Here is a 102,522-nt window from a genome sequence, read left to right as displayed (position 1 = left end):
CTCGAAAGCAGAACTACCTCATTCGGCAGCAGGCTAGCTTTTGTTACGAGCATGCCGAGGCCGCCGGAGGATAGTCGGAGTGCACTGCGCGAGTGCCTGCACACATAATCCGGCATGCCCAAGCAAACCGCCCTCGCCCTTGCCTTGTGCCCAACTGGTGCGCTCGCCAGTTGGCAGGCCGATCTGGAGTTTGGCCAGAACGATCCTTTGGGCCTGGTGCTTTTCTTTTATGCCTTCCTTGTCTATGTCATCGTTCGTGATGGCTTCAAAGAAAGCAGAGGCAAGGGCTGGCAGTGCCTGCTAACTTGCCTCTTTGTGGGATACCTGATCTTTTCCTACTCGTGGGCGCTGGCCATTGCATGCATGGTCTTTGTGGCCGGGTTCCTCAACTTCATGTGGCGCTCGCTGAAATAGCCTGCTTACCCAGCACGCGCTGGGCAATCGCGTGTCGACGTTGTTCGAGCTGCGTCAGCCTCTGGCGCTTTTCCTCTCCGCTCAGCTTTGCGTCGGCCTCGATGCGCTTAGCCTGCTGGTTGAGCTGGGCCAACATCTTGGTGGCTGTGGCCACAGATGCGCGACTGCGAATCTTGTCCCCGTCACTCTCCAGCAGCTCGGCCGCCTTGACCTGGTCACCAGAGGTGATCGCATCCCGGTAGGAAGCAAAAGCCTGCTCCACCTGGCGTGACTGCTCGTACAGTGCCGAGACGTAGCGGCTGCTGCCTGTCGGTAAAGACTCCACGAAGCTGCCCACCAAGAACGCATCCTTGAGCCGCATGTCGGGGCGCTCGCCGCGGTCAGTCGCCCAGCGCAGCGGGTAATCGCTGGCCGTGGTCACCGCCGTGGCGGCCCAAGAGAAGTAGGCCCGCAACAGATGGTCGATCTGCTTGGGGCTCAGCTGGGTGTGCTCCCCCTTCACCAGTTGTGCAGGGTCGGGCAAACCGATTTGCCCCAGCCAGCGGGCCACCTCCGAGGTGCGGTCGCTGTAGCGGTCCTGCGGGCGCAGCCGCTGGTCGGCCTGGCTTTCAATAGCGCGGCCGGTGAAGCTGTCCTTGTTGGCGTAAATGTCCAGCAGCGGCTTGACGACCTGGGGTACCGGGTCGATCGCAAAGGTCTGGCTGACCATATGACCGATGCGCTCCATAAAACGCTTGCTGTCCATCTCCTCGCTGAACATCGCTTCTGCTGTGCGCTCGGCCAGCGTGCCTATGGCACCCACCTCAAACGGCTTGGGAATCCGGTAGGCGGTTTCGCCGATCTTGAACCACCAGTAGCTGTCGCGATCCCAGTCTTCACGACGCTTCCAGTCCTCGTCGTCTGCATAGGCCGCAAGCAGCCCCAGCGAGGCCACCGTCACGGCCATGGCCACCGTGGCAAAGCGGCGCGGATCGTGCTTGGCCGCCCTGCCCAGCTTGTACAGGCCCTGCATCCGAGCGTTCAAGAATGGCACAGACTGGGTGAGAAAGCGGACGACTGCCGCGCTGCCACCCATGGAGAAGTCCATCAGATCACGCGCCATGAAACTGGCTTCCGCATGGCTGTGCCCCTTGGCCACCAGTCGCTCATACAGGGCAACGCGGTTCACGTTCTCGGTGCGATCCCCAAACTCTGCGTACACGTCGTACAGTGACTTAACTTGGCCCCAGAGCTTTTGCGCGCCGTTTTGGTCCAGCACCACGCCCGAGAGCTTTTCCACCTGCTTGCGCGCCCGGTCGGCGTTCTCCTGGGTGCCAAACTTGATCACCCCACCCGACGCCAGCATGGAGGCGTATATTTGGCTATCGCTGGCCGAGAGCTTCCAGCCCTTCGTGAAATTGCTACCGATGTTGTAGCTCAAGTTGGCCATAGCAACAGAGGAGACAAGGTCGCGCACCAGGTTGCGTATCTTGAACGTGGGATTCACCGTCACGCCCCAGGTCAGCCACTGCTTGGCCTTGGCCAGCGGCTTCATCAGGGGGCTGGCCTGGTAGTTCAGCGCGCTGATGGCCTCCAGCAGGTAGGGATCTTCCACCATCCAGTGCTCGGTCATGCCGTCGCGCATCACCTTGGCAGCGCCCTTGGTGTCGCTGGGCACCTTGTAGGCCACTGCCATTTTGTCGGCCGCATCCATGGTGGCCAGCGCGGCGCGGTTGCGGGCCGATGCGGCGTACAGGTTGCCCCAGTTGAGCAGCATGTTATGCAGCAAGTCGGCATTGAGCTGCTCGGTACCGCCCTTGAGCTTCTTCCACGCCTTCTGGTTGGTCAGTCCTTTGGAGAAGCTGGGGCCCTGCAGGCCGCCCTCTTCCTCCATCAGACGATAAAACGGCACATAGGGCTGGTCGCACATCAGGTCGTAGGCGTCCTGGTCAATCAACCCAGATTCCTTGGCCATGCGCAGGACGCTCTCGTTGAAGCTGTTGAGCTGGACCATAGCCTTGGCATAGGCCTGCTTGCGGCTGCTGCCGTCCTGCATCTGCCCATCGTTGAGTGTCTTCAAGCTAGCAATGTCCTGATCGCTGAACAGGTTTTCCTTGCCTTGAGCCTTGAGGCTTTGGGCACGCTGGGCTGCCACCCACATCAGAAAGCGGTCATGCTCCCCCTGCAGACCGGCCAACACCTTGGCAAAGCCGCCCTCTTTCACGTCCACATCCGGCACGCCATCGCGCAGGAACGGGCGGCCATACAGCAGCGCGGCCTCCAGCGTGCCGTCGCTGCCCTTGGACATGCGCGCCAGCATGTAGGCGTTCTGGTCCAGCTGCGCAATCGGAGCAAACTGGTCGACCAGCGCCTGCTTCATGCGCAGGCCCAGGTTGGCCCGCAGCTGATCCAAGCGCTCACGCAGGGTGGGCACCTTGTCGTATCCAGCCACTGACAGATACGCCCGCTCCTGATCGGCCGTCAGACTGCCCATGCTGGAGCGAATAGCGTCTTCAGGCTGCGAGCGGCTGAACATGGCCCGCCCCGGGGGGCCGTCATTGACAGCATCCGCCTGTGTGGCTACATTTCGTACTTGCAAGCCCTGAGTGGTACGGTATTCGCTTGGCAATTGGAGCCCTGTTGACCCGAACCACGCAGGGCTTTGCTTTTGGTCCAGATACACCAGCAACTGCTTGCCGTCTCGCCCTCCATTCAGCCATCGCTGGATAGCCTTCAAGTCCTCCTTGGGATACAGGCTCGGCACAAAATTCAGCGCTACATTCCCGCGCGTCACCTCCGGGCTGATGGCAACCACCAGCGGCGAACCACGCACCAGTTCAGAAGTCACCACCACAAAGCGCCCATCCACGGAGTCCGAGCGCAGCACCATGACCGGTGTTTCCAGCAGTTCGGGCAAGCGCTTGAGCACACTTGGCGTCACGCCATGATCGAACACCACCTTCTGCAGCACTTTGGCAGAAGTTCTCAGATTGCCTTCAGGAATCCCTGCCGCGGACAAGGCAGTCGGTAAGGTCGCAATTTCAATGTGCTGACCGTTACCAACCTCGCCCAGCTGGCCAGCTTTGATCGCCGCATCCACGGCGACACTAAACCCAGGATGACGTGCAAACGCGGGCTCTACAGCCCCTGAAGCCTCCGCAGGAGATCCACGCTCCACCCAGCCACGCGCTGGCAGCAGATAGCCCTGCACGATGTCGGAATCCGTCAGCTCCAGCGCCTTGAAGCTTGGCACATGGCTGCGCAGGAAGTTGCGGATTGCAGCAATGGCGCGCTGCACAAAGCCCAAGTCAGGGCGACTTTGCGCCAGCTCTGCCAAGACCTCTTCCGAGGCATAGCGCACATGCTCGGGGTTGCCCAGGTCCAGGCCGTATTCAGTCGCCTTGGCAGCCACATCCTTGGGACGCAATTTGGCGACTTGGTCCAGCACACGGTCCAAATCCTTGCCAAAGTGGCCGCGCAAGCCGTGGTGACCCAGCACCTCGTGATACAGCACCCGGGTGGCATCCGCAGAAGTAGGCAGCGCACTGGCCACCAGGTACACCTGCCCCTGATACCAGAAGCCTTCGGGCTCGCCGGTGGCACCCTGGGAGCGCTGTGCCTGGTCGGCCTCGCGCACAGCCTCTGGCACTCGCGCGTCATTCATGCTTTCGACCACCATGATGTTGGGACTCTGGCCCCAGCTCTTGGTCAAGCTGCCCACCGTGCGCTGCACCATAGCGCGGCGCAGCTGGACAGCCGTAGTGCTGGAAACGGCCGGCCGCTCTGTCCGGCTGAACATAGCCACGCCCTTGTCCGTTTCCTTGGTTTCCACGGTGCTGAAGAAGTGGTCAAAGGCTGCGCGGATCACCGGCACCTCACCCGCCTTGGCATAGGGGTAGCTGTTTTCCAGCTGCATGCCCAGCGCGGCCTGCGCCTCCCAGAATTTTTCATCCACCACGTTGGCCAGGTAGTCGTTGCTGGCGTTCTGGTCTTCCAGTTTGGCGATTAAGTAGCTCTCGAATGCGCGGGCGCTCAACTCAGGATCGGTGCCCCAGTATTCCTTGACCCTGCGGCTGTCCAGATTGGCAGCGCGGGCACGCAAGCTGGTGTTGTTGATCGCCTTGATCACTTCGGCAAAGGCCTGGACCATCTCTTGGCGCACGTTGGCATTGGGTGCAAACGTCTTGGCTGGGCCACGTGAGAGCACGCTCACATCGCTGGCCTGCGTCAACATGCCACCTGCTTGACCACGCATGCGAGCAAAGTAGTTGTCCACGGCATGCCACCACTCATGGCCCAGGCTGCCCGCCCCCGACTTCTTGGTCAGGTTGATCACCACCTTGCCCCGCTCGTAATGCGCAGCTGCAGGGTTCTTGCCACCGGAGCCCCGGGCGCCGAAGGCCAAGCCCAGCTCGCCATTCAAGGAAATGGCCTTGGGCGGCAGCTGCAGGATGGCAGCCATGTCCATGAGCGCGTCAAACGCATCGTTGAGGTCTTGCTGGCGGCGACCTTGCTCCACCCAGTTGCCGAACTCCACGCCACGAAAGCCAAAGGCCTCGCGGAACTGCTCGGGCGTCACGTTCTGCGCCTGGCGCATGTCCTGGCCCACGCGCGGGCGGTTGGTATCGGAGCGCTCCAATGGAGTTTCTTTGTACTTCTCCAGCTTGGTGGCCAGCTCATCCAAGTGCTGGTCGCGGTACTCTCGGGCTTCACGCACGGTCTTGAATGGACCTGCCAGCTTGGCGTAGTTGCGGCCGATCTTCTTGCCCACATAGATCTCACCCGTGCGGCGAATAGACCAAAGATCAAAGCTGGGCACATTGGCTTTAGCTTCTTGCTTGGCCTGGTTGGCATGCAACTTCTTGAACGCCTCCAGCGCCTGCTCTTTGGTGTCGCCAGTGGCCAGCTCGCGGGGCCAGCTGCCAAAGGTGTTGCTCCTGGCATCCTGCTCCACAGCCCACAGCGTGACGTTGGGCTTGCCTTTGTAGAGCGTGTAGAAGTGCTCGGCAAAGCTGATGCCCTCAAGGCTCTGGCTGTGGCCTACTGCCTCATACAGCTCAGCCCGGCCTACGATGCCGCGCAGATCTCTGCTTCCCGCCTTCAGTAGTTCCGTGCGCAGCTTCTGGTGCGGCAGCTGGCCGTCCATCATCTCCAGCGCAAAGGCGCGCAGCTCTTTGACCTGCTCAGCCCAGCGTTTGACCTTGTAGCTCTGGCGGGGCTTGGTAGGGATGGCATCGCGCAGTGAGCGCACCATGGCTACCGTGCTTGCATCGTGGCCAGCATCAATCAGTTTCTGATAATCCGGCTGTGGCCAGACCTTGGACAGCGGCTGCGCTGCGATGGCCTCGTCCGGCACGGCGCCCATGTCATCGCGGAAGCCAGACCAAACATCCTTGCGGGCCCCACCAATCTTTTCGCCAACGTCATCGATGCGCTGCATTGGAGCGGGCGCGGCCTCTTGCTTGGCTGCAGGCGTGTTCTTAGGCGCTTGTATTGCCTCAGTCGCATCGGCCGCATCATCAGATTCGATAGCATCTGGCTCTTGCTCTGACTGTGCTTGTTTAGTTTTTAACGGTTTTTCGGCAAGTTCTTGGTAGCGTTCCAGCGCAGGCTGCACGCTTTCCATCGTGCGCTTACCCGCATCCACATCCCGTGCAAACCCATCCAGCACTGCCGCAAAGGTGCGGTCTGTATCCGCACCGGACTTGGCATGACGATCACGGAAACGCTGGGCTAAGTCACGGATTCCTTGGGTTGCTACAGGGGGTGCTGCGCCCTTCTGGGTTGCTGTCGCTGGAGCAGCTTGTCCCTCGCTTTCAGTTGTCGCATCAGCTTGCGCTTGAGGCTGCGCGCCTGCCTGCTGGGTTTGAGTGGCTTCAGTGACATTGGCTACCCCTGTTGGCTGGGGTAAGGCAGGCGCAGGCGCTTGGCTTTGCGTTGGGCTCGGCGCAGCTGCTTGCGGCGCATTGTCGATAAGCGTGGGAGAAGCATTCGGCTGTCCTCGGGTTGTGGGATCTGTTTGAGCGCCTTCGGCTGTGCGTGCGCTGGGGAAGCTGCGCACCATCGGCAGCAGCTGAGCATTCGGAGCTTGGAGTTGCAGCACCTTCACGGGCTGATCGGCCTGGCGCTTAGCCAGCCACTGGTGATGGCCATCCACCACATAACCATCGGCAGACACAAGGATCGAGCGATCACCGCCTTTGCGATCCATGGCTTTACGCACTTTTTCCACGGAGAACTCGGCCTGCGTGGGCTTGAGGTCTGTGGCATTCACTTCGGCGGACTGGCTTTCCACGCCTTGTCCCTTGAGGTAGCCAATCAGGGCACCGCGGTGCTCAGCGAAAACTTGGGGCATTTCCGCGCGTGGGACGCCCAAAGTGCCAGACTCGGGGGCAAAGGCATGCCATTCACCATCGATCTGCTTACCGGTAATGCTGGGCACCACTTGTGTCGACTGGCCGCGTCGGGTGACCTGAGCGGTATTACTCAGTCCTAGTTCTTCACGGCGCTGAAATTCAGCTGCGGCTTGTGCACGCTCTTGGTTCCAGCGCACATCGCGCTCCACTGCCTCGGGGCGCAACTCAGGGCGGGCATTGCCTTGTGTGTCGGCCACCATGCGGCCAGTGACGCGGTTGTCATAGGGCAGCGCAGCCGCAACTGGATCCTGGGCGACTTGACTGCGGGCCGACTCGGGCAAAGCGGCTGTTGCCTGCACATCAAAGCCAGAGCCAGATGGGTGCGGCACGATGGTGGCGGCAATACCCTGCTGCTGGGCAGCATCACGCAAGCGGCTGGCCTGCTCCATGGCCATAGGCTGGCCGGGTGTTTGGTAGCTGTCTAGGGCGATTCGGTTGATCGCCTCTTGGTAGGCACTATCAGACTGAACTGGATCACCAGCTTCAAATTCGACACCACCCTCGTATTGGTACTGTGCGTCTGCCATTTCCAACGGCTGCGCTGGCGCCTGCCCTGTGGCCGGATCAAACCCGCGCACTATGGGGCGCATGGCGATGCGATCTTCTTCTGGAATGTCCATGCTGGGCGCCTGCGGCATGGGGTTGGCATCCAGCAACTGCTGCAGCTCATTGGCACGAAAGCGCTTCACACCCTCTGGCGTGCGCTCATCCGCAATCTCACGTAGCAATTGATCGGCTTGGTCGCGGGCCTGCTGTGGCAAAGACTCCAGGCGCTCAGCCATGCTGGGGACCATGGGTGCCTGGGGTTGCTCTACAGGCTGCAGGCTCAGGCCATTGTCTGGTGCAACTTCTTGCTGCGGCTGCCCACTGGCAGCGGCATCTACCGCAGCGGCCGCCACCTTGGACAACGGGCCATTGCTCGGGTCCAACCCTAAATCTTCGCTGGGCTTGCGTGCTTGCGCATGTGGATTGCCAGTCAGCAGCGAAGTGCCTGCACCCGTGGCGGTGCCCAGCACGCCGCCCATGGTGGCGGCACCGGCCACGCCCTTCATGGGGTCCAAGTCTGGATTGAACGGTACCGCTGCGCGTTGGCCCTCGTACTGGGTCACGCCTTCTTCCAGGGCTTCCTGTGCGCCCTCTACGGCGCCAGTCTTCAAGGCACGGGCCACCAAACCGCCGCCAAAGCCCTTGGCGCCTGCCACCAGTCGCTCAGCGCCCACCAAGCCGCCAGCAGCACCAATGGCGGCGGGTAGCACGCTGGCACCACGGGCAGCCGCTACGGCTTGCTCGTCCGTGGCTCCACCTTCACGGGACATGTCATAGGCTGTGCCCGCAGCATCGCCCCCAGCGCCTGCGGCACCCACACCAGCACCAGCGGCCAATCCAGCGCGGGTGGTGCCCTTGGCTCCCAAGCCCAAGGCACGCGCCCCCACCGCTGCACCCTTGATGGCAAGGCCTGGGGCAGCAAACGAACCAGCAGCCTGCGCTGCAGCCAGCAAAGGATTGCGCGCCACATACCCAAGAGTTGCTCCCACCTCGTCGCCCATGCCCTGGGCATCTTGCATCTCATGGCTGTACCGCGCCTTCTCCGCCTTGACCACATCGGACTGCTTGGCATCGCCAGCTTCAATGATGTTTTTATCGATCCACTGTGAGGCAGCATTGCCAGGGCGCACAAAGTTAGCGACCGCTGATGCAGTGCCTGCTGCGGCGTTAGCGGTCTCAATCACCGCATCGTTGATGGCCCCGACGATCGAGCGCCGGGGGGCCGGAAGCGTCAGCGCCCCGCCATCCCAATCTGTTTCTGCTGCAGTAGCGGCGCTCGCTGGTGGGGATAGAACGCCTTTATCCCAGTCGGTGTTTTGTGCCATGAAGGCACTTTGCCCACCCAGTCACAAACGGTCGAACCTTGGCCGGGGTACAAAAAAACCGCCAAAGCGGTCTCTGAGCAAAGCCCTCTGCCAAAGGCAGTGTCAAGTGAGGCATCACGCCTGCGTATATCGATGGAGTGATGGGCGCAAACCTACTCTCCAGCACTCCACAAACACGCTATCGCAACAGCTCTTTAGCCTTTGGGCTGAGACTTACATGCGCTGATGCAGACTGATTACGAATAGCGTAATAACCAGCTCGAGAAAAATCTTGCTCCAACTGCTTGATGGCAGCATCGACTTCTTCCTCGTTTGTCAGGCGCATCCTTGGATGCTCTGCGGCAATAGCTTGCAACTCGGCGAATTTTGATTTCGCACATTTCAGGTACGAAACTTTCACTTCAGGTCTAGCGGAGCTGCAAGCCAAGCTAAGAGATTCGTTCAGCTGCTCCTTTGCTGCATGCGCTTGCTGCTCTAATTTTTCTAGCAGAGCCCCCCGCGCCTTGGCATTAAGAACTAGCTTGCGAATCCAGTCGAACATAAAGACGCCTCCATCTTGCGGGATGGTAGCAAAGTGCCACCATGCATCATGGACAAGATACCGGGGTTACCAACGATGTAGCGACTCGGGTTGTGCATCAAACCTAGCTCACAGCTTACTATCTAGGCACCCACTTGCTGCCATCCCACACCGCCTCTTTGTTCCCCACACGCGAGACAGTGCCAACCTCACGCTGCACTGAGGATGATGCTCCCGTTGGCTGTGAAGCCGACACCGGCACTTGCTGCACCGAGCCATCCTCCATGAGTCGCACCAAAGCCTGCCCACCGCGTACTACCTGCCCCATATCGTTGGTCGTATCGGGCAGCGTCACCGTCTGCATGCGGTCAGCAGCCGTCTTGCCAGCTAATGCCGCAAGCGACCGCTGGGCCATCGCGCGCTGCTCAGGCGTAGCCTTCGGATCAAGCAAGGTGTTGCGCAGCTGCTCTTGCTGGCCTGCGGCACGGTTGGCAAAGCCCTGTGTTTCTTGCTCCATGCCCAGGCGTGCGGCATCAATCAAGCTGCGTCGACCTTCGCGGCGATCCGCACCAGCCTGCTGAATCCCCTCGCGTTGCAAGCCCGCGTTTTGTCTCATGACCTCAACATCAGCGCCTGTCTGCCCACCGGTCATGGCGGCAAAGTCGGCTTGCAGCGCTTCCCCATAAGCCTTCTGCGCAGCTTGACCCGAGCCTTTTTTGGCCCAATGGCTTTGATGAATCAAGCTGTTGGCATCCATCTTCTGGCGCCGCAGCATCTCGCGCGCTGTCCAGTCGTTGCCACTGTGCGTGGCTGTGACGCGGCCAATCAGCCCTTGGGGCGGTGACTGGGGCACGTTGTCGCTGGTGGCCACCCGACTGATGCTGTCCATCTGCTGGTTCGCTGACAGTTGTTCAGCTGCCGCCATGTTCTGCGCAGACAGCATGCCTTTAGGCTCACTGTTCAAGCTCACAGCTGCTTCACCGGTGCCTGCATAGCTATTGCCTGTGCGGTAAATGCCTGGGGCAACCTGTCGGGACGCGTCCACCAGAGGATTGGATGCCCCTGCCGTGGGCGGATTGACCGTGCCACGGGCAGCACCGGCTGCACTGGTGCGCGGGATGGCAGGAGTCGATTCAGGCGACTCAGCACCTGCAGGCAGTACAGCCAGCGCCGCAGTGCCCGTGGCAACCTTGTTGACCACACCGGCGGTAGAGTTCAGCGCACGGCTGACCAAGCCACCCGTCTGGGCCACTTTGCCAACGCCGCCGATGCCTGGCAGGGCCATGGCAGTGTTATAGGCTTGGCGGCCAAACTCAGAGGCATGAATGCCAGATTGAGGACGTGCCGCCGGCGCTTGGCGGTCTTCTTCTGTGGGGATCTGGTCAACCAGACTGCGGCGCATTGGGGCGGACGTGGCCATGGGAATACCTCATTGGTTACTTGAGCCAAGTCTCGCGCGAGAGTAACCACTGTCCCAAGCCTTAGCCGGGTGTTGTCGCAACCCCGCCAACCCAATGACATCCCAAGGTTAGTCACTCATCGACTACCTGTAAGTCGGGGCGCCCCAACGTTTCTCGCAATCCACAGTAAAGCGGAGATGTACCAAACGTCAAGAATTAGGAACGCTTAGAGCTTCTTTTTGAAATTGCTGGAAGTATCCATCGGGGATTGTTAGCAATCAACTGCTTGCTCACTAAAGCAGCCACCTCCATCGCAGCGTCTGCTAGCACCGTAGGCTTACCAGTGCGTCTATTGATGATTCCGATAGAGCGCAGTGGTCCATCTATGATTTCAGAGATCTGTACACCATGCATGCCTACGGCATGAAACACACCAAGATACGGTAGCACTGCAAGTCCTACACCGGCCTGAACAAGACCGATGACAGAGCTAATCTGCTCAAGCTGCATCTTAGGCTGATACTCGATGCCACGACTGAGGTAGGCAGCACTCATGTAACGCCAGGCTGTACTCGAATCGGTCAGAGTGATGATTGGCATTCCTATGAGGTCATTGAGCTTAACGTGCGGTGGAATTTTGCTGCGCCAACTTTCACCGGAAAGTACTACAAACCGATCTCGCATCAACTCGCGATAGTGCAGATCAGGGTGAGAAGGGGCTATGGACGCGAAAGCCAGGTCGGCTTGGTAGTGAATAACGTGATCAATGCATCGGCTGTTTGGGGCGTCCAATATGGTGATGTGAGGAGCAGTGAAACGTTGCTCCAATATCGCGCACATTTCTGGGACAAGCACGTTAGCAAGAGATGGCCATGCAGATACTGTTAGCTGCAGAGACTCATGCTCCGCGGAGGACATCAGTCTCGTCATACCACTGTCGTACTCACCGATGATGGTTTGTGCTATTGATACCAGCCGTTTTCCGCCCTCAGTAATTCGAACGTGGCGTGTGGATCGTTCGAATAGGGGTAATCCCAAGTTTTCTTCCAGTTCGCGTATTGCCTTGCTCAACGACGGCTGTGTCATGAACATTTTTTCAGCAGTTTTACTGAAATTAAGCGAATCGGCTAACACCAAAAAGATGCGAAGTTGCTTAGGGGAAATATTCATTTATTCCTTGAAGCTATAAATCGATACCAATAAAGAATTTTTTAAATATATTTGATCTGCATAGCATCTGTCTCAAATTACATGTCACGCATGAGGCAATTTGAAGAACGGAGACAAGATGCTCGATTTGAACAACAAGGTAGCGTTGGTAATGGGCTGCGGTGCAGTAGCCAAGGGATGGGGGAATGGACGAGCTACTGCAGTTCTACTGGCGCGCCAAGGTGCAAAGGTTTATGGCACTGACATTTCGTTGGATCAGGCGAATGAAACACAAGATGTGATCACCCAAGAGGGCGGCGAGTGCTATGTGGCCTCATGTGATGTAACCAAATCTGATCAAGTCGCAGCTAAGGTCGAGGATTGCATCAAGCGCTATGGCCGAATCGACATATTGATCAACAACGTTGGCCTATCCCAACCCGGTGGCCCTGTTGATATGACTGAAGAAGTTTGGGACGCGCAGCTTCAGGTCAATCTCAAGGGTGCGTTCTTGGCGATGAAGTACGTCATTCCCTACATGAGCAAGCAAGGTGGTGGCTCTATCGTGAATGTCGCATCGGTTGCAGGCTTGCGGTACGTGGGAAAACCTCAAGTTGGATATGCAGCGGCCAAGGCAGGGCTTATGCATCTTGGTCATACAACAGCAGTAATTCATGCAGCTGAGGGCATTCGCGTCAACACAGTCGTTCCGGGTTTGATGCATACGCCACTTATCGAAGGTCTCGCAGCGAAATACGCCAAAGGAGACACGCAAGGATTTATAGAGCACAGAAACAACCAAGTGCCTATGAAGCACATGGGCTCAGGATGGGACACCGCGTATGCAGTGCTCTTCCTGGCTGCCGATGAGAGCCGGTACATCACAGGAACTGAGATCGTGGTGGACGGTGGGCTCATAGCGGCAACTCGTTAACGATCGAGTTGACTCGCGAATCAAGAGGCATTTTCAAGTGCCTACAACTCACAAAAACCAAGGAGACAAAAATGATGAATCGCCGTCACTGGCTTGCAGCCACTTGCGTGAGTTTGGGAATGACCGTGAGCAGCGTTAGCTGGGCACAAGGATACCCAAATCAGCCTATCCGTCTGGTCGTTCCTTTTGCTCCTGGTGGAGCTGTGGATCAAACCGCCCGGATTATCAGTGGAGCTCTTGGTGATCGACTTGGCCAACAGATCATTGTTGAGAACAAACCGGGTGCAAGTGGTTCTTTAGCAGCAAGTGAAGTAGCTCGTGCAAAGCCAGATGGCTACACGATCATGCTGGCTTTGGACTCGCAGGCAGTAAACCATCACATAGTTAAGAGCTTACCTTTTGACACCTTTAACAGCTTTGACTACCTCGGCATCTTAGTGACAACTCCTCAAATTCTGGTTGTGCGCAATGAGATTCCGGTCAAGAACCTAGATGAACTTGTTGCATACCTGAAGGCAAACCCGAAAGCAACATATGGATCAGCAGGCACAGCGTCTGCTGGCCACGTAAACAGCGCTCAGTTGGGAATCAACAAGGGGCTCAAGACAGAACATGCGCCATACAAGGGTGCAGCTCCAATGATGGCTGACCTCATGGGTGGGCACATTGACTATGCGTTTGGTGGTCTATCGGTGTTGCTGCCGCATGTGAAGGCTGAGAAGGTTCGCGCCATTGCGGTTAGTTCACCAAAACGCTCCTCCAAGTTGCCTGATGTGCCTGCTATGAACGAATTCATACCTGGGTTTGAATACCCCACATGGATTGGCTATCTCGCACCGAAAGGACTTCCTTTGGATGTGCATAAAAAGATTACCACCGCTTTCTCTGATGTGATGCAGGACCCCCAGATCGTAAAACGCTTCAACGAAAACGCCTTTGACATAGTGAATGGCACACCAGAAATGATGGCTCAACGAGTTCGCAAAGATTCCGATGTTATGGCAGAACTGGTTAAACAAAAGATCGTTGATGCCAACTGATTAGCTTTATAAATTAAGAAAGTATTTCATTCATGGCACGAATCCCATATGCAGATTACAACCACCCGTCAGTCAAAGAGCTCTCAGATCGAATAATTGCAGAGCGCGGTAGCATATTGCATCTTTACCAAATGCTGATGCATAGCGGTCCTATCGCAGAAGGTTGGCTTAAATATCTCACCGCTATTCGTCAAAAAACGAGTATTAGTGGTGCAATGCGTGAGTTAATCATCATGCGAGTAGCATTGCTAAATAACGCCCCCTATGAAGCAGAACAGCACGCCCCCATAGCTTTGCAGGAAGGCGTAACACAAGACAAGCTAGATGCACTAAAAAATTGGCCAACAAGCAATGTCTTCGACAAAAATGAACGTGCCATCTTGTCCTATACGGACTCGATGACTCGTGAAATACAGGTACCGGAGAGTATTTTTAACGAGGTTGCCAATATTTACAGCAATGAAGAAATTGTGGAGATCACAGCAACGATTGCAGCCTACAACATGGTTTCGCGATTTTTAGAGGCTCTGCAAATCCATTCGCACGACGAACGATAAATCGCAAAATTTTAGAAGATCGAAAAAATATAGTGGCATAGTTAAAAGAAAAGAGACAACCATGAAAAAGAAAATAATCTTAGCTGCAATATTGCTTCCTTTTACAGTATTAGCTCAAGAAGCATGGCCTAACAAACCGATAAATTTCATTGTTCCATACCCTCCGGGTGGCCCTACCGATTTGATGGCCCGCTTAATTGCAACACCGCTATCTCAAAAACTCAACGTACCAGTAATCGTTGAGAATCGTGCCGGTGCAAGTGGCAATATTGGCTCAGCCCATGTTGTTAAAGCAAAACCCGATGGTCATACAATTTTGCTTGCTGCCAGTGGAAATTTGTCAGCCAACCAGTTTTTGTACTCAAAACTTGGTTTCGATCCGCTTAAGGACTTGGCTCCGGTGATTCAGATTTCTAAGTTCCCGCTAGTGGTAGAAGTCTCCTCTAACAGCCCCATCAAGACCTTCAAAGAATATGTAGAGTTCTCTAAAAACTCTGAGAATCGCGTGACTTTTGGTTCAGCCAGCAATGGTTCACCACAGCACCTTGGAGCTGAATTGTTTAAGTCTTATGCTAAGGTCGACATTTCCCATGTTCCATACAAAGGTGCCGGTCCTGCTCTAGTGGATCTTATGGGAGGACAAATTACGAGCATGTTTGACATCATGGGAAGCTCTATGCCGCACATCAAGGCAGGAAAGCTACGTCCCTTGGCAGTCTCCACGAAGAGTCGATCTCCATTACTTCCAGATGTACCATCCATCAGTGAGCTAGGCTACCCAGATTTCGAATATTACGCATGGCATGGCATCTCTACAACGGCTGGTACTCCCAAGCCCATAATAACCAAGCTAAATAGCACAATACAGGAAGTTTTTACTGATCCTCAGTTCCGTGAAAAATGGCTAGAAATAGGATCAGAAGTAGTGTCTGGTTCTGCGGAACAGTTTGACGATTTTATTCGCAGTGAGACAAAAAAGATGGAAAAATTGATTAACAGTTTACAGATCAAGCTTGATTAAGTTGTAAAGAGTCCTGAAGGCTTTTTCATCAAAAATTTCTTCCGCTTTATCAAGTAAAAAAAGGATCGTGCCCTCTTTAGAGAGCATGATCCTTTTCCCTTCATTAGGGATTTTTTGAATAAAAAACTTCCTTTATCGATTAATAGAATTTAAGGAAGATTTTTATTCATTTGACTGAGGATATTTCTATATCTAAGACTATCACCCTAGACAATAATTTCTTATAAACAACGAGACTTCAAACTAATTATTAACGTCTCTCATGGCAGCTTCTTTAGCCTTCAGCCTTTTCTGCAGTGTTGCATTCCAGCATTCACCATCCTTTCCGGAATGTATTCGACGATGACAGGTCGGACAGATAGCTGCAACCCATTCGGGATGATCGGGACCATCATCTGAAAGGCGGGTGGTATGGTGGGGTTCAAGGTAAGGTGTGCCGTCTTTTTTCATGAATGGAGCGGGACTATCACATGCCTCGCAGATTCCTTTTGAGCGTGCTAGGACATATTCTTTGACTTGTTCACTACGCTCATACCATGAGCGCTTCACCTCACTGCTACTTTTATTAGTTTTTTCTGGTTTTGCAGCCTCATAGGCTGCCTTACGCAGGTCGGCTAAGGATCTGATGGTCTTTTGCTTTATTGAGATTGAATGGCTAAAGGTTTCAGAAGCTTGGACTCCAGGAGTCAGTGGCAGTAAGTGAAAAACAATGGTTTTTCGGAGATCGCCATTTTTGTCTTTGTCAATTGCATCTTCCCATGAAGCACACTCGAAGCACCCTTGATAGCGAACTCCCCTACCTTTACCAAGATCCTTGAAAAGAAGCAATTCTTTGCCATCTTTCTTATGGTTGCAGATTGCTCGATTTCCACCTGTAAATGTCATGTCACCTACTTGACCCTCGCCGGTGTATCTAAAAATTCCATCATCGGTCCAACCGTCTGTATAGCCGTAGGTTTTTCCACTATCACCGGAGAATATGAAGACGGCGGGAAACTCTTTTGGGGTCCAAATCCCAGCTTGGAGTTGACCTCCGTAGCACTCTACCAAATCCTTACGCATGTAAGTAGTACCTTGGGCCAAGGCGATTGCAGGATGCTCGGGCTCAGTAATATTAAATCCGAGTTTTCGGAGCGCTGGTACTACGGTAGTAAGGCCCCCCGAAAATTCTTTGGACTTGAGCGGTATACCATGCTGCTTTCCAACACTAACCCCGGCAATTGCCTTAGAGTCGTAGTATTTACCGTTGTAATGCAATAAATACAGCCTGGAGTATTTGTATCCATACTTCTTAAGAAACTGCTCCCGTCCAAGAACATCGCATTCTTGAATAGCTTTGATAACAGCATCTGCAGAAGTTAAGTCTTTTAGTGTCAGCTGCACCTTCATCTCCTCAATATAATATATGGAACAGCATACGACATATAGAGCATTAGGCAGGCATTGACGGTGGAGGTTGTGCTTTATTGAATAACAATGAGCTCCAATCCTAGATTTGTGATGTGATTGTCCGGCCTACGTTTCCCGTTGAGGTCAGCCAGAGCATCACCTTCAGAAAGCGTCAAACGCTTGCGGCCATCAGGCCAATAGCCATCCTTCTCGGCCTCCGCGCGCTTGGCACTCACCAGTTGCCCACGCAGCGTGTCCTGCTCCTCCAGGCTCAGCGTGCCAAAGTCCGGGTTGTGCTGGATGAAATGCGCCAGCGCGTCAGAGCTTTCGAACTCGCGGCCGGCTGGCACTTCAACAGCTTGCTTCTGGGCCTGAACGCTTTCTAGGGCGTTTGCTGCAGGTGCTGTGCTGGTTGGCTGACCTGCTTTGGCAGTCGTGCTGGCCTTGGCTTTGCTGGTTGCTTTGGTGGTGCGGGTCATAGGTACTCCTGTAAATGAAAAAGGCTCCGTATTGGGAGCCTTGATTTCATGGGAATGTCGCCTTATCCGCGAACCTTAGCCGGGGTCAAGCAATTGGCCCCGGCATCATTGCCGCCCCGCTGCGCACCAATTCCTCATTCCGTGCAGACGCCTTTGTGCCGAACTCAGCCTCAAAGCGACGCAGTGCCAAGATAGCTTTTGCATCGTTGTACAGATCGTTGTCCTCGCGGCTGTAAGCCCGGTACAGCATCCAGTCCACCAAAGCAGCATGCGCCTCGGGCCGAATCTCTGGCGTATCTCGCTCTTGGCACAGCTGCTTGCTCGGCAACGACTGCACAGTCATCAACAGTTCGGCCTGTGCGCTCGGGCATGGCCACAGGTGTAGGGTCCCAGTTGTCACGCCAGATACAAGGTGCGTGGTTTGAGACTGCGGGCTATCGAACTGCCAGCCCGGATGCAGTGCGTCCATTTCCTGCACGCTCAACACCGAAACTGGTTGTCGGTTTACAAAGGCCCGCGTGATTTTGATGGCTCTGGAATCGAGCTTCAGCAGTTCTTTGCTGGCCTCAAGCACCACGATTGAGGTGGTTACCAAGAGCTGACCGCGCCGGCAGGCTTCCACTTGCGCCTCATTGGCGTAAATGGTCAGCTCCTCATCGCTGCAGAAGTAGTCTTCAACCTTGTCGAAGGCCTGTGCCCTATACAAAGCAATCAGCTCTTTGAGGTTCATCGCAGTCAGCTTTCTGTTTAGCGCGCTTCAGCCAAGACGCCGCGCAGCCACGGGCCACCATTGGGGTTGCGATCCTCAATCACCGAAAACGGGAATCGCAGCAGGTGCATGGCCTTGAGGTGGTTCATTCCCTCGCCCAGACGCTCATCCAGAGTCTGCGTGAAGTTGGTACGTTTGGCACGGGCCAGAACCTCCACATACTTGCGCTTGACCGTAATGGGCTCACCACGCGCCAGAAACTGGTTGACGCCGTTCACACCCACTTGCACCAGGCGCGGCTCATCCGGGTCCGTCGCAGGGTTGACGATGATGGTCACAGGTTCATTCATGAATGCTTCCAGATCCAAGGCATCCTTGGGCATAGGCTTGTCCACCACGTCGATGCCTGCTGTCGTGCGGATTTCGCCGATGGCGCCCTGTTGCTCGTGGCCAAGGTATTCAGCACCAGCATCGACCTGGCTGGATGTACGGGGGTTGCGAGTTGCCATGTCTTTCGTCCTGTGAAGTTGTCGCAGGGCCTGGCCCTGCTTGAGAGGAATAGCTGCCCAGCACACCCGTGTGGGGTGCGCTGGGACTTGGGTTACAGGGAGGAGACGCCTGCTTCAGCGATGGCCATCCAGCCCTCATTGAGCAGCGTCATGTTCATGTAGAACTTGGCGCCCACGTAGCCACGCTGGCCCAATGGGTCGGACTTGTCTTTCTGGCCCACAGGGATGTAGGTCGGATCGATGGAGTCCACACCGCGTAGTGCCAGTTGGCCCCAAGCGTCTTCACCAGCCACGATGAACGGATACACGTCCACCTTGCCGGTGCCCATCAGAGCGGTGGCGGCTACATCCGCACCGGCGGCCAGGTAAGGTGCCAACTCGGGCGAGGTCACAAAGCGGAAGTTCTCGCAAGAGCCCAGCTCCTGGGCATGCACGGGCTTGCGGCTGCCGTACTCGCTCACGTGTACGAAGTTGGCCAGATCGCGCACGTCGGCTTCCGCGTCGGTGTGCACAAACACCAGATACGACGCTTCCACGGGTTGCGTGGCAATCTCTGCGGAAGGTGCCAGGATGCCGGTGATGCGCTTGGCGTGGTTGGCCTGCAGATTGCGGCTGATCTTGCGCAGCAGGTTCAGCGTGATCTTACTGGCCACCGTGGCACGGCTGGAGCCACCTGCAAAGAACACATTCGTGCAGGCCTTGATGCCACCGTAGCGGATCATCTCGCGCAGCAGACCCACGCGCTCGCCGCACTGCTTTTTCATCTCCGCAGGTACGTCGTCTTCGTAGGTGTCCGCCACCTGGTCGGTCAGCTGGTACAGGCAGCCGTACTGCTTGATCACCGCCGTAATGTCCTGCGGTGTCAAGCTATCGGCCGTAGGCGTAACGCCCTCCACCAGCTCATGCGCTGCGGCATCAACCGCAGGACGGTTGCGCGTGTCCCAGTTGGTATTTGCAGCACCGTAGGGCAGGTAGCGGCGGAACACCACGGTTTTGCCCTGGTTCTTGGGCAGTGGGCGCTGCTGGCCGCAAATGCCCAGCACTTCGGTGGCAATCGCATGGGCGAGGATTTCACCCTTGATCTTGCCGATACGGGGCGCCGGAGCGCCAGAGGTAAATTGAGCCATGGTTTTCTCCTCGGGCCTAGCGTCGGCCCATCACTGACTGAAAGCCAGCATGAAAATCGTCGGTTTCGGTGGGGGCGGCTTGGGGCTTGGGCGCGTTACCTTGGGGGGTCACCGCGGCTGCCAGGCGCTGCTGGCCTTTTTGAGCCTTCTGCGCCTGAGCCTGCTTGGCGCTCGACCACTGATCGAACTGACCAATGACGGCCGCCAGCGAGTCCGCGGTGTCTGCCGTGCCAAACGCGGCCTGCACCTCCTCGCTTTGGGCTGACAACCAAGTGTTGAACTCTTGCCCTTGCACCTTCTCGCGCCACCCTGCGTGCATGCGATCCATGACAGCCAGCTCAATGTCCACAGGGTCAAGCGCGGCGGTCGCCGGTGCTGCATCCGTGGCCACGGTCTGCTGCACTAGGGCGGGCGGGGCTGCCTGCTGGGCCTGTTGCTGCTGGGGGATCAACGCTTTGGCGTAGGCGGCAATTTCTGGAAAGTCCTGCTCGAACTGCTTGAGTTCTGGCGGCAACTCGGGCGCAGCGTGAGGCTGCGGCGGAGCTGTTTGGTGCGCTGGCACCTGGGACTGCAGCGTGCGTTTGAGCTCGCCAATCGTTCCCTGGGCCTTGCGCAGCTGTTGCGCCAAATCGGGGACTTTCCCGGCCTGTTCCACCAAGCGTTCAATTTCGCTGCGTTTGAAGCCACCAAACACCTCTGGATCGTCACCATCCGGCAGCTGCGCTTCACCGGTGCCAGGTGCGGATGCACCCTCATCACCTGTGGTGGCAGCTGCCTGCGATGCATCACCAGGCTGCTCGTTAGGCTGCATTGCAGGGTCTTGCTCAGTCTGGCTGGATGCAGTCGCCGCGGCCGTTGGTACGGCGGGGGCTGGTGCAGGCTGCCCGGAAGCTTGTGCAAATCCCTGTTCGAACGCTGCGCGCTCTGCTTGCTGGTCTTCTACGTTCATGCGTCATGCACTCCTGTGTTTTGAATAACCGCAGCCTCAATAGGCGGGGGTCTCCTGCACTGGGGCTGGCTTGTCATCCGCCATCGCCAGTAACTCTTTCCACGCTGCAATACGCCCACGGACTTCCGCAGTCCGGGTTGCATCCAGCGTTGGGCTGTCGTTCTTCTCCCGCAACGTAGCCAGCTGTGCTTGCGCTTTGTCTGCGATGGCACGCCAGGTTGGCGAGTGGAAGTCGATGGCCGAATTCGTCATGGGGGACAGTTTCTGGCTTAGCGCCACAAAGACGAATCCCTAGCCGGGTGGGCATGCCGCGATCACAAAAAAACAAGCCCTCCAGGTTGTGCACCGGGAGGGCTGTAAAGGGCTGTGCTTATCGATCAGGACCGCACGCCGTCGTCCGCCTGGGTCTCGATGCCAGCCTGCATCCCAACAGCTGGGCTTGCCGGATTGGCTGGCGTCAGTGGGTTGGTGTTAGTAGGCACTTCAACCGGTGGCACCTCCCCTGCACCGCTGGCCTGCGGCACGATGGGAGCGGCATCCATGTCTATGGACCCTGCAGAGCGCAGCAGCGCATCGGCTGTGGTGGCGGTGCCGGGAATCTGCTCGATCACCTGAGCCGTTTGCACAGCGCTGTACTGAGCCTCCACCCGGGCGCCCACGGTCAGCGCCTGGGCGCGCTCGGCGTCGGCCTGCGCTTTGATGGCCTGTGCACCCAGCAACTGTGCCTTGGCCTGCAGCGTCGGGTCTTGACTTTGCTGTGCCCGCTGGGCCTTTTGCTCCTCTGTCAGCTGGAAGTTCTTCGGATCCAGACGCTGGCCACGGCACAACTCGGCCGCCAGCTTGGCCGGATCCAAGTCGTACACGGGGTTGGCCGAAGCCTCCAGCAGCGACATCAGGAACTGCTGCTGGGCGTCCCGCTCTACCAAGGCCGACGATGCCCGCACTTCAATTTCGAAGTCCCCTTTGATGTTGTCGTCGTCGCTGTAGCTCATCATCCAGTCGAAATAGCGCTGGATGTGCGGCCTCGTCATGTAGTCGTCAAAGCGCTTGGCCAGGCGGCGCAGCACGCTGGTGGCATTGTTGTTTTGCATCTGCATGCCCCCCAGGGTCTGGGGCGCATCACCACGGATACCCTGCAGCATGGCAGGCATGCCGGTGGTGTCCTCGGCCATCTTCAAAGCAAAGTTGATGATGTTCATCAGCTCGTTTTGCACGCTGGTCACCGAAAAGCTGGCAAAGGCTTTGGTCACATCCGGCACATCGCTGCCCGCTTCAGCGCGCCACAGCTTGCCGGGGCGAAGCGTGTAAACCCCATCCACGGGCGTGATTCCATTGCTGATCACGACCTGCGGTGCTGCAGACAGACCGCTGTTGTCCATCATGGCGCGTGTGCTGGCAACGAGCATGCGCTGCACGGTGCGGATCTGGCGGCTGACGCCAATCCCCCAGGGCATACCAGGGCGGCGCTGCCAGGCCAACACGTCATAGGGAAACTCGCCGCTTTCCAAGGGGCTGAGCACGGCCTTAACCAAGCGGTCATTGATCATCACCGCCATGGCGGGCAACTGCTCCTCGGCCCCCTCATCCAGCTCTACGCCCATGGCTGCCAGCTGTTGGCGCATGCAGTGACCGTGGAAGATCCACATTTCAAACTCATCATCACCGTGGCGGTACACCGACTCTGTGCCCTCGCGCGTCTTGGCCGGGCCTTCGCGCAGCACGGCCAGCAGCTCGGCACGGTCGTAGCTCTCATCCTTGAGCAAGTCCATGATCTGGCGCTTGCCGATGTACTCGCGCTCGAAAGTAAAGCTCCCAGCGTGGATGTTCTCGCCACAGGCAGGATCGGGGAAGAAGTTCCAGAAGTCGATGCGCTTGCTGCCAGGCTTGATTTCGTCCACCTTGAACTGCGTCTTGAGCTGGGTTACCGGATCCTGGCGGGTCATGCGCACCGTCCGCATCACGGGAAACGGCCCTTTGAGCACACCTGAGCCACAGCGGGCCGCATCCTCAATCACTTGGCGCACTTCTCCGTGCCAGTTGGACTCCACCAGCGGATCCTCGATGGCCTTTTGCATCTTGGTGGCCGCCTCCTGGGCCAGCTGTGCCTGCTGCTCCATCGCCTCCTGCACGGCCTCCGTGCTGGGCATGCGCATCGCCTCAGCCAGCTTGGTCAGCTGCAGCTGGCTGAGTGTCGGCAGCGGTGTGGCCTTGATCTCCCAGGCACGGTCATCGGTGGGCAGCAGCATATCTGCCACCCGGGCGCTGGCTGCATCTACATATGGGCGAGTGATGTTCAGGAACACCACGGAGCGCGTGGGCTGCTGGCCCTGCTGCTGGCCCGACAGCAGCGCCTTGCTGCGGCTGCGATAGAGCATGTTGGCCGACTGGAACGCACGGTTGGCGTCGTCAATGCCCTGGTAATGCTCCTCATCTTCCGTCCATTCTTCCTCGATACCCGATCCCGCACGGCCTGCAATCGCCTCGCGACGCTTGGCCAGCAGATTCTGCAGCAGCGTCTGGCGGTCATCGATCGGTGGCGCATCGGCACCTTGGGGCTGCACGCCCCCGTTATTAGCGGTTGCTTGCATTTCAGTACCCCATTTCTTGATCCAGTGGTGCCCAGTTCCCCGTAATTGGGCGCTGTGGCTTGGGTTTGGTGATGGCCTTGCGCTTCATCATCAAGGCGTAGCGACTGGCTGAGAGCAAGTCATCGACCTTCTTGACCACCTTGCCTTCCTTGCGGTGGTACAGGCGGAACTCTTGGAACCAGTCTTCCAGGTGGCTAAACACCTTCCAGCGTCCGGTCTGCATGCGCTCGAGCATGTCCATCAGCCCTGCTTCCACGCCGTTGCTGCCATCTTCAAAGGTGGAGCGATCTTTGAGCATCAACACGCCCGCCTTGGCGTACTGCATGGCCAGCTGCTCACCAGAGCCTTTATCGTGCTGCAAACCGTCATGCGGCCAGGCAGTTGGCACCCAGTCGCCCCAAGCCTTGATGGTGGCGGCATGCACCACGGGTAGCGTTTCGCTTTGTCGGTGGCCTTGGATGACATAGATGCAGTCGTTGTCTCGATCCCAGGCCAACTGCACCGCAGCGCTGGGGTGATCCCAGCCGAAGTCCACACCATTGATGCGTGGCCAGTGTGCAGGCACAGCAAACGGTGTGCACTTGATCAGCTCTTCCTGTACCGGGAAGATGCGGCCGCTGCCCAGCGTGGGGATGCCCTTGGAGCGTGCTTCGCGTTCGTGCGCCGGATAGCTGGCCACGATGGTTTCTTTTTGCTCGGGGGTGTAGTGATCCACATCCCAGATCGTCATGCTGATGACCTTGCGGGTCTTGGCGCCCAAGTCATTGGCCTCGGGCATCAAGAAGCGCTTGACCACATCCGACATGCCCAGCAGCGGGGTGAACGTAGTCAGGGCGAACTGCCCGCGCTGGCCGTTGTTGGTACGGGTCAAGCCTTCGCCATAGATAGGCAGCGGCGGCTCTTCGTCAAACCAGACGCCATCGACTGTGGGCCCCTGCCACTTCTCGCGGCCTTTTTCGTAGGACTTGAAGGCAATCAGGCTCTCGCCGGCCTGCACATCACCCCCACCGCCGTGGCGAATCACCGCGCTGTCCAACAAGTTGGCCACGCCCATCGCCCGGGTGAAATCCTTGATGGCATCACGCGGCACCATACCCGTGCCCCACAAGTCCTGAATCGCTGGTGGGCCCAGCAGCATGCGCTGGGGGTTGTCGCGCGTGGCTTCGCTGGTCACCGAACCGGCCCAAAAAACCACCGGCTTATCGAACACCGCACCATTCCACCAGTCCGGGTAACGGCCAGTCAGGTGCATGGCCCATTCCGCCCCACCAGCTTTGGTCTTGCCCAGCTGGTTGCCAGCCATGAACAAGCGTTCGTTGTACTGCGCACCAGCCGCATGGAATTCGCGCTGCTTGGCGTACGCACCGTATTGATCCAGCTGCCTGCCTTGCAGTTCGCGCTCCACCATCGCAAGCACCGCGGCTTTCTTGTCCGGAGACAGGTACTCAGAAGACAGATTCATACTGCACCGCCCTTCAGGGCAGAGGCCACCGCCAGCAGTTCCTTGGTGCTGAACGCCTCCAAGCCAGGCGGTGGAGGCTCTGGCATCTCTTCACGAATGCCAAACGCTTGGCGCTCCAGCGCAATCAACCCCTTCAAAGACTCGGCCAGCGACCGCATGGTGCTCGAGCGCGACTGCAACGAGCCAGCTTTAGCCGCCATTTCAGCCAGCTTGGCGCGCTTTTCCTTGGTCATTTCTTCGGGTGGCGTGCTGCGCAGAATGTCAGCTGCCTCTGTGATGAGCGCCGGGTCAGCGCTTTGCTGCTCCAGCTCAGTAAGCATGCCCATGCACAGGCGGCGGGCACGCTCGATGTCGGCGCGGTGGGCAAGCCGGATCGTTGCCTGCGTGTTGGCGACCGCCTCGACCGTCGCCTTTTCCGCTGCGGGGCTGGCTTTGTTAACAGGCGTGTTAACCGAAGCCTTGTTAACCAGCTCATTGGCCTTGGCTTCGATCTTCTTTGTGAGGTCGCGCACCCAACCTTGGGCTTTGGCACGCTTGGCGATGTTGACGTGGCTGGTGCCAGAGCCCTCTGCAATTTCGCGCAGACTTTTAACGCCAGCCCTGTAGTCCAGCTCTATGCGCTCCCAGTCAATCTGGGGCTTATCGTTTTGAGGTTTTATCCCGGTGCTCTTTGCCATGCCCCAGAGTGTTCCGAGTAAGCATTTGGGGAGCTAACCCTAGTGGGGGAGGCTTAAGGGCGGCATGTTTGGCTGACACAACACATGTTTCACTGCATGTACTCCAGAATGCATCCAAGGAGGATCTGACATGCTTTTGAATCTTGTACTAGAACCCGAACGGATTGCATATAAGTTCCAAGGATGGAGAGGCCCTGTGCACATGGCAGTGGGGTTTGGTGTAGGTCTTTTTGGCTATTTCGTCGTTAATCTTTTTATGTTCGTGTCCTCATTCGGCCGGACTCAAGCGCCCCTTGGGGCAACAACAATCTGGATTGTTCTGGCTATTGAAGCTGTTGCCCTAGTGACGATGCTTTACGGCGCTTGGCTGTTTTACAAAGACACCATGTACCAAGCATGGCGCATTGATGCGGAGCTGCATCGGCATACACGCTGGTAATTGATCAGAGCAAAGCACCCTGCAGCGGCCGCTCCGACACCTCTTTACGAAGTCTCTGGTTAGCCTCCTCCAGCTCCTTGATCCGAGCCGACATTTCGCGCTGCACACCACGAAATTCCAGTTGCAGTCCCTGCGTGGCCAACGCCACATCATGTTGAAGCTGCAAGGTAGCCAGTTGCTGGGCATCGCCTGCCAGGCGCTGGGCCAGCTTACGCACCTCGCGTGGCCACAAGCGTATCTCCTGGTCGCCCACCTCAATGATCGTCTGCCCATCATCCAAATCAGTAATGCTCACTGGGCGCGGCGCGTCATAGCCCTTGACCAGCTCAAACACCCCATCCAGCACCCGGCGCAGCGTGCCGTCCTCGTCCACGAAGCGTGAAACGTGGTCGTCCACGATGTGATAAGTCAGCCCTGTTACCTCCTGCAGAGTTTTGCGTGTGATGGTGTGCCCAAGGGCAGCCATCTCTTGGATGGCATCCCAAATGATCTGGCGACTTGTGCGTGTTTCGGCTGGTTTTGTCATTCGGTGGTGTCCTTCCGTTAAACTGCTGCGTGTCTAGGGCGTTACAGCTCAGCGGGAGGCTCACTTCGGTGGGCCTTTTGCTTTTCAGCGTTTCAAAAGAAAAGGCGCTCGATTCACACGATGGCCTTTCTATCTTTGAGCCAGGCCACACGCGCCTGCACCTTGTCAGCCTCCAGCTGGGCGAACTGCTCACAGGCCTCTGCCTTGGCGCTTAAGGTGTGCCCTGGCAACGGTTTTTTGTCACAGCGCGCAAAGCCGAAATGCAGCATGTTGGTGTCCGTGGCCTTGGGGTTCCAATGCTGGCAGTCGATGCAGGTGGTCATTGATCGCCCTCCCCGTAGGCCCTGAATGCGACTTCATGCTCCGCACCAAAGGCCTCCATCAGCTGCTGCAGCTCGGACATCTCGCGTTTTGTCATCTGGCTGGTGGACTGGCCGCAGACCACAAAACCGCCATCTAGGCCGGGAACGACCTTGGTGCGCTTGATCGCCGCCGTGAACACATCCTTCCACTCTGCAGGCGTCAGGCGGTGGCCATGCCAGTCCACCTGCTCGCTGATGTCGCTCAACATGGACCACAGGCGTCGGTTTTGCGCATCGCTGCGCTTCTCCGGGCGAATCTCCAGGGTCAGGCGGTGACCGGCCATCACTGCGTTCTTGGCATGAGACCAGGCGTGCATGATGGCCTTATGCGCCTGGACTGGCTCCCACAGGCTGAGGGTGACGCGGTCCATCAGGCCACCTCCATGCGTCCAAAGTGAGCGAGCAGCACGGCTTCGGCGCGGTTGTGGTCCTTCACGCGCTTGAGTTCAGCCAGCACTTCGGGGTGCAAGCGGCGGGCAGTCTCCAGAGACTTCGACTTTTCCGACTTCAGGCCGAAGCGCTTTTTCCAGGACTGGGGGGCCACGTACTGGATCTTGTAGTTCAAGCACTCCAGCACTGTCTCCACAGCGCCCAGCGTGCGCAGCAACGCACCTTGCGTCTGGACGGCGTTGTTCTTTCCGCCCATGGTGCCGACCTTCTCCAGGATGACGTGAGGCTTGCCCTCGGAGGCTGGGCAGTGCTTGAGCAGCAACTGGCAGAGCGCGCGGCCGTCGATCTTGTTTTGCACCATGGCATCGGGCCCCACGTCCGGCGCCTTCATGATGGGCAGGTCAAACACTGCGCGAACGCCGTTGTGGTCCATCACCGCGCAAGCACCCGTCAAACCGGGATCAATTCCAATAACGATCATTGTTCTTTGCTCCTGTTTTATTGCCACGACTGGCGGCCTTCAAACCCCAGGGCTTGGCGGTATGCGGTGATCTGGTGGGGGGCGAGCTTTTCGCCTTTTTCGTGTCGGGCCTTGAGCTTTCGTGCCCAGTCCTTGGGGTCAAGTGCTGGCAACTTGGTCAGCTTGGACTTCACGACGCCCATCACTTCGGCCACCTTCTGCGGGTCTTGGGCTGGGCGTGGCAGATGCTTGAACTGCGGCTTGGGTGCGCTGCGGCACAGCTGGCGGAACTCGATCACGTTCGGAGCCTTGGCGGGCAAGTGCGCCAAGGCATGGCTGATCGCATCTGGCTGATCGAAAAAACCACCCAGCTCCATGCCCCAGTCCTGCTTCACTTCCAACATCGCCTCTTCCTTGAAACCGTCCCACCGGGCGAGGAATTCGCGGCCATAGGTCATGCTCAGCTTCTCGAAAATCTTTTCCACCCACGGCATGGGCAAGGCGCGCGGCGATTTGCTGCTTTGCTGCTCGTTCATCGTTGGCCTCCGATCATTCGGGCGCCGCCAACCTCCTGGGCCTGCACCTCAATCGCTTGCTCACGGAAAAAGTCCCCGGCATGCTGCTTGGGCGGCTGGGCTGCAAAACGCGGCGTCAGCACTGCCACGCGCTCGCGCATCTGCTGCTGGTAGGCCGTCTCACGGGGAGCTTGTTGCTGTTGGCCGCGCTGCTGCATCCACTCGGCCTTGAAACCTCGCCAGCCGTTGGCACAACAGGTCACCAAAGCCTGCTCCAGCGTGTAGCCAGCTCGGCGCGCTTCGCGGTTGATTGCGTCCACAGCGGTTTGCGTCACCGCAGCCTTCAGCGTTTTGCGCAGTTGCAGCCAGTCCGACCAGGTTTGATCCGTCACCTCAACCGGTTTGGCAGGAACCGTCGATTTCGCAGGTTTGGTGTATTGGTGGTTCTTTGGTGGTTCTATTGACGGTTCTATGGTGGTTAGGGTGACACCGGTGTCACCCGTCTCTGCCTGATTTGTCACCCGTCTACTACCCGTTTTGTCACCCGTCTCTACCTGATTTGTCACCCCTGTCAATTTGTCACCCGTGACACCGGTGTCACCCGTCATGCTCAATTTGTCACCCGTCTGGGCAAATGGATCTGGGGTGTTATCCATGTTGGTGTGGCGATACTGGCGGCGGTATTCAGCGCGGCGCTCTTCCTCTCGGAAAGCCTCTTCACGCAGCTTGCGCACGTTGATCCGGTAATTGCGCGTAGCTCCAGGGCGGCCGCCGTTGTGGTTGCCCACCACAGCAATCCATTGGCCATCTTCAAGATCACGCATCAAACGCTGTGCAGTGCGCTCACTGCAGGTCAGTCGCTCAGACAGTGCATAAATCGATGGGTGCAGGCTTGAGCCTTCATCATTGGCCCAGTCAGACAAAGCCAGCAACGCTGCCTTCTGGTTCAGCGGCAAAACCGTCTGCCAAGCCATAGTCATCAGCGCAATACTCATATCGCCGCCTTAGCAATGCGCTGGCTGCGATGGTGGCTGCCAGGCTGTGGAATGTTGAAATAGCTGTTGGCTGCAGGTGGGTGAGCGCTGATGCGGCCACGCTGCAGTTGCTGGGCCAGGGCTGAGCCAGTACGCGGAGAAAAAGCGTTATCTGTAAGCCTTGCCCCGGCCACACGTGTAGGTGAAGTAATCACTCCGATGTCCCTCCGAGATCGTCCGGAAGGAATGGATTGCCGCGCAGCGTCCGCACAAGGACACTGGCCTTATGCACTTCATCAGCCACATGCGCATCCAGCACTTGATTCACGTACGCCGTGCGATCAAGGTTGCGCGCCATGGCCAAGGCATCCAGCGCAGACAGCAACGACTTGGGGCAGTTGCCGCGCAGCTCGCCGACCTCGCCAGCACCAGCTGGGCGACGGGAAAACATGGGGGATTCATGGGGTGCCATAGGTCAGGCCTCCAAGGAAAAGGTGCCCGCCGCACCCTGGGCTACGATGGCGCTGCTTACACAACCATCAACAGCCTCACGGAGGGCGGACATGAAAAAGATCTTGTTCACTTACGACTTGAACAAAGAGGGTTCGTAGAGCAAAAGAGCTCAACTTCGCGAAGCAATCGTCTCCACATTCCCAACTCGCTGGTCAAGGCTGACAACGACGTGGATCGTGGAAACGCACTCGTCAGCAGCACAAGTGCGAGACTGGGTTTCCACGTTCTTGGACGCCAACGACGAGCTGTTTGTGGTCGACATAACCGGGCAAGAAGCTGCCTGGCAAGGCATCGATGCCAAAGGCAGCGAGTGGCTGGTAGATGTGCTCAAGCGCTGATCGTCAGCTGGCAGCTTCAGTGCCGCCCGGATGAGGTACTCATCTTTTGGGTGGCACACCACCACCGCATCAGCGCGTAGCGTGGCACCTATGTTTTCTCCAGAAAGAGCAGTTCCGACGGGGAGCGTGAAGGTTTGCAGCTCAGCCATGGCTCACCTCTTGGGTGGTGAGAGGGTTGAAGTCCGGCCAATAAGCTTGCCAATCGTTAGGACGGCAATCTGCTCTGGTTACTGCACCGCCAGTCTCTCGCTCAATAAGGAGGCAGTACTTAACTGGGATAGGCCGGTTTCCGGCAATCCAGTCCGACAAGTCCGGAGTGTGGGCGCCGATCTTTCTCGCAAGCGCAGCTTTTCCACCGCGCTCTTGCTGATTGAGGTATTCCGATAGCTTCATACGTGCATTGTTAGCCTGAGGCTAAACAATGTCAATAGCCTATGGCTCATTGCCAATATTAGCCAGCCGCTAAATACTCAAGATATGCAACCGATAGATGTAACGCGACGTGAAAAGCTTGGCCTGCTGATTAAAGAAGCAGGCAGTCAAGCTGCGCTCTCCGAAATCATTGGCAAAGCACCGGCTCAAATCAGCCAATGGCTAAACGCGTCTGTGAACTCAAAAACAGGCAAGCCTCGCGTGATGAGCAATGCGATTGCCCGCGAAATTGAACTAAAGACAGGGAAACCCGGTGGCTGGATGGATGCCCCGGCTAACAAGGATGAGTTAAAGACGCCAGGTGGATCTAATGCGGAATTCGTCATGCCATCAGGCGTGCGCCGAGTTCCTGTAATTTCTTATGTTCAGGCTGGTATGTGGACTGAAATTGTTAACAGCTTTCAGCCTGGGGATGCAAACGAATGGCTGGTAACCAGTGATACACACTCACCTAACACCTTTGTTCTGGTAGTTCGTGGCAATTCCATGGAGCCAGACTTTAAGGATGGTGATCTGATTGTGATTGATCCCTCTGTTCGCCCACGCCCTGGCTCCTTTGTGGTTGCAAAGAATGGGCGCGAGGAAGCCACCTTTAAGAAATACCGTCCTCGTTCAGTTGATGTACTGGGTAACGATATTTTTGAGTTGATCCCCCTCAATGAGGACTACCCGACGATGCGATCAAGCGAGCAAGCCATTGAAATAATTGGAACCATGGTTGAGCATCGGCGGCTCTACCGTTAATGACAACCATGATTGACCACTGCCGAAAGTTTTGGAGACGCTGATGCACCTTCAGCCGTGCCTCTCCCTTTGCTTTCGCCTTTTGGCTGGTTGGAGGCTTGGTCTGGGCAGCTAAAAGATGGATAGTTGCACACTAATTGGTAGCACGCGAAATGTTCCGGGGAAAATTAAAAGAATGAAGGAGATAAAAATTGACTTGTGAAGTTGCTGTAGCAAACAAGCTAGGGATTGCATTAGCTGCAGATAGTGCAGTCACCAGAACAAAAAACGGTGACAGAACTTATGCTTCTGGTGTAAATAAAATTTTTCAATTAACTGAACATGATCCTGTTGCATGTTTGATTTACAACAATGCAAGTATTGCATCTGTGCCTTGGGAACTGATCATCAAAGATTTTCGAAAGAAATCAAAAGGGTCATTTGAAACAATCAAGCAATATCAAGAAGAGTTTTTAAAACATATAGATAGCAATCAATCTTCCGGACTTCTCACAGATGAAGTATTAGAATTTGGAAACTATCAATCTATTTATGCAGCCGTTTATAACGTAGTTTCACGCCTTTCCAACACTATCGATAACTCGGTTTCATCTGGGACACCGTTACAAGAATCCATAGAATCCTCGTTCTTAATTGCAAAAAAATATCTTGATTCGATACCTTACGACAACGCTTTAAGCGATATCGATCCTGATGGATTCCATGCTGAACATCAAAACGTAATATCAAAATATTTGAATGAATCAAATGATTGGAAAAAATATAAGGACATTCAATCGTTAATATCTGATTATGACATAACTAAATTCATTAGCGACTCACTCTTAAAAGAAGCATTAGTAATTTTGAGAAGCTCTTACACAGGGATAGTTATTGCAGGATATGGCGAGAATGAATATCTACCCGTTTGTAGAGAAATTAAAATTTATGGATTCATTGGAAAAAAGCTTTTGCATACGCTTGGTGATACCAACGAAATAAGCCATTTCGGCAACGGAAGCTTCATAAAACCATTTGCCACTAGCAACATGGTTGAAACTTTTATGCTTGGAGCTAGCGATGATGTAACAGTTTTTGTTGAAAATAGCTATCTTAAAAGCGTAGAGAAAACATGCTATGAAGTACTAAATGCTCATAATTTAGTTGCAGATCCTAATATTGTTTCTAAGATTATTCAGAGTAATTTACGCCCATTCTCCAATCAATGGATAAGCAATGCTATAAGCGCTCATCTTGACCCTTTGCTTGAGATCGTAGGTGGGTTACCATTGCCAGAGCTTGGGGAGCTAGCCGAAACTTTAGTGATGCTTGAATCTCTAAAGGAAAAGGTGACGCGTGGTACCCAATCTGTAGGCGGACCAATTGACGTTGCTGTCATTACAAAAGCTGAAGGCTTGGTCTGGCTGAAGCGCAAGCTCTACTTTGATGCTAGCCTTAACCATAGGTACATGAGTCGCATACAATCATCCGCTGGAGCAAATTCATGAACTACCTGTACAACGAAGTCAAGCGCGAAGAGCCAAGCATGATCTCGATTGCTTTACGCTTAAATTCCATGCGCATGCGCTCTCCAAGTCAAGTTAGCCCTCCACCAGCTGCTACGCCAGAACAAATATCAGAGTACAAAGAGCGTTTGCGCAATGCTATTGCCTCTCGTCATGCAAATCAGCTAAAAAAACAACCGTAACTGTTCGATACCTAGTTGCTTCAAAAGGCCCGCCCCTAGCGGGCTTTTTTTCGCCCCGACAAACGGTCGTCTCATCCAAGAACGCTTGATACAGACTCTCCCGAATTCAACACTTCAAAGAGGGACTACATGCGAGGAATTTTAGTAACTGCGTTGTCTGGCATCGCTCTATTCACAGCCGCAAGCAGCGTCCACGCCAGCTGCTTTGGCGGTGACACTTACAAGACCTGTACTGATAACTCTGGCAACTCTTACTCCGTGCAGAAGTACGGAAACTCGACCTACGTGCAAGGCATGAACGCACAGGGGGAGTCCTGGTCGCAACAATCTCAAACCTATGGGAATACGACCTATCACAACGGTACGGCCAAAGACGGCAACAGTTGGAATGGAACAACGAGCACGTTTGGAGGTACGACGGTGCACCAAGGCACGGACAGCAGAGGCAACGGCTACTACAAGTCTTGCAACCAGTACGGCTGCTATTAAACCTACAACACATCCAAAGCCCGCCCCGAGCGGGTTTTTTTTCGCCTCTGTGGTGTGTGGTCATGGGGAGCAGTTTAGTGGTAGATGAAAAATATTAGCCAATGGCTATTGACACAGATATTAGCCTAGCGCTAAAGTTCACCCATCGCAGCACCAAACCGCGAAACACCCAAGGCCCAGCGATCCGGGGCCGAAGCCGACAAGAAGCAAAGGCGGGGTTAGCTCCAAAAGGGGCGATGCAGGCGGTGCACCAAGGCGATGGGTGCCAAGTGATCGAGCCAGCACCTCGGGTCTTTAAAAACCGAGCCAAAGAACAGATTGATTGGGGTGGTCGCTGAGTGAGCGCAAGAAGTTCAGCGGGAAGCAGGACGGTTGCCCGCCCTGCCCCACATGGTCACAGCTTCAACACGAGGATGACAAAGCCAATTGCAGTGATGCACTTGGCCAGGTCAATGTTGAAGCTCACCTTCACTCGGCATTTCATTGGTTGCCCTTTGGAATGCCCCGTGGCCACGGGACGTTAATCCCGCTACGACTTATTACGCGCCGTTGCTAGCGCGGCCAGCCTCTTGCCGCGAATGTGAGGTTGGCATCGGCTCAATTGACAGGTTTAGATAAGGCTGTCTTTGTTTGCGCTTTTAAACGTGGCTCGACACGATGACAGCGCTGACCCTAGCTGGTTTCTTTTCACCTTAAGCGGTTGATGGCCGCAGCGGGTGTTATCAGCACCCAGAGCAAGTATCTCAGACGATTGCCCCATTCAATCTGCTCTTAAGGCTCCCCGAAGGATGAACAGGCCGCAAGGCCCTGCCCCTGAGCACCACGGCAGAAGCAAAAGTGGTTGGCCAAGCCCGTTGAATTACCGGAACCGAGGCCATACGCAAGGCGACTTGAGCTGACAGCAGTCAGGAGATGCAAGCCGCGCCCCTGGGGTCACAACCAGGGGAGACAAACCAGAGCCTTGTGACAGAGGGCTGCGGTTTGATTTTGTACCCCCAGAACAACCGCGATAGGCGCGCGGCCCGACAGGGGTAAGTGTCGGGAATTCCAAGGTACAGCTGCCCACGCCGACAGCGCACGGTGTCGGATATTGATCCGGCTAGGCCAAACCAGAATGGCAATCTATGAGATTGGAGAGCATCGTGTAAGTGATAGCGCCCCGTGGGCAATAAACACCGCCGCCTGCAGCGATATGCAGGGCGATTTGGTGAACTGTCAGCCAACACTTGACAGTTGACCTGATCGTTTTTCCAGCCGGGTCGTGGGTATCTCCTCCCTCCCTCTCATGCATTCCCATGACATGCCGAAAGGCACCGGCTCTTTATTCCCCCAAGCCCGCAATACGCGGGCTTTTTTGTTTCTGAAGGCTCACTATGTTAATGACTGCTAACCCCTGTGCAGATGCTGAGCGCTGGGAAAACGAACAAGACCTGCGCGCAGCACAGGCTGAAGCATTGGAAATCAAGGCATATGGCATTGCCCTCGAAGCCCTGAGTTCCAAGCAGGCCAGTTGGTACAAGGCCCACCATGTCGGCGACACGATGCTGACTCCCGATGAGGTGATGGTCGACGCAATTGGCAATGACGACGATGTCACCGATGCGTTTGACGCACTGATGACCGACCCCGCTCCAGCCGCTCAAAAGCTGCGCGAGGCTTTGGCTTCATACATGGCCAAGCACTTTTGGCCGTCAATTGCAGGGTATCCAGATGCAGTTTGACTACACCCCACCGCCCACCTACCCAGAGCCGCTGCCGCCCGAGCAAGTGCTCGAGTTGCTGGGGCCTACGGATTCCGAGCACAGCGCGGATGCGCTTTAAGGAGCAAGCCATGCTTTTCAAAATCAAAGTCAGCGGTGCTGGTGAGTTTGAGCACCCTTTCCCCTCTGCGCTTGCTGCCCACGCATGGGCCCAAGTGTGCTGGCCCATGGCCCGCTCTGTGACGGTTCTCTGCATGGAGCGCGTTACATGAGCCCCCCCCTGCAACTCCAGCGCATCCCCAAGCGCCGCCGATTCAAGCCCGCCACTGTGCGGGCTTTGTTTTGGGTGATTGCCATCCCCTGTTTCGCCATCTTCTGCGCTGGCGTCATAGCCAAGTGCACCCCCAACCCCGTTTTTCCACTGTGAGGTTTGAATGAATGCAGTAACAAGCCAGGCCGAAACATCGGCCCTTCCCGTCACCATGGGCTTTGGCGATCTGGCCAGCTTTGAATTCCTGCAACGCAGCGCCAAGGCCTTTGCCAACAGCACCATGGTGCCCGCGGCATATCAGGCGCGCGTCCAAAAAGGCTACGGAGAGCGCGCGCGCTGGGAGGAAAACCCAGCCGCCCTGTCCAACTGCATGATCGCGCTGGACATGGCGCAGCGTATGAACGCGAACCCGCTGATGATCATGCAGAACTTGTACCCCATCGAGGGCAAGCCCAGTTGGTCGAGCCAGTTCATCATCGCGGCCATCAACAACTGCGGCCGCTTTTCTCCGCTGCGCTTCGATCTGGAATGGCTGGACGAGATTGACGCAACCTACTCCACATTTGAATGGGTCAACAACCAGAAGGTGGAGAAGAAGCAAAAGATCCGCGTCAAAAACGCCCGGTGCGTTGCCTGGGCCCTTGAAAAGGCGACGGGCCAGCGCGTGGAATCGGCCCCCGTGACCATGGAAATGGCAGTCAACGAAGGCTGGTACGGCAAGAACGGCAGCAAGTGGCGCTCCATGCCCGACCTGATGCTGCGCTACCGGTCTGCAGCCTTCTTTGGCCGTATCTACGCGCCCGAGCTGCTGATGGGCCTGCCGACCGCCGAGGAGGTGCAGGACGTTTTTGTGCAAGAGCCTGATGGCACGTTGGTGCACGCAGGCGCCCAGGCAGTGCCAAAGAGTATGGGCGCCGCTGAGGTCGTCTTGCCAGATTACGACCAGACCAAGTTTGACAACAACGTGAGCACGTGGGCCAAGTCGGTGGTCGATGGCCAAAAGACAATTGATGACGTGCTGGCGTGGCTCAAGTCCAAGGCAACAGTCACGCCCGCCCAAGAAAAGCAACTGCGCGCCGAAGTCGCCAAGCTGCAGCAGCCCGCCTCAACCACTGCCACCGACGCACCTCAAGTAGACGCCGACAAGCTGGCAGCAGACATGCAAGCCTGCAACGACCTGGACAAGCTCTACGAGCTGGCCGGCCTGATCGAAGCCATCACCGACGAAGCGGCCGCGCTGCGTCTCAACGAAATCTTTACCGCCAAGCAAGCGGAGCTGGAGCAAGCATGAGCATGCAAATCGTATCCCTCGTTCAAGGTAGTGCCGAATGGCATGCCCACCGCGCCAAGCACTTCAACGCCAGCGATGCCCCAGCCATGATGGGCTGCAGCAGCTACAAAACCCGCTCGGAGCTGGTCAAAGAACTGGCTACCGGCTTGAGCGGTGAAGTGGATGCCGCCACGCAGCGTCGTTTTGATGACGGCCACCGCTTTGAAGCCTTGGCCCGGCCTCTGGGGGAAGAAATCATTGGCGAGGACTTGTCGCCTTGCGTGGGCGTTAAGGGCAAATACAGCGCCAGCTTTGACGGTCTGACCTTCATGAACGACCAGGCTCTGGAGCATAAGACTCTCAACAAGAGCTTGCGCGAAGCCATGCACGAAGGCTGCACGGGCACAGATCTACCTCTGCAGTACCAAGTACAGATGGAGCACCAAGCCATGGTGTCCGGCTGCGAGCGCATCTTGTTCATGGCCAGCGAGTGGACGGGTGACGGCCAGCTGATCGAAGAACGCCACTGCTGGTACGAGCCAGACGCCGAGCTGCGCGCCCAGATCATTGCTGGCTGGGAGCAGCTGGAAAAGGATGTAGCCGCCTATGACCCAGCAGCTGAGCGCCCTGCGCCCGTGGTAGCCGAGCCGGTGGAAAGCCTGCCTGCTGTGGTAGTCGAGATCAGTGGCGATTTGACTGTCGGCGGAAATCTGCCTGCCTTTGGGAATGCGCTGCGGAACTTCATTGAGCGAATTCCAAAACAGCCAAGCAACGATCAAGATTTTGCAAATGCAGAGGCGGCTGCAAAAGCGTTAAAGAAAATCGAAGAAGGTATTCGCACAAGAAAGGCTGATGCTTTAAGTAAGTTTGTGCCAGTCGAAGAGGCCTTTCGTCTCATGGATGACTATGCGGGTATGGCGCGCACCGCCCGCTTGGCTACTGAGAAGCTGGTGACTGCAGAAAAAGATCGGCTGCGCACTGGCCTTGTGACAGGTGCCCAGCAGGATCTGGACGCCCATGTGGCCGCGCTGAACAAGCGCCTGGGCACCAATTGGCTGCCTCGTATTGCGGGTGGATTTGCGGAAACGATCAAGGGCCTGAAGTCGCTGGACAGCATGCGTGACAAGGTAGCCGTAGCCCTGACCAATGCGAAGCACGAAGCCAACCAGCAGGCCTGCCGGCTGGAGGCCAACCGCCAGCACCTGGTACAAGACGATGGGGACTGGATTGCCCTGTTTGCTGACTTTGCGACCGTGGGCACCAAGGCTGCAGAAGACTTCCAAGCTCTGGCCTCACTGCGCATCGGCAACCACAAGCAGGCCGAAGCACAACGCTTGGAAGTCCAGCGAGAGCAGATCCGCAAGGAAGAAGCTGCTCGCCTGGAGCGAGAGGCTGCAGAAGCTGAGCGCAAACGCATTCAGGCGCAGGCCCAGCAAGAGCAAGCAGCCATCGCTCAGGCCCAGCAGTCTGGCGAGCTGGCCCAGCCAGTTGCCCAGGACTTAAAGGGGCTGGTAGCCCATAAGGCGGCAGAGGATCTGGCTGGCGTGGATGCACAAGAAGCAATCACGGCGGCGCAGGCCAGTGCTGCAGCCGACAATGGCCCACTCTTGACTCTGGGCCAGTTGAACACGCGCATGGAAGGTTTGGGCCTTGGCAAGATTAGCGCTGCCACGTTGGAGCACCACGGTATTGCGTTCAGCAAAGAGCGCTCTGCCGTGCAAATTACCGAAGCCAATGCCCGCCGCCTGATGCTGCTGCTTTCCTTGGGCTATCGCAAGCTAGCCGATGACCTGCAAGCAGTCAATGCATAAAACATAGCACTAGCGCTTTTACAGATAAGCGCTAGACTAATTTTTTACCGTCTAAAAGGAGCCATCCATGAACAAGACAGACCTGATAGAACACATTGCCCACAACGCCGATATTTCCAAGGCAGCCGCAGCACGCACGCTGGATGCCACCATTGCAGCCGTGAAGTCCACCCTCAAAAAAGGAGGCACTATCTCACTGGTGGGATTTGGCACCTTCTCCGTGAACAAGCGTGCTGCGCGCACTGGGCGCAACCCTCGCACTGGCGAAGCAGTCGAAATCAAGGCCGCCAAGGTGCCCAAGTTCACCGCAGGCAAAGCACTCAAGGATGCGCTGAACTGAACAAAACAATAGCTACTACCGCAAGCCCGCTCTAACCAAGCGGGCTTTTTTATTGCCTGAACCATAAGGAAATCATGCGCACCGCACTCTTTTACGATGCCGAGACGACCGGCATGCCACTGTTCAAAGAACCCAGCAGCCACCCAGATCAGCCACACATCGTGCAGCTGGCCGCGTTCTTGGTCGACTTGGACACCCGCGCGACCCTCTCCTCCATGGACGTGATCGTGCGCCCCCAAGGCTGGTCCATCCCGGATGACATGACCGCCATCCACGGTATCAGCACCCAGAAGGCACTGGATTTCGGCATCCCTGAAGCCCAAGCCGTTGACATGCTGCTGGCACTGCACAGCAATGCAACGGTTCGTATTGGCCACAACGAGCCGTTTGATGCCCGTGTGGTGCGCATTGGCGCTAAGCGTTTCATTGACCCTCGCGAGCCAGACGAAGACCTGCCAATGTCCGATGAGTGGAAGTCTGGTGCCGCAGAGTGCACCGCGCGCCTGGCAACACCAATCTGCAAGCTGCCACCCACGGCCAAGATGCGCGGTGGCAACAAAACGCCGACGCTGCTGGAGGCTTACCAGCACTTTTTCGGGCAGGACTTTCCCGGGCAGCACACCGCCCGCGGTGATGCGCTGGCCTGCATGCGCGTTTATTTCGCAATCCAAGACCTCAACAAAGGACAGTAACGATGTTCCAACTCGTAGAGCCCACCGAAGTCAACATCACCAACGCCAACCCTCGCCGCGAACTGCACGGGGAAGAGAAGGTGCGCGCCATTGATCTGGCATTCACCCTCACCGGTGACAACAAGCTGCTTGACCTGATCCAGGACGGTCTGCGCGTGCATCACTACTGCAACCGCGCAGCAGATGCCCAGCAAGAGAGCCTGCTACCCCAAGAGTTGGCGCACCTGCCCAACATCCGACACCCCAACCTGCCCACGGTGTACCACTACCAAAAGGGTGTGAAGCTGCGCGGCTATCGTTTCATCTGGGACTATGGCCTTGATGATGCCCGCGTGGACTTCCAAGACGTAGTGCTGGCCAACCTGCAGTATGAAATCTTTGAAGGCGGCTCGGTCGAGGTCAAAGGCACGATTCAGTACAACGGCGAAGAGCTACAGGACAACATCCTCTACGGTGAGCTGTCCGGCCTGGCATCGGAAGAGCCCATCTATATCAAGCTGCTGGCACCTGCTACTGCCCAGGTGGCAAAGAAAGGCTACCGCGCTGGCAAGCCTGATACCCAGGCTTCGCCGGAAAAGAATCCCGACCAGCTGGATTTGGAGGATGGGCAGCAGTCGCCTGAGGATGCGTTTGCCCTTGCAGCCATGGGCAAAGTCTGGTCGCGCGGCTGCGATGAAGAGAAGTACGACTGCATTGACGCCCTGCTGGCAGCCACTCACTCTGAAGAAGCGCTTGAAGTCGGCGAAGAACTGGACATTGAAACCGAGTCTGGCCTATTGGTCGTGATCCGCATCACGGCCGTTGACGAAGACACGGACAAGGCCAGTTTTGAGGTCGTTTCTCAGCAAGCGCTGGAAGAAGCTGAAGGCTAATCAGCCACGCTATCAAAGCAAATGCCCGCTAAGTGCGGGCTATCTTTGTTCCAGAGGCATGAGCGCAGCGCCCGCCTGGGTGCTGTCCTGATTCCCCTGCACACGGAGACCGAAGCCGCTTATCAGATGCTAAGCGACACGCGTGTGCCATCAGCGGCCACCATCACATTGCCAGCGTCAGACACAACAATGGGCACGCCCAAGAAGTCATCGCCCAACGCACTGCGGTTGCTGTAGTTCATGGTCGTGACCACCAGCTCACGGTTTTCCACCAGGGCCGCATGTGCACTGACTGTCAGCTCAAAGCGCTGGGGGTATGCGTTGTTATGTGCTTTCCAGTGCTCACGCAGGGCACCGGTCATTGATTCGTAGAGGCTAGACATTCCTGCAGTCTAAGCCGCAAAAACTTTCCACCAATTTTCTATACAACGCAGCACCCGAAACATGGGGAGGCTAAACAAAAAACCCGCACAAGCGGGTTTTGTTATTAAGGGCTCACAACTGACTGGTCAGCAGTGCACCCATGTGTTGGCACTGCACTTAAACAGGAAGCGCAACCCCAAGCTTTGCCAGCTTAGATGCAATCACATCGCGACGACGAGCGGCTTTAGATGCTGTCTCAGCCGCCGTTTTCAGTGTGGCAGGGCCTTTGGAAGACAAGGTCAGTACAAGAGCCGCTTTTTGGGCAGCTTCAGCAGCAACTTTTTTATAACTTGCGATGAGTTCGGCGTGTGCAATAGGTTGGTTCACAAAATTTCCATATTTGAATCAGTCCCTATTGTTGCCTAAAACCACCTCACTTCACCTAAGCCCGCACGGCACATGCCAGGCGGGCTTTTTTTCTGGAGCACAACATGAGTACCCTGCCCACCCCTCAGCCCCTACACCCGCCCAAGCGCTGCGCCAGCTGCGGCGCAACTGTCCACCACGAACCTCAGGAAGGCGAAGGCCTGCCTTGTGGGCACTAAAAGGGGACAACACCATGAGCCGCAGAGCCCGTCAGCGCCGCGACAAGCGCACACCCTGGCCTGACTTTGATGAACCACAGCCCCGCTAAGCCGGGGCTTTTTTATTGGGTGAACTATGAAGCACCACGACACAGCAACCAAAAATGCCACGCCTGAAACACGAGTCTCCATTGAGCCTGAGTGGGTCCTGGCTTCCAAATACCAAGAGCTCACAGGTACCACGCCGAATGCGGTACATCAGCGCCGTAAAGAAGGCGTGTGGCTCGACGGGACTCACTGCGCAGTGATTGCGCGGCGTCTTTATGTCAATGTGAAGGAAGCAGACAAATGGATAAGAAACCAAGTCTCTCAACGCCAACGGGCGTATTAATTCGGCAGATGGCATCAGGGCCACGTATCCAAGTGGCCTTTACCTGGGAGGGCAAACAGTGTCGAGAGCTGCTGCCTCCCTGCCCGATCAACAAAGCGTCTGTACAGTACGCCGCTAACCTGCGCGGCGAAATACTTCGGCGGATTGCAGATGGAAAGTTCGTCTACAAGGAGTATTTCCCCGAAAGCACCAAAGCGAAAAAGAAAACCGTCAACTCTAGCCTTATGGAGGAGCTGCTTGATAAGCAGCTGCAGCTCTATCAAAAGCAGGTGGAGAACGGCAAGATGTCACCAGCGACTTTTGCAGGTTACAAAAAAAGCCTGACTGGCGAGCGTATGCAGCGCTGGCACGGCATGGAGTTGCACGAGGTCACTCCCGCCCTGCTGCGAGACTGGATCGGCAACATGGACTGCACCGCCAAGGCCATACGAAACATGCTCACGCCATTGCGCTCCGTGTTCGAAGATGCGCTCAATGATGGGCTGGTCGTGAGTAACCCATTCGACCAAATCGCCCTAGCCAAGTTGATTCGACAGAACAGCAAGTCGAGCGATTACGTCATTGAGCCATTCTCGCAGTCAGAGCGAGAGGCTATTTTGGCCGCCTGCCGGGATGATGAACGCCCCACTTTTCAGTTCTGGTTCAACACCGGACTGCGTCCAGGAGAGCTTCAAGCTCTGGAGTGGCAGCACATCGACCTTGAGAATGCGACAGCTCGCATTGAGCTGAACCAGGTTGCAGGTGTGATCAAGAGCCCCAAAACGGCTGCAGGACTGCGTGTCGTGGATCTAAATGCCGATGCTGTAGCGGCGCTGATCGCACAAAAGCCCATCAGCATCAAACGTGGTCAGCGTGTTTTTCTCAACCCACGCACCTTGGCACCCTGGTCCACGGATGCACAAATCCGTAAAACTGCATGGCTACCCATCATGGAGCGTGCCGGGATCAAGTACCGGAATCCCTATCAAATCCGGCACACCTATGCCTCAACCATGCTGACCGCTGGTTCCAACCCTTGGTACATAGCGAGCCAGCTGGGCCATGAGGACGTGGAGATGGTCTTCAGAACCTATGGCAAGTTCATCCGTGAAGACTTCCAAAAGCCAAAGCCAGCAGCTCAACTCGCCAAGTGATCGGTGCGATTTCCGTGCGATTTCCGTGCGAATCCCGGTGTGAATCTGGTGTGAAATCGGTGTGAATTCAGCACCACGAAGCACAAGAAAACGGGCAAAAACAAAGGCCACACGGTGATTTCTCACTGTGTGGCCTTGTGGTGTATGGTGGGCTGGCGTCAATTGAACTCAAAGAAATTATCCTTATAAATCAACGCAAAACAGCTACACTTTTTGATCAAAGTGCCCCGGTGTGTTCCCCGGTCAATGCTTGTATAAGCTGATGCACTAATTTTTTCGTAAGCCATCTTCATCAGTGATCTGAAACGTCCTCTTGAGAGGAGCTATCTGCATTCGGTCCGCAAGAACCTCAACGAGGTCCGCAAGTGTAGCTCTATGACACGAGCCCCACGCCTATATCTGTCACTGACAATTTGAATGAAAAAAAAGTCAGCCACATATCACTGATCTGAGGACATCTTCTACAGATCCTCATCAACCCTATCTCATAAGCCCCTGTGTCTCTGCACAGGGGCTTTTTTGCTGCTGCTTGAAGGAGATCAATTTGGAATTATCAATCCCGCCACAGTCTGCCTGCCCCTATTGCAAGCACCCAGAAGCTCTACCTAGAGCACCAGCAACGTATACCTGCGCCATGATTGGGTGTCTTGTAGGTGCTGCAGGAGGCTTTCACGCATCGGTCAAAGGGCTACCCATTGCAAAGCTCGCTACCCCTGCTCTTATAGCGTCAGGATTTGCCTTTACAGGGGTAGCCGGTGCCGTGGTCGCGGCACTGAGTGCCGCCGCTGTGGGTTGTGAATTTGGAGCTAAAGCGGGGGCAAAAATTGACCTCATGCTCTTTGATAACTTTCGGTGCAGTAACTGCCAAAGAACTTTTAAGACCTAGGTACCCAGAAATACCAACTTTCATAGTCTTTTTATTGAATACGTCTCATTTATAAAACAAAGGAACTCATGATGGCACACCTTATTGAAACCATGGCCTATGCTGGCCAAACCCCTTGGCATGAACTTGGCAACGCTTTGCCTGCCAAACAAAGCATCGATGTCTGGGCACAAGCTGCAGGTATGAATTGGCGCATTCAAGAAACGCCAGTGCGATACCTGGCTTCAGACAGCGATTCAGGTCTTGGCGGACTCTACGCAGAACCGAAAGAGTTCCCTGAACAGAAAGTCCTGTACCGCAGCGATACCAAAGCACCACTCTCCGTCGTTGGCAGTCGCTATAACGTGGTGCAGCCCCGTGAGGTGCTTGAGTTCTACCGCGACCTGACAGAGGTGGCTGGCTATGAGCTGGAAACGGCAGGAGTGCTCAAAGCTGGCCGCAAGTTCTGGGCCTTGGCTCGTACTGGCAAGTCTGTAGCTTTGAAGGGCAACGATGTGGTCAATGGCTATTTGCTGCTGGCTACGTCTTGTGATGGGTCCCTGGCAACGGTGGCCATGCCTACTACGGTGAGGGTGGTGTGCAACAACACACTCACTATTGCGTTGCGTGATGGCGTGGGTGCAGTCAAGGTGCCACATAGCACCTCGTTTGATCCCCAGGCCGTTAAACGCCAGTTGGGGGTTGCAGTTGGCCAGTGGGACAGCTTTATGTACCGCATGAAGACACTGGCTGAACGCAAGGTCAAAACCCACGAGGCGATGAACTACTTCCTCAAGGTGATCTGCAACACAGATGCCCACTCTGACTTGTCTGTGGGTCTGACCAATGAGCGGGCACTCAAGAAAGTGCAGATGCTCTACGAAGGCCATGGGCGGGGAGCCGAGATGCACGCAGCCAAGGACACTGCCTGGGGCCTACTGTGCTCTGTAACCGAGTTCATCGACCATGAAAAACAAGCCCGCAGCCAAGACAACCGTCTCGACAGCGCTTGGTTTGGCCAAGGTGCTGTGATCAAGCAGCGTGCTTTGGACCACGCTTTGCAGCTGGTGTCTTGATCATGCTCAGACGCTGGCTTACATGGCCCTACTGGCCTTCTCCTCTGGGCTTTCCCATCTACTTTCCACCACCACGAACCGCCTTCTAAGGCGGTTTTTTATGCCCGCAATTTCTGCGGGCCAAGGAGATTTGTATGTCTGTTCACTTGCTCAGCAATGCCAATCTAGATCTGCAAAGTCTGTCTACCGCACGTGCACCTGCCACCCGCAAAGGGGCTGCTTTGCGCCTGGTCTCGACCAAGGATTTAGCCAGAGACGATTGGCTGGAAGTTCGCCGCACAGGCATTGGTAGCTCCGATGCCGCTACAGCAGTGGGCCTTAACCCTTATCAGTCCCAGCTGGAGCTGTGGATGCATAAGACGGGCAAGGCTGACTTGCTGCCTGCTGTAGACCCCAACGATGACACCAGCCCCATGTTCTGGGGTACGTTGCTAGAGCCCATAGTGGCTGCCCACTACACCAAGCGTACAGGGAACAAGGTACGCCGTGTGAATGCCGTGCTGCAGCATCCAAAGCATCCTTGGATGCTGGCCAATGTGGATCGTGAGGTGGTTGGTTCATCCGAGGTGCAAATTCTGGAGTGCAAGACTGCAGGCATCCACGGTGCACGCCTTTGGAAGGATGGCGTGCCTGAGTACGTGCAGTTGCAGGTCATGCACCAGCTGGCCGTCACAGGCTACAAGGCAGCGGATGTGGCTGTACTCATTGGGGGACAAGAGCTGCGCATCTTCCGCATTGAGCGGGATGAGGCATTGATTGCCCGCTTGATAGAGATGGAACACACCTTCTGGGAGATGGTGGAGGGCAACACGCCACCAGCTGGAGATGGCTCTGACAGTGCTGAGAAAGCGCTGCGCTGCCTCTATCCCAACAGTGGCGGTGAAGAAGTGGACATGAGTGACAACCCAGAGCTCAATGCCACGTTCGACGCCTTGCTGATTGCACGGGAGCAGCTTGATGCCGCTCAAAAGCAAGAAGTACGCCTGCGCCAGGCCATTCAGATCCACATGGGCGAAGCAGGCAAAGCCACGTTTGCCTGTGGTGGTAGCGTGACCTGGAGGCGCAGCAAAGACGGGCAAGCCTTCGACACAGCGCAGTTCGTCAAAGACCATCCCGAGCTGTCCAAAGCCTACCTCACCACACGGCCTGGATCTCGGCGGTTTTGCGTGTATCCAGCTTGAGCTGACCATCCTTCCCACATCCATCCCCCTCTCGCTCCCTGTGGCCCATGCCACCGGGAGCTTTCTTTTTTTGGAGCAAAACATGATCAAAGGTTTGATGATTACCCCGCCCGTCATTGGCCGAATTTCTATTGGCAAAGTCGTGGAAAAGAATGGCAAGCGCCTGCCAGAGAAAGACGATGAATTCACCATCACCACCCAAGTCCAGCAGCGCGGACAATGGGTGCTACACCCGTTGGATGAGGCTTTGCGCCAAAGCCAACCAGATGCCTTCACCGTTGGCGGCATAAAGGAAGGCGCTGAGCCTTCCGACAGTCAAAGTGAAAGTATTCCCGCACGCAGTGCCAAGCGCACGCTCAAAGACAAGATGGGGGTTGCAGGTCAAGCGCCTGCAGAAGCTAGCTCTCCACGACGGAAGCTGCGCAGCATTCCCGTGCGCGTCTTGTTCAATGACCCTGATCTGAACCTGCGAGCCAACTACTGCATGTTTGACCGCAGCACAGCGCGTCCTGTCTGCGTGGGTGACGGGGAGAGCTGCAAGCGCGTCACGGATCAAGGGCTGGAGACGATGGAATGTCCCGGTCCTGATAGCTGTCGTTTTGGGCTGGGTAACTGCAAGCCTTATGGGCGGCTGAACGTCAGCATCGGTGACAGCGATGAATTGGGCAGCTTTGTGTTTCGCACCACGGGCTTTAACAGCATTCGTACCTTGGCTGCACGCCTGCAGTACTTCGCTGCTGTCTCTGGTGGGCACCTGGCCTGTATGCCGTTGGAGCTCAAGCTGCGGGGCAAATCGACTACGCAGTCACACCGCGCAGCCATTTATTACGCAGACTTGGTCGTGCGCTCAGGGCTATCGCTCAATGCTGCCATTGGGCAAGCCAAGGACTTGGCTGCAGAGCGCTTGGCTGCAGGCTTTGATCAGATGGGATTGGACAGTGCTGCACGCCACGGCTTTGCCAATGGCTGCTTCGAAGATGCACCGGATGAAGTCGCTGAGATTGTGGAGGAGTTTTATCCCGATGGCAGTCCAACGCTCACTGGCTCTGGCATTGAGGTCGCCGATGATGGCACCCCAAACCGGCTGCGCCATGGTACGCATAGTCCGTCATCTTAAAGACCGTGATCGCATAGACCGTAGTGTTTAACACCGTGTATTTGCACACCGTGATGCTTTGTCACGTGTGCAGATGCACTGTGGTCAAGACTGCTACGAATCGTAACCATTGCGCCCCATGGCAAGCAAACCAATGACCGATGCAGACCGCTCCCCCTTGCTCAAGGCTTTCGGGAATGCCGTGCGTGAGTGCCGCAAAGCACAGGGATTTTCTCAAGAGGGTTTTGCGCATTACTGCGGCTTGGATCGCAGCTACATGGGTGGTGTGGAGCGTGGCGAGCGCAATGTGACGCTGGCCAATATCGAACGCATCATCGCCGCCCTGCACATGAAGCCCTCGGAGTTTTTCCTGGCTCTCGATGCACAGTTTCGAGACATCAACGTGCAACTCAAAACTGTGCAGTTGAACGGGTTTGCTCCGCACTACTTGCAAGGCATTCCACGCAAGTCCTCATAAAGCCCATCACCCTGCTTCGCCTCCCTGGTTAGAGGATGGGCTGATGCAAGTTTCCGATTGAAGATAACACCCAAGAGAGGGATATATGAAAAAACAACTACTTATTTGCTCAGCCTTGGCATTGGCTGGCTGCAGCTCAGCACCTGACACAGCAGATGTAGAAAAGTTTCTGGAGCCCAACTTCGCCAGTTGCCAAAACATCGAGATCGTTGACATCAAAAAAACCAATGGCTATGAGGAGGATGGCTACTACAAGGTCGAGTTCACCTACAACATTGAGCTCAAAGATCCCAGCATGCTCAAAGCGCTCTTGAAAACTTACGAGCAAGAGAAGGAAAGTAAGCTGACCTGGCTAGCTGCCATGGCTGCTTACAACAAGCAAGAAGGGCCGCTGCATGAGGAGGTTGGTCGTCTTTACAAGGAATACGAAGCTCAAGGCCCTCGACCCAATCAATTTTCCAATGATGGATCGGATTACCCATACGGCAGCCGCCTGCAAGAGTATGAGATGGCAGTCAAACAATGGAAACAGCTCAATCCACCGCCCGCAATCTGGCAACAGAAGAAGGACGAGCTAGAACAGCTGTACGCCGACCGCTCCACATTGCGACAACAACAACCTCACGGCAAGATCTACCCGCATGCTGATACAGCGGTGGAATCCCTCTACCTCAAAGGTTGCCCAAGCGGTACTTACCTGAAGTTCATGCGAGGAATTTTTAATGCACCACGTCAGGCCGCGCAGAGCCATCAAGACCCGACGTACTGGTTCAAGGAGTACGAGATCCAAATGCAAGGCATCGTCACCATGCGCAAAACCGATAACGGCTGGCGGGCACTCAATGCGGGGTAAAAACTGATCTACTGCTCAACGCCTTGTGCGTTGGGCATGTGGAACATCAGCTTTGTTTTTTAGCTTGGATGATGACTAGCCAAGCGCTTTTCCCTGAGTCCTCATTCGTCAATACAAAGCGGACTGAAAGGCTCAAAGACAGATGCACATCTTCCTAGCGATCATCGTTTTTTTAATTTTTTGGGGTTGTGCACCGAAATTTTTCAAATTGCTGCTACTTATCGACGTGGTGGCTATTGGGGTGTACTACATCGGTTTACGGATCTGTACTCTCATCATTGGAGCGTCCAAAGGAGGCCCACGCTCTGGGGCCCTTGCTGACTATGCGATGTATGGCATACAGATGATGCTTGCTGCTCCAGCCATCGGTAAGCGGCCGGCCATCCCACCTTGGCTAGGCATCGGTGTGGGATGCCGCTAGATTGGCTATCGGAGGTTCAGGATGCGCCGGGCACCGCTGAGCACTATCAGCGCAATGACTGCGCCAATCACGAGGTCAGGGTACGAGGAGCCCGTCCAAGCGACCAAAACACCAGCGACTATCACCCCCGCGTTTGCGATCACATCATTCGCAGAAAAAATGTAGCTTGCCGTCATGTGGGCGCCCCGATCCCGCTTCTTGGCGATCAGCACCAGGCAGGTGACGTTGGCGATCAATGCGACCAGCCCGATACTCATCATGAGCATGGACGCCGGCTCACTTCCCACAACTGCCCGCCGAACGACCTCCAAAAGCGCGCCAAGCGCAAGCACGACTTGCAACCAACCAGCGATGTGCGCTGCCTTCATCTTCAAGGCGGCGGCGCGGCCCACCGCATAGAGCGCCAGTCCGTAGACCGCCGCATCGGCGAACATGTCAAGCGAGTCCGCTATGAGACCTGTGGACTGGGCGATCAGGCCAACGATCAACTCAAAGACAAACATCGCACCGTTGATAGCGAGCAGCAGCTTTAAGGTCCGAGCCTCAGAGGCATTCCCCTCTGCGTCTGGGGCCGTAGACTCGTCGCTTTGCACGCTGTCCAACACTTGCGCGCCGAGGTTGAGAGGGATGAGACGGCCCAGCAGCTCTTGCGTACTTCCCCCATGCTGCACGGTGAGTACACGGTCCTTCAGATCGAAGTCCAGTGCCGCAACAGCCGACGCATCGGCCAGCGCCATCCGAATGAGATTCTCCTCCGACGGGCAATCCATCTTCGGCACGGAGAAACGCGTCTTCCACTGCCCGCCTTCGGTGCGCCTCTCGCTTGTCAGCAGAACCGCACCCAAGTTCAGGGGCGTCAGCTTCTGGGCGATCCTGGCGGGCTCGCCCGAGTGCACCACCCGGAGCTGCCGATGGGCCAGATCGAAGGTCATCGGCCCAACCCCGGTCAGACCACCCAGCGCCATGCGAATGAGGTTCTCCTCGGAGGGGCAGTCCATTCCCGGAACTGAAAATGTGCTCTCCACGGAAGCAATGGCGCTTGGCGCCTCGTCGACCGTCTGCGAATTGCAACTGCTCGAGCAGCTACTGCTTTGACATGTACTCATGTCCCGTATTAGAAACCCTCAAGTAGCTGTAGAGTCAAGCGGTAGGTAGGCAAATATGAAAATCGGTGAACTATCGTCATTGGCAGGGTGCTCCGTTCCCGCGGTGCGCTTTTATGAAGCAGAGGGCCTTCTGCAGACGCCCCTGCGGGCCGCCAACAACTATCGGCAATATGGCCAACAGCATGTCGACAGGTTGGCCTTCATCGTTCGGTGCCGCTCGCTGGACATGTCGCACGACGATATCCGGGCTCTGCTGCAGTTGCAGGACGACCCCGCCATGTCCTGCGACGAGGTCAATGCCTTGCTAGACGATCAAATGCGCTTGGTAGAGCAGCGAATCGCCGAGTTGCAGGCGCTGCGCAAGCAACTGCGTGCCATCCGCAGTACCTGTGCGGGAGGGGTATGCGTTGGCGATTGCGGTGCACTTGAATCGCTGCGCAGCGCCACTGGGGCAAGCTGGCCAACCGTTCGCTGAGCGGAGCCTCAAATAACGACATTCAGCTCGGTGCGAACCAACGATGCGGTAGCAACTCGTGAACCAGGCTAACCCGTTGCGTCGGCAAGCGAGCCAAAACGTCCTTGAGATACGCATAGGGATCATTCAATAAAAAATACAAACTAACTGCTTTATAAGTTGCTAAAGCGTAGATTGAATTGATCAGCTACGCTACCCACAGCACCATAGATCAAGGCATGACTAACGACCCGGCCACGAGGCTCGAACGGCAGCAGTGGGTCGGCACCGACAGTTCTCACCCCATGAGAGGGGCCTTCGACCTGCGTGGAACCACGGAACTTGGTCACCATGAAAAGTTCTGCCCAATGCTCGGACTTTATGACGGAGCAGAGGATGCGACTAGCCCAATGACGACTACCGCTTTTAGCGATCATCAATCCACGAAAACGGGACGACTGCAGTCCGCCTAAAACCGTCTTCTCCTAGATTGGCTTTGTAGCAATTGCTGCCCATCGGGTACATGGCATGGATAGCTGATCTGTGCCAAACAGCAGCAGTTCAATACAAGTGAAGACGCGGTTACGCGAAGTCGAAAGCTATCCATGAACCGGTGATCGAATCAGGCTGGCCGACTGTGGGTCATATACAAAATCAGTAATAGATCCACCCACAACCTTCTGAACCACCTCATCAATCACATGCAAAGGCACAAGAAACCATTCACGCGGCTTCACCGGCTTGCCAAAACGGTCTTCCAGGGTGAGGTCTAGTTGCGCAGCACCAAACACGCGGTGAAACAGTGCTTCCAGCTTCACTCTGTTGACGTTGTGAAGCTTGTAGGTTGCGACAATTTCCACGCCAGCCAATAAGTATGTTGCTTGGTTTTCGGAACCCGCAATCCGAGTCTCGACCTTGCCCCCTGTCACTCCGATTTTGTGAATCAGCTCGCGATGTTGAGCCACAAACGGATGCTCTGACTTGCTGCGCAGAACGTAAATGGTGCCAGTCTCAATGTCTTCTGGCTCTACTTCGCCACTAAACAACGGGCCCATATCGGGGTCGGTCAGTCGCCTACCTGTATCGTCTTTATAGAGCGCACGCTGCAAAGAACGGAGCAGCAAGTTGCTTTCAGTACCGTTGGCATAAATGACTCTCAGACGCGCATCATTGTCGCCATTGGGTGCTTTGATCGTCTCACCGACCTCTGCAACATAAGCAAGTTGTCCACCCAAAATAAAGTAGTTGCCCTCGGCCACACTGGCATCACGCCCGAAACGAAGCGTTTTACGCACACCCGACTTCAGATCCTGTTCAACCTGTTCAAACAACGGGCGGAATCGCTCAAAGTCCTCACAGATATTACGCTCAGCCACTTCCTCTGCAGCACGTTTTTCCACACTGGACCGAACATGCCGTAGCACAGTGATATCACCAACCTCTGCCACCTCCTCGCCAATACCCAACTTAGCGAGCAACGCGTCCTCGTCAAGCGCATCAATATCCACGGCCGGAACCTGATTAACTTCGAGCAACTTGGGTGTATCGAGCTCTGCCAGCAATGCGTGGGCCTCTGGCAGCTTGCGCAGTTGATCTAAGCGAACCGCGTAAAGCCGTTCAAAGATGTCACGCCCTTCACCGTGCTGAGGTGCTCGACCATGGGTTTGATGAAAACGCAGAATGTCTTCAAAACCTGCAACGATGCGCTCTTCGCGCGGGGTACGACTAGAGGTTTTGAGCGGGGCAACCTCTACACCCAGCGCATCCAGCAGGTCGTCATCATTCATATCAGCCATTACTCACAGCTCCTTGCGCCTGAGCGGATTTAGCCAGTGAGCGATAGCGGGCAAAAGCCGCCACGCCCTCAGCCATACGCTTTTCCCAAGCATCGGCAGAGTTGATGTCCGGCAAGCGGCCACGCTCATTCTTGAACTGCAAAGCACGCTTGGAAAGGTCACGCGCCTCCTCCTCAGTTAGGCTTACCTTCTTGGCTGCAATCGCGGCTTGCACCTGACGCAGCGACTTCTCATCCATAGCCTTAGCAAGCACTACGTAAGCAGCATCAAATGGGTTGATACGGTCGATGAGGTCGATGTCCAAGTCCTTCACGTTGACAAACTTGCGCACACCATCGATCAGGGCGGTGCTTCCTTGCCCAGTGCCACTACCGTTGGCATCTGCCTGAGCCAAAGCCAACTTCGCTTGCTGAGTAATGTTCATTGCGGCAATGGCGTGCTGGCGGATGGCCTCTTGATCGGCATCGCTCAGGTCGGGATAACGCTCGCGGACGATCTTTCCCATGCGCAGTTGCGTCAGCTCCTCGGGCAGCGTGTTCTCTTTGTCGAACAGTCCGCGCTCAAGTGCTGTCTTGTCTTGCAGAAAGCTGGTGACGACTTCGTTCAAGTCTTCCTTGCAAATTCGCGTTGCCTCGGGTGTTTCAGGTTTGGTTAGACCGGTAATTTCCAAGTGAATCTGGCCCGTCTCCGTGTTCACCCCGATGTTGTGCCCGCCTTCTTTGTAGCCCTCTTCACCATAGTCAAAGCCTTCCTGAGGGCCAGCGTTCTTTGGCGTGAATTCGTAGCGGGGTGCAAGCACCTGCTCCATCAACAGGCTGGCTGAGATGGCTTTGAGCATGTCGTTTACAGCCTCAGCCACGGCTGATTGCTCTGCGGTGGGCTCTGCAATCAGGTTGGTAAACCTTGACCGCTCTTTGCCCTTTGCATCGCGGGTTGCGCGGCCAATGATCTGCACGATTTCCGTCAGGCTGCTGCGGTAGCCAATGGTCAATGCATGCTCGCACCAAATCCAGTCAAAGCCTTCTTTGGCCATGCCCAGCGCGATGATCACGTCCACATGGTCACGGTCATTTTTGTGGGCTGGGTCTTTCAGCGCTGACAGTACGCGAGAGCGCTTCGCCTGATCACTGTCGTCAACGAGGTCCGCCACCTTCAAGATTCGGCCTTGTGATGATTCGACCAAGTGAAAGCCAGTGTTGGGGTCCACACCCTTCCACGTACCCAGGCCGTGCATGATCTCGTCCACCTCGCGCTGCTTGTCTTTCAAGCTCTCACGCGCATTCACGTTGGGGATGTGGACGATGGTTTTGAGCGCCGGGTCGAGTACCTTGTTCACCGCATCAACGTAGGCCCCGGTATAGAAGAAGTAGCCGATGTCCAGCGATTTGAGCCACTGGTAGCCATTGAGCTGCTCGTAGTAGGTGTAGGTCACCGTCTCAAACCGGGATTCGTCCTGCGGACCCAACACCGCCTCACTGTCTCCACGGAAGTAAGAACCCGTCATCGCCACCAAATGAACCTTGTCACGGGCAATGAAGGCGCCCAGCTGGCTGCCCAGCTTGTTGTCTGGGTTGCTGGATACGTGGTGAAACTCGTCAATCGCGATCAGGCGGTTGTCGAAAGCATTGATGCCCAGTTCCTCCACGGCAAAGCGGAAGGTTGCATGGGTGCAGACCAGCACCTTGTCATCACTGGCTAAAAACTGGCGCACCGCTTCCACTTTGGATTTCGCCGTGCGTGGCTCATCCCCGCCTGGTGCATTGCACAGATTCCACTGTGGGGCCACCTTCCAGTCCCAGTAAAAGCCGAACTGGGTCAGCCGCTCGTCGGCAAAGCTGCCACCAATGGAGCGCTCAGGTACGACCACGATTGCTTGTTGCAAGCCCTGGTTGTTCAGCTTGTCCAGCGCAATGAACATCAGGGCACGGGACTTGCCGGATGCCGGGGGAGACTTGATCAGCAGGTATTGCTCACCACGTTTGGCATAGGCACGCTCTTGCATGGCACGCATGCCCAACTCATTGGCCTTGCTCGATGCGCCAGTGCGTGCCGTGGTGATGGACACCGATGGCACGGTGTACGCATTGGTCGGGTTGCTTGCTTGATCGCTCATACGTTTTTCTTCCTCCCTCGGGTTGCCTTGGCGGCAGGCTTGGCCTTGTCTGCGGCAGTCATCTTGGTGTACAGCTCGAACAGTTTTTCCAGTCGTTCGGTGTCGTTCTTGAATCGACGACCGATGTAGATGCGTTCCAACACTTCGTCATTGCGCTCATGAGCGTGACGCAGGTTGTCCGGCATGGTTTCCGGGTCGTACAGATCGGCGATGGTGGCTGGGAAGTGGGCTTCACGGGCCAGTAGGATGTCCTCGGCGCAACGTATGAGATCAGCCTTGTTTTGCTCGGTGAGCAATGGAACGGGGAAGGTGTTCCAGCCAAGCGTGTTGGAGTAGCGGAAGTCAGTCTTAATCTTCCCACAAACCGTTCCAATCCAGACAAGGTGCAAGTGGGAGGCAATGATCGCCATATTCCAAAGCGGCGCATCGTACAAACCAAAAGCGGCGTTAGAAACCACCGCGCCTTGTTCTAGGGCACCAACGGGTAGATAGTCTCTGTTTTCACTTGTATGTATCGGAATTATCAGGGGTATCCGCGAACCCGAGTCTCTGCCATGCCTGATCTCTGCAAAGGCGTGAGCAGTCGAGGCTTGCTGTTTTGTTTTCTCTTTTTTGCTCTGCGACCGGAAGCTCCGCACAAGCTCGACTCGATCCTTGATAAAAGCAAACTCCATAGCCTCGGATAGTTGCTCGGTAGATATCCACAGACAGTATCGGCTTTTGCCATCAATGTATTCATCGCTTCCCAGGTATTTCTTGATAAAGCGATTCACACCCTTATCAGAAATCGCAAGGTAATCCGAGAGTTTGATGACGAGCCCGCCACCGTCCGCAGGCTTGCTTCCATAGTCCATTGGCAAGAGGCCGTTCAGCGGCGCACTGACCTTCTGCACAATAGTGGTCGTGTTTGGAACGAGGTACGGGCCAATGACACCAACTCGCCTCTCCAACAGCCCTCCCTCAGCATCTTCCTCATAAAGTTTGCATTCACCGGGTTGGGTAGATAAGCCGATCACAACCACCGTCACCCCGGCGTTGTTCTTTGCAAGGTTTTTCCACTTGAAGGAAGTCCTCGCAAAATCTATGCGCAAACCTTTGCCAAGTGCTGATTCCCAGAATGCTGACACCTGCTGACCTTGGCAGATCGAGTTGGTGGACACAAAGGCACAACGAGTCGAGTGCAGCAAGCACATCTCTGCGGCCTTCCAGAACCAACCCAAGACGTAGTCAAGCACTTTCCACTGGATGTCCGTGCCCGCGAAAACCACGGAAAGATCGTCCTTTTCCTGTTCAGTCATTTCTGACTGGCCTAGGTACGGAGGGTTTCCGCAGATGTATGTCTCTCCGCCCTCGTTCTCAAAATCGATTTCAGCTTGATCCAGAGGCGTGTTGAAGAGGTCATCGCCCACCACCTTTACCCCTGTGCCTGTGGGTGGACAAATGGATAGCCAGTCCAATCGCAGCGCATTTCCGCACACGATCCAGTTCTGAGCATCCAGCGGCAGGAACTCGGCCAGCGCATCTTTCTGGCCTCGATAGAGCACATCACACTGGAACTCCGCAATGATGAGCGCCAGGCGTGCAATCTGCGCAGGGAAGTCCCGCAGCTCGATCCCGCGAAAATTGGTCAGCGGAATCTCGCTGCGCAAGTGCCGCTCATCCCTGCGCCGGTTGATCTCCGCCTCGATCTCGCGCATTTGCTTGTACGCGATGACCAAGAAGTTTCCCGACCCACAGGCTGGGTCAAACACCCGGATGCGGGCCATGCGCTTGCGCAGGTTCAGCAGTTTGCGTTCGTTGTCGCCCGCATCAGCCAGAGCTGCGCGCAGGTCGTCCAAGAACAGCGGGTTCAGCACCTTCAAGATGTTGGGCACGCTGGTGTAGTGCATACCCAAAGCGCCGCGCTCATCGTCATCAGCAACTGCTTGGATCATGCTGCCGAAGATGTCGGGGTTGATCTCGCGCCAGCTCAGTGCCCCTGCGTGCATCAGGTACGTACGGGCCATGCGTGTGAATCGTGGCACTTCTGTGCTGCCGGAAAACAGGCCCCCGTTGACATACGGAAAGCCGTTGGCCCAATTGGGTAGGCGCGGATCAGCGTTGGCACGCTCGGCCACCTTGATGTTCATGGCACGAAAGATTTGAGAAAGCACCTCATGGGTGTTGCTTCCGTCGTTCGCGCTCATCTGGTCCACCGTCTGGGTGAACAGGCCCTTGCCGTTGAAGATGTCCGTGTCTTCGGCAAACAAACAGAACACCAGCCGTGCCATGAAGTGATTCATGTCGCTGCGTCGTTCTTCCTTGGCCCAGTCAGGGTTCTCACGCAGCAATTCGACGTAGAGCTTGTTCAGACGCCCCGTGGCTCGAACGTCGATGGGGTTGTCCTTGATCTCCTTGATCGTGGAAATACCTGCTAACGGCAGCAGGAACCCGAAGTGGTTGGGCAAGTCCTGAAAGGCACAGGCAATGGTCTCGCCGCTGATCAGCTCTTCGGCTTCTAGTGTCTGACCGTCAGTGGCCAGGATGAACTTGGCTTTTGCCTTGGTTGTGGCTGTGCTGTCTCGCAGAGTGTGGAGCATGCTGCCCACAGTGCCTGCATCGCACACCGCAATGTGTATGTTGTTGCGCAGGAGAACACCGCTAGGCACATCCGAGGCGTTGTTGTTTCCTGTGCGAAGACGCTTGAGCGTAGTTTCCTTGTTTCCAAAGGCCGCTAAGAAGGCGTAGGGAAACTCAGCAGCGTCAAAGGGTTGGGCTGCTAGATCCGATACAGCTGATTCGATTTCGACCGCATTCATCGTTGTTTTTCTGTGTTGCTCATTCTTCTTGAATGGTAGCGTAGGCAAGGGAAGCAAAAAATACTCGATGTCCGAAGGTTTCAGCTTCCTTGTTAACAATAAGCAGCCTGTTGCATGAGCATCACCAAAAAAAAAACTGCTTACTCAGCGGTTTTCAAGTTTTTTTAGCTTGGCTAAAGTAAGGCCCAGGGCGCACGGTTCGTAATTTCAACTTGCATCTTTCAGCAAAAGTGCCTTGCTGTAGGCCGTGAAGTCACCCAAATGCTTAGTGATCACTGCTTCTACGATGGGTAGCTGTAGCGCTTGGTAGTCGTGCACGGCAATATTTCTAAAGCCAACCATCTTCTGCAAACGCTCTGCAAGTGCCGATTCAATCCAACCGGCCTGAGCCAGCAGAGTGAATACATCCCTTGAACTTTGAGGAATGCCTAGGCGTTCGCGTCGGATCAAGTGCTGCCCCATGTCCAGCGCGGCTTCACAAGCACGCTGCACATTCAAAATCGCTGCATCTTGGCGGGTGTGGTCGGCTGCAAATGTAGATGGAGATTTTTCGTACTCCTCTTTAGCCCGCAGGACGCAACGCTCAATCGTTGCTGCTTTGTTAATGAGTACGTCATCAACCATAAACGGTCCCTGTTTTTTGAATGTCTTGCAGCAAGCCTGCGCGCGCCTCGTCCAATGCTGTCTTTTGGCTAAGGATGAAGGTTTCATAGAGCGCTGCCTGCTCATCTCTGGCCCACAGACGTTGGCCCGTCGTCACAATCCGGTACTGCATAACCGTCGAGGCAGAGCGTAGATTCAGCAAGTCGACAGGACAGCCAACAATCCCCGCTAAACGACTAGCGAGGTCCCAAAGCGCCTCAGCACCAAGAGTCTCGTCAGCCATCAAAGCAACATCCAGATCACTCTCAGGCCCCGCATCACCACTCACCTGACTGCCAAAGGCATAGACAGCAGACAGACTAGGGACCATGTCCTTCAGTGCAGCGACTACAGCGGAAAAATCAATGGGGCGTGAGGCAGGCATGGATATCTCGATAAATGACTTTGGCAAAAAAAAGGGCCACTATTCTTTGAAGTATGCCAGCATGAACATGGATATCTTGGGCGCAGGTTGCGACGCCTAGCGATCAGGACGCCTACCTTTAGACCATGCCCGTCTTCCTCTGGGCAATCGCAAGCGCATGAAGGGCAATTCCTTCACAAAAACATGATCTACAAAGTCTTGTAAAGCTTTCCACGCGCTGGAGTTCTTTTGCGATAGCCACCATTCGCCGTTTGACAAAAGCCGGATACCTGGAGCTTGCATGGTGCGGCCTAAGCGCCCCTCCAGTGCACCAAGAGGACCCAGCATGAAGTCTGCCCATATCAGCGAAAGCTGGGAGGCCTGAGTTGTGCCACTGGCCAACAATTGCTTAACTTCAGGTCCCAACAAGAGCAGCGTACAGCGCGGCTCCCCCCAGGCTGTGGCTGAAAGTTTGATCAGATGGCCTTTGATTTCAGCAGAGCCAAATTTTTTAAGGTATCCAACGAATGCTGCAGCTTGCTTCAAAGCTTCCAAAAAGTTCTCTGGGAACTCGCTGGACAATTGATAACGAGCACGCTTGACTAGCGGGCTAGCAGCAAGCTCATTTCCTTCTGGCGTGTCTAAGCAAATTTCAAATGCAAAAGCCTCAAGCTGAGGATGAGCACCCCTCAAACCCTTCAGGTAGTCCTCAATAGATTCGGCTGCATGGTAAGCCTCATCGTAAAGAGCTTTGTTATGTTTTTGCGCTGATGCTCCACGAAGCGCCCTCACAGCCTCTTCCAGGCGCTCCTGCAAAGCATCCGCATCTTCCCGAGTGAAGCGATGGCGTTCCAAATACAGGTATTCTTTTACTCCCTTTATGGCGTCAGCCTGTTGAACAAGGAGCTCCTGAAACAAGAGGAAGTGTGCGCTCTCAACGAAAGCTGCTGAACGTAATGAGTCCCGGATGTCTCGAATCAACATTTCCTGCTCATAGCGGTACAGATCAACGCAAAGTAGAAGGCGTTCCCCAAGTGGGCTGTATTCCATCCGATCTTTCGAATCACTCCAGCTGAAGTGACGGCCTGATACATTGGCTGCAATCGAGAGATAAGTGTGCACCGCTATGCGAAGGACCTGCCAAGGATAGGAGTTATGCCAGTCCTTTGTCAGGAAGAGCTTTCCTCGCTGCGGACGCCGTAGCTCTCCTGCTGCAGAAAGATCCCGATGCACGTTCGATCGTTTGAAAACAAGCCCAACATCGCGCTCCATTCGCTCGATGGTTTTTAACAAATCCATATCTCAGAATGCCCTGACATCAACGGTGCACGTTAAGCGAGCTTACCTGAATGGAGTTTGGATTTTGAGCTACCACGCACATGTAACATCGGTGGGACCGACAAGTAATCAAAAGCCACCTCCCTGTACGTACGAGATCCTAGAAGGAAGCTATGGAACAGCCAGCATCGCAAGCAAGCAGCAAGATTTTCAGCAAAACTGACGAGCAAAGATATCAGCAACTAACAGCGCTCTACATCGATGGCAAGGCCGATGCAGCTCAAGAAGCTGAGTTCCAAGAGTTGCGCCAAAAAAAGATTTCCGCGCGAATTAAACGAGAGCAGTGCATTGCGCAATTGATCAAAGACATCAAAGAACAAGATATCTCGTTTGCTGAGCTAACTAAAGCCGGCTTAAGGGTGCCGCCGATTACTGATCTGTACTCCGAAAGCGAAATTCGGACAGCCGCCAAAGCCCTTGGTGTCACACCTACAGCAAAGGCTGTAGAGGCCACCGAGCCCAAGATGAGCGGCAAGAAACGGGAAGTCAAAGGCTACATCAAGAGCATCAGAAATCCTGACGAAACAGGTGTTTGGCGAGCTGGGCCTCCAAGCTTTTTTAAGGAAGAAGGCGGCTTGGACAAATACGAGCAAGGTAAGCTTATCGACCAGTGGCTTGTTGACACCAAAGATGTGTCGAGCAAGATCAAGCTGCTAAAAAACTTGGAGAAAAAATTTGGAAAAGAACCATCTCAAGAGCAGCTTGGTGACATCACTGCTGAAGCCTATGCACAAGGGTAAAACAACGACACTGCCACGATAGCAACTAGGCAGTCACGTCGTTATCGCATGCAGTGTGGTATTTCCAAATGGCTGTATTAGGCTGGTTGCTGGCGTTCGCTTCAGAAGTACCAATGACTGCTGCTACCGAAAGCAGTCATTGCACCAAGACTTTAGAGAAGGTCAGCTCTACACCTTAAAGCTGCCAGTGGAATCTCACGATCACCAAGTGACTGCTTTGGCGTGTGCTGAGCTGGCGCTATCGACCCGTTGCTGTCGTCAGTACCCGCTCAACCGATGTCCGCTGTGCAAGGAAAAGCGGCCATTTGGCCGCTTTCGATTGTCAGTAGCTGCGGCATCCGCAACAACAATACCTAAGCAGGCTCCGCGAACTGCTGGTAGGCCTCCAGCGTGCGCATGGCATAGCTGTAGGCAGCCCCGGCGTTGAGGGCAATCGCAGTCCCCATCGCGTCGGCCAGTTCGGCCTCGGTCACGCCTGCGCGCCGGGCGGCTTGTGCGTGGGCGGCGATGCAGCTGTCGCACCGCGTGGTGACGGCCACGGCCAGTGCGATCAACTCCTTGGTCCTGGCGTCAAGCGCTCCATTGCCGTTCTGCCCGGCGCTAAGTGCCTGGAAGCCAGTCACCATCTTGGGGTTGGCCTTGAGCAAGGCTGCCCCCATCTTGCGGCCGGTCTGCAGATACTCTTTCCAGTTTGCAAACATGCAGGCTCTCCTTCAGCCGCGCCCCATGGCATAGAACTCGGCGTTGGGCCGCATGTTGGTGACGTTGGCCAACCGGTTCGACATGCCGAAGAACGCAGAGACAGCGGCAATGTCCCAGATGTCGTCCTCGGTGAAACCGTGCTTTTTCAAGGCCTCCATATCCGCCTCCCCCACTAGTTGCGCGGTCGCCGACACCTTCATGGCGAAATCCAGCATGGCCTTCTGGCGGTCCGTGATGTCGGCCTTGCGGTAGTTGGTGGCCACCTGGTCGGCGATCAGCGGGTTCTTGGCGCGAATGCGCAAGATGGCACCGTGGGCGATAACGCAATATTGGCACTGGTTCATGGCACTGGTGGCCACCACAATCATCTCGCGCTCGGCCTTGGTGAGGTTGCTGGGGCGTTCCATCAATGCATCGTGGTAGGCAAAGAAGGCACGGAACTCGTCGGGGCGGTAAGCCAAGGTGAGAAAGACATTGGGAATGAAGCCCGATTTTTCCTGCACCGCCACCAGCCGGCTGCGGATGTCTTCGGGCATGTCCTCCAGCCGTGGAATCGGAAAGCGGCTGATGGCGCCAGTGTGGGTGTGTACGTTGGTGTTGGTTTGGGTCATGGCATGTCTCCAGTGGTTGTCAGGCGATAAGGGGAAAGCGGTTCAGCGGTTCACATCGACGACGATGCGTCCCTTGACCCGCCCGTTCAAGAGTTCCGTCGCCAACGGAATCACATCGGTCAAAGCCACCTCGTGGCAGATGGCACCCAGTTTTTGCAGATCCAGATCGGTCGCCAGCCGCGACCAGGCTTCGATCCGGTCCGCCTTGGGCCGCATGACGCTGTCGATGCCGACGAGCGTCACGCCCCGCAAGATGAAGGGCGCCACCGTGGACGGGAAATCCATGCCCGCAGCCAGCCCGCAGGCCGTCACCACGCCGCCGTAGCGCGTGGTGGCGCACAGGTTGGCGAGGGTATGGCTGCCTACCACGTCCACCGCGCCGGCCCAGCGCTCCTTGCCCAGTGGCTTGCCGGGCTCTGCGAACTGCGCGCGGGGCAGCACCTCTTTGGCCCCCAGGCCAAGCAGGTAGTCGGCCTCATCGGTGCGCCCGGTCACCGCCACCACGGAGTAGCCAAGCCTGGACAGGATGGCAATGGCCACGCTGCCCACACCGCCCGCAGCGCCTGTAATCACGATCTCGCCATCGCCTGGCTGGATGCCATGGCGCTCCAGCGCCAGGACGCAGAGCATGGCGGTATAGCCTGCGGTGCCTATGGACATGGCCTGCCGGGGCGAGAAGCCGGCTGGCAGCGGAATCAGCCAATCCCCGCTCAGGCGGGCCCGTTGCGCCAGACCGCCCCAATGGACTTCGCCCACGCCCCAACCGTTGAGGAGGACCCAGTCTCCCTCCTTGAAAGCGGCGTGGGACGACTGTTCGACCTGGCCGACCAGATCGACACCCGGCACCATCGGGAACTTGCGCACCACCGGCCCCTTGCCGGTGATAGCAAGCGCATCCTTGTAGTTGACCGTGGAGTGCGAGACGCGCACCAGCACATCCCCCGGGGGCAGCAGCGACTCGTCGATGCCCTGCCCCCGCGCCTGATAGCCGCCATCGTCTTTGGTGATCAAGATTCCACTGAACATCGGCACTCCTTGGTATTTAGACTAATCGTCTAGTAAAAGATAAAAAAATCAGGCCCTAGGCAGGCCTGCAGCAAAAAATTGGGCAAAGGCCTGCAGCGGCCGGGCGCTGCGCTCCAGCTTGGCACGCAGCACCGCACCTTCCCATCCGATCCAGAACACGCAGGCCAGCTCGGCCGTATCGGCCGCGGGGGCCACCTGTCCCTGTGCCTTGGCGGCGTCTAGGCATGCTGCCGTGCGCGTTTCCCAGTCCTTGAAGACCTCCACCAACCGGTTGCGAAAGGACTCGGGCAGGCCGTTCATTTCCTGTCCCAGATTGCCGATCAGGCAGCCGCGCTTGAAGTCGTAGCGCTCCATCCCCGACACGGCATCCGCCACAAAGGCCTCCAGCCTGGCCAGCGGCGCCAGTGTTTGGTTGCCAAAGTGGCTGTCGAGCTTGTACGCAAAGTAGCTGGCATAGCGCTCTATGAGCTCCATGCCAAAGGCTTCCTTGCTGGCGAAGTAGTGATAGAACGACCCCTTGGGCACCCGCACCCGAGCCAGGATCTCATCGATGGCGGCCGTGGCAAAGCCTTTTTCGGTCAGCACCTCCAGCCCCGCCCGAATCAGCATCTCGCGCGTGTCGGCCTCGTCGACGCGCGACTTTGGGGGCCTGCCCCGCCGGGGCTTGAGAGGTACATCTGTTGGCATTTAAAGAATATAGACCAAACAGTTTAAATATTCAAGCCATTACAAATCGCATTGAGACCAAGCGATAGGAAAGGCTGGTCGATTCAAGGTCAACGCCCGGTATTGACAACAGCAGCGATTGGCATATGTGAACGACTGAAGCCAGTCTGAAGTGGGCGTTGGGGTCGAGACGCCTAACTTCCCATTCTGGCCGGTAGGCGACAGTCTCAGAACGACCGAGGCTGTGTGGAAACACAAAAACTTCATCAGCATCTTGGCCAACGAATCGATAGATTTCCTGCATTTCCTGGCGTCGAAGATTTTCCCCGCCAAGAACGATCTCCCCCTCCAAAACGGCCTTTCAAGGCCCTTTGAGACCTAATTTCACCGCATAAAAAGGGCTCATCCGCCCACCAGACGCATCGCCGCCATCGTTCTCTCAAACCCAAGAATGCAAAGCACTCGCTTGAAGTTGTAGGCCAGCACATTCAAGCTCATCTCAGTGCCGACATTGGGCAGCCGCTTGGTCAAGAAGTGCGTGTAACCCATCCAATGCTTAAGCGTGCCGAACACATGCTCTACCGTTCGCCTTCTCACCATCATGGCGTCTGGCATTTGATCTAAACGCTGCTGTGCACGTTCCACTACGTCTTCGTGCTCCCATCGACTGATGCGTCGGTAACCAACGAGCCCCAACCGCCTGTGATGCGCCAACAGCTTCGGCTGCTTTCTCGCTGGTGATGCCCTTGGCAATCTGAAGCCAGAACTGACGCTCGATCTCACGTCGATGTGACGGAGCACCAGGAGATCGCATGGCATCTCTGCCAGTAAATTGCTTCATCCATCCTGCGGGACGTCCCATAAACACCTCCTGATTAAAGGTGTTGCGACGACCGGTTGAATCTACCAACACGGGAATCACTGGAGCTGGCAACACTGCAATGGGTGCACTGGTTCAACCACGGCAGATTGCTGGAGTCCATAGGGCATATACCGCCAGCGGAAGCTGAGGCAAACTACTGGCGGCAAGTTGCCAATACCGTGAAGGCTAGCGCCTGCACTTCAACAAACTAGCCTCCACCAAACCCGGTGCGATTCATTGGGCGGCATCACCCCTAAACAGCGGCTTGCCATGGCCGCATAGCTCTACTTCTCAGAGCAATGGTTTAAGGGGGGATTACCGCTTGACTGGCGAGTAGCCGATAGTAGTTTGCCTCAGCGTTTGCAGGCGGGATGTACCCGATGGGTTCAAGCTGGCGATGGTGGTTGAACGAACCACGATACCCATTCGAGCGCTGCGAACTCAACGGCTTTCATTGATGGCAGATGCAGCCGTATCGAGCGACGTGGAGTCAAACAAAGCATGAGCCGCAAGGGCAAGTGCTTTGACGACGCGACAATTGAGAGTTTCTTCGGCACCATCAAGGCCGAGCACTTCCGGCTTGCTGCGCCCAACAGCATTGATGCGCACGAAGCGTGCGTGAATGATTACGTTCACTACTACAACCATGAGCGTATCAAGCTCAGATTGAGCGGACTCAGCCTGTTGGAATGCCGACTGAAAAACACCGCCTGGTAGGCAAGGAGGCAAACGTCCAACTTTTAGGGTCAGTTCAAACCTTGGGCGATTCACTTGCCTGAACCGTGAGTCGTGTGGCGTGGCAAAAAAATCGTTTTAGTGAACTCAAGCACGTGCTTCCTAATTACAAGCGCTCTTTTCAAGGGTTCGGCAACAGCTAACTTGAGCTCTCGAACGCAAGCAAAGATTGCGAAAATATCACTTGAGACAGCTGAATCTTAATCTGATGCTGAGTATCCACAACGATTTCTGCAAACACTGGGTTTTTTCCACTGCCTCAACCATCCAACATAAATCTGCAAAATTTTTTAGTTATTCAAAATTAGAAAATTTGTCCAGTGTGTAATAAAAGCGTCTCTATCAAGCTTTTTAAACCAAGTGTGGGATTGGCGCTGTCCCCAAACTGTGCTGACGGCATGTAAAGGAATTTCGTGTCCTGCAAAAAGTAAGGTTTCATCTGGCAGCGTGAATAGGCGTTGAACGACACTGTCCCACAGGGCTTCGGGATATGCCGGATAGGGTTGTAGGTCACAGGCATCCACCGCCATGAGACCTCCGCAAAAGACCCGATCGCGGCAAATGTAGCTCAGGCAATATGGTGTGTGGCCGGGCGTGCGCCAAATTTTGATTTTCTCACTTCCAAAATCCAGGTTTTGACCGTCGTTAACTAAGGTGGCTCCCTCGCGCGGCTCACCTTGCACTAGTGGAGCGCCAAGTTGTCGTAGTCGCTCGAACTCCATTGGGCGCAGATGGTCGTGCTGGTGGGTGCGCAATACCCAACGAAGGCGGAGTTGATGTTCTTGTAGCAACGCACGAATCACAGGTAGGTCGCGCGAGTGGGGGTCAATCAGCACGGCCTCACCGCAGCCTCTGTCGGCTAGCAAGTAACTCAACTCACTACTGTTTGTGCTGTGCAAAATGCGAAAGTCCACGGTGCTTAAGTATTTTGTTTTTCGTCTTCACCGATTAACAGCGTAGTGTCATCGAGATAGCTATGGGGTGGCACCACCAAGTTGGTGGGGGCGGGCTTATTCTTGAAAACGCGACCGGCTAGATCAAAGGTAGAACCATGACAAGGGCAGAAGAAGCCACCCTTCCAGTCAGCCGGTACACTGGTGTTGGCGGTGCCTTCGGGCAAAGTTACCGGGGAGCAGCCCAAGTGGGTGCAAATGCCCACGGTCACTAACAAATCGGGCTTGATGGACCGATGTATATTTTTTGCATATTCAGGCTGTTGTGGGGTACTCGAGTTAGGGTCGGCCAAGTCGGCGGTGTTCGATAGACTGGCCAGCATCTCGGGGGTACGGCGTAAGAGCCAGACAGGTTGGCCGCGCCATTCCACTGTACGCATTTCGCCTGGGGCTAAATCTCCAACATTCACCTGCACGCTTGCTCCAAGCGCTTTCGCCCGCTCACTGGGGGCAAAACTAGACACAAATGGCCAGAGTGTGGCGGTAGCGCCTGCGCATCCCATGCCGACTGTAGCGCGCATCCATGTTCGGCGCTCCGCATCTTCGGGTGTGCCGGCTGTTGGCAGATTTAGTGTTGAGTTCATAAGAGACTCCAAGCGGTTGTGGTGCCTTACTGCTTCAAAAATCGTGCCACCCTTTTTGATCTGTAAATTGATTGTGATTCAAGCGTTTTGAGATCGAGAGAGTCCGAGTGCGTCACGCGTACCGAGTGACTGCTGCCAAATGGCAGCCATTATTGGCAGTCTGAAGCTGATCCCCTACACTGGACACTCATCTTTTCTTTGCCATGAAGCCACTGCCCGAACTTATCGCTTTTCTAGACGGGTTACCCGAACCTCACATCGTCTTTGACTTGCAGTACCGCATCCTTGCGGCCAACACTGCCTATCGTCAGCAGTTCAGCCCGCAGCGCAGTGTGATTGGGCGTACTTGCTACGAGGTATCGCACAATTTCTCGGTTCCGTGCGATCAAGCGGGTGAAAGCTGCCCGATGGCGCTTTCGCGCGAATCAGGACAGCGTGAGCGAGTGCTGCACCTGCACCACACTCCTCATGGGGAGGCATACGTCAATATCGAACTGGCACCTTTGCCGGGTGAGGACGGTACACCGGTTTTTTTCGTTGAAAAGATGGAGCCACTGAGGGTGGCAGAAAGTCGGCCTAATGTCCAAGGGTTGGTTGGGCGCGCTCCTGCCTTTCGCCAAATGTTGGAGCTTGTGGCGCGCGTGGCGCCATCACGAGCCGCGGTGTTGCTATTGGGTGAATCGGGCACCGGCAAGGAGCTGGTAGCTCATGCTCTGCACGATGCCAGCCCACGCGCAGGGAAATCACTGGTAGCGGTTGATTGCTCCAGTTTGCCCGAGGCTTTGTTCGAGTCGGAGTTGTTTGGCCACGAACGGGGTGCATTTACCGGTGCCGCTGGGCAGCGCGGAGGCTTGGTAGAGGCTGCTAGCGGCGGTACATTATTCTTGGACGAGGTGGGGGATATTCCGCTGCCGATGCAGGTGAAACTCCTACGCCTGTTGGAAACTGGCACCTACCGCCGCGTTGGCAGTACAGACCTTCGGCATGCCGACATCCGTGTTGTATCCGCCACGCATCGTGACCTGCCAGCCATGGTAGCCGAGGGTCGTTTCCGCGAAGACTTGTACTATCGGCTGTGCACTTTCCCAATCCGCTTGCCGGCATTGCGCGAACGTACCGAAGATATCGCCTTGCTGGCGGCAGCTCTGCTGGAGCGTGTTGCATCGCCTCGTCACCTGCGTTTGTCCAGAGACGCGTTGATTCAGCTTAGTTCGCTGGACTATCCTGGTAACGTGCGTGAGTTGCGCAACCTCTTGGAGCGAGCAACCTTGTTGTGCGACGGCGATACCGTAGAAGGTGTTCACATTCAAAAGGCGGTGGACACGGGTATTTGGGCGCGACCAGCCCGACACTCGCCTACGCCCTTGGTGCTACAGCCTGCAGCGTCTTCTTCTGTCGCCGCAGTCGCTTCGGGCAGCTCGCTTAAGTCCTTAGAACGAGATACCTTGCGCGCCCTTGCTGCTGCCCACACCGGTAGCCGTGCAGAACTTGCTGCCCAGCTCGGCATGAGCGAACGTTCGCTTTATCGCAAGCTCAAGGCACTGGGTTGATCCGAAGTACTCCTACAGGACAGCCTGGCAGTAATGAGCAATTGGCCCGTTCTGCCAAAGCCAATGCGGGCCAAGAGCGTGGGTAGGGTGTAAAGAAAATATCACCGACAGATGGATGAGCTGAAGCTGGAACAATCCAAGAGTCGGCAGCATTTCAGCGCTGAGTTGGAGAAGGGGCGTACAGCTATCGATGAGGCCGCCAAACGGGCCACTGCACTTCAGATTTGAGACCGCCCCTGCTCGTGCCAACACGGCAGGCCAAGGAATCACGTTTTTATGACCCGGGAGATTGGTCAATAATTACGCACAACAATCCTTACAAACCCATTCTGCTGGCCTAGCCGTTCGCTTAAAGCCAAGCTGGGGCAGTCAGAGGTGAGCTAGAAAGCGAGAGTATGAACTCCGGGCTTGAGCAAATGGGTCGCGACATCTGCTGGCTTCGCTGGCGTGACGCCTTGAATCAGATCTGTCACCTGCCGTCCGCTATTTGGCAAGTACAGTGCGCACACTTCTACCTGTGCTCCGGCCTTGATCAGGCCTTGCAGCATCTGCTGAGGTGTCACGTTACGGGGCTTAAGAGTAGGCATTTCTTTACCTGTGACAGCGATGTCTGCTGCAGCGTCACACAGCAAGATACGCACATTGGCTTTTTGCTCCAAAGCTTGCGCAGCCAGCACAAGACCTGCGCCCTGAGCCATAGCCTGGCCGCTGTGGATATTGACGAACAGGTGTTGTTGAGCGGAAGCTGCAGAAGCAAAGCCGAGCGCCGTTACTGCGATAAGCAAAGTTTTTTTCACGGAGTTTTCCTTGAGTTAAGTGCCGTGGCCCAAAGCTTGCAGGCCACTTCTTGACATTGTTCGGATGCCAATCCCGAGACCCTTGACAAATGACAATCCCAGTCAATGCAAGGGGTTATCTCACCGCTTATAGAAGCGACTCCTAGAACCTAGCAAAAGACACCAGTTCAGTGCGGCGGCCCTAAGCTCGCTGCGTTCGAGCCTGCTTAGAGCCGAACAGTTCGGCATGGCGTGGCGGGAAGTTCAGACCCCACCCCACAAGCGAACGCCCGCACTTCTTACAATGAGTTGGTTCCGATGTCATGAATGGGGTATAGCAATGCTGGATCCACAGGTGCCACCACGACATAACCCACTACATGCGACAGGCGAAGTGCCAAGATCACGTCAAGAGAAAAACTAGGGCCTGTTGAGAATTAGCGGGAATTGATCACCGCAGATGCCAAGGTGATGACAGCAGCGAAGCTGCTGTCAGTTTTGTCGCTACGCAGAGCAATACGCTTGAATTCTTTGAGCTTGCAAAAGTAGTTTTCTATCAAGTGCCGCCACTTATACATCTCCCTATCGATAAGCAAGGGCGCTCTTCGATTGGCCTTCTGAGCAATCACAACTTGGCAGTTCGTAGCCTGCAATCGCTGAACCAGCCATGTGGCATCAAACGCTTTATCGGCAAGTAACGCTTTTAAATCAATGTCTTGCAAAAGTTCGTCAACACCTTTGAGATCATGACGCTGGCCTGGCAGTAAAACAAAGCGCACCAAATTGCCCAAGGCATCTGTTAGCGCAAGGATTTTGGTCGTCAATCCGCCTCGACTTCGACCTATGGCCTGGCTCGAAGTCCCCCTTTTGCACCTTGGCCGTGTCGATGCACACGTACGATGGTTGCATCCACCATGGCGTATTCCATGTCAGGCTCGCCACTGACTGCTTCGAACAGGCGTACAAAAACATCGGCCTTCACCCAATCGCGAAAGCGTTTGAATACGGTGTTCCATTTACCGAAGTGTTCTGGCAAGTCTCGCCATGGACTGCCCGTGCGAACAATCCACAAAACTGCCTCTACAAACAATCGGTTATCTGTCCCGCTTCGGCCACGGTCTCCGACCTTGCCTAAGCAAAATGGGCTCATACGAGCCCATTGTTGATCTGTCAAAACGTATCGAGTCACATCAAGATTTTGCCTGGTCTGCAGAGCAGCCTCTTAAATCTCCACAGACCCTAGACGGTACGAAAAAATATGCATGACATACGGCAGCAAGCTTGCTCAGGAGGTGTAGCTCCGGCGCCGATTAAATATTTTTCCAATCAGCAAAAATCCCAGCGGCACAACGGCAGCGCCCAGCAACATCAGAGTTTCGCGTAAGGTAAGCAGCCCTACCCTTGCTTGCTGCAAGACCAGCAGGCTATACAACACAAAAGCTACACCGTGTACCGGTCCCATCACGCTCACAACCTCGGGTATACCAGCCAGTCGCTTAAGTGGCACCGCCAATAATAAGAGTAACAATAAGGTCACACCCTCCGCATACGAAGCTAGGCGCAACCTGCGCACCGACGTACTCATAACGAGTCCACCGGGATCTTGAGATAACGGACGCCGTTGTCTTCAGGTGGAGGTAACTGCCCACCGCGCATGTTTACCTGCACTGAGGGCAAGATCAGCACTGGCATAGCCAGGGTTGCATCGCGAGCCTCGCGCATTGACACAAAGCTTTCCTCGTCCACGCCTTGATGTATGTGCACGTTGGCAGATTTTTGTACGGCTACCGTGGTCCTGCACTCAGGGGCACGGCTGCCAGCGGCCGGATAGTCGTGACAAAGATAGAGCTCGGTACTATCAGGCAGAGCTAGCACTTTTTGGATAGACCGGTATAACGTATGCGCATCGCCACCAGGAAAATCACAACGAGCCGTGCCATAGTCAGGCATGAAAAGCGTGTCACCCACGAAGGCGACCGTGCGTACGGAGTCGATGCTGTGGTCGGTGATCACGTAAGTCATGCAGGCGGGGGTATGGCCTGGCGTGTGCAAGGCTTGTGCGTGCAAGCCACCGATCTGGAAGCGGTCGCCCTCGGCTAAGAGCCGGTCGAATTGGCTGCCATCGCGGGCGAATTCGGTGCCGGCGTTGAACAGCTTGCCGAACACGTTTTGCACCGTGGTGATATGGCTGCCGATCGCCAGTTGACCACCCACCTGCCGTTGCAGGTAAGGGGCGGCCGACAGGTGGTCGGCATGCACATGGGTTTCCAGCAGCCACTGCACGTTCAGGCCCAGGACGCGCACCCGCTCAATCACGCGATCGGCGCTGGCGGTGTCGGTGCGGCCCGATTTCGGGTCGTAGTCCAGCACGCTGTCGATGATGGCGCACTGTTGCGTGGCACTGTCCCACAGCAGGTGGCTGAAGGTCGAGGTGGCCGGGTCGAAGAAGGATTCGATTTGCATGCGTGTGGGGGCTGTCACGGCAACTCCTGCAAGAAGTTCTGAAACGGCGCGGGGCAAACACTCCGCGCCGGGGTGCAGCGGTGGCCGCTCAGAGGGACTTGGTGGAGAAGTACCAGTCCTTCATCGCGTAGCCTTCGCCTTTGCGGGCTTCGATGGCGGCGGGTGTTTTGGGCGGGGGCACGATCACGTCACAACCCGGCGTCCAGCCTTCCGGCGTGGCGATCTTATTGGCGTCGCTGGTCTGCATGGCTTGCAGCAGGCGCACAAACTCATCGATGGAACGGCCGTTGCTCATGGGGTAATACACCATGGCGCGCAGCTTGCCTTCGGGGTCGATGAAAAAGGTGGCACGCACAGCCTGGGTGTCGGCAGCGCCGGGGTGGATCATCCCGTAGGCCTGGGCAACTTCCATCTTGATATCATCAATGATGGGGAACGGAATCTCCACACCAAAGTTGTTCTTGATGCTCTGCATCCAGGCCAAGTGCGAATATATGCTGTCGATGGACAGACCCAGCAATTCGCAGTTCATGGACTTGAACTGTTCAGCGTGCTTGGCAAAACCGATGAATTCGGTGGTGCACACCGGTGTGAAGTCGGCGGGGTGCGAAAACAGCACCAGCCACTTACCCTTGTAGTCGGCCAGGCTGCGTTCGCCGTGGGTGGTGTTGACTTTGAAATCGGGGGCGGGTTCGTTGATACGGGGCAAACCGGAAGGCGTGGTCATAAGAAGCTCCTGTTGAAAAGTGGGAAGGTCGATCATCAATCAAATGAGCATTACCCTGTGTTGATGGATGAAGTTTGAGCTATCAACTTCTGCCCACCCATGACAAAAATCAATGTAACAATTGGGATTGGCTATGGCCGCCATAGCCTGGCGGGCACGCCATTGTGATCAGCCCTTGGCCGCCAACAGCAGTGACTCGTCCACGATGCGGTAGAGGCGCCCCTGCTTGTCCACCGCCTTGATGGCGCCGATCTTGACCAGATGCGAGACCTCGCGGCTCACGGTCTCCAGCTTCAGGTCCATCATCGCACCCATGTCCTCACGCGAGAACAGCGTCGATAGCGACGGATCGGTGCTGTGCCGCATCTTGAGCACGAACTGCCCCACCCGCTGGCGCGCGGTGCCGAAGTTGATCGCGGCCAACCAGTCGTCGGCCTCGCGCAGCGTTTTTTGCCATTTGTTGAGCAGACCGGCGTGCATGCGCGGCGACCGCTGGCTCAGGTGATGGATCACCTCGGTGGGGATGCGGCACACCGTCACATCGGTGAGCGCGGTGACGTTGCTGTCGTAGCACTCGGTGGCCAAGGCCTCCAGCCCCACCACATCACCCGGACGCAACAGGCGCAGGATGCGCTGTCGTCCGTCGGCCGTGACGCGTGAGAGTTTGAGCATGCCCGAGCGCAAGGTATACACGCCATGCGCCGCCTGCCCTTCGGCGTGCAGGGTGTCGCCGCTGCGGTAGGCCAGGTCATCGATGGGGGCATGGATGTGCGCGAAATCACCTTCGGTCAGGCTGCCAAACAGCGCCATTTCACGTATGGCGCAGGTGCGGCAATCGGATGTGCCGCGCCAGGCGGATTCGGTTTTGATGGGAATCATCATGTGAGCGTGAAGCCGTCAGTCATTTTTTGAAATCAAGGGAAAAACCTCCCCGAGTATTAAGTCTTATTACCTTGGGAGGTGGGATGGGTAGGATGTTTACGAGCCTGGCAAAAAACGGTCCGTTGAGTGCCAAGAAGCAAGTCAAGCATGCGTCAGCCAACGTTTGTTAATTTATTACAAATAATGCTTTCTGGGATAACTGACCCGCTGAGCAGTTTGGCAGTTGCGCCTATCGGGCTGCGGCGTTGAACCCAAAGGAGAAAAACTTGGCTCCAAAACCACCCTCCCCCCACAGGGCCATGGACGAAGGCCTCGATAACTCAAGGCGCGATTGGCTGCGCGCGATGAGTGGCTTGGGTGTCGGTACCGCACTGGGCTGGCAGACGGCAGCCCACGCGCGCGCACGCGCCACACCATGCGTTGCAGGTGTTCGTGCGCGATGGCTGCGCCCACTGCGCCGACGCCAAAGCCTTTTTGCCGCAGTGGGCGACCCGTCACCCCGATGTGCGGGTGTGGCTGCGACCCGTGGACACCGACACCGCTGCGCGGGACGACTTGCTGCGGTTGTCTGAGCAGGGGGGTGTCTGGCCACCCGGTGTACCCACGTTCGTGTACCAGGGCAGGTTGCTGGCAGGCTTTGCCGACGCGGCGACCTCGGGCCCTGAACTCGACGCCTTGGTGGCACCGCCGCAGGTGCGTGGCGCAGATTCCGCCTCTCCTGCGCCTGGGCCAGTGCATGCGGTTGAGACCCACTGGGGTGACCTGACCGTAGAACGCCTGGGCCTGCCGCTGTTCACCCTATCGCTGGGATTGGTGGACGGCTTCAACCTATGCGCCATGTGGGTGCTGCTGTTTTTGTTGTCGCGGCTGGTGCATTTGCGAGACCGTCGCCGCATGGCACTGATCGTCGGTACATTTGTTCTGGTGAGTGGTGCGGAGTACTACGCTTTCATGGCGGCTTGGCTCAACTTGTTTCTTGCGGTGGGTCTATCCACTGCATTGCGCGTAGGATTGGCTTTGCTGGCGCTGGGCATGGCGGCGTTTCATCTGAAAGATTTCGTCAAAGGATTCCGGGGGCCTAGCCTGTCGATTCCGGCCTCGGCCAAACCGGGGCTCTACGCACGCATGCGCAACGTGATGCAGGCCCACTCCCTGCCTCTGGCCCTGCTGGGCGTGGTCAGTTTGGCGGTGGTGGTCAACTTTGTAGAGTTGCTGTGCACCGCCGGGCTGCCCGCGCTCTACACCGCCGTGCTGACCCAGCAGGCCCTGCCCCCGGCGGCCCATTACAGCTACCTGGGCTTGTACATCCTGGGCTACCTCGCAGACGACGCGCTGATGGTTGGCTCTGCCGCTTGGGCGCTGCAAAGCCAGAAACTGGACGAAAGCCATGGACGCTGGCTCAAACTGCTCAACGGAGCGCTGATGGAGGCTTTAGGTCTGACCATGCTGCTGCGGCCCCAATGGCTCTGGTGACACTGCGGGACGGTGCCTGGCCCACACACAGGTTGGAACCGTTGCAGTCAGGCTTTGAAGCAGACTTGTGGCTCCGATGTCAGCGCAAGCCGTCGAGGTAGAGCTGGCGCAGTTGCGCGAACTGCTCGGCGCTCAGCATCTGGCGCAAGTGCGCCACACAGCGCTCGCGTCCTTGGAAATGCTGGACCTCGGCTTCGGCGACCTGCTTCATCAGCGCGTCGCGGTCTGCCTGCGGCTTGTTGTCCAGCAGGGCCATGCGCAGTTGGCCGCGAAGCTCAATGATCTTCTTCTGCACTGCCACACGGCCAGGCATGGCCTGCTTGCGGTAGTCGTCGAGCTACTTGATCTGCTCGGGCGTGAGCTTGAGGTCGGCTTCGTAGCGCATGGTCAGCGGCATCAGCTCGACCACGGGAATGGCTCCGTCGCCGGGAACGCCTTTGGCGGCGGCGAAGCCAGCGGTGGCCACCAGGGCGAGGACGATGGCGCCTTGGCGCAGGGTGTTCAGGGAAGACTTCATAAAAAACTCCGTAGGGATGAAAAAAGGGTTAAAGCTCAGTGTTTGTGGTCCATGCCAGGCTTCATGGGCATGGGCGAGTTGCCACCGCCCAATACCGTCACCGACGCCTTGATGTCCTGGGTGAAGCGTTTTTTGGCATCGTCCTCAAACACCAGGGTGATGGGCACCTGTTCACCACCCTTGAGCGGTTGCTTCAGGTCCATCAACATCACGTGGTAGCCGCCGGGCTTGAGCTCCATGGTGCGGTCGGCGGCCAAATCCAGGCCTGGGATCTGGCGCATCTTCATGATGTCCTTCTCCAGGGTCATTTCATGGATCTCGACCACACCGGCCACGGGTGATTTGGCCTCGACAAGCCGCGCGTTGGCCGAGGGCGTCAGACGCATGAAGGCGCCGGTGGCCTTTTGCGTGGCGACGGTGCCACGCACCCAGGCGTCTTCCACCTTGACGGTGGTCTGCGCCCAGGCAGTGACTGTGATGGCCAGCAGGCCGGTGATGATGAGTTGCTTCATGCTGGTGACTCCTCGTTGGGAATGTGAAAACGTTGAATCGCTTACGCGGGCTGGGCCAGCAGCGTGCGCACGTCGGCGGTGTAGTCGCTGACGGTCTGTTCGTGGCGCAGCACCACACGGATGCGGCCCTGGCGGTCGATCAGGTAACTCAAGGCCGTGTGGTCCATGGTGTAGCTGCTGCCAGTGGGCACCTTTTTGTAGTGCACCCGAAACTCGTCGGCCGTTTTTTGGGTGGCCTCTGCACTGCCGGTGAGCGCCAGGAAGGACGGGTGAAACGCAGCCATGTACTCGCGCAGCAGCTCGGGCGTGTCGCGCTCGGGATCCACGGTGACGAAGATCACCTGCAGCTCAGCAGCCTGCGGACCCAGCTGCTGCATCACCGCGGCGGCGCGGGTCAGCGCGGTGGGGCAGACGTCGGGGCACTGTACGAAACCGAAGTACAGCATCACGACCTTGCCCTTGAAGTCGCTAAGGCTGCGCGTCTGCCCGTTGAAATCGGTCAGTTGGAAGCCGCTCGCGTAGTCTGCACCCGTGACGTCGATGCCTTTGAAGGGTGAGTTGCCACCGTAAAGGCCCGAGGTGTGCGGGTCACAGCCAGATAGCAGCAACGTGCCGCTGGCGACCAGCCAAACCAGCGCCTGGCGGCGAGATGAAATGAATGTGGAGATGGAAGGCATGGCGCCTCCTGAAAACGCAGAACACAAGGCGCGCCAGACGGACGCACCACCGCAAGGTTTTTCAGGCGGCGAATGGGGGCGCGCACGACTGCGCCGGCGCCCAGATGGTCGCGGTCAACAGGGCGCGGTAAAAAGCAGGGGGACGATCGGTAAGGCGCGGCGGCAGACCCACATCGATCTGCACCACCGGCAGGTCAGCGGCACCGCCGTGCAGCGAGCACCACATGCAGTGCTGGTTGGCGTCGCTGGTGGGTACGCTGCCGTCGGGCCGTTGATCGCGCGCCTCGCCTGTGTCGGCCTTGACCCAAGCCATGCCGCTGACGCTGCACACCTCCAGCCATTCGGTGCGGTCGGTGCCGAGCAACATGGCCTGCGTCGCCGTGGGCAACAGCGCGCCCAACACCAGAGACAAAAGGGCGACCCAGATGGTAAAACGCCGCTGGAGGCGCTTCAGGAACATGGCTGGAGTGTGTCAGTGTGGTTTGGCGGAAAGTTATATGTGCCGCACGCGAGGGGATTGTTGACGGTCCCGTTCATGTACGCTCCTCCAGGGCAAGGCCCAATGGATAAGAACCTCTCTCGGGCAGTTGGGCTGCGATGTCTTGCAGCGCGCTCTGAAGCATTTCCTCTATCACGGGGTGATAGAAGGGCAACTGCAACAGGCTAGAGGCGGTTTCGCCACGCTGGATCGCCCAGGCCAGCAGGTGAGCTAAATGCTCGCCACCGGTTGCCACCATGGCAGCACCCAACAAACGGCCGTCGCGGGCATCTGCGTACACGCGCAGCAAGCTGTCGGTGGCACCCAAAATACGGGCGCGGCCGTTTTTGTCGCCCCCGGCGGTGCCAATCACCACGCCCTCCGGCGGCAGTGCATCGAAGCGGGCTCCCACGCTGGCAATATCAGGATTGGAGAACGCAATGCCCAATGAGACCTTGCGCGCAAAGCGGGTTGGCGTAGCGCGTACGGCGTTGTAGCCAGCTATGGCTCCCTCATCAGCGGCCTCGTGCATCAACGGGCGGTCCGCGTTAGCGTCGCCCGCAATGAACACTGGGAGGTCACCGATCTGCATCGTGGCCGGGTCAAACTGCGGGTTGCTGCGCGAGTCCAACGGAAAGCCTGCGGCCTTCAGGTTCAAGCCATCGGTGTTGGGGCGACGGCCCAGAGCGGCGAGCAGCAGATCCACCTCGACCTCACGCTCACCAGCACGCAGGCGCACGCCGTCCTCAGTGCGTTCCACGCGAGTTTCTACGCCTAGCCATAGGTCCATTTCACGTCCAAAGCGGGCGCGAGCGCGCTCGGCCAGAATGGGGTCGCTGATGCCAGCCACGTGAGGTGCAAGGTCTGCACCCACCACCTGCACGCCCAGGCGGGACAGGGCTAGGCCCATCTCAAGGCCAATCGCGCCCAGGCCCAAGATGCCCACCCGTGCAGGCAAGCTGGGCAACTCGAATAAACCGTCGGTAGTGACGGTGCGGTCTTGCACTTGGGCCAGCCAGCCCGGCACTACTGGATGGGAACCGGTGGCAATCACCACCGCTTCGGCACGGATACGTTTCACACCGTCGGGAGTTTCCACCTCAAGCAAAGTGGGCTCAAGGAAGCGAGCTTTCCCCTCCAGCAGGCGCTCCTTGGCCCCCGCACGGGCTTTGCTCGCTGCGTTGTTGCTGAAAAAATCTCGTTGTTCTCGCAGCTTCGCCCACGTGACGGACAAGTCAATGGACAGCCCTTGTACGCCCTGCGCACCCAAGTCAGCCAAAGCTTTGCGGGTCGCCCACTCGGCGCCTGCGTGCAAAGCCACCTTGGAGGGCATACAGCCCACCCGAGCGCAGGTAGTGCCCAGAGGGCCAGGATCGATCATCACGAAACGGCGGCCAGCGCGGCGCACTTCTCTGAGGGCATACATACCGGCAGTGCCGGCGCCTAAGATGACAATTTCGGTAAGAATTTCTGGAGGCATATGGACTTCGATTGCTTGGAAAAATGCGCGTCAATGTGGCTATCAGAGATTCGGCATTCTGACCGACGACGGTCTGATGACGGGCCGTGCCGTTAAGGCGTAGGTTCCCCAGGGGTCAAGTCGTGCGGCGCAGCAACCGCACATGCATGGGCCGCACGAATTGCACCCCCTCGGCGCCTACATGCGGCTCGAACGCGGCACGCACACGCGCTTCCAGTGCCGGCGTGACGGCGTGGTCTGCAAAACTGGGATAGAGCATGCGTTGCGCGAATTCCGGCCAGTCTTTGAACCGCACCGGCTGGGTAAAGTGTCGTTCGGCAGCCGCTTGCCAATAGCTGCCTGCGGCCAGCGCGCGTTCCACCGCCGCCTGCGCAGCGGCCCGCACTGTGCCTTCGTCGTTGTAGAGACGCACGATCTCGTTGAGCGTACCACCATAGATGGGCTCGCTCACGTAGAGCCAGCCTCCTGGCCGCACAACCCGCGCAACCTCGGCCAGTGCGGCGTCCATGGACTTTACCGGCACATGGTGCAGACTTTTGAGCATGAGTGCGCCGTCGAAGCTGGCGTCGCCAAAGGGCACGGCCTCGGCGCTGCCCGCCAGAAACTGTAAGCCATCCTGCGGGTGGGCCTGGTTCTTGGCATGCTGCACCCCATCCACCTCCAGACCCACCAACTGGCTGCCGGCATACCGTTGCAACAAGTGGCGCGCCAAGCGGGCGCCGCCACAACCCAGTTCGATCAGGCGCTGCCCGGCCAAAGGCACCAGGTCGGCCAACACTTCGAGTTCGTCCTTCTGGGAGGGCAGTTGATCGGGATCGGAAATGGCAGCGTGCATAGTGGGTTTGTGTCGAGAGGCGTTGTCTGGAAGACCATCAGAGACCAGCATCTGGTGTCACGAGCCGTGTGTGTCAGGTTCCAAAGTTCTCCGGCATCTGCACCGCCACCACCACACCTTTGGCGGTCATCACTGTACGCGCCCAGACTTGGCTCTCGATAGCCACCTTGCGGCCCTTGATTTCTTTGACCTGACCGCGAATGACGAGCTCTGCATCAATGGGTGTGGGCTTGAGGAAATCCACATGCAAAGAGCCGGTGACAAACCGGAAGGCGGGTAGCGAATCCATGCTTCGGCCTTCTTGGCGGTACATGGCGGCCGCCGCACTGGCGGTGCTGTGGCAATCGATCAACGAGGCGATCAGCCCACCGTAGGCAAACCCTGGCACCGAGGTGTGAAAGGGCTCGGGCCGGAATCGGGTCACGGTCTCATCGCCCTCCCATTCGGTCTTGATCTGGTGGCCATGCGGGTTCTGGCTGCCACATCCAGCAGTGCGAAAGGTTTTCTGGGTAGTGGTCCTGGAAGGCGTACATGTGGTTCTCCGTGAATTCGTCCAGTGGATAGTCAGAGGCCCAGCGCCGCCTTGAGCTGAGCTTCGGTGCTGGCGAACTCGTGACCCATCACACGCCCCTGACCAAGGCGGATCAGCGTGACAGCATTCTCCTGCCGGGGCCATTCGGCTAGGGTCTTGGCGTCGAGCGATACACCCACTTCAAAGGGCTGCTCGCGCAGCGAGGGCAGCGCGAAGGTGCGAGTGATGAAGCCGGGCATCTTGCTCATGTCGGCCAAGTAAACTGCGTGGCGGCTGGCCAGCAACCCTTTCGGTTGTGGCGACAACACCGCCATGACCAGGTTGGACGCCGTGCGGCCAGCGGCAAAGATCACCAGCTGGGTGTCGGGCGCGATGCGCCACGCCTGCTCATGCTGGTTTTGAAGGGTCGGCACTGGCAGGGGCTGGCCGACCTCAATGGGGCCGGCCAGCGCGGTCAGCGGGCAGGCCAGGCACAAGGCCAGAAGGATCTTGTTCATGCGGTTTCGTGTTGTTGGCGCGGGTGGGCGTGGCCGCAGCTGGCGCGGCCGTCAGTGTTGACCATGTGGTCAGCCATCTGCGTGAAAGCCTGCAGCAAGCTGTCGCGCAGCGGTTCATCAGCCACCTGTTCGGTCAGGGCGGTGCGCATACACAGCATCCATTCATCACGCTCTGTGGAACCGATCGCGTAAGGCGCGTGGCGCATGCGCAGGCGCGGATGGCCCTTCTTCTCGATGTACAGGTTGGGACCACCGAACCAGCCCGAGAGGAACTCGAACAGGCTCACGTTGGCGCCGGCTAGGCTCTCGGGGTGGATGCGGCGCGCGGCATAGGCCTCGGGCAGCTCGTCCATGAGTTCGTAGAAGCGGTCCACCAGGCGGTGGATGCCGTCGGCGCCGCCCAGGGCTTCATAGACGGTGGGGTTTGCGGTGTCGGACATGAGTGTTTACTTATCAGCCGGCCTTGGCGGGGGCCGGCGCAGCGGCCGCGGGCGGGGCACCGAACAGGCGGTCAGTTAGCTTGACGTACCAGGCCGCGGCCTGCACCTGGACGATGTAGGCCAACGCGATCAGCAGGGCTGCGTCGGCGCCGGCGCTGCCGAACACGCCCATGGCGATGGCCAGGGCGATGGAGAGGTTGCGCATGACGGTGCCATAGACCAGGGCGATGGCATCACCCCGCTTGAACATCGCCTTGCCGACCACGGTGCTGATGGCAGAATTCAGCGCATAGACCAGCACCAGGGGCAGCAGCAGGCCGGGCAGCAGCCCGGGGTTGGCGAAGATGTCCTGCGACTTCAGCGCCATGGAAACGAAGACGATGCCCAGCACGCCCAGGGTGGAAAAGGGCGGGAACTTGGGCTTGAGCTTCTGGTTGAAGTGGGGTTCGCCGTACTTGCCGATCAGCCAGCGCTGGGTGAGGGTGCCCAGCCCCAGCGGCAGGAAGACGATGAGCGCGATCTGCATGAAGACCTGAAGGACCGGGATTTCGACCACGGTGCCCAACAGGAGCTTGAGGTAGACCGGGGCGAGCAGCGAACCGGCGATCAGGCCGACCACGGTCATCTTCACGGCGGCAGGCACGTTGCCCTTGGCGAAGCCAGTCCACGAGATCGTCATGCCCGAGGTGGGGAGCAATGCGGTGAGCAGCAGCGCCAGCCGCACCATGGGCTGGTCGGCAAAGAACAGCAGGCCGGCCGCGTAGCCGATGACCGGCATGAGCAGGAAGTTGATGACCAGCGTCGTGCCCTGCAGCGTGCCGCCACCGGGCTTGAGCAGCTCCTTCACGTTCATCGTCACCATCATGGGATAGACCATGAGGAAGGTCAGCGGCAGGATGGCCGAGCGCAGGAAGCCGGGGTCGGCCACCTGGCCGAAACCCAGCCCGGCCAGCATGGCCAGCGGGATGCTCCAGACCAGGTTCTTCTGCAGCCAGTTGAGGACGTTCCACATGGTGTGCTCCCTCACGCGCCGGTCAGGCGTTCTTCAGGGCCAGGGCCCAGGCCTGCATGGCGTCGTTGGCCGGCTTCATGGGGGCATCCATGAAGCTGATGACGAAGTGGCTGCCCAGGTCGGCGATGCCGATGCTGCGCGGACGCACCGCCAGCACCTGCGGGTTGGGCAGGGCATGGCCGAAGCAGAACAGCACGTTGCTGGCGGCCACGATCTCGGGGGCGATGTCGCCACCAATGGTCTTGGTGTGGGCGAAGTGGTCGAAGGTGCCGATGTAGCTCACGCGCGGGGTGCTGGCGATGCAGGCTTTGAAGTAATCGACGATATCGGCCACGCTAGTGTGCTTGGTCTCGGTCTTGCCAATGTCCAAGACGGTGATCGGGTATTTTTCCTGGAAGTGAAGTTGTTTCATGGTGAGTCGCTCGGGGTGAAGATGAGCTTGCGCAGCGGGGTTTGGTCTCGTGTGTTCATGTGGGAACGGAAAAGATCACTCAATTTCCGTGCCAGACAGTCATGCCGAAATAATTGAATTCAATCAATGACTTAGACCGATGCCCATTCATAATCGAACAAGAAAACTGCCAAACCGCCATTTATGACAGCCAATATCGTCACATCCGCCCCTGCCCGCCCACCCAGTACACAAAAGCCTTGAGCTTAAGCAAACCAGCATGACAACCCCATGGCAGTCAAAAGCGACAGAAATGACTGCCAATATCCTGCCTTCAAAGCCCCCCACCCGCTTAGACACCTATAAGTAGTTGATTTTTATAAGGTTCCTGTGGCGGCATGCTGTGGCATGTTTCTTGTTTACGTTCTTCAGAAGCACTGCCGGCATTCCCCGGTTGGGCAACAGGGCCTTGCGCCCGGCAGGAGACATCTCACCCATGGAAATGATCGGTCTGTACCCCACATGGTTCGAACCCGGGCTGGGTAGCGGTTGGATCGTCGGGCTCATTGCCACGATCCACGTGCTGTTCTCGCACACCTCGGTCGGTGCCGCGATCTTCTTCGCCTTTCTGGCGAACTACGCCCACCGCCACCAGCGCCCCGACCTGCTGGAGTTCATCCGCCGCTACGGCCTGTTCCTGCTGGTGTTCAGCTACGTCCTGGGCTCGATCACCGGGCCGGGTATCTGGTACTCGACCACGGTGGCCAGCCCGCGTGGCATTTCGGCGCTGATTCACAGCTTTGTCTGGATGTGGGCAACTGAGTGGGTGTTCTTCGTCATTGAGGTGGTTGGTGTGTACATGCTGGTCTATCTCGCGAACCGACTCAACGCGCGCACCCACCTTAAGGTGTCGGTCATCTTCGGTCTGACCTCCTACACCACCATGCTGGTGATCGTCGGCATCCTGAGCTTCATGATGTGGCCGGGTCAGGCCGGCTGGTACGAGACCGGTGGTGTGCTCAATGCCTTCTACGGCCCAAACACCTTCGCCCAGCTGGGTATGCGCAGCGCCTTCATGTTCACCATGACGGCGGTGGTCGGCGGCATCGTCGCGGCGCGTTTCCAGGACGCAGCGTTCAAGAAGGACGTGGCGCGCAAGCTGGCCTGGCTGGGCATTTGCTCTGCCGTCGCGGGTGCAGCCATGTTCCAGTGGTACCTGAACACGCTACCCGAGACGGCAGCGCTGGTGCTGGCCAATCGCCTGCCGGCGTGGTTCCAGCCAGCGCTGCTAGGCATCCTGGGTGCCACCGTGGCTTATTTCGCCATGACGCTGCTGCAGCCACGCAACCTGGTGGCCGGCGGTGCGGCAGCCATGACGCTGGCCGTGCTGGTCTTCGGCCTGTGGCCCGAGGAAGTGGCACGCGAATCGATCCGCAAGCCCTGGGTCGCCGGCCAGTACGTCTACTCCAACCAGGTGGTCGGGCGTGACGTGCCGGGCATGGGCGTGCGTTCTGAGATTCCGACGATCGAAGCGCATGGTTTCCTCAAGACCATGGTCTTCCTGCCGGACCACCTGCGCACCATCACCGACAGCAACCGCGTTGAGGCTGGTCGCGTGCTGGCGCTAGCCACCTGCTCCAACTGCCATTCGCTCAGCGCCACCGGCATGCGCCCGCTGCGCAACTACTTCAGCGCCAGCAACAGCACTTCGGAGATAGCTGACTACCTGCAGGCCGCGTTGTCCACCGGCAACACGCTGTACATGCCGCAGATCCCGTTCAAGGATGACGAGGCACTGGCGCTGGCCAGCTTCATCGCCACGCTGAACCTGCCATCTGCGCCCGCGGCAACACAAGCCAAAGCCCAGGCGGCCACCTCCACGATCAAGGAGTGAAGCCCATGACCCCTGAGATGCTCCTCGCGCTGCGCGACCCCGCCGGCGTTCCCTCTCACCCGCTGGTTTTCCTCGTTCTGGGTGTGCTCACCTTCGCGCTGCACATCGCGGCCGTGCAGGTGATGCTGGGCGCCGGTGCGCTCACGCTGCGCGGTGCCTTCAGCGCCAGCACCTACTGGCGCCGCCTGGCTGCGGCCATGCTGACCACGTCCAAGATCGCGGTCTCGGTAGCCATCGTGCTCGGTGTGGCGCCGCTGCTCTTCGTGCAGGTGGTCTATGACCCTTTCTGGTACACCTCCAACGTGCTCTCGGCCTGGTGGGTAATCGGCTTCATCGGCATCCTGATCGTCGGCTACATCGCCCTGTATGTCTTCTACTGGAAGAACCATGACATCGTGAAGGAGGGCGGGCGTGGCGGCGTCTGGATGGTGGCCTCGCTGGCCCTACTGCTGGCTGTGGGTTTCATCGTGCACAGCCTGACCAACCAGATGCTGTTCCCCGAGCAGTGGATGGCCTGGTATGCCCCGGGTGGCGTGGTGCAGCCCGACGGCCACAGCCTGCACTACTGGAACCTGCCGCGCTTCGGCTTCTTCATCGCGCTGGCCGCGCCCGTGACCGGCGCCTGGCTCTACGCCTACCGCCGTTACCTGCAGGGCTCTGCCCAGCCCGATGTCGCCTACATCGCCTGGCTGGCACCGCTGGCACAGAAGCTCATGCTGATGGGCGGCGTGGTGGCCGTGCTGCTGGGTGCAGCGTGGATGGCCACGCTGCCGGCCAAGATGGCCTGGTTCGCGGTCTCACCCTGGTCGCTGATCGCATTGCTGGCGCTGTTGGCTACCGTGGCCTTGCCGCTGCTTCTGCGCGGCCGTCTGGACCGTGGGTACTGGGGCTATGCCATCTTCGGCGTGGGGGCGGTGGCGCTGATCGTCGTCGGTGCGGCGCGAGAGGTGCTGCGCTACGTCACACTGGCCGGCACGCACGGCTACGACGCGCTGGACTACCGCATCAACATGGACTGGTACAGCACCGCGCTGTTCTTCAGCACCTTCGGTGTGCTGGGCGCGGTGACGCTGGGTTATCTGCTGACCATTGCCTGGCAGGCCGGGCAGACGCAGGGGACCTACACCCCCAGCCCGGCAATTAACCGTCTGGGCAGCGTGGCCATCGGCCTGCTGGTGGTCTGGACTGCGGTCTATTTTGGCGTTGGCCTATTTGTGCAGATGCGTTGAACATGAAACACCTTCTATTCCAGGGCGCCGCTGTACTGCTGCTCGGCGTGGCCGGCGCCGCCGGCGCCCAGACTGCCAAACCGGCTGCAACGCCGCCGGCCGTTAGCGGTGAAGCCATGGCGCATAGCTGTGCCGCCTGCCACGGCACACAGGGACGGCTCGGCGACGAGTCCTTCATGCCGCTGGCCGGCATGCCGGTGGCGCAGTTCGTCACCACCATGAAGGACTTCCGCGAGGGCCGGCGACCGGCCACGCTGATGGGCCTGGTGGCCCGGGGCTTCAGTGATGCCGACATCCAGGCCATGGCCGAATTTTTTGCGGCTGTGCAGCCGCAGGAGCGGAAATGATGGAAATGACTGCCGATCTTTCACGCAGGCGCTGGCTGACTTCCTCGCTCGGCCTGCTCTCAGCGGCCTCACTGCCGGCCTGGGCGCAGGCGCCCGCCCGCACGGGCCCGGCGCACATCGTCATCGTCGGCGGCGGCGTCGGCGGCGCCACCGCCGCCAAGTACCTCAAGCTCTTCGACCCCACGCTGCGCGTGACGGTGATCGAGAAAAACCCGGACTATGTGCGGCCCTACGGCTCCAGCGAGGTGCTGAACCAGCATGCGCGCATGGAAGACCTCAACGTCAGCTATGACGCGCTGCGCAGTCGCTACGGTGTGGAGTTCGTGTTCGACACCGTCACCGGCTTCGATCCGCAGGCGCGCACGGTGAGCACGGCTGGTCGCCAGAAGATTGGCTACGACCGCCTGATCGTTGCGCCCGGCATCCAACTCATGTACGGCGCCTACGCCGGCTACAGCGAGCAGGTGGCCAATACCTCGGTACCTTCGGGCTGGATCCCCGGTGCGCAGACCGCGCTGCTGGCGCGGCAGCTGCAGGGCATGCGCGAGGGCGGCACCTTCGTGCTGGCGGCGCCGCCCAACCCCTACCGCTGCCCACCCGGGCCCTACGAGCGCGCCGCGCTCATGACCGAGTGGTTCATGAAGCACAACCCGCGCGCCAAAGTCATCCTCGTTGACCCCAAAGACAGCTTCGTGACCGACGAGACCATGATGCTAGGTTGGAACCGCTTGTACAACTTCAACCTGCCCGAGGACTATGCCAAGCGCATGTCGGCCCAGGTCGAGATCAAGCAGCATGCCACGCCCGGCATGATGAGCTGGGTGCGCGGCAAGGACGGCGGCCGCACGTTGAAGATCGACGCGAAGAAGATGACCATCGAGACCGAGGCCGAGGTCATCAAGGCCGACGTGATCAATGTCGTCCCGCCCATGAAGGCCGGCCAGATCGCAATCACGCTGGGCTTGGCCGACAGCAGCGGCTGGTGCCCGGTGGACCGCCGTACCTTCGCGTCTACGCTGCAGGCCAATGTGCACGTGATCGGTGACGCCAGCATTGCCGACGCGATGCCCAAGTCCGGCTTTTCGGCCAACACGCAGGCCAAGGTGGTGGCGCGCGCCATCATCGAGGAACTGGCCGGACGGCCCGTCCCCGAGCCACTGTGGGAGAACACTTGTTACGCGCTGGCGGGCAAGGACTACGGCCTGTTCGTGGCCGACGTGTTCCGCCTGGTGGACGGCAAGATCGCCCGCACCAATGGCAAGGAGCGCTACCTGCCGCTCAACGCCACGCCCGCGCAGATCAAGCTCGGCGCCCGCTACCAGCAGGCCTGGCTGCGCACCTTCACCCAGGATTGTTTCTCCTGAGGGAACCGACAATGACCCTGATTCCACGTTCCCTCCCGTCCGTTCTGGCTACTCTTTTACTGATGGCCGGTTCGGCCAGCCTGCACGCGTCGGAGCCGGAGGCTGCCAAGGCGGCGCAGCCCTGGACGCCAGCTACTTTGCGCCAGACTTTGGCGCAATTGCCCGCCGGTGATGCCAAGCGCGGCGAGCAGGTGCACACACATTTCATGTGCGCCTCCTGCCACGGTGAGCGCGGCGTGGCGCCGACGCTGAACTGGCCCCACCTGGCTGGTCAGAAGGCTGCCTATACCGCCAAGATGATGCTGGACTACCAGAGCGGGTTGCGACGTGAGGGCCGACGGGCCGAACTCATGTACGACATCGCGGTGATGATGACGCCGCAGCAGATCGCCGATGTCTCCGCCTTCTATGCCGTGCAGCCCGTGCCGCGCGACGACGGCACGCCGCGCCCGCAGGCTCAGCCTGCGCCCAGGGACATGGATGCGCGACTGCTGGTGCGCAAGGGTGATCCGACGCGCCTCATCACTCCCTGCGCGAGTTGTCACGGCGTGGTAGGCCAGGGCGGCAGTCGCGAGGCGCCTGCGCTGGCCGGCCAGAACCCGCTGTACTTCGTGCGTACCATGCTCGACTACCAGGGCGGCGTGCGCAACAACGACAGTGCCAAGGGCATGCGCGTGTTCGCCCACAAGCTCACGCGCGGCGAGATCGAGGCGCTTGCGCGCTACTACGCCGACCTGCCCACTGGCAAAAAATAGACCTCTCACATGAACTTCTGGGATCACAATTTTTCAGGCACCGGCTACAAATACGGCACCGCGCCCAACGCTTTCATCGCCGCCGAAGCGCAGCGCCTGGCCCCACGCAGCCGCGTGCTCGTGCCCGGCGATGGCGAGGGACGCAACGGTGTCTGGCTCGCGCAGCAAGGCCATGAAGTGACAGCGGTGGACTATTCCAGCGTGGGCCTGGACAAAGCCCGCTCGCTCGCCGCGCAGCGTGGCGTGCAGTTGCAAACCGAGCTGGCCGATCTGACCGAGTGGCAGGTGCCGGCCCAGCCGTTTGATGCGCTGGTGTTGGTGTTCGTGCACCTGCCAGCAGCCATCCGCACTCAAGTGCATCAACGGCTGCTCAAAGCACTCAAGCCCGGCGCCCTGGTGCTGATCGAGGCCTTCACCCCTACACAACTGCATCTAAGCAGCGGTGGCCCCAAAGACGTGGCCATGCTCTACACCTTGGACCTGTTGCGTGCCGACTTTGCAGCCGACGCGCGCGAATTGACTGGCCTCGAGTGTGAGACCGTGCTGGACGAAGGACCGGGGCACCAGGGCCTCGCCCATGTGGTGCGGGTCGTATGGCAAAAGTGCTGAACCCCAAGTCTCTGCCCGCACCAGTCAAGGCTCGGCAGACACCGTGGCACTGGCCAGGCCTTGGTCTGCACTGGGTTTTCCACCACGCGTTGCTCCGTGCACTGCGTGCGCCACGTCTGCCACACGATCCGCCACTGTACCAGCGAGCCTTGAGACGGGGGCGCTCAGCGCGCATCGCCTCAATACACCGGAAGGGAAGCGACTGGCTGTGTGGCTGGCTCATCCCGATGCCGCAGGCCCGACTGCCGCACCCGCTGTACTGGTCATGCACGGCTGGGGGGCGAATGCGGCCATGATGTGGCCGGTGGTACAGCCGCTGGTGGACTCGGGCCATGTGGTGACCCTGCTCGATGCCCGCTGCCACGGCGAAAGCGACGGCGACGACTTCACCTCACTGCCCCGCTTTGCCGAGGACATCGCCACCACACTGCGGTGGCTGGTGCAACAACCCGGCGTGGATGCCCAGCGGCTAGCACTGCTCGGCCTGTTGATTTCCATCCAGAAGTGACCCACTAGACCCCGGTGGGGATGCGGACAAAAACTTGGACTACCAGGAGGTAGTTCATGTACTCATACGCAGACAGGATTCGTGCAGTTGAGCTTTACATCAAGCTTGGCTTACGTGTTAGAGCCACGATTCGTCAGTTGGGATACCCAACCAAGAACGCATTGAAAGGCTGGTATCAGCACTACCTGAAGCATCAGGATTTGCCAGCAAGCCAAGTGCCAAGAGCACCCAAATATTCGCTGCAGCAAAGACAGGTTGCGGTTGCTCATTACCTCGCCCACGATCGCTGTATTGCTGCCACGATGAGGGTTTTGGGTTACCCGGGTCGAGGAACGTTGACTGCGTGGGTTCGGCAAGACTGCCCCGAGGCCAGCCAATCGATACTAGGCAGGTCTTGGCCGGTTACAAAGCCGGATGCTTTGATGTATGAAGGCGTGGTGCAACTGTGTACCCGCCAATCAAGCGCACAGGAGATTGCGGACAAGTTAGGGGTATGCCGAGGAACCTTGTACAACTGGAAAAATCAGTTGCTTGGCCCTTGCGCCCCCGCCTCGATGAAACACAGTCCAAAGCGATCGCCAGTGTTGGATGCAGCAGCGCTCAGGTGCCAAGTTGAATCATTGCGCCAGGATGTTCGGCGGCTGAAGATAGAGCGTGAACTTCTCAAGCAGGCCCATGAAATCTTAAAAAATGGGGCTGACATTGATCTGCATAGGCTGGCAAACAAAGATAAGGCTGTGCTGGTTGAAGCGCTGCACGGGCAGTATGAATTGCCAGAACTGCTTTGCCATGTTGGCCTTGCTAGAAGCTCGTATTTTTACCATCGTGCCCGGCTGAAGCTGGCTGACAAATACTTGGATGTACGCCGAAGCATCACCGATATCTTCGACAGCAACTACCGTTGCTATGGATATCGCCGAGTCCAGGCATCCCTGCTCAAGGAGTGCACGGGCATCTCAGAGAAGGTGGTTCGTCGGCTAATGAAGCAGGAGGGGTTGATCGTGGTCAAGCCCAAACGCCGCAGATATAACTCATACCTTGGAGAGATAGGCGCTGCCCCGCAAAACCTCATCAATCAAGACTTCCATGCTGCTGCGCCGAATGAGAAGTGGCTTACCGACATCACTGAATTCCAGATTCCTTCCGGCAAGGTTTACCTGTCGCCAGTGATTGATTGCTTTGACGGGCTGGTGGTGAGCTGGTCCATTGGGACTCATCCCAACGCCAATCTCGTCAACACAATGCTGGATGCAGCCATTGATGCTGTTCAAGGCAGTGAGAGCCGCCCTATGATTCATTCTGATCGTGGAGCTCACTACCGCTGGCCGGGCTGGCTCTCGCGGGTGCACGATGCAAAGTTGGTTCGTTCAATGTCCCGCAAAGGGTGCTCACCAGACAACGCAGCATGCGAAGGCTTCTTTGGAAGGCTGAAAATGGAGTTGTTCTATCCCGGCAACTGGCAATCAACGACGATTGAGCAGTTCATTGAAGCCGTCGATACTTACATCCGTTGGTACAACGAAAAGCGCATCAAGGTATCTCTGGGGCGTTTAAGTCCTGTGGAATACAGGCAAAAACTTGGCCTAACCACATAAACCCAGTCCAAGTTTTTATCCGCACCCCCACCGGGGGTTAGTGGGTCACTTCTGGGTGGAAATCAACACGCTGCGTCTGAAGCGGAAGTAACCACTGCTGCTCACTTGCAGAACATGGCAAGAAACAGCAATTGGATAGACGTTCTTCATTTGCTCAATCCAGGCATACCTCGCAGCACGTCCTGCGCGAAGTACGCCGCCGCTTTTTTTGCGATGTCACGCTCCATTCGCAAACGTGCAACTTCGGCTCGCAGACGGCTTATCTCCATTTGCTCCGGCGTTACCTTGCTGCCAGCACCATCAGCAGTCCCAAGCTTGAGGGTGCCTACTTTTGCCTGTCGCACCCAACTGCCCAAGCTGGCCTTGGGGATTCCCAGCGTCTGGCACACCTGCATCTGAGATTGCTCACTTTGCACCAAGCGTACCACCTCCAATCTAAATTCCTGCGTGTACGCCGCTCGCACTTGTTTTGCAACCATTTCTTAGCTCCTTGTCTCCATTTTGGACAACGCTAGGAACTCCCCTTTTGAGGAGTAAGGCCATCCTCCAATTCCGTGATGATGTCGGGCACCATCAGTACCCCCATCGAGATCCTCCGCCCATCTGGCTTGATGAATCCGTATTCAAGTTGGACAGGGCCTCACGAAGGCTCCAAATTCTCCATGATTTGAGATCCTCGGCCTGCATCACCCCAAGGGAAATACCAAGCCTCTGATTTGGCCATGCGACATCCAAACAAATGGAACTTTGATGCGAAGATGGAGCGTATGAAATTTCCGGTGGCGACCAGCCCTTGTTTCGGGCCAACTCCAACACTCCACGCAATGCTGCGTCGGCATGTTTTAGCGCAGATTCCCAAGTCAACTTGATGAGATCTTGTTCGCGCCGCTTTCGCGCCAGCACCGTCATGTCCTCGTACTTTATGAACATTGCCTCGTGCATTGGTTGGTCACGATGACAAGCAGCACACAAGGGACGCAAGTTGCTCAAAGTGTTGTTGGTCTTGTTTCCGTCCTTATGGTGAACGTGGAGCAGGTATTTCCGGTCGCTGAGATTCACCCCGCAGTCGTCACAGCACCAGTTCACATGTCGGCGAATACGCTCTGAAATTTCCTTCCAATCACTGGTGTAGTTGGTACTACCAGGGTTTGTGCCAGATCGCTGCGGGAAATACTTAAAGCAAGAACTGTAGGTTTCAAAAAACTCCGAGATGTCAAAATTATCACGCGCTTGATACCTAGATTGACTCGATAGCGCCGAGTTTTTGTAGTTTAGGTGATTGAGACAATTGATACATACATTCAGAGCAGCCTCGCCGGTCCTCTCTCCACCCCACTGGCGAGAGACACCGCCGACCGGGAAACTGCCGGTGAGGTTGGTGATGGCGAAGTAGCGCTCAAACCTTCCATTGGCCCTCATCGTGTCCAAAGTTTTGCAATGCGAAATATGGAATTTCTTACCGGCGCTTCTATCCCCAGACAGAACCTTGTCGATGCTGTGGCCTTGGTCAGGGATGTAAAGGAGAACCTGGCGACCTTTGTAGCTCAGCAGGTCGCCGATGTTGTCAAGGTCATCCAGTTTGACCTCAATCCCACGGTCACCCAGGGTCACGTCAATCGGGTCCAGGGATCGCTCAGAAGTGACTATAAATGGCTCGACCGCTCCCTTAAGACGGTTCACTTGGTTCCACAATGCAGAAAAATCGTAGGTCAGATTCATGCTGGACCTCAATCTTCGAGGATGCTACGGATCTGGGTTTCCGCGTTGGTAATCACGCGAAACGTCACACGGCGTGATGCGTCTTCATCCTCTAGGCCTTGTTCGTTCAAGACCAAACGGCTCGACGAGAAACCCACGGCGGCCACGTTCTTCCTGACCCAGTCGCGCTCGATACTGACCGCATCCAGCATCTGCACGTACAACAGAACGGAACGAGTGCGCTCCTGCGAAAGAGCCATGTTGCGGAAATAGGCGTCATCTGGCGAGGAGTTGTGGTTCCACTTGGAACTGGTATGCCCCTCGATGCGTACCTCGCCAATCGAATCTCGGAAATCGCTAAGCACCTTCAAATACCGAGGGAAAAAGTCCATTAGCACAGCCCGGAAGACAGGTCGGAGTTCGGCCGAACCTGTCACGAAGAGGATATCTGGAGACTTGAACTTGAAGGACAGCGTCGTGGGATCAATCTCGGCATTCCACTTTTCTAGATCCTCAGAAAACTCGGTTTTCAGGGCCTCGTACAGAGCCACCTGACGTTCCTGGTACGCCACAGCGACTTGTTTGATCTTGTCCCGTTCGATGAACGCGGTCCGCATCAGCGCAATGCTGATGAACAAGAACACGATCATGAGGCCTGACATCAGATCCGACACACTCATCCAATGGTCGGAATCCTCGTGCTCTCGGCTTTCAGAGCCTCCAAAAATTTTGGAACTCATGGCCGACGACCTTGCGTGTTACCGAGGTCGCGGCTTTGGATGTCGTAGATGTCGACCAATCGCCGGGCAATCGAAGCCAAGGCGGTGCCCAAGTCAGACAGCGCTTTGTTCAGTTGTTGCTCCAGTGCGCTGTCTACCGCCCGCAGCTGCGTGTTGACGGCTTCGCCAGTGCGGGTAACGGCTTCTTGAATTTGCTTTTCCACGCCACCCAGGCTGCGCTCCACATCGGTCCGTACGGACTGGAGGATAGTATTGAGTTCGCTGTTCACGCTGTCGGCCATTTGTTTGAAGCTATCTGCCGTTTGCTTCTGGGCGCGCTCGGCCTCTGCCACCAAGCCGTCGGCGGTGTTTGTCACTGCCTTCAGGGCGGTGTCGCTGGCTTTGGTGACGTTAGCTTGCACCGCATCCATAGCCACGGAAACGGCTTCACTGACACCGTTCTTGATGCGATCGGTGTTCTGCTCGACCTTGATCATCGCGTCGGTGAGGTCACTGGAGATGCTATCGGTCTTCTGCGCCACTTCTTTGGCCATGTGCTCAATCGAGTTGTTGGCAGTCTTAACGTGTTCACCAAAGTCAGCGGCACCTTCCAGAATGACGGTACGCATGTTCTCTGCACCATCGCGGAGTTGCTGCCCCACCTCTTCGAGCTTCTGCTGGATTTCGGGAACTGCCAGCACCGCTTGCTGCCGCAGGGCCATGAAGGCTTCCAAGTGGCGGCTCAGCTCCAGAATCTGGTGCTGGTTGACGTTGATCACATCGGCCAAGGCTTGCATGTCGCCAGGGATGCGCCCCGTCTGTTCTTTGATCTCCACTACAGCCCCCTTGGTGGCGTCGATGGATTGAACACCCTGATCGAATAAATCGATCATGCGCTCCAGCTGGATTTTGTATTCAGCTTGCCAATCGACAAGTTTTTTCACCGACTCGTCGAGGCGCTTAAAGTTGTCGCCGAACTGTTCAGTCAGGTTACGGTTGAAGTCGATGATGACCTGGCGCAATGCTTCGATCACCTGCTCGGTCGCCGATTTGGACAACATTTCAGTAAACTCGCGCAACTGCTGCCAGAGCTTGTCTTCAAAAGCTTGGTGAGCGCGCTGTTGACTGGAACGGAAGTCGTTGACATCGCTGCGAAGGAGCTTGAGCTGTCCCACCATGGAATTCTCTTCGGAGCCTCCAACAGCACGTACCAGCAGGTCCATAGATTCGTTCTGTTTTTGGAGCTGAGTGAAGATTTCTTTGGGGCCGACCTCATCCACAACGGCAGCAATATTGGTAACTGGTGTTTTTTTGGAAGTGACCCATTTGAAGGCGATCGTGAAGGCCATGCCGAAGACACTGGTCACGAATGCCGTGCGCAGGCCGCCCAGCAGATCCTTGATGCTTTCGTCAATTTGGCTAGGGTCAAAGGTAAACAAGCCAACCACGATGCCGACGAAGGTCCCCAAGATCCCTAGCGAGGTCATAAGGGTAGGGGCAGCCTCGACAAATTTGGCGCGCTCGCCGCGCTTGGCGGCTCCTGTAGCACTGATAAAAATCCAGACGATAAGAAGTCCAAAAACTGCAATAAGCAGGACCTCTAAAAAACTCATTTGTAACGAGCCGATGCTCATGAAAACTCCCTGATATTCGACTAAAAATACTGACCTTGCCCCTGTTTCGGGGAGTTCTTAACCCACGGTTCACGCGGCTTTTTTACGCTGTTCTTCGTACCAGCGTTGTCCATACTGCATGGGACTGACGTAACCCAGCGTTGAATGCAGCCTGCGGTGATTGTAGAAGGCCATCCAGTCCATCACCGCCTGCCTTGCCCAGCACACGGCAAAGCAGTCACTGGATGATCATCAGATTCCAGTGGCAGCTTTGAGGTGCACAGCGGACCGATGAGGCAGTTCACTTGCAATGACCGCTTTGGGACGCAGCAGTCGTTGGCTTTGCGGAATTGATCGGCCGCAATCAGCCTAAAGCTGCCTGCAGCCAGATACTTTCAGGGATGTAGCCCCGGCTGATTTCCACCACGCGCACGTAACGACTCATACAACTGCGCTGGTCCAAGCAAGATGGATTTCAGACCAGCTCGCACACGCTCACTGTCCAAGGCTTGTTTGCTCATCGAGGTATAGGCATCAAAGGCATCAATGATTGCGTCAGTCAGTGCGCTATCCAAGTCTGGTGAATTGTCAAACTGACCTTTGCTGTTATTGCTGGCTTGCTGCACCAAGATGTCAGATTCCAGCAGCTTACCCTTAACGTGGTTGACGTAGACCAACCGGTCGTCGTCCGTCAACTCACCTTCAAACAGGTCGTTGACCTTGGTCACAAGCTCCGACAGCAAGACCTTTTGCTTATCTTGCACCGCACCGCCACCGGCTTCTGTCATCGGCTCCAGCTTGTGCTGACCGTCTGCTTGGTGTAGCGCCAGATTGCGCTGACCCTGGTCTTTGAGGCGGTGGTGGGTCAGTACCACCTTGGACAGGTCCACACCCTCGCGCTCACGGCCAAAGTCCAGCAGGGGCAGCAGGCGCTTAAAAAACAGGGCACGCTTTTCAATGGCTGTGTTGCCGTAGTCGAAGACTTGACCCAGGAAGGCATAGACGCGCACAAAGGTGCCCAGGTCACGCTTGAACAGCACCAGGGCGTCCAGCTCGTCCTTGGCAGCCTGGGTTGTCGGGCCATCAACGATCGGGCCGCTTTGGGCTTCTTGCAGGGCTTGCTGGGCAGCCTTGTAGCGCTTGAGCAATCTGTCTGCCACCGGCTCAATCGCAGCCACCAGCATGGCTTGCGTGGCCTTGGGGTTCATCTCCGCTTGCACCACACGCTCGACCTCAAAGTCGTCGTAGTGGCCCGCCGCGTCCAGCTTGGCGCGCAAGTCATAGACCAAGTGCGGGTCGGTCACACCCGCCAGTTCGGCAGTTTCGTAGTAGGTCTTGAACGCTGCCAGGACATCATCGGGCTCGTTCACGAAGTCCAGGATGTAGGTCGTGTCCTTGAGGCCATACGGCCCGCTGTAGGCGCGGTTCAAGCGGCTCAAGGTCTGCACGGCCTGGATGCCGCCCAGGCGCTTGTCCACGTACATGCCACACAGCAGAGGCTGGTCAAAGCCGGTCTGGAATTTGTTGGCCACCAGCAGGATTTGGTACTCATCAGTGGCGAAGGCTTCGCGCATGTCGCGACCTTTGAGCAAGGGGTTGAGCTGCGTGCTGTTTTCCGTCACGGGCTCGGGCAGGCTTTCCGGGTCGTTCACTTCACCTGAGAACGCAACCAAGGCACCCAGCTTGTAGCCCTGCTCTTTGATGTAAGTCTGGATGGCCAGTTGCCAGCGCACGGCCTCCTGACGGCTACCAACCACCACCATGGCCTTTGCGTGGCCGTCCAACAGAGGTTGTACGTTCTCGCGGAAGTGCTCGACGACTACGGCTACCTTCTGGCTGATGTTGTAGGGGTGCAAACGTACCCAGCGCATCAAGCCTTTCATGGCCTCGCTGCGCTCGACTTCTTTCTCGTCCCACTCTTTACCGTCATTGGCCAGTTTGAAGGCCAGCTTGTAAGGCGTGTAGTTCTCCAGCACATCCAGGATGAAGCCCTCCTCGATGGCCTGGCGCATGGAGTAGACATGAAACGGCGCTGGCATATTGCCCGGACCGGCGGGCAGGTCTGGCTGGGGGCGACGGCCAAACAATTCCAGCGTCTTGCCCTTGGGCGTGGCGGTGAAGGCGACATACGTGATGCCAGCGTCGTTGGCCCGCGCGGCCATCTGTGCGGCCAGCAGGTCTTCGGTGCCGACCTCGCCGCCGTCGGCCAGTTCCTTGAGTTCTTCAGCACTCAACAACTGTTTGAGCTTGCTCGCAGCTTCACCCGTCTGGCTGCTGTGCGCTTCGTCGGCAATCACGGCAAAGCGTTTGCCCTGCGTGGCGGCCAACTCTTGCACGGCTTTGAGGGCGAACGGAAAAGTCTGGATGGTGCAGACCACAATCTTCTTGCCGCCACCCAGCGCCTCGGCCAGTTCGGCGCTTTTGCTGCCGCCCTCACCCTTGATGGTGGCCACCACGCCCTTGGTACGCTCAAAGTCAAAGATGGCTTCTTGCAGCTGGGCATCCAGCACATTGCGGTCGCTGACCACTAGCACGCTGTCAAACAGCTTGTGGTTGTCAGCGTCGTGCAGGTCGGCCAGAAAGTGCGCTGTCCAGGCAATCGAGTTCGTCTTGCCTGAGCCCGCACTGTGCTGGATCAGGTACTTGTGCCCAGCACCTTCTTGCAGCACTGCGGCTACCAGTTTGCGCGTGGCGTCCAGCTGGTGGTAACGCGGGAAAATAAAGCCCGAGACGTTCTTTTTGCTGTCGCGCTGGGTGACCAGGTAGCGGCCCAAAATCTCCAGCCAGCTATCGCGTTGCCAGACTTGCTCCCACAAATACGCCGTGCGGTGGCCGTTGGGGTTGGCAGGATTGCCAGCGCCGCCATGGTCCCCCAGGTTGAACGGCAAAAACCGCGTGCTTGGGCCTTGCAGGCGGGTGGTCATCATCACGGTGCGATTGCTCACGGCAAAGTGCACCAGCGCACCACGGGGAAAGTCGAGCAGCGGCTCAGCAAATGGCTTGCCTTTGGGCTTGGGGATGCGGTCAAAGCGGTACTGGTCGACCGCTGCATTGATGTCTTGCGTGAAGTCGGTTTTGAGCTCGGCTGTGGCCACCGGGATGCCGTTGAGGAACAGCACCAGGTCGATGATGTCGTCATGGTTGGTGCGGCACTGGCGCACCACGCGCAGGCGGTTGGCGGCGTAGCGGGCCTGCAAGTCAGGGTTCATGGCCAGTGCAGGCTTGAACTGGGCCAGTTTGAACGGGGTTTTAAGGCCCAGCATGTCCATGCCCACGCGCAGCACTTCCAGCGTGCCGCGTTCGTCCAGCGTTTTGCGCAGGCGGTCCAGCAACATGGCCTCAGCGCCCGCACCATGGTTCTTGACCAAGGTGTCCCAGGCTTGCGGCTGCGTAGTTTGCACCCACTGCAGCAAGTCTTCCGGGTACAAAGCACGGGCAGTGTCATAGCCTCGCGCATCACCATCTTGTCCAGGCTCTGCATACAACCAGCCGTGGCTGGCCAGGTGGTTGCAAATGTCCAGTTCAAACTGAATTTCTTGGTGCAGAGCCATGGTCTCCCCTTGTATCTTTTGTTTATGCGCTTGCGCTGCTTATCGCCTGACGTTTGAGTAGGTCCAAAGTGGTGCCATTGCTGTCTTTCCACTCTTGCCATCCGTTGGCGGTACGCCCCAGCACAGCCATAGCTGCACGGCTTGGTGATGGAAAAAGATGGTCTTTGAGAAAAACGATGCTTTCCCCTTCTATCTTTACCAAGTCAGAGGCCAGCAGCTTGTCTCTAAATGCGGCGTCACTGGTTCCCATGATAGAGGGCACATTGTTTTTACGACCTATTGAGCCCTCCAGCACCACAAACCCTTCGGTTGTGTAAATGCCCTTGGCATTAGCACCGCCAGAGGTGCAATAGAAAAACTCTAACGCTTGGTCTTTTTGCCCTACTTGCGGGGCTACTGCATCAAACAAGGGGTAGCCCAAGGTTGTCAGCAAGGTTTGACCAGTCTCGAAGATCTCCAAACAGTCCGCTTCCATAGGCGCCGGGGTGTAAGGTCGAGAGCCTGCATTCCCGTTTTTAGGCTTATAGCGCTGTGCTTTAGTGGCCGCCTGAATGCTCAGCCACTCCAGATAAAGCGCATGTGTCTGCGTGATGGATTGGGTGCGCGAAATCAACACCAAGGCGCGCTCCCAGAAATCTTTATCGCTATCGTGCTTCGCTAGGCGACCACGCAGGTCACCAGTCTGCCCAACATAGACCTCCGGCTGGCTGTCATCATCCGGCTTGGACACTAAGTAATAGACCCCCACCTGCTCGGACTCTGCCATTTTGAAAAATTCTGGCAACAGCTTACGCGGCACCTCAATGACTTGAACAATACGTGTCGTGATCTCTGCGACACGAATTCCAGTAGGTTCACCACCCGGCAAAAAGATTTGGATAGTTTGTGGTCTGAGTGTCATGCGCTCTCCGATACAGACCAATTGCGCACATCAATCTGGCCGGTGACGGCGGCCGAGATCAGGGCGGAGCGGCGTTCTTGCAGGAGGGTGATGGCAATTTCTGATTCAGCGATCAATCCACCAAACTCAGTAAGCAACCTCTTCACATCGTTCACGATTGCGAGTTGCTCGGACATGGGAGGAATGGGAATGATGAATTTGTTGATCTGGTCGGGGCTGATATGCGGAACACTCACACCTGTCGTTTCAGGTGAAAAGTGCGCGATGAACATCTCAGACGCCAGCAAGTAGTGCAGGTAGTCTGCGTGTAGCTTGCTGCCGACTTTCAGCGAAGCAACGCGCTGAAGAAGCAATGATGGCAAATCTTCTGCCGTTACCTTTGCGACCCGCATGCCCTCGCCAATCAATGGGCGATCCATTCCGATAACAAGGTCACCTTCGACCATCTCGTAGTCGTCGAGGCCATCGCCCTCCGATCGTTGCCAATACACGGTGTCATCCCATTTGAGGCGTGACACGCCGACATTGGCACCCCGCAGCAAGCGGTGATCTGAATCATCGTCAGTGAATCCGCTGGATGGGAATGCAAATCCAGAGAGGATTCGAAGGTAAAAGCCGCACTTACCTACAGCCCAATGCTCCGGCACTTCCCCCAGCCACTCCACGCCCGAGTCCTTCATCGGCACGTTCGGGTTCAGCCCCTTGGTCACGGCGTGGGAGATGACGGCCTGGCGCTTTTCTTGCAGCAGGGCGATCAGCTTTTCCTGCTCGGCCACCAGCGCGTCAATCTTGGCGGTTTCGTGGTCGAGGAAAGTGGCGATGGCGGTTTGTTCTTCAATTGGCGGATGGGTAAGGATCAGCCGAGGAATGTCATCCATGCTGATATTTTTTTGCGTGTTGGCCGTGCAGTAGTTGTCGATTTCCGCTTGGGTCGCTTTGGACTTGAGTATGTATTCAACAAACTCTGGCAGTGCTGCATTTCTATCTATCCGGATCAACGCCAGTGGTGACCAAATGCTGAAATCGAAGTCAACTTTCACGCGCGCGATCTTGCCTGTGGATGCCGCCTTACCCATGAGAAGGTCATTTCGCCGTGGGCTCGCTTTTCGCTTGAACTCTGCGTGGTCATCCTCGGAGACAAACCGACACCCGTCGAAGACAAGCTCGCCATTCTGAATTCCATCCACCGAAAGAAATGGAACGCCTTCATCAATGAACACGGGGGTTGTGTGAGGGCCGTCAGTCACCTTCTGCGCGAGGACATTCTTCAGGCGAAGTACGCCCCAATGCGCCGGCACCTCACCCAGCCATTCCACCCCACTGTCCTTGTACTCCGGGTATCGCTGAAAACTCATGCCGACAGCCCTCTGATCATGTCCAGAATGCGGCCGGTGGTTTGCTTCAACTCGGCATCAATCTCCGCCAGCGGGCGCGGCGGTTTGAAGACATAGAAGTGCCGGTTGAATGGTATTTCGTAGCCCACCTTGGTCTTGTCGGGGTCGATCCAGGCATCAGGCGCGTGCGGCAGCACCTCGCGCTGGAAGTAGGCCATGATGTCTTCGGTGTAGGGCACGTTTTCGGTATCGCGCAGGCTGGTGTCGGCCTGGGGCTTGCCCTTTTGTTTGCCTTTGCTGCCCAGCACGATCTGGCCGTGCTCATCGCGCAGCGGACGTTCCACGGTGATGCTGTGGTAGCCAAAGTCTTCGTTGTCAAAGATGCGGCTGAGGGGTTTGCCCTCTGCATCTTGGGCTTCGACAAAATCCCCGAATAGGCGTGTGATGTGCTCAATGTGCGCATCGCTCAGTTCCTTGCGTTTGGAGCCCAAGCTTTTGCGCATCTTCTGCCACATGCCCGAGGCATCGATCAGCTGCACCTTGCCTTGGCGCGCTTCGGGCTTGCGGTTGCTGATGATCCACACATAAGTGGCAATGCCCGTGTTGTAGAACATGTCGGTGGGCAGGCCCACGATGGCTTCGAGCAGGTCATTTTCCAGCACATAGCGGCGGATTTCCGATTCGCCCGAACCCGCCCCGCCGGTGAACAGCGGTGAGCCATTGAGCACAATGCCAAAACGGCTGCCGCCTTCTTGCGCGGGCCGCATCTTGCTAATGAGGTGCAGCAGGAACAGCATGGAGCCATCCGAGACACGCGGCAGGCCGGGGCCAAAGCGGCCGTTGTAGCCTTGTTGCTCGTGCTCTTTGCGCACCTCTTTTTCCACCTTCTTCCACTCCACGCCAAACGGTGGGTTGGAGAGCATGTAGTCAAAGTGCTTGGTGGCGTGGCCGTCGTCGCTCAAGGTGTTGCCAAAGGCGATGTTGGCCACATCCTGCCCCTTGATGAGCATGTCGGCCTTACAGATGGCGTAGGACTCGGGGTTGAGTTCCTGGCCAAACACCGTGAGGCGCGCTTGGGGGTTGTGCTCGGCCAGGTATTCGCCTGCCACACTGAGCATGCCCCCCGTTCCTGCAGTGGGGTCATAGACGGTGCGCACGACGCCAGGCTTGCTCAGGATGTCGTCATCCTCAATAAAGATGAGGTTGACCATGAGACGGATGACCTCACGCGGCGTGAAGTGCTCCCCGGCGGTTTCATTGCTGATTTCAGAGAACTTGCGGATCAGCTCCTCAAACACCAGGCCCATCTGCATATTGCTGACGCGGTCTGGGTGCAGGTCAATCTGGGCGAACTTCTCGCTCACCTGGTACAGCAGCCCGGCCTTGGCCAGGCGCTCGACCTGGATGTGGAACTCAAAGCGCTCAAACACGTCGCGCACGGCGGGCGAAAACGCCTGCACGTAGCTGTAGAGGTTTTGCGCAATGTGGTCCGCATCACCCAGCAGGGTTTTGAGGTCCAGCGGCGAGGTGTTGTAGAAGCTTTGACCGGACTTGCGCAACAGGAATGGCTCTGGGTTGACTCCCTGCTTTTCTTTTGCTGCCAACTCTGTAAGCACAGCCTCTTTGGTGTCCGCTAGTACACAGTCCAAACGACGTAAGACGGTAAAGGGAAGAATGACTTTGCCGTAGTCCGACTGTTTGTAGTCTCCACGCAGTAAATCAGCAACAGACCAGATGAAAGCGGAGAGAGATTGTTGGTTCATTGACTACAAAAGCAGCATCCTGCTGCTAAACGTTAACGCTTATAAGGGCACGCCACCCTAGGAGGCATGCCCAAGAAAAAATTCGTGGATGTCGATCAGAACTCATCAAGATCATCAGAGATCACGCCTCGGCTGAGCAAGTCCCGTTTGCTTGCTTCAATGAGTTCACGTACATGAACTGGCTGATCGCCCAAGCTCGGCAGCTTTAGTTCAGGGTAATTGAGGTTCTCGATGATGTGCCCCTCATCGTCATAAATCTTTTCGCCTGGAAACCTCTCATCTAGCACTTTGTCTTCGTGCCGTGCCAGACTAATCGCATCAACCTCTGACATGCCTTGAAAGTACATCAGCATTGCTGCCCGTAGTGCTTTGGACTCGCGCATGGCTTGAAAAAAAGCTTCTTGTTGTTGTTCCCAATGACCTTCCATGCCCATCATCTCCTGAAAAAGATGATTCTAGAAGCAAAGGCACATCAGACAGCCCATACGACGAAGCACCTACTGCCCTTTAGACCACCCGCGTCTACGGCGAGGCAAGGAAAGGCGCATAAAAGGCAACTCCTTCACAAAGACAGCTTCGACAAATTGACGGAACTCTGCCCATGAGCTGTCCTGCTTGGCTGATAGTGTCCAGCTCCGATCCTGCAGAAGATGTATTCCTGGGGCTTGCAGAGCTTGCCCCAAACGCCCTTCCAGCTTGCCTCGCGGGCCCAAAATGAAATCTGCCCACGCCAATGAAATTGGCGAAGTTTGTGCAGTATGCTTGTCCAGCAGTCGCTTCACTTCAGGGCCTATCAAGATCACGGTACAGCGCGGCTCACCCCATGCAGTGGCCGAAAGCTTGATCAGATGCCCGTTGATGTTTGTAATCCGAAGCTTTTTCAGGAAAGTGATGAACTCTCTTGCGTGCGTCAAGGCCCGAAGAAAGTTTTCTGGAAACGCATCGGCCACTTGATAGTGCGCACGAGGTACATCCCGGTTCAGAGCTAATTCATTGCCCTCTGGCGTATCCATGCAAATTTCAAAAGCCAAGGCCTCCAGCTTGGGGTTCTCAGCCCTCATTCCGTCTAAATAGCTCTCTATGGACGTACTCGCATGGTAGGCCTCGTCATAGAGAGCTTTGTTACGTTTTCGGGCCTCTTTTTGGCAAATTCCACGAACGATTGCTTCCAGTCGATCTTGCAATGCAACCGTATCTGCGTGGCTAAAGCGATGCTTCTCTAGGTACAGATGTTTGCCTGAACCCTTGATGAGCTCTGCTTGCGGGACCAGCAAATCCTGAAAAAATTTGAAGTGCGCGCTCTCAACAAAAACGGCTGAACGCAATGAGTCCAGGATGTCCCTAGCCCGCATTTCCTCTTCATAGCAGTACAGATCTAGGCAAAGCAATAAACGCTCGCCAAGTGCACTGCACACCATTCGTTCGTTTTCCTCGCTCCAGCAAAAATGCGAACC

The 102,522-nt window shown here is 57.0% G+C and carries 103 protein-coding genes and 7 pseudogenes; 40 read left to right on the top strand and 70 right to left on the bottom strand.

The annotated features are described in order from the left end of the window. Positions 1–114 precede the first annotated feature (114 nt). A complete protein-coding gene (locus QEP12_RS12585) occupies positions 115–414 on the top strand; it encodes a hypothetical protein (RefSeq protein WP_284214475.1) in 300 nt (99 codons plus the stop codon). Here the strand turns inward: QEP12_RS12585 and QEP12_RS12580 are convergent. From QEP12_RS12580 to QEP12_RS12565, 4 genes are all read right to left on the bottom strand, one after another. After that, complete coding sequence (locus QEP12_RS12580; protein ID WP_284214474.1) at positions 392–8,680, bottom strand: LPD5 domain-containing protein; 8,289 nt, start codon at positions 8,678–8,680, stop codon at positions 392–394. The two genes, QEP12_RS12585 and QEP12_RS12580, sit on opposite strands and share 23 nt — an antisense overlap. Positions 8,681–8,858: 178 nt before the next feature. Then, the gene (locus tag QEP12_RS12575; RefSeq protein WP_174864112.1) at positions 8,859–9,221 is read right to left on the bottom strand and encodes a hypothetical protein; all 363 of its coding nucleotides are present in this window, start codon (positions 9,219–9,221) and stop codon (positions 8,859–8,861) included. A 118-nt stretch (positions 9,222–9,339) separates the two neighbouring features. Continuing rightward, entirely contained in the window at positions 9,340–10,620 is a 1,281-nt protein-coding gene (locus QEP12_RS12570) for a hypothetical protein (protein WP_284214473.1), read from the bottom strand. Between the two features lie 196 nt (positions 10,621–10,816). Next, positions 10,817–11,770: a LysR family transcriptional regulator gene (locus tag QEP12_RS12565; RefSeq protein ID WP_284214472.1), complete on the bottom strand. Its 954-nt coding sequence runs from the start codon at positions 11,768–11,770 to the stop codon at positions 10,817–10,819. A 118-nt stretch (positions 11,771–11,888) separates the two neighbouring features. On the opposite strand from QEP12_RS12565, the gene QEP12_RS12560 reads away from it, so the two are divergent. The 4 genes from QEP12_RS12560 to QEP12_RS12545 all read left to right on the top strand — a co-directional run bounded on the left by QEP12_RS12560 (position 11,889) and on the right by QEP12_RS12545 (position 15,301). After that, on the top strand, positions 11,889–12,683 hold the full coding sequence (locus QEP12_RS12560) for an SDR family NAD(P)-dependent oxidoreductase (RefSeq protein WP_284214471.1): 795 nt from the start codon (positions 11,889–11,891) through the stop codon (positions 12,681–12,683). A gap of 71 nt (positions 12,684–12,754) precedes the next feature. Further along, positions 12,755–13,723 carry a Bug family tripartite tricarboxylate transporter substrate binding protein gene (locus QEP12_RS12555; RefSeq protein WP_284214469.1) on the top strand — a complete coding sequence of 323 codons (969 nt, stop codon included), beginning with the start codon at positions 12,755–12,757 and terminating at the stop codon, positions 13,721–13,723. Positions 13,724–13,755: 32 nt separating this feature from the next. Beyond that, positions 13,756–14,280: a carboxymuconolactone decarboxylase family protein gene (locus QEP12_RS12550; RefSeq protein WP_284214468.1), complete on the top strand. Its 525-nt coding sequence runs from the start codon at positions 13,756–13,758 to the stop codon at positions 14,278–14,280. A 61-nt stretch (positions 14,281–14,341) separates the two neighbouring features. Further along, entirely contained in the window at positions 14,342–15,301 is a 960-nt protein-coding gene (locus QEP12_RS12545; RefSeq protein WP_284214467.1) for a Bug family tripartite tricarboxylate transporter substrate binding protein, read from the top strand. 243 nt (positions 15,302–15,544) lie between these two features. Here QEP12_RS12545 and QEP12_RS12540 read toward each other — a convergent pair whose 3' ends face one another. The 10 genes from QEP12_RS12540 to QEP12_RS12495 all read right to left on the bottom strand — a co-directional run bounded on the left by QEP12_RS12540 (position 15,545) and on the right by QEP12_RS12495 (position 25,190). Then, positions 15,545–16,684 carry an HNH endonuclease gene (locus tag QEP12_RS12540; protein ID WP_284214466.1) on the bottom strand — a complete coding sequence of 380 codons (1,140 nt, stop codon included), beginning with the start codon at positions 16,682–16,684 and terminating at the stop codon, positions 15,545–15,547. Between the two features lie 80 nt (positions 16,685–16,764). Beyond that, positions 16,765–17,169 carry a hypothetical protein gene (locus QEP12_RS12535; RefSeq protein WP_284214465.1) on the bottom strand — a complete coding sequence of 135 codons (405 nt, stop codon included), beginning with the start codon at positions 17,167–17,169 and terminating at the stop codon, positions 16,765–16,767. An 85-nt stretch (positions 17,170–17,254) separates the two neighbouring features. Further along, on the bottom strand, positions 17,255–17,899 hold the full coding sequence (locus QEP12_RS12530) for a phage adaptor protein (RefSeq protein ID WP_284214464.1): 645 nt from the start codon (positions 17,897–17,899) through the stop codon (positions 17,255–17,257). 17 nt (positions 17,900–17,916) lie between these two features. Further along, positions 17,917–18,387: a hypothetical protein gene (locus tag QEP12_RS12525; RefSeq protein WP_284214463.1), complete on the bottom strand. Its 471-nt coding sequence runs from the start codon at positions 18,385–18,387 to the stop codon at positions 17,917–17,919. Between the two features lie 92 nt (positions 18,388–18,479). Continuing rightward, positions 18,480–19,514: a N4-gp56 family major capsid protein gene (locus QEP12_RS12520; protein ID WP_284214462.1), complete on the bottom strand. Its 1,035-nt coding sequence runs from the start codon at positions 19,512–19,514 to the stop codon at positions 18,480–18,482. A 16-nt stretch (positions 19,515–19,530) separates the two neighbouring features. After that, complete coding sequence (locus tag QEP12_RS12515) at positions 19,531–20,463, bottom strand: hypothetical protein (RefSeq protein ID WP_284214461.1); 933 nt, start codon at positions 20,461–20,463, stop codon at positions 19,531–19,533. A gap of 36 nt (positions 20,464–20,499) precedes the next feature. Continuing rightward, on the bottom strand, positions 20,500–20,715 hold the full coding sequence (locus QEP12_RS12510; protein ID WP_284214460.1) for a hypothetical protein: 216 nt from the start codon (positions 20,713–20,715) through the stop codon (positions 20,500–20,502). Positions 20,716–20,840: 125 nt separating this feature from the next. Beyond that, complete coding sequence (locus QEP12_RS12505) at positions 20,841–23,051, bottom strand: portal protein (RefSeq protein ID WP_284214459.1); 2,211 nt, start codon at positions 23,049–23,051, stop codon at positions 20,841–20,843. Between the two features lies 1 nt (position 23,052). After that, entirely contained in the window at positions 23,053–24,513 is a 1,461-nt protein-coding gene (locus QEP12_RS12500; RefSeq protein ID WP_284214458.1) for a terminase large subunit domain-containing protein, read from the bottom strand. Further along, the gene (locus QEP12_RS12495) at positions 24,510–25,190 is read right to left on the bottom strand and encodes a hypothetical protein (protein WP_284214457.1); all 681 of its coding nucleotides are present in this window, start codon (positions 25,188–25,190) and stop codon (positions 24,510–24,512) included. The genes QEP12_RS12500 and QEP12_RS12495 overlap by 4 nt, the downstream gene beginning before the upstream one ends. A gap of 130 nt (positions 25,191–25,320) precedes the next feature. On the opposite strand from QEP12_RS12495, the gene QEP12_RS12490 reads away from it, so the two are divergent. Continuing rightward, positions 25,321–25,629, top strand: a complete 309-nt coding sequence (locus QEP12_RS12490; RefSeq protein ID WP_174864092.1) for a hypothetical protein — start codon at positions 25,321–25,323, stop codon at positions 25,627–25,629. Positions 25,630–25,633: 4 nt separating this feature from the next. Here the strand turns inward: QEP12_RS12490 and QEP12_RS12485 are convergent, their stop codons facing one another. The 7 genes from QEP12_RS12485 to QEP12_RS12455 form a co-directional block, all read right to left on the bottom strand. Beyond that, positions 25,634–26,155 carry a hypothetical protein gene (locus QEP12_RS12485; protein WP_174864094.1) on the bottom strand — a complete coding sequence of 174 codons (522 nt, stop codon included), beginning with the start codon at positions 26,153–26,155 and terminating at the stop codon, positions 25,634–25,636. A 113-nt stretch (positions 26,156–26,268) separates the two neighbouring features. Continuing rightward, positions 26,269–26,478, bottom strand: a complete 210-nt coding sequence (locus QEP12_RS12480; RefSeq protein WP_284214456.1) for a hypothetical protein — start codon at positions 26,476–26,478, stop codon at positions 26,269–26,271. Further along, positions 26,475–26,888 (bottom strand): recombination protein NinB, encoded by a 414-nt coding sequence (locus QEP12_RS12475; protein ID WP_284214455.1) that lies wholly within the window; start codon positions 26,886–26,888, stop codon positions 26,475–26,477. The genes QEP12_RS12480 and QEP12_RS12475 overlap by 4 nt, the downstream gene beginning before the upstream one ends. Beyond that, positions 26,888–27,388 carry a RuvC family protein gene (locus QEP12_RS12470; protein ID WP_174864099.1) on the bottom strand — a complete coding sequence of 167 codons (501 nt, stop codon included), beginning with the start codon at positions 27,386–27,388 and terminating at the stop codon, positions 26,888–26,890. Before QEP12_RS12470 ends, QEP12_RS12475 begins: the two co-directional genes overlap by 1 nt. Positions 27,389–27,405: 17 nt before the next feature. Next, complete coding sequence (locus QEP12_RS12465) at positions 27,406–27,903, bottom strand: hypothetical protein (protein WP_174864101.1); 498 nt, start codon at positions 27,901–27,903, stop codon at positions 27,406–27,408. Beyond that, a complete protein-coding gene (locus tag QEP12_RS12460; RefSeq protein WP_284214454.1) occupies positions 27,900–28,877 on the bottom strand; it encodes a helix-turn-helix domain-containing protein in 978 nt (325 codons plus the stop codon). The genes QEP12_RS12465 and QEP12_RS12460 overlap by 4 nt, the downstream gene beginning before the upstream one ends. Positions 28,878–29,067: 190 nt before the next feature. After that, on the bottom strand, positions 29,068–29,328 hold the full coding sequence (locus QEP12_RS12455; RefSeq protein ID WP_284214453.1) for a hypothetical protein: 261 nt from the start codon (positions 29,326–29,328) through the stop codon (positions 29,068–29,070). Between the two features lie 244 nt (positions 29,329–29,572). On the opposite strand from QEP12_RS12455, the gene QEP12_RS12450 reads away from it, so the two are divergent. Further along, positions 29,573–29,707: a hypothetical protein gene (locus QEP12_RS12450; protein ID WP_281355054.1), complete on the top strand. Its 135-nt coding sequence runs from the start codon at positions 29,573–29,575 to the stop codon at positions 29,705–29,707. A 141-nt stretch (positions 29,708–29,848) separates the two neighbouring features. Here the strand turns inward: QEP12_RS12450 and QEP12_RS12445 are convergent, their stop codons facing one another. After that, the gene (locus QEP12_RS12445) at positions 29,849–30,100 is read right to left on the bottom strand and encodes a transcriptional regulator (protein ID WP_174864108.1); all 252 of its coding nucleotides are present in this window, start codon (positions 30,098–30,100) and stop codon (positions 29,849–29,851) included. Positions 30,101–30,184: 84 nt separating this feature from the next. Here QEP12_RS12445 and QEP12_RS12440 point away from each other — a divergent pair, with 84 nt between their 5' ends. The 12 genes from QEP12_RS12440 to QEP12_RS12385 all read left to right on the top strand — a co-directional run bounded on the left by QEP12_RS12440 (position 30,185) and on the right by QEP12_RS12385 (position 40,015). Further along, entirely contained in the window at positions 30,185–30,883 is a 699-nt protein-coding gene (locus tag QEP12_RS12440) for a S24 family peptidase (protein ID WP_246254465.1), read from the top strand. Positions 30,884–31,074: 191 nt separating this feature from the next. After that, complete coding sequence (locus tag QEP12_RS12435; RefSeq protein WP_284214452.1) at positions 31,075–32,370, top strand: hypothetical protein; 1,296 nt, start codon at positions 31,075–31,077, stop codon at positions 32,368–32,370. Continuing rightward, positions 32,367–32,570: a hypothetical protein gene (locus QEP12_RS12430; protein ID WP_174863262.1), complete on the top strand. Its 204-nt coding sequence runs from the start codon at positions 32,367–32,369 to the stop codon at positions 32,568–32,570. Before QEP12_RS12435 ends, QEP12_RS12430 begins: the two co-directional genes overlap by 4 nt. Before the next feature lie 129 nt (positions 32,571–32,699). Beyond that, the gene (locus tag QEP12_RS12425) at positions 32,700–33,059 is read left to right on the top strand and encodes a hypothetical protein (RefSeq protein WP_174863261.1); all 360 of its coding nucleotides are present in this window, start codon (positions 32,700–32,702) and stop codon (positions 33,057–33,059) included. 1,373 nt (positions 33,060–34,432) lie between these two features. Next, positions 34,433–34,780, top strand: a complete 348-nt coding sequence (locus QEP12_RS12420) for a hypothetical protein (RefSeq protein ID WP_174863260.1) — start codon at positions 34,433–34,435, stop codon at positions 34,778–34,780. A gap of 110 nt (positions 34,781–34,890) precedes the next feature. Next, a complete protein-coding gene (locus QEP12_RS12415) occupies positions 34,891–35,031 on the top strand; it encodes a hypothetical protein (protein WP_284214451.1) in 141 nt (46 codons plus the stop codon). Further along, a complete protein-coding gene (locus QEP12_RS12410) occupies positions 35,028–35,186 on the top strand; it encodes a hypothetical protein (RefSeq protein ID WP_174863259.1) in 159 nt (52 codons plus the stop codon). Before QEP12_RS12415 ends, QEP12_RS12410 begins: the two co-directional genes overlap by 4 nt. Before the next feature lie 7 nt (positions 35,187–35,193). Beyond that, positions 35,194–36,321, top strand: coding sequence for a recombinase family protein (locus QEP12_RS12405; RefSeq protein WP_284214450.1), 1,128 nt, complete (start codon positions 35,194–35,196; stop codon positions 36,319–36,321). Further along, positions 36,318–38,111 (top strand): lambda-exonuclease family protein, encoded by a 1,794-nt coding sequence (locus tag QEP12_RS12400; protein ID WP_174863257.1) that lies wholly within the window; start codon positions 36,318–36,320, stop codon positions 38,109–38,111. The genes QEP12_RS12405 and QEP12_RS12400 overlap by 4 nt, the downstream gene beginning before the upstream one ends. Before the next feature lie 67 nt (positions 38,112–38,178). Continuing rightward, positions 38,179–38,451, top strand: a complete 273-nt coding sequence (locus QEP12_RS12395) for an HU family DNA-binding protein (RefSeq protein WP_284214449.1) — start codon at positions 38,179–38,181, stop codon at positions 38,449–38,451. Positions 38,452–38,525: 74 nt separating this feature from the next. Continuing rightward, positions 38,526–39,143, top strand: coding sequence for a 3'-5' exonuclease (locus tag QEP12_RS12390; RefSeq protein ID WP_284214448.1), 618 nt, complete (start codon positions 38,526–38,528; stop codon positions 39,141–39,143). A 2-nt stretch (positions 39,144–39,145) separates the two neighbouring features. Continuing rightward, positions 39,146–40,015, top strand: coding sequence for a hypothetical protein (locus QEP12_RS12385; RefSeq protein WP_284214447.1), 870 nt, complete (start codon positions 39,146–39,148; stop codon positions 40,013–40,015). 122 nt (positions 40,016–40,137) lie between these two features. Here the strand turns inward: QEP12_RS12385 and QEP12_RS12380 are convergent, their stop codons facing one another. Both QEP12_RS12380 and QEP12_RS12375 read right to left on the bottom strand, forming a co-directional pair. After that, a complete protein-coding gene (locus tag QEP12_RS12380) occupies positions 40,138–40,398 on the bottom strand; it encodes a hypothetical protein (protein WP_174863869.1) in 261 nt (86 codons plus the stop codon). Positions 40,399–40,555: 157 nt separating this feature from the next. Next, on the bottom strand, positions 40,556–40,765 hold the full coding sequence (locus QEP12_RS12375; RefSeq protein ID WP_284214445.1) for a hypothetical protein: 210 nt from the start codon (positions 40,763–40,765) through the stop codon (positions 40,556–40,558). 333 nt (positions 40,766–41,098) lie between these two features. Between QEP12_RS12375 and xisR the strand changes: the two genes are divergently transcribed. The 7 genes from xisR (at position 41,099) to QEP12_RS12345 (ending at position 48,035) form a co-directional block, all read left to right on the top strand. Then, positions 41,099–41,353: an excisionase family protein gene (gene xisR / locus QEP12_RS17095; RefSeq protein WP_488798545.1), complete on the top strand. Its 255-nt coding sequence runs from the start codon at positions 41,099–41,101 to the stop codon at positions 41,351–41,353. After that, positions 41,311–42,486 carry a site-specific integrase gene (locus tag QEP12_RS12370; RefSeq protein ID WP_284214444.1) on the top strand — a complete coding sequence of 392 codons (1,176 nt, stop codon included), beginning with the start codon at positions 41,311–41,313 and terminating at the stop codon, positions 42,484–42,486. Before xisR ends, QEP12_RS12370 begins: the two co-directional genes overlap by 43 nt. 957 nt (positions 42,487–43,443) lie before the next feature. Continuing rightward, entirely contained in the window at positions 43,444–44,427 is a 984-nt protein-coding gene (locus QEP12_RS12365) for a DUF932 domain-containing protein (RefSeq protein ID WP_284214443.1), read from the top strand. A gap of 134 nt (positions 44,428–44,561) precedes the next feature. Beyond that, a complete protein-coding gene (locus QEP12_RS12360; protein ID WP_174864117.1) occupies positions 44,562–45,608 on the top strand; it encodes a YqaJ viral recombinase family nuclease in 1,047 nt (348 codons plus the stop codon). An 82-nt stretch (positions 45,609–45,690) separates the two neighbouring features. Further along, complete coding sequence (locus QEP12_RS12355; protein WP_284214442.1) at positions 45,691–46,725, top strand: recombination directionality factor; 1,035 nt, start codon at positions 45,691–45,693, stop codon at positions 46,723–46,725. Between the two features lie 118 nt (positions 46,726–46,843). Next, positions 46,844–47,182 carry a helix-turn-helix domain-containing protein gene (locus tag QEP12_RS17025; RefSeq protein ID WP_348521127.1) on the top strand — a complete coding sequence of 113 codons (339 nt, stop codon included), beginning with the start codon at positions 46,844–46,846 and terminating at the stop codon, positions 47,180–47,182. 85 nt (positions 47,183–47,267) lie between these two features. Continuing rightward, positions 47,268–48,035: an oxidoreductase gene (locus tag QEP12_RS12345; RefSeq protein WP_284214441.1), complete on the top strand. Its 768-nt coding sequence runs from the start codon at positions 47,268–47,270 to the stop codon at positions 48,033–48,035. Between the two features lie 426 nt (positions 48,036–48,461). Here the strand turns inward: QEP12_RS12345 and QEP12_RS12340 are convergent, their stop codons facing one another. Then, positions 48,462–49,562, bottom strand: coding sequence for a cation efflux transmembrane domain-containing protein (locus QEP12_RS12340; protein WP_077446928.1), 1,101 nt, complete (start codon positions 49,560–49,562; stop codon positions 48,462–48,464). A 55-nt stretch (positions 49,563–49,617) separates the two neighbouring features. On the opposite strand from QEP12_RS12340, the gene cadR reads away from it, so the two are divergent. Next, complete coding sequence (cadR, locus tag QEP12_RS12335) at positions 49,618–50,037, top strand: Cd(II)/Pb(II)-responsive transcriptional regulator (protein ID WP_284214440.1); 420 nt, start codon at positions 49,618–49,620, stop codon at positions 50,035–50,037. A 22-nt stretch (positions 50,038–50,059) separates the two neighbouring features. Here the strand turns inward: cadR and QEP12_RS12330 are convergent. The 7 genes and pseudogenes from QEP12_RS12330 to QEP12_RS12300 all read right to left on the bottom strand — a co-directional run. After that, positions 50,060–50,164 (bottom strand): annotated as a pseudogene (locus QEP12_RS12330) (transposase domain-containing protein); the annotation flags it as partial. 451 nt (positions 50,165–50,615) lie between these two features. After that, the gene (locus QEP12_RS12325) at positions 50,616–51,812 is read right to left on the bottom strand and encodes a GIY-YIG nuclease family protein (protein WP_431308086.1); all 1,197 of its coding nucleotides are present in this window, start codon (positions 51,810–51,812) and stop codon (positions 50,616–50,618) included. Then, positions 51,805–53,925, bottom strand: coding sequence for a DEAD/DEAH box helicase (locus tag QEP12_RS12320; RefSeq protein WP_284214439.1), 2,121 nt, complete (start codon positions 53,923–53,925; stop codon positions 51,805–51,807). The genes QEP12_RS12325 and QEP12_RS12320 overlap by 8 nt, the downstream gene beginning before the upstream one ends. Further along, a complete protein-coding gene (locus QEP12_RS12315; protein WP_284214438.1) occupies positions 53,922–56,723 on the bottom strand; it encodes a class I SAM-dependent DNA methyltransferase in 2,802 nt (933 codons plus the stop codon). Before QEP12_RS12315 ends, QEP12_RS12320 begins: the two co-directional genes overlap by 4 nt. A 207-nt stretch (positions 56,724–56,930) precedes the next feature. Further along, positions 56,931–57,347 (bottom strand): type VII toxin-antitoxin system HepT family RNase toxin, encoded by a 417-nt coding sequence (gene hepT / locus QEP12_RS12310; protein ID WP_284214437.1) that lies wholly within the window; start codon positions 57,345–57,347, stop codon positions 56,931–56,933. Continuing rightward, a complete protein-coding gene (gene mntA / locus QEP12_RS12305) occupies positions 57,340–57,750 on the bottom strand; it encodes a type VII toxin-antitoxin system MntA family adenylyltransferase antitoxin (RefSeq protein WP_217451199.1) in 411 nt (136 codons plus the stop codon). Before mntA ends, hepT begins: the two co-directional genes overlap by 8 nt. A gap of 96 nt (positions 57,751–57,846) precedes the next feature. After that, complete coding sequence (locus QEP12_RS12300; RefSeq protein ID WP_284214436.1) at positions 57,847–59,028, bottom strand: hypothetical protein; 1,182 nt, start codon at positions 59,026–59,028, stop codon at positions 57,847–57,849. A 152-nt stretch (positions 59,029–59,180) separates the two neighbouring features. Between QEP12_RS12300 and QEP12_RS12295 the strand changes: the two genes are divergently transcribed. Then, on the top strand, positions 59,181–59,807 hold the full coding sequence (locus QEP12_RS12295) for a hypothetical protein (RefSeq protein WP_284214435.1): 627 nt from the start codon (positions 59,181–59,183) through the stop codon (positions 59,805–59,807). 353 nt (positions 59,808–60,160) lie between these two features. Here QEP12_RS12295 and QEP12_RS12290 read toward each other — a convergent pair whose 3' ends face one another. The 6 genes and pseudogenes from QEP12_RS12290 to QEP12_RS12265 all read right to left on the bottom strand — a co-directional run. Continuing rightward, a complete protein-coding gene (locus QEP12_RS12290) occupies positions 60,161–60,508 on the bottom strand; it encodes a carboxymuconolactone decarboxylase family protein (RefSeq protein ID WP_174863226.1) in 348 nt (115 codons plus the stop codon). Between the two features lie 12 nt (positions 60,509–60,520). Next, positions 60,521–61,120 carry a peroxidase-related enzyme gene (locus tag QEP12_RS12285; protein ID WP_284214434.1) on the bottom strand — a complete coding sequence of 200 codons (600 nt, stop codon included), beginning with the start codon at positions 61,118–61,120 and terminating at the stop codon, positions 60,521–60,523. A 42-nt stretch (positions 61,121–61,162) separates the two neighbouring features. Further along, positions 61,163–62,146 carry an acrylyl-CoA reductase (NADPH) gene (gene acuI / locus QEP12_RS12280; RefSeq protein ID WP_284214432.1) on the bottom strand — a complete coding sequence of 328 codons (984 nt, stop codon included), beginning with the start codon at positions 62,144–62,146 and terminating at the stop codon, positions 61,163–61,165. 48 nt (positions 62,147–62,194) lie between these two features. Then, positions 62,195–62,833: an acrylate utilization transcriptional regulator AcuR gene (acuR, locus tag QEP12_RS12275; protein WP_431308085.1), complete on the bottom strand. Its 639-nt coding sequence runs from the start codon at positions 62,831–62,833 to the stop codon at positions 62,195–62,197. Between the two features lie 381 nt (positions 62,834–63,214). Continuing rightward, a pseudogene (locus QEP12_RS12270) lies at positions 63,215–63,490 on the bottom strand (transposase); the annotation flags it as partial. A gap of 4 nt (positions 63,491–63,494) precedes the next feature. After that, a pseudogene (locus QEP12_RS12265) lies at positions 63,495–63,653 on the bottom strand (IS30 family transposase); the annotation flags it as partial. Between the two features lie 68 nt (positions 63,654–63,721). On the opposite strand from QEP12_RS12265, the pseudogene QEP12_RS12260 reads away from it, so the two are divergent. Next, positions 63,722–63,886 (top strand): annotated as a pseudogene (locus tag QEP12_RS12260) (IS3 family transposase); the annotation flags it as partial. Positions 63,887–63,978: 92 nt separating this feature from the next. Here the strand turns inward: QEP12_RS12260 and QEP12_RS12255 are convergent. Further along, positions 63,979–64,126 (bottom strand): annotated as a pseudogene (locus QEP12_RS12255) (IS3 family transposase); the annotation flags it as partial. Positions 64,127–64,175: 49 nt separating this feature from the next. On the opposite strand from QEP12_RS12255, the gene QEP12_RS12250 reads away from it, so the two are divergent. Next, positions 64,176–64,391 carry an IS3 family transposase gene (locus QEP12_RS12250; protein ID WP_284214431.1) on the top strand — a complete coding sequence of 72 codons (216 nt, stop codon included), beginning with the start codon at positions 64,176–64,178 and terminating at the stop codon, positions 64,389–64,391. Positions 64,392–64,699: 308 nt separating this feature from the next. Here the strand turns inward: QEP12_RS12250 and QEP12_RS12245 are convergent, their stop codons facing one another. Continuing rightward, positions 64,700–65,323, bottom strand: coding sequence for an MBL fold metallo-hydrolase (locus tag QEP12_RS12245; protein WP_284214430.1), 624 nt, complete (start codon positions 65,321–65,323; stop codon positions 64,700–64,702). A 5-nt stretch (positions 65,324–65,328) separates the two neighbouring features. Further along, on the bottom strand, positions 65,329–65,946 hold the full coding sequence (petA, locus tag QEP12_RS12240) for a ubiquinol-cytochrome c reductase iron-sulfur subunit (RefSeq protein ID WP_174864142.1): 618 nt from the start codon (positions 65,944–65,946) through the stop codon (positions 65,329–65,331). A 203-nt stretch (positions 65,947–66,149) separates the two neighbouring features. On the opposite strand from petA, the gene QEP12_RS12235 reads away from it, so the two are divergent. Further along, positions 66,150–67,496: a sigma-54 interaction domain-containing protein gene (locus tag QEP12_RS12235; protein WP_174864140.1), complete on the top strand. Its 1,347-nt coding sequence runs from the start codon at positions 66,150–66,152 to the stop codon at positions 67,494–67,496. A 380-nt stretch (positions 67,497–67,876) separates the two neighbouring features. Here QEP12_RS12235 and QEP12_RS12230 read toward each other — a convergent pair whose 3' ends face one another. The 6 genes from QEP12_RS12230 to QEP12_RS12205 form a co-directional block, all read right to left on the bottom strand. Further along, positions 67,877–68,293: a DsrE family protein gene (locus QEP12_RS12230; RefSeq protein ID WP_174864138.1), complete on the bottom strand. Its 417-nt coding sequence runs from the start codon at positions 68,291–68,293 to the stop codon at positions 67,877–67,879. Between the two features lie 416 nt (positions 68,294–68,709). After that, a protein-coding gene (locus QEP12_RS12225) for an IS5 family transposase (RefSeq protein ID WP_431308087.1) occupies positions 68,710–69,422 on the bottom strand; the annotation gives its coding sequence in 2 pieces (ribosomal slippage) (positions 68,710–69,131 and positions 69,131–69,422; 714 coding nt in all). A gap of 135 nt (positions 69,423–69,557) precedes the next feature. Beyond that, entirely contained in the window at positions 69,558–69,857 is a 300-nt protein-coding gene (locus tag QEP12_RS12220) for a DUF3817 domain-containing protein (protein WP_074930380.1), read from the bottom strand. Then, on the bottom strand, positions 69,854–70,735 hold the full coding sequence (locus tag QEP12_RS12215) for an MBL fold metallo-hydrolase (protein WP_284214476.1): 882 nt from the start codon (positions 70,733–70,735) through the stop codon (positions 69,854–69,856). The genes QEP12_RS12220 and QEP12_RS12215 overlap by 4 nt, the downstream gene beginning before the upstream one ends. Positions 70,736–70,823: 88 nt before the next feature. Beyond that, the gene (locus QEP12_RS12210) at positions 70,824–71,462 is read right to left on the bottom strand and encodes a peroxiredoxin (protein ID WP_054257515.1); all 639 of its coding nucleotides are present in this window, start codon (positions 71,460–71,462) and stop codon (positions 70,824–70,826) included. Between the two features lie 168 nt (positions 71,463–71,630). Then, complete coding sequence (locus tag QEP12_RS12205; RefSeq protein ID WP_244893500.1) at positions 71,631–72,344, bottom strand: Crp/Fnr family transcriptional regulator; 714 nt, start codon at positions 72,342–72,344, stop codon at positions 71,631–71,633. A gap of 357 nt (positions 72,345–72,701) precedes the next feature. Here QEP12_RS12205 and QEP12_RS12200 point away from each other — a divergent pair, with 357 nt between their 5' ends. Then, positions 72,702–73,817 (top strand): glutaredoxin family protein, encoded by a 1,116-nt coding sequence (locus QEP12_RS12200; protein ID WP_284214427.1) that lies wholly within the window; start codon positions 72,702–72,704, stop codon positions 73,815–73,817. A gap of 79 nt (positions 73,818–73,896) precedes the next feature. Here the strand turns inward: QEP12_RS12200 and QEP12_RS12195 are convergent, their stop codons facing one another. From QEP12_RS12195 to QEP12_RS12140, 12 genes are all read right to left on the bottom strand, one after another. Continuing rightward, positions 73,897–74,130 carry a hypothetical protein gene (locus QEP12_RS12195; RefSeq protein ID WP_284214426.1) on the bottom strand — a complete coding sequence of 78 codons (234 nt, stop codon included), beginning with the start codon at positions 74,128–74,130 and terminating at the stop codon, positions 73,897–73,899. 24 nt (positions 74,131–74,154) lie between these two features. Further along, positions 74,155–74,334 (bottom strand): hypothetical protein, encoded by a 180-nt coding sequence (locus tag QEP12_RS12190; protein ID WP_284214425.1) that lies wholly within the window; start codon positions 74,332–74,334, stop codon positions 74,155–74,157. 35 nt (positions 74,335–74,369) lie between these two features. Beyond that, on the bottom strand, positions 74,370–74,846 hold the full coding sequence (locus QEP12_RS12185; protein ID WP_054257518.1) for a copper chaperone PCu(A)C: 477 nt from the start codon (positions 74,844–74,846) through the stop codon (positions 74,370–74,372). A 41-nt stretch (positions 74,847–74,887) separates the two neighbouring features. Next, positions 74,888–75,523 (bottom strand): SCO family protein, encoded by a 636-nt coding sequence (locus QEP12_RS12180; RefSeq protein WP_054257519.1) that lies wholly within the window; start codon positions 75,521–75,523, stop codon positions 74,888–74,890. A 61-nt stretch (positions 75,524–75,584) separates the two neighbouring features. Next, the gene (locus QEP12_RS12175; protein WP_284214424.1) at positions 75,585–75,983 is read right to left on the bottom strand and encodes a DUF2946 family protein; all 399 of its coding nucleotides are present in this window, start codon (positions 75,981–75,983) and stop codon (positions 75,585–75,587) included. A gap of 73 nt (positions 75,984–76,056) precedes the next feature. Continuing rightward, positions 76,057–77,481, bottom strand: coding sequence for a dihydrolipoyl dehydrogenase (locus tag QEP12_RS12170; RefSeq protein ID WP_284214423.1), 1,425 nt, complete (start codon positions 77,479–77,481; stop codon positions 76,057–76,059). Positions 77,482–77,596: 115 nt separating this feature from the next. Further along, the gene (locus QEP12_RS12165) at positions 77,597–78,316 is read right to left on the bottom strand and encodes a class I SAM-dependent methyltransferase (RefSeq protein WP_284214422.1); all 720 of its coding nucleotides are present in this window, start codon (positions 78,314–78,316) and stop codon (positions 77,597–77,599) included. Between the two features lie 73 nt (positions 78,317–78,389). Continuing rightward, positions 78,390–78,740 carry a PaaI family thioesterase gene (locus QEP12_RS12160; protein ID WP_284214421.1) on the bottom strand — a complete coding sequence of 117 codons (351 nt, stop codon included), beginning with the start codon at positions 78,738–78,740 and terminating at the stop codon, positions 78,390–78,392. A gap of 140 nt (positions 78,741–78,880) precedes the next feature. Further along, entirely contained in the window at positions 78,881–79,345 is a 465-nt protein-coding gene (locus tag QEP12_RS12155) for a hypothetical protein (protein WP_284214420.1), read from the bottom strand. Further along, positions 79,342–79,785: a group II truncated hemoglobin gene (locus QEP12_RS12150; RefSeq protein WP_054257525.1), complete on the bottom strand. Its 444-nt coding sequence runs from the start codon at positions 79,783–79,785 to the stop codon at positions 79,342–79,344. Before QEP12_RS12150 ends, QEP12_RS12155 begins: the two co-directional genes overlap by 4 nt. A gap of 13 nt (positions 79,786–79,798) precedes the next feature. Continuing rightward, positions 79,799–80,797 (bottom strand): arsenic resistance protein, encoded by a 999-nt coding sequence (locus tag QEP12_RS12145; protein ID WP_284214419.1) that lies wholly within the window; start codon positions 80,795–80,797, stop codon positions 79,799–79,801. A gap of 22 nt (positions 80,798–80,819) precedes the next feature. Further along, positions 80,820–81,209 (bottom strand): DUF6858 family protein, encoded by a 390-nt coding sequence (locus tag QEP12_RS12140; RefSeq protein WP_054257527.1) that lies wholly within the window; start codon positions 81,207–81,209, stop codon positions 80,820–80,822. 349 nt (positions 81,210–81,558) lie between these two features. Between QEP12_RS12140 and QEP12_RS12135 the strand changes: the two genes are divergently transcribed. Genes QEP12_RS12135 through QEP12_RS12100 form a run of 8 tightly spaced genes read left to right on the top strand, consistent with a single transcriptional unit; the run spans position 81,559 to position 89,489 of the window. Then, positions 81,559–83,082 carry a c-type cytochrome gene (locus QEP12_RS12135; RefSeq protein WP_284214418.1) on the top strand — a complete coding sequence of 508 codons (1,524 nt, stop codon included), beginning with the start codon at positions 81,559–81,561 and terminating at the stop codon, positions 83,080–83,082. Positions 83,083–83,087: 5 nt separating this feature from the next. Then, positions 83,088–84,311, top strand: a complete 1,224-nt coding sequence (locus QEP12_RS12130; RefSeq protein ID WP_284214417.1) for a hypothetical protein — start codon at positions 83,088–83,090, stop codon at positions 84,309–84,311. A 2-nt stretch (positions 84,312–84,313) separates the two neighbouring features. Then, positions 84,314–84,658 (top strand): c-type cytochrome, encoded by a 345-nt coding sequence (locus QEP12_RS12125; RefSeq protein WP_054257530.1) that lies wholly within the window; start codon positions 84,314–84,316, stop codon positions 84,656–84,658. Beyond that, a complete protein-coding gene (locus QEP12_RS12120) occupies positions 84,658–86,022 on the top strand; it encodes an NAD(P)/FAD-dependent oxidoreductase (RefSeq protein WP_284214415.1) in 1,365 nt (454 codons plus the stop codon). The genes QEP12_RS12125 and QEP12_RS12120 overlap by 1 nt, the downstream gene beginning before the upstream one ends. Positions 86,023–86,033: 11 nt before the next feature. Further along, positions 86,034–86,777, top strand: coding sequence for a c-type cytochrome (locus QEP12_RS12115; protein WP_284214414.1), 744 nt, complete (start codon positions 86,034–86,036; stop codon positions 86,775–86,777). Positions 86,778–86,786: 9 nt separating this feature from the next. Continuing rightward, positions 86,787–87,386 carry a class I SAM-dependent methyltransferase gene (locus tag QEP12_RS12110; RefSeq protein ID WP_284214412.1) on the top strand — a complete coding sequence of 200 codons (600 nt, stop codon included), beginning with the start codon at positions 86,787–86,789 and terminating at the stop codon, positions 87,384–87,386. Continuing rightward, on the top strand, positions 87,355–87,894 hold the full coding sequence (locus QEP12_RS12105; RefSeq protein WP_284214410.1) for an alpha/beta hydrolase: 540 nt from the start codon (positions 87,355–87,357) through the stop codon (positions 87,892–87,894). The genes QEP12_RS12110 and QEP12_RS12105 overlap by 32 nt, the downstream gene beginning before the upstream one ends. Positions 87,895–87,950: 56 nt before the next feature. Then, complete coding sequence (locus QEP12_RS12100; protein WP_284214409.1) at positions 87,951–89,489, top strand: IS3 family transposase; 1,539 nt, start codon at positions 87,951–87,953, stop codon at positions 89,487–89,489. Positions 89,490–89,561: 72 nt separating this feature from the next. Here QEP12_RS12100 and QEP12_RS12095 read toward each other — a convergent pair. The 11 genes and pseudogenes from QEP12_RS12095 to QEP12_RS12045 all read right to left on the bottom strand — a co-directional run. After that, positions 89,562–89,968: pseudogene (locus QEP12_RS12095) on the bottom strand (transposase); the annotation flags it as partial. Positions 89,969–90,062: 94 nt separating this feature from the next. Next, positions 90,063–91,208, bottom strand: a complete 1,146-nt coding sequence (locus QEP12_RS12090; protein WP_174863109.1) for an HNH endonuclease signature motif containing protein — start codon at positions 91,206–91,208, stop codon at positions 90,063–90,065. Positions 91,209–91,216: 8 nt separating this feature from the next. Then, positions 91,217–91,927, bottom strand: a complete 711-nt coding sequence (locus QEP12_RS12085) for an OmpA family protein (protein WP_284214408.1) — start codon at positions 91,925–91,927, stop codon at positions 91,217–91,219. After that, the gene (locus QEP12_RS12080; protein WP_284214407.1) at positions 91,924–93,540 is read right to left on the bottom strand and encodes a hypothetical protein; all 1,617 of its coding nucleotides are present in this window, start codon (positions 93,538–93,540) and stop codon (positions 91,924–91,926) included. Before QEP12_RS12080 ends, QEP12_RS12085 begins: the two co-directional genes overlap by 4 nt. A 69-nt stretch (positions 93,541–93,609) precedes the next feature. After that, positions 93,610–93,738: pseudogene (locus QEP12_RS12075) on the bottom strand (integrase core domain-containing protein); the annotation flags it as partial. 176 nt (positions 93,739–93,914) lie between these two features. Beyond that, a complete protein-coding gene (locus QEP12_RS12070; protein ID WP_284214406.1) occupies positions 93,915–97,070 on the bottom strand; it encodes a type I restriction endonuclease subunit R in 3,156 nt (1,051 codons plus the stop codon). Positions 97,071–97,092: 22 nt separating this feature from the next. Continuing rightward, positions 97,093–97,971: a GIY-YIG nuclease family protein gene (locus QEP12_RS12065; protein WP_284214405.1), complete on the bottom strand. Its 879-nt coding sequence runs from the start codon at positions 97,969–97,971 to the stop codon at positions 97,093–97,095. Continuing rightward, positions 97,968–99,326, bottom strand: coding sequence for a restriction endonuclease subunit S (locus tag QEP12_RS12060; protein ID WP_284214404.1), 1,359 nt, complete (start codon positions 99,324–99,326; stop codon positions 97,968–97,970). Before QEP12_RS12060 ends, QEP12_RS12065 begins: the two co-directional genes overlap by 4 nt. Beyond that, a complete protein-coding gene (locus tag QEP12_RS12055; protein ID WP_284214403.1) occupies positions 99,323–101,068 on the bottom strand; it encodes a type I restriction-modification system subunit M in 1,746 nt (581 codons plus the stop codon). Before QEP12_RS12055 ends, QEP12_RS12060 begins: the two co-directional genes overlap by 4 nt. 95 nt (positions 101,069–101,163) lie before the next feature. Next, positions 101,164–101,496, bottom strand: a complete 333-nt coding sequence (locus tag QEP12_RS12050) for a hypothetical protein (RefSeq protein WP_280025664.1) — start codon at positions 101,494–101,496, stop codon at positions 101,164–101,166. 69 nt (positions 101,497–101,565) lie between these two features. After that, a partial coding sequence (locus tag QEP12_RS12045; protein ID WP_284214402.1) for a hypothetical protein occupies positions 101,566–102,522 on the bottom strand: 957 nt, incomplete at its 5' end.

This window comes from Comamonas jiangduensis (assembly GCF_030162955.1).
GTDB lineage: Bacteria > Pseudomonadota > Gammaproteobacteria > Burkholderiales > Burkholderiaceae_C > Comamonas > Comamonas jiangduensis.
This window is presented reverse-complemented; position numbering and strand designations above follow the sequence as displayed.

What these genes read in the sequence shown, in the direction of transcription:
- QEP12_RS12110 (WP_284214412.1), top strand. Translation starts at nt 86,787, where the DNA reads ATGAACTTCTGGGATCACAATTTTTCAGGCACCGGCTACAAATACGGC.
- QEP12_RS12360 (WP_174864117.1), top strand. Translation starts at nt 44,562, where the DNA reads ATGTCTGTTCACTTGCTCAGCAATGCCAATCTAGATCTGCAAAGTCTG.
- acuI (WP_284214432.1), bottom strand. Translation starts at nt 62,146, where the DNA reads ATGTTCAGTGGAATCTTGATCACCAAAGACGATGGCGGCTATCAGGCG.
- QEP12_RS12400 (WP_174863257.1), top strand. Translation starts at nt 36,318, where the DNA reads ATGAGCATGCAAATCGTATCCCTCGTTCAAGGTAGTGCCGAATGGCAT.
- QEP12_RS12050 (WP_280025664.1), bottom strand. Translation starts at nt 101,496, where the DNA reads ATGGAAGGTCATTGGGAACAACAACAAGAAGCTTTTTTTCAAGCCATG.
- QEP12_RS12235 (WP_174864140.1), top strand. Translation starts at nt 66,150, where the DNA reads ATGAAGCCACTGCCCGAACTTATCGCTTTTCTAGACGGGTTACCCGAA.
- QEP12_RS12520 (WP_284214462.1), bottom strand. Translation starts at nt 19,514, where the DNA reads ATGGCTCAATTTACCTCTGGCGCTCCGGCGCCCCGTATCGGCAAGATC.
- QEP12_RS12370 (WP_284214444.1), top strand. Translation starts at nt 41,311, where the DNA reads ATGGATAAGAAACCAAGTCTCTCAACGCCAACGGGCGTATTAATTCGG.
- QEP12_RS12440 (WP_246254465.1), top strand. Translation starts at nt 30,185, where the DNA reads ATGCAACCGATAGATGTAACGCGACGTGAAAAGCTTGGCCTGCTGATT.
- QEP12_RS12055 (WP_284214403.1), bottom strand. Translation starts at nt 101,068, where the DNA reads ATGAACCAACAATCTCTCTCCGCTTTCATCTGGTCTGTTGCTGATTTA.
- QEP12_RS12340 (WP_077446928.1), bottom strand. Translation starts at nt 49,562, where the DNA reads ATGAGTACATGTCAAAGCAGTAGCTGCTCGAGCAGTTGCAATTCGCAG.
- QEP12_RS12445 (WP_174864108.1), bottom strand. Translation starts at nt 30,100, where the DNA reads ATGAAGCTATCGGAATACCTCAATCAGCAAGAGCGCGGTGGAAAAGCT.
- QEP12_RS12250 (WP_284214431.1), top strand. Translation starts at nt 64,176, where the DNA reads ATGAGCCGCAAGGGCAAGTGCTTTGACGACGCGACAATTGAGAGTTTC.
- QEP12_RS12455 (WP_284214453.1), bottom strand. Translation starts at nt 29,328, where the DNA reads ATGGCACCCCATGAATCCCCCATGTTTTCCCGTCGCCCAGCTGGTGCT.
- QEP12_RS12285 (WP_284214434.1), bottom strand. Translation starts at nt 61,120, where the DNA reads ATGACCCAAACCAACACCAACGTACACACCCACACTGGCGCCATCAGC.
- QEP12_RS12355 (WP_284214442.1), top strand. Translation starts at nt 45,691, where the DNA reads ATGATCAAAGGTTTGATGATTACCCCGCCCGTCATTGGCCGAATTTCT.
- QEP12_RS12175 (WP_284214424.1), bottom strand. Translation starts at nt 75,983, where the DNA reads ATGTTCCTGAAGCGCCTCCAGCGGCGTTTTACCATCTGGGTCGCCCTT.
- QEP12_RS12300 (WP_284214436.1), bottom strand. Translation starts at nt 59,028, where the DNA reads ATGGATTTGTTAAAAACCATCGAGCGAATGGAGCGCGATGTTGGGCTT.
- mntA (WP_217451199.1), bottom strand. Translation starts at nt 57,750, where the DNA reads ATGCCTGCCTCACGCCCCATTGATTTTTCCGCTGTAGTCGCTGCACTG.
- QEP12_RS12550 (WP_284214468.1), top strand. Translation starts at nt 13,756, where the DNA reads ATGGCACGAATCCCATATGCAGATTACAACCACCCGTCAGTCAAAGAG.
- QEP12_RS12165 (WP_284214422.1), bottom strand. Translation starts at nt 78,316, where the DNA reads ATGCACGCTGCCATTTCCGATCCCGATCAACTGCCCTCCCAGAAGGAC.
- QEP12_RS12545 (WP_284214467.1), top strand. Translation starts at nt 14,342, where the DNA reads ATGAAAAAGAAAATAATCTTAGCTGCAATATTGCTTCCTTTTACAGTA.
- QEP12_RS12470 (WP_174864099.1), bottom strand. Translation starts at nt 27,388, where the DNA reads ATGATCGTTATTGGAATTGATCCCGGTTTGACGGGTGCTTGCGCGGTG.
- QEP12_RS12080 (WP_284214407.1), bottom strand. Translation starts at nt 93,540, where the DNA reads ATGAGCATCGGCTCGTTACAAATGAGTTTTTTAGAGGTCCTGCTTATT.
- QEP12_RS12320 (WP_284214439.1), bottom strand. Translation starts at nt 53,925, where the DNA reads ATGAGCGATCAAGCAAGCAACCCGACCAATGCGTACACCGTGCCATCG.
- QEP12_RS12295 (WP_284214435.1), top strand. Translation starts at nt 59,181, where the DNA reads ATGGAACAGCCAGCATCGCAAGCAAGCAGCAAGATTTTCAGCAAAACT.
- QEP12_RS12580 (WP_284214474.1), bottom strand. Translation starts at nt 8,680, where the DNA reads ATGGCACAAAACACCGACTGGGATAAAGGCGTTCTATCCCCACCAGCG.
- QEP12_RS12185 (WP_054257518.1), bottom strand. Translation starts at nt 74,846, where the DNA reads ATGAAGCAACTCATCATCACCGGCCTGCTGGCCATCACAGTCACTGCC.
- QEP12_RS12465 (WP_174864101.1), bottom strand. Translation starts at nt 27,903, where the DNA reads ATGAACGAGCAGCAAAGCAGCAAATCGCCGCGCGCCTTGCCCATGCCG.
- cadR (WP_284214440.1), top strand. Translation starts at nt 49,618, where the DNA reads ATGAAAATCGGTGAACTATCGTCATTGGCAGGGTGCTCCGTTCCCGCG.
- QEP12_RS12290 (WP_174863226.1), bottom strand. Translation starts at nt 60,508, where the DNA reads ATGTTTGCAAACTGGAAAGAGTATCTGCAGACCGGCCGCAAGATGGGG.
- QEP12_RS12195 (WP_284214426.1), bottom strand. Translation starts at nt 74,130, where the DNA reads ATGCCTGGCCGTGTGGCAGTGCAGAAGAAGATCATTGAGCTTCGCGGC.
- QEP12_RS12500 (WP_284214458.1), bottom strand. Translation starts at nt 24,513, where the DNA reads ATGAATCTGTCTTCTGAGTACCTGTCTCCGGACAAGAAAGCCGCGGTG.
- QEP12_RS12150 (WP_054257525.1), bottom strand. Translation starts at nt 79,785, where the DNA reads ATGTCCGACACCGCAAACCCCACCGTCTATGAAGCCCTGGGCGGCGCC.
- QEP12_RS12170 (WP_284214423.1), bottom strand. Translation starts at nt 77,481, where the DNA reads ATGCCTCCAGAAATTCTTACCGAAATTGTCATCTTAGGCGCCGGCACT.
- QEP12_RS12065 (WP_284214405.1), bottom strand. Translation starts at nt 97,971, where the DNA reads ATGACACTCAGACCACAAACTATCCAAATCTTTTTGCCGGGTGGTGAA.
- QEP12_RS12525 (WP_284214463.1), bottom strand. Translation starts at nt 18,387, where the DNA reads ATGGCAACTCGCAACCCCCGTACATCCAGCCAGGTCGATGCTGGTGCT.
- QEP12_RS12060 (WP_284214404.1), bottom strand. Translation starts at nt 99,326, where the DNA reads ATGAGTTTTCAGCGATACCCGGAGTACAAGGACAGTGGGGTGGAATGG.
- QEP12_RS12380 (WP_174863869.1), bottom strand. Translation starts at nt 40,398, where the DNA reads ATGTCTAGCCTCTACGAATCAATGACCGGTGCCCTGCGTGAGCACTGG.
- QEP12_RS12345 (WP_284214441.1), top strand. Translation starts at nt 47,268, where the DNA reads ATGAAAAAACAACTACTTATTTGCTCAGCCTTGGCATTGGCTGGCTGC.
- QEP12_RS12560 (WP_284214471.1), top strand. Translation starts at nt 11,889, where the DNA reads ATGCTCGATTTGAACAACAAGGTAGCGTTGGTAATGGGCTGCGGTGCA.
- QEP12_RS12495 (WP_284214457.1), bottom strand. Translation starts at nt 25,190, where the DNA reads ATGGCAAAGAGCACCGGGATAAAACCTCAAAACGATAAGCCCCAGATT.
- QEP12_RS12315 (WP_284214438.1), bottom strand. Translation starts at nt 56,723, where the DNA reads ATGAATGCGGTCGAAATCGAATCAGCTGTATCGGATCTAGCAGCCCAA.
- QEP12_RS12115 (WP_284214414.1), top strand. Translation starts at nt 86,034, where the DNA reads ATGACCCTGATTCCACGTTCCCTCCCGTCCGTTCTGGCTACTCTTTTA.
- QEP12_RS12575 (WP_174864112.1), bottom strand. Translation starts at nt 9,221, where the DNA reads ATGTTCGACTGGATTCGCAAGCTAGTTCTTAATGCCAAGGCGCGGGGG.
- QEP12_RS12220 (WP_074930380.1), bottom strand. Translation starts at nt 69,857, where the DNA reads ATGAGTACGTCGGTGCGCAGGTTGCGCCTAGCTTCGTATGCGGAGGGT.
- QEP12_RS12565 (WP_284214472.1), bottom strand. Translation starts at nt 11,770, where the DNA reads ATGAATATTTCCCCTAAGCAACTTCGCATCTTTTTGGTGTTAGCCGAT.
- QEP12_RS12535 (WP_284214465.1), bottom strand. Translation starts at nt 17,169, where the DNA reads ATGACCCGCACCACCAAAGCAACCAGCAAAGCCAAGGCCAGCACGACT.
- QEP12_RS12085 (WP_284214408.1), bottom strand. Translation starts at nt 91,927, where the DNA reads ATGAGTTCCAAAATTTTTGGAGGCTCTGAAAGCCGAGAGCACGAGGAT.
- QEP12_RS12090 (WP_174863109.1), bottom strand. Translation starts at nt 91,208, where the DNA reads ATGAATCTGACCTACGATTTTTCTGCATTGTGGAACCAAGTGAACCGT.
- QEP12_RS12365 (WP_284214443.1), top strand. Translation starts at nt 43,444, where the DNA reads ATGGCACACCTTATTGAAACCATGGCCTATGCTGGCCAAACCCCTTGG.
- petA (WP_174864142.1), bottom strand. Translation starts at nt 65,946, where the DNA reads ATGAACTCAACACTAAATCTGCCAACAGCCGGCACACCCGAAGATGCG.
- hepT (WP_284214437.1), bottom strand. Translation starts at nt 57,347, where the DNA reads ATGGTTGATGACGTACTCATTAACAAAGCAGCAACGATTGAGCGTTGC.
- QEP12_RS12215 (WP_284214476.1), bottom strand. Translation starts at nt 70,735, where the DNA reads ATGCAAATCGAATCCTTCTTCGACCCGGCCACCTCGACCTTCAGCCAC.
- QEP12_RS12385 (WP_284214447.1), top strand. Translation starts at nt 39,146, where the DNA reads ATGTTCCAACTCGTAGAGCCCACCGAAGTCAACATCACCAACGCCAAC.
- QEP12_RS12515 (WP_284214461.1), bottom strand. Translation starts at nt 20,463, where the DNA reads ATGAACGTAGAAGACCAGCAAGCAGAGCGCGCAGCGTTCGAACAGGGA.
- xisR (WP_488798545.1), top strand. Translation starts at nt 41,099, where the DNA reads ATGAAGCACCACGACACAGCAACCAAAAATGCCACGCCTGAAACACGA.
- QEP12_RS12125 (WP_054257530.1), top strand. Translation starts at nt 84,314, where the DNA reads ATGAAACACCTTCTATTCCAGGGCGCCGCTGTACTGCTGCTCGGCGTG.
- QEP12_RS17025 (WP_348521127.1), top strand. Translation starts at nt 46,844, where the DNA reads ATGGCAAGCAAACCAATGACCGATGCAGACCGCTCCCCCTTGCTCAAG.
- QEP12_RS12190 (WP_284214425.1), bottom strand. Translation starts at nt 74,334, where the DNA reads ATGAAGTCTTCCCTGAACACCCTGCGCCAAGGCGCCATCGTCCTCGCC.
- QEP12_RS12415 (WP_284214451.1), top strand. Translation starts at nt 34,891, where the DNA reads ATGCTTTTCAAAATCAAAGTCAGCGGTGCTGGTGAGTTTGAGCACCCT.
- QEP12_RS12100 (WP_284214409.1), top strand. Translation starts at nt 87,951, where the DNA reads ATGTACTCATACGCAGACAGGATTCGTGCAGTTGAGCTTTACATCAAG.
- QEP12_RS12555 (WP_284214469.1), top strand. Translation starts at nt 12,755, where the DNA reads ATGATGAATCGCCGTCACTGGCTTGCAGCCACTTGCGTGAGTTTGGGA.
- QEP12_RS12480 (WP_284214456.1), bottom strand. Translation starts at nt 26,478, where the DNA reads ATGACCACCTGCATCGACTGCCAGCATTGGAACCCCAAGGCCACGGAC.
- QEP12_RS12130 (WP_284214417.1), top strand. Translation starts at nt 83,088, where the DNA reads ATGACCCCTGAGATGCTCCTCGCGCTGCGCGACCCCGCCGGCGTTCCC.
- QEP12_RS12395 (WP_284214449.1), top strand. Translation starts at nt 38,179, where the DNA reads ATGAACAAGACAGACCTGATAGAACACATTGCCCACAACGCCGATATT.
- QEP12_RS12430 (WP_174863262.1), top strand. Translation starts at nt 32,367, where the DNA reads ATGAACTACCTGTACAACGAAGTCAAGCGCGAAGAGCCAAGCATGATC.
- QEP12_RS12140 (WP_054257527.1), bottom strand. Translation starts at nt 81,209, where the DNA reads ATGAAACAACTTCACTTCCAGGAAAAATACCCGATCACCGTCTTGGAC.
- QEP12_RS12510 (WP_284214460.1), bottom strand. Translation starts at nt 20,715, where the DNA reads ATGACGAATTCGGCCATCGACTTCCACTCGCCAACCTGGCGTGCCATC.
- QEP12_RS12205 (WP_244893500.1), bottom strand. Translation starts at nt 72,344, where the DNA reads ATGATGATTCCCATCAAAACCGAATCCGCCTGGCGCGGCACATCCGAT.
- QEP12_RS12585 (WP_284214475.1), top strand. Translation starts at nt 115, where the DNA reads ATGCCCAAGCAAACCGCCCTCGCCCTTGCCTTGTGCCCAACTGGTGCG.
- QEP12_RS12325 (WP_431308086.1), bottom strand. Translation starts at nt 51,812, where the DNA reads ATGGCTGATATGAATGATGACGACCTGCTGGATGCGCTGGGTGTAGAG.
- QEP12_RS12425 (WP_174863261.1), top strand. Translation starts at nt 32,700, where the DNA reads ATGCGAGGAATTTTAGTAACTGCGTTGTCTGGCATCGCTCTATTCACA.
- QEP12_RS12485 (WP_174864094.1), bottom strand. Translation starts at nt 26,155, where the DNA reads ATGACAAAACCAGCCGAAACACGCACAAGTCGCCAGATCATTTGGGAT.
- QEP12_RS12180 (WP_054257519.1), bottom strand. Translation starts at nt 75,523, where the DNA reads ATGCCTTCCATCTCCACATTCATTTCATCTCGCCGCCAGGCGCTGGTT.
- QEP12_RS12155 (WP_284214420.1), bottom strand. Translation starts at nt 79,345, where the DNA reads ATGAACAAGATCCTTCTGGCCTTGTGCCTGGCCTGCCCGCTGACCGCG.
- QEP12_RS12070 (WP_284214406.1), bottom strand. Translation starts at nt 97,070, where the DNA reads ATGGCTCTGCACCAAGAAATTCAGTTTGAACTGGACATTTGCAACCAC.
- QEP12_RS12490 (WP_174864092.1), top strand. Translation starts at nt 25,321, where the DNA reads ATGCTTTTGAATCTTGTACTAGAACCCGAACGGATTGCATATAAGTTC.
- QEP12_RS12505 (WP_284214459.1), bottom strand. Translation starts at nt 23,051, where the DNA reads ATGCAAGCAACCGCTAATAACGGGGGCGTGCAGCCCCAAGGTGCCGAT.
- QEP12_RS12460 (WP_284214454.1), bottom strand. Translation starts at nt 28,877, where the DNA reads ATGAGTATTGCGCTGATGACTATGGCTTGGCAGACGGTTTTGCCGCTG.
- acuR (WP_431308085.1), bottom strand. Translation starts at nt 62,833, where the DNA reads ATGCCAACAGATGTACCTCTCAAGCCCCGGCGGGGCAGGCCCCCAAAG.
- QEP12_RS12105 (WP_284214410.1), top strand. Translation starts at nt 87,355, where the DNA reads ATGTGGTGCGGGTCGTATGGCAAAAGTGCTGAACCCCAAGTCTCTGCC.
- QEP12_RS12210 (WP_054257515.1), bottom strand. Translation starts at nt 71,462, where the DNA reads ATGACCACGCCTTCCGGTTTGCCCCGTATCAACGAACCCGCCCCCGAT.
- QEP12_RS12410 (WP_174863259.1), top strand. Translation starts at nt 35,028, where the DNA reads ATGAGCCCCCCCCTGCAACTCCAGCGCATCCCCAAGCGCCGCCGATTC.
- QEP12_RS12405 (WP_284214450.1), top strand. Translation starts at nt 35,194, where the DNA reads ATGAATGCAGTAACAAGCCAGGCCGAAACATCGGCCCTTCCCGTCACC.
- QEP12_RS12570 (WP_284214473.1), bottom strand. Translation starts at nt 10,620, where the DNA reads ATGGCCACGTCCGCCCCAATGCGCCGCAGTCTGGTTGACCAGATCCCC.
- QEP12_RS12420 (WP_174863260.1), top strand. Translation starts at nt 34,433, where the DNA reads ATGTTAATGACTGCTAACCCCTGTGCAGATGCTGAGCGCTGGGAAAAC.
- QEP12_RS12145 (WP_284214419.1), bottom strand. Translation starts at nt 80,797, where the DNA reads ATGTGGAACGTCCTCAACTGGCTGCAGAAGAACCTGGTCTGGAGCATC.
- QEP12_RS12120 (WP_284214415.1), top strand. Translation starts at nt 84,658, where the DNA reads ATGGAAATGACTGCCGATCTTTCACGCAGGCGCTGGCTGACTTCCTCG.
- QEP12_RS12390 (WP_284214448.1), top strand. Translation starts at nt 38,526, where the DNA reads ATGCGCACCGCACTCTTTTACGATGCCGAGACGACCGGCATGCCACTG.
- QEP12_RS12530 (WP_284214464.1), bottom strand. Translation starts at nt 17,899, where the DNA reads ATGAACCTCAAAGAGCTGATTGCTTTGTATAGGGCACAGGCCTTCGAC.
- QEP12_RS12475 (WP_284214455.1), bottom strand. Translation starts at nt 26,888, where the DNA reads ATGGACCGCGTCACCCTCAGCCTGTGGGAGCCAGTCCAGGCGCATAAG.